The organism is Flaviflagellibacter deserti (assembly GCF_042652085.1).
GTDB classification, from domain to species: Bacteria; Pseudomonadota; Alphaproteobacteria; order Rhizobiales; family Methylopilaceae; genus Flaviflagellibacter; species Flaviflagellibacter deserti.
Map to the genome: position 1 here is coordinate 1 of NZ_JBHSJF010000005.1, position 108,705 is coordinate 108,705.

Consider the following 108,705-nt stretch of genomic DNA (forward strand, 5'->3'; position numbering starts at 1 on the left):
GCCGCCTTGTCGACGCAGATCACATCATGGCCGAAATCGGCGAAACAGGCCCCGGAGACCAGGCCCACATAGCCCGAGCCAATCATCGCGATACGCATGGCGACTCCAATTCAAGCGGTCAGCGATCCTAGATTGATCGATAACGCTTCAAGGCCGACATTGTCCATGATCGGCTGAAGCGGATGAGGCGAGCCGCTAGGACCAAACAGTCTTCGGTCGCAGCCTATGGCGCGACCGGGAAACCGGCCACGCCCAGTTGTGGGCGGAGCAGCTGACGTTGTCGGCGACGGTCGCGCCACGAGATAACGCAAGGCCCGAGAGGTCGAATCCACCTGATCGTCATTTCGGCCCTGCGGGAAGGCGGCAACTCACCCACGTAACCGTCCAGCCAAGGAGCGCACCATGGTAGCAGGACCTCATGTCGATTGGTCGGTCTGGGGCGAGGCCTCTGCCTCCGCCAAGTTGTTGCCGTATCGATTCTCGTCTCCAAAAGCGACGCGAATAGGATTGTCGGCGGGCTTCACCGCAGGAAGGGGCCTGTGCGGAGATCGAATGATGTCCTGTCCGAATGGTCAGATCTTCCGGGACATCAGGAAAGGCGCCATCGCGCGGAACTAGCGGTTGAGAGCAAGCTAGACATTTGGCAGAGCCAGCGACCTGGTGAATGCCGTCACCGCCTAACCAAGCTTCTACATCGCCCTATGCGGGCTTGTTAATCGCGCCGCGACGCCGCCCGTACCGCTTCCCCATTAAACTTCCGCCAGCCCCTGATCTGCCGAGGTTTTCTGATGCTGATCGCCTGATCACTGGTTCGTTTGGTTTTGGCTATTCGCGGCACATCCATATCCGCCGTTTTCAGTCGGTGACAGGTGATACAGAGAACCTGGCAATTCTCGAGCTCCGGCTCTCCTCCAAGCCAGTCCGGCAGGACGTGATCGTAATGGTATTGGCCGTAAGCGAGGCGCGCGGTGCACGCCTCGCAATGACCATCCGCCCGTGCCGCCGCGGCGCGTTTGACCGCTTTGGAGAAATCACGCCGGCTCACGATATTTTTCCTGGTGATCCGGCCGCAGCGCGCCAGTAGCGCCGTAGCGCAATTCCAGCGACATCACCTTGACGTCGAGTTCGCCCAGGAACTCCCGCACCGCCTGTTCGAGGTCCTCGATCATCCGCTCGTCGCGATCAACGCGCTGCACAAAAAGGCGCATATGCGCCGGCAGCCGCGGATCATAGGAGACAAAGTCGCACCATTGCCGGTCCGTACACGCCATCTGCCACATCATCTGCGTCACATAGCGGGACGGCACCGTCCGAGTGGCCAGGATCTCAAGGTGAGTCGCGGTATTCGGCGCCTTGATCTCAACAAGGCCGTCCTCGCCAACAAGGCCGTCGGGACTGGCGCCGCTCATCACAATCATGGGATGCGGCACAAATCCAACTTCGGTCACATCCTGGTCGGTGAAGAATTCATAGGCGCGCCGCGCTTCCACCTCGCAGTCCTGCCCCCATTTCATTGCCGGACTGACATAGCCCTCCGTCGGCTGTCCGCTCAGGCGCTCGGCGATGAGCTCAGCCAAATAATTGATCCGTGCCGCCGCCCAACCGGTCTTGGTGCGGGCAACGAGGTCGGCGATCCGCGAGGCGGTCACCTTGCCGCAACGCTCCCTTAGCCATTCCGCCGTGCCCTGCGCGGCCATGGGCGACATGCTCGGATAGAGAGAAGCAGTCATCAGGGTCGCGTTCATACCCGCCCCCTCTTGGCTTCGAGGACGGCCACCGCATGCTCGAATTTGGTCCGAGGCAGATCGCTCAAAACCTCGATCTCAAGATAGGAGAGGAGTTTCGCCCGGCTCGCACCGGTTTCACGGATCAGCTCCTCGAGAGACGCGAGTTCATCTTCCAATATTGTGGGCTCGCTGACCGCTGCAATCCCGTCATCATCCTCGCCGCGCGAAGTGAGATTGAGCAAAGCCTGCGTGACATAGCGCTTGCCGTAACTCGTCGACGAGCCGATTGCCTGCACCGCATTCTTCGAGCCCGTGAGGTCGACAGGCAGGCTCATCGTGGTCTCCTCCGAATGACCACCTTTGTGGCTCAGGACCCCGGTCACTCGAACCGCCGCACCGTCCTGCCCCGTCTTGAAGCTCAGCGCGAAGCCACAGCGCGCCAGGAGCGGCTTGATCTCTTCGTTGATATCCTCCCACAGGGCGTACGTATAAGGGCGGCCGCCTCGTCCCTTGGCGGGAATAACGCCCCGCTCGGCGATCACCGGCAATTCGGACTGCAGCGCGGCAAGGCCCGCGGTAAATGCCTCCCGCGACATTTTCTCGATCAGGCGATCATGCATTGCGAGGAGACTATCGAGCTTGGCTGCGCTGATCGCCTCGCTTTCCGTGGCGCTCTCGATGATCCGGAGCAGCGAAGGCAGCCCGATCGCAGCCGAAACCGCCTCGACCGGCGCCATGTTTGCGGACTTGGATGATCGCCGCCTGGCCCGAGAATCGATCAGGATTTCGTCCTCAGATCCTTGCTTGATGTTCCGCCGGATCCTAACAGAACGAACGGCATTCGCGTGCATATCCATAGACTTCTCCTTATAAGTGTATTTCAGCGTGCACCGCAGACGGCATCGGCGGACGGTTTCAATCCCTGTTCCGCGCGCCGACTTCCCTGTTCGGTCGCTGAAATTTACCTGTTACAGGAGCAAACGATAGCTCGTAAGCTATTGTTATAGAAGCACTTTCTGCTCTAATGAGGTTCAGCCAAAGTGTCGCGAGTGCCGCAATCCCTGTTAAAACAGGGAATTGGCATTTGGGCATCGATTGCGTGGAAAGTTCGCTTCGAACATATGCAACCGAACAGGCTCGTGTGCTATCGATCCGCCGATGCCGATAGATTTGCGCCGCCTGCTTTTCAAAAAGAGACCCATCCGTATTAGGCGATACGGGTCGACGTCGATCCACCGGGTCTACACGAACCTGTATCTGCGGGAGTATTGCCGTGATTTGAACCCTGGGTCCGTGATCAATATCGGAGATCGGCCCGACGCTCCGGACAAGGAGGGGTCGACCTATGAGGCCTATTTCCCGAAGGCCGGGTTCCGAACGCTTGATCTCGCGTCACACGACCACCCGCGCCACATCGCTGGCGACCTGATGACCGGTCAGGATTTCGGCTCCTACGATCTCGTCCTGCTGATGTCAGTCATCGAGCACATCGACCGACCTTGGATCGCCGCCAAGAACATCACGAAGATGATCAGACCCGGAGGACACCTTTATATTGCGATGCCGTTCTTCTACCCGGTTCACGAGGGACCGTATTACGGCGACCATTGGCGCGCGAGGGCTACCGCCATGCCATTTCTCTTTCCCGATCTGGTCGTCGTGAATTCGGACGAGCATCCGTCGGCCATTCGCACAGTCAGGGATCGCCGGATGTATTGGAACAATCCCGGGTCCACATCTGCGGGCTTCTCGATGCTGATGCGCCGACCTCTCTAAAACTGACCAACGGCGGATCGGAATGGGCCAAATCAGGCGCGTGAAATTCGGCGATCGAAACTACGTTTCCAATTCAAGGGGACCTTCATCAAGGCGGCTAGGAGAATATCCATCGAGGTCACCTCGGGCCGAGGAGAGGAAGCTGTTTTCCTGAGAATGACCAGCGCACCTGTCTCCGCGATCTTTTCGTAGTTCTTGTTGACCTTCAGAAACCGTCGCACAGACCACAAGACTCCAGGAAATCTCTTCGAATGGTCGTGCAACGCCACGATCCCACCCACATCGAGCAGCCGCGTCCACGCGAGATCCTGAGTGACGAATTTCACTCCGTGATGGCCATCGATGAAAATGAAGGAGAATCGGTCCTTCGCTTTCAACGCTTCCTGGAACAAGGGCCAGCTATAACCCCTCCGAAAATCAACCGTAGCGGGATCAATCCCGCTTGAGCGCAGATTTTGCTCGATGATGGACATCTGGTCGTCGAAATAGGTCATCGGGTCGACGACGACGAACTTCGGGCGAACGGCCACCGGATAGATGAGCATCATCTCCTTGAGCGTGCCACCGGCTGCGGTTCCAATTTCAAGATGAGCGCCGGTGAGAGCCGAAGCCAACAGCTGCTCGAAAAGCACTTTCCTTTCGTTTTCGCTCGTCTCGGATTCGAGAGTAATGGCGGATCGACGCATAAAATGGTTGTCGCCGATCCAATTCGGCGGTTCAAGCTTCGATGCAGAAGTGCAATCGCGGGCGTGGAAAGTCCGTCTGGAACATCTGCAACCCTCGGCGATGGTGTGCTACGAGGAGCAGATGGTCAGCCCATCACGCTATTGGCTGGACAAGGAGATCGGCGCGTTCGCCGCCTCGCTTCGTTCCGGTTCCCTCGTCCTCGATGCAGGAGCCGGCAATCAGCGTTATCGCGGAAAATTCGACGGCCATCGCTATGAATCGGCTGACTTCGAAATGGTCGACAAGAAGTACGAGCCGAGCACATACGTCTGCGATCTCGCCTCGATACCCGTCGAGGACGACAGGTACGATGCCGTCTTGTTCTCTCAGGTCATGGAGCACTTGCCCGACCCTGCGTCGGTTCTCGCCGAACTTCGTCGCGTGCTGAAGCCGGGGGGAACGATCTTTTGCTCGGCTCCGCTTTTCTATGAAGAGCATGAGAAGCCGTACGACTTCTATCGCTACACCCAGTTTGGCTTCAGGCGCTTGTTCGAGGATGCTGGATTGACGGTGGTTGAAACCCGATGGCTGGAGGGTTTCATGGGTACGGCCTATCTCCAGATGACGTGGCTCGCTAAATACATGCCCCTGTCGCCGAAAGCTCTCGGAGGAGGAATCGCCGGCTGGACGATGGCCGCGGTTTTGGTCGTCCTCAAACCCTCCCTGCGTCTGCTCGCTTCTCTTGCGGCGAGGTGTGACAAGAACAACCGCTACACCGCGAAGGGTTATCCCAGCAGCTACGTGGTTCTCGCGCTCAAACCTTGACGTAGGCCTAACCACAAGAAGTCTGAGCGGAATTACCGAGACCGCCACCCTTGCAATCCTCCGTTGGGCCTGATCAGCCATCCACTCGAAAAACTCCGGTCGCTAGGCGGATGGAAAGCATTGCGCGTTTGCCGGCGGTAAAGCGCGCCGCAGCCCCGGGTAGCTTGCCCCCCTATTCACAACCGGAAATTTATGTTAATAAATCGTTAATTGGGGTTGACGTGTGCTCCGATGGGTTCGCGTGCGCATCACTGCGGGTGGCCGGTTCTGTGCGTATCCCTCGTCCTGGGACACGCGGCTCATGCGCTTGATCCCAGCGGCACTGCGGTAGCCGTCGTCCAGTCCACCAGCGCTTCAGGCCCCGGCGGCTCTCGTACGCTCACCGAAACGAATAGCGTCTATACCGGCGACCGGATCGCGACCGGTGGGATCGGCCTCGCCCAGATCCTGTTCCGCGACAACACTCGACTCGTCGTCGCGCCGAACTCATCCATCGTCATCGACCGTTTCGTCTATGCAGGCAATTCTGCCTCCGCAGGCGACGTCAGCATGAAGCTGGCCAAGGGCGTGTTTCGCTTCATGAGCGGAACGGCTCCGAGTTCCACCTATTCCATCCAGACTCCGACCGCCACGATCGGCGTGCGCGGCACCCAGTTCGATGTGGCAGTCGGCGGCAGGCAGGCGACCGCGGTACTGGTCTTCAATGGTGCGGTGCGCGTCTGCAATCGCGCCAGCGGACGGTGCGCCGAGGTCAACCGCAGCTGCGGCGCGGTGGTCGCCTCGGCCGATGGCTCGCTCAGCCTGCCGGAGGCGGGTCCGCAGCGCGCCTCCCTTATCCGCGCCTCGTTTCCACTGGCCGTCGCGGGAGGACAGAGCCCGTTACGCAGCGATTTCCGCGTCAGCACGGCGGGGTGCGACGGCACGCGCAGTGCGCAGCAGGACAGGGAACAGGTGACCACCATCGCGGCTCGGCGGGCGGCGCCTGACCCGCCGGCGCCGGAAAAACCCGACAAGCCCGATAAACCAGGCAAGCATCACGGGCACCACGGCAAGCACGGGCATCACGGCCACTCGAAACACGGTGACGGCCCTTCTCACGGTCATGATCGCGGTCATGGCGAGCACGGTTCGCCCTCCGGCAAATCCGGCAAGGCTGGAGCCGATGGAGGCGAAACAGATTCCCACTCGTCCGGCAAGGGCCGAGGCGGCCGCGATGGCGACAGATCGGGAAGGAATGGCGGCGGCAGAAGCGGCGGAAGGAGATAGGTCAGGCAGAGACCGTCAGTTGCTCCCGCGCTTCCTGCTCGAGGCGATAAGCCGATCGCGGCTGCTTCCGAGATGACTTCGCATAGCGTCCCGCGCGTGATCCGGCTCCTGCCCTTCGATGGCCTGGAAGATGATCGCGTGCTCGCGCAGGATCCTGCGCAGGTAGTCCTCGCGGGATGATGTCTGCAGCTGAAACGTCTGCAGTCTCGTCCGGGGAATCAGCAGCGTACCGAGGTAGGAGAACAGGCTCAAAAAGTGCTTATTCCCCGTCGCACGCGCAATCGCGCTATGGAAGTCGAGGTCGGCTTGAACCGCGTCTCCATTCTCCGCAATCGAAACTTCCATATCGCGGAGAGCGGCTTTCATCGCTTCGATGTCGGACGCAGACCGCCGTTCCGCAGCCAGGTAGGCAGCCTCAGTTTCGAGGCTGATCCGGACCTCGAGCACCGAAACCGCCTCGTGGATGATGTCCAGACTCGCCCGCTCGATCTGGAATGCGGGGCTTTCCGACAATTGCACGACAAAAGCGCCGACACCCTGCTGCGTAGAGACGATGCCCATCGCTTTGAGGCTCGCGATGGCCTCCCTGACCACGGTGCGGCTGACGCCGAACTCTTCTATGAGTTCCTGCTCGCTCGGCAGCTTCTCGCCGCTTTTGAAATCGCCATTCGCGATCCGCTCGCGCATGGCTTCCAGGACCTGGTGACTGAGCGTGTCACGCCGTCTGAGAACTGGCATGGCGCGCCCTCCGTAGTTCCAACATCATCGCACCATACAGCATCGCTTGTTGTCGAATTGCCAATCGGGGATCAGGTAGCGCATCGCCACGGCGTCGTCGCGGCCCCCCAGCCCGTGCTTCTTGTAGAGCTCGTGCGCGGCGTCGAGAGCGTCGAAGTCGATCTCGACGCCCAGTCCCGGGCGTTCCGGCACAGCCACCTTCCCGCCGACAATCCTGAATGGCTCCCTCGTCAGGCGCTGGCCTTCCTGCCATATCCAATGCGTGTCGATGGCAGTGATGTTCCCGGGAGCGGCGGCCGCGACATGGGTGAACATGGCCAGCGAAATGTCGAAGTGGTTGTTCGAGTGCGAGCCCCAGGTCAAACCCCAGTCGCGGCACATCTGTGCGACGCGGACCGAGCCCTGCATCGTCCAGAAATGCGGATCCGCCAGGGGGATGTCGATCGCATGCAGTTGGATAGCGTGACCCATCTGACGCCAGTCGGTGGCGATCATGTTCGTGGCCGTCGGCAGCCCCGTGGCACGCCGGAATTCCGCCATCACCTCGCGGCCTGACAAGCCGTTTTCCGCGCCGCACGGATCTTCGGCATAAGCGAGGACGTTACGCAGATACCGGCCCGTTTCGATCGCCTCCGTCAGGGACCAGGCACCGTTCGGGTCCAGCGTGATACGTGCGTCGGGGAAGCGTCCGGCGAGCGCGACGATGGCCTCCGCCTCATCCGGCGCCGCGAAGACGCCGCCCTTCAGCTTGAAATCGTTGAAACCGTAGCGCTCATAGGCGGCCTCCGCGAGCCGCACGACAGCTGCCGGCGTCAGCGCCTCCTCGTGCCGCAGCCGGAACCAGTCATTTCCGGCCTTCGGATCCTCGACATAGGGAAGATCGGTCTTCCGCCGGTCGCCGAGATAGAACAGGTAGCCGAGCATCTCGACCTCCGCGCGCTGCTGCCCTTCACCGAGAAGCGCGGCAACCGGAGCGCCGAGATGCTGGCCGAGGAGATCGAGAAGGGCGGCTTCGACCGCCGTCACGACATGGATGGTCGTGCGAAGATCGAATGTCTGAAGCCCCCTGCCCCCAGCGTCACGATCCGCGAACTGGCTGCGGATCGCCTGGAGCACGGAGAGATAGCGCCCGATCGGCTGGCCGACGATCAATTCTCGCGAGTCCTCGAGTGTCGCGCGGATCGCTTCTCCGCCCGGCACCTCGCCGACGCCGGTATGTCCGGCGCTGTCCTGAACGAGGACGACATTGCGGGTGAAGAACGGGGCATGCGCGCCGCTCAGGTTCAGCAGCATGCTGTCGTGCCCGGCGACGGGCACGACCTTCATGGCGACGACCACCGGGGAACGCCAGGCCTCGCCAGTGCTGATCATCCTGTCGGTGTCCCGTGCTTCGTGTTCGGCGGCGCTCATCGTCATCCCTTGAACTTCTTGGCGAGTGCCTCGGCGCCCCGGGCCAGGATCGCGGTGTCTAGGCCGACGGCGGTGTAGACGCAGCCGGCCGCGATATAGCGGCGTGCGAGCGTCTCGTCGGTCGTCAAAATGCCCGCCCGGTTGCCGGCGGCGACGATCCGCCTGATCGACTTCTCGATGAGCTCGACGATCTCCGGATGCCCCTGATTTCCGAGGTGGCCCAGCGCGGCCGACAGATCGCCGGGTCCAATGAAAACGCCGTCGATACCCGGCACCGCCGCAATCTCTTCGAGATTCTCGAGGGCAAGCCCGCTCTCGAGCTGCACGAGAATGCAAATCTCCTCGTGCGCCTTCTTGTGATAGCCCGGAATGCGCCCGAACCGCGAGGACCGGGATACGCCCGCGAATCCGCGGACGCCGTCTGGCGGGAACCGGGTATACGAGACGGCGGCGCGCGCTTCTTCTGCGGTTTCTACCATCGGAATTAGGAAGCTCTGCACGCCGGCGTCGAGATATCGCTTGATCTCGATCTTGTCGTTGAACGGCACCCGGACGATCGGATGGGTGGCATGCTCCATCATTGCCTGCAGCTGGCCGATCACGGTTCGCACGTCGTTCGGCGCGTGCTCGGCGTCGATCAGCAGCCAGTCGAACCCGGCTCCCGCCAATACTTCGGTCGTGATGTTGCCGGCGAGGCTGCTCCAGAGCCCGATCTGCTGCTGGCCCGCCATGATCGCACGCTTGAACGGGTTAATCGGCAGATCCACGGGCACATCCTTTTCTGATGACGGAAGCGGCGTCGAGCGAGGTCATTCCTGGAATGCCTCCTCGCGCTTCTTGACGATGAACGGGGCGAAGACGGTCGCGAGCAGAAGGGCCGCGACGACGAGCATTGCGAGGCTGATGGGCCGCGTGACGAAGACCGCCGGATCGCCGGCGGACAGGAGCAGCGTCCGTCGCAGATATTCCTCCATCATCGGCCCGAGGATGAAGCCGAGAAGGAGCGGCGCCGGTTCGCAGTCGAACTTGCGGAGCAAATAGCCGAGCGCCCCGAACAGGGCCATCAGATAGATGTCGAATTCCGCATTGTTCAGGCTGAACACGCCGATCGAGCAGAAGACCAGGATCGTCGGATAGAGCAGATTGTAGGGAAGCGACACCATCTTCACCCACAGCCCGATCAGCGGCAGGTTGAGGACGAGCAACATCACGTTGCCGATCCACATCGAGATGATGACGCCCCAGAATAGAGCGGGCTGCTCGTTCATCACCGACGGCCCCGGCTGGATGCCATGGACGATGAGAGCGCCGATCATCAGTGCCATGACCGGGTTCGAGGGGATGCCGAGCGTCAGCATCGGGATGAAGGACGTCTGGGCGCCGGCATTGTTCGCGGATTCCGGACCCGCCACGCCGGCGAGCGCGCCATGGCCGAAGTCCTGCGGCCGGTTGGAAAGCTTCTTCTCCAGTGCGTAGGACGCGAACGAAGACAGCATCGCGCCACCCCCGGGCAGGATCCCAAGCAACGAGCCGAGTGCCGTTCCCCGCATCACCGGACCGAACATTTCCCGGAGATCGGCCAGGCTCGGCATCAGATCGGTGATCTTCTTGGCGAGCAGCGTCCGCTCGGAGCTGCGATCGAGATTGGCGATGATCTCGCCTATGCCGAACAGCCCCATGGCCACGACGACGAAGTTGATGCCATCGGTCAGCTGCGGGAATTCGAACGTATATCGTGAGGCGCCAGAATTGACGTCGATACCGACGAGGCCGAGCAGAAGCCCGACACCGATCATTCCGAAGGCGTGAAGCAGCGAGCCGTGCGCCAGCACCACCGACGCGACAAGGCCGAGGACGATCAGCGAGAAATATTCCGGCGGCCCGAACTCCAGCGCCATGTCGGCCAGTGGCGGCGCGAACAGCGCGATCAGGAGGGTCGCGATCGTGCCAGCGACGAACGAGCCGATGGCGGCGGTGGCCAGCGCCTTCCCCGCCTGCCCCTTGCGGGCGAGTTGATAACCGTCGATCGCGGTGACGACGGACGCGGATTCGCCCGGCAGATTGACGAGAATCGCGGTGGTCGAGCCGCCATATTGCGCGCCGTAATAGATGCCGGCGAGCATGATCAGCGCGGTCTCGGGCTCGAGACCGAACGTGATCGGCAGCAGCATGGATATCGTCGCGACCGGGCCGAGGCCGGGCAGCACGCCGATTGCGGTGCCCAGGAACACACCGATCAGGCAATAGAGGATGTTCCAGGCGCTGAAGGCCGTGGCGAGACCGATCTCGACATTCGAGAAATCCATGTCAGGCCCCGAGCCACGTGCCAAAGAGCGGAATGGGAAGTCCGAGCCCCTTGACGAACACGATCGCGCAGAATGCGATGAGGAAGGCGGCGCAGGCAGAGCCGACGACCGAGAGCCGCGCGTCGTTTCGGGCCAATGCAGCGATGGCGATCAAAAGCGCCAGATCGACAACAAGGCCGAGCCTGCTCAGCATCAGCGCGAACACGACGATCGAGGCCGAGATCAGAAGCAGCGGTCGCCAATGGACGCGATCGACCGGATCTCCTTCGGTCAGGAACGAGCGCAGAACCGCCGTCAGTCCGAGAAGAACGAGGCCGGAACCGATCAGGGAGGGGAAATAGCCAGGCCCCATTCGGCCCGCGGTGCCCATCGGATAGTCGCGGGCGATGAAGACCGCCGCCGCGCCCAGACCGACATAAAAGAGCCCTACCGCGATATCCTTTGGGCTTCTGATGGAAAACGACATGGGTTCGCCTGATCAGTGAAATGGCGGCGGCGGTCGGGCCGCCGCCGCAACCGCCTTATTCGGCGGTGATGTTTCCGTCGGCGATAACCTGCTTCCAGCGAGCGAGCTCGTCGCCGAGGAACTTGGCGAACTCCTCGTTCGAGTTCGCGACGACCTCGAAGCCGAGCTCGTTAAACTTGGTCTTCACGTCCGGGCTGTTCAGAGCGCCGACGGCTGCCTCATTGACCTTGGCCCTCACGTCGGCTGGCAAGCCCTTGGGAGCGGCCGCGCCCTGCCAGGAATAGACGACGACCTCCTTGAATCCAGCTTCGCCGAGAGTCGGCAGATCGGGCATGAGCGGAACGCGCGCTTCACTGCTGACGGCAAGCGCCTTCAGCTTCCCGGCCTTCACGTGGTTGATGATGGCGCCGAGATTCTGGAACGAGACGTTCACGTGGCCGCCGATCAGATCGGCGATCGCCGGCGCGCCACCTTTATAGGGAATGTGGACACCGTTGGTACCGGTCCTCTGCATGAATAGGGCCGCGGTCAGGTGGTCCGACGAGCCCGACCCCGACGACGCGAACGAGACCTTGCCGGGATTCTTCTTCATGTACTCGACGAGTTCGCCAACCGAGTTCACCGGGAAGTTCGGATTGGCAACGAGGACGTTCGGCGTGCGCACCGCGACCGTGATCAGATCGAAGTCCTTCTGGGGATCATATTTCAGCCCCTTCTGCAGAAAGGGATTGACCGCATAGGTGCCGATCGAAGCCACCATCAATGTGTAGCCGTCCGGTTTCGCCTGCGCGACGCCGGTGGCACCGACCGCCCCCGTGGCGCCGGGCTTGTTGTCGATGACGACCGGCTGCCCGAGAAGCTCCTGCATCTTCCCGCCCATCAGGCGGGCGGTCGTGTCGGTCGCACCGCCGGCGGGGAACGGCACGACGATGGTAACGGGGCGGTCCGGATAAGCAGCGGCGGGACCAATGCTAAGCACGGCGACGCCTACCAGCGCCGCGATCTTCGCGAGCTTCATAGTTCCTCCCAAAGTGCACCGTTAATCGGTGTCTAGCCGCAGACTTATCATGATGTCAGTTGTCATACAAATTCCGGTAGCGACGGCACCGCCACAATACGCCCCAGGCTCGCCCAACTGATCCAAGTCTCGCCTCGAAGCGTGCAAGCGCTCGCCCATTTCGTCCCGCACTAAAGCATCGCCTCGGGGGCGGGGCGCGGACCGCTGGGTCCGCCAATGAGAAGCGAAGCGGATTTTCTTCATTTTGATCAAGAAGACCCTATCGCGAGCGGCGACGCTGCTTGCCTGTGCCGTTTTTTCCTTTCCCTCCTTTGCCAAGGGGGCGCCGACCGAACCCAGGATGAACGAGCTTACCTGCCTCGCCACGGCGATCTACTTCGAGGCGCGGGGCGAGCCGAAGGCCGGACGTCTTGTCGTCGGGCAGGTCATCCTCAACCGTGTCGCCCATGAGCGTTACCCGTCTAGCGTCTGCGGCGTCGTTTATCAGAACGCCAACCGCAGAAATGCCTGCCAGTTCTCGTTCGCCTGCGACAACATCCCGGACAATATCTCGGATCCGGCCGTCTTTGCCGAGATCAAGATGGAAGCCGGCCTGCTGTTGAGCTGCACGGCTGACTGCCCGGCGAGTGAAATGTCGACGTCAACGCATTATCACGCGGTATCCGCCAGCCCGGATTGGTCTACGAAGCTTCGAAAAATCGGGCGCCTGGGCCGTCACGTCTTTTACGAGACGTAGCCGAAGATGAGCGCTTCCCTTTGGGCGGCGATAGAATCGACCAGAGCGTTCACCGCCACGAAGCGCGCTCCTCGGCGTTGAGCGGCAAACCTACGGCGACGCCCTTGCGCGCGGATTCGAAACCGGCCTCGATTACGCTCATTACGGCCAGCGCCTCGATTGGACGCACGGGGTTGGGTGCGGCATTGCGCAGGGTATCAGCGACGCCCCGATAGAATTGCCGCTGGTCGCCGGCGGTCGCGGGAAGGGAACTGTTGCCGCCGTCACCATCGAAGAGAAGAAGATCGTCCAGATCCTCGCCCCAGCCAGCGTCCCCAGGGATCATCCCGGCACGAAGCTGGTTTTCCTGCCGATCGGCGCACCGTTTGACGAGCGAACCCTCGGTCCCGTGAACGACAAATCGGGGCGTGCCGCCGGCCACCAGCATGCTGCCGCGCAGGATGACGCGACGATCGGCATAGTGCAGCACGACATGAAACCAATCGTCCGCCCGCCCGCCGTTGCGCAATGTGCCCAGATCGGCGAAGAGGCGATCGGGCAGGCCGAACAGCTGAAGCGCCTGGTCGATCAGATGGGGCCCGAGATCGAACCAGAGGCCGGCGCCCGGCCCGCCACGTTCCCGCCAGCGATCCTGAACGACGGGACGGAAGCGCTCAATTCCCGACTCGAAATGGACGACGCGTCCGATCTGGTCGGCCTCAATGGCCTGCCTGACGCTCAGATAGTCGCTGTCCCAGCGTCGGTTGTGGAACACGCTCAGCATCAATCGCAGGCTGTCAGCCATCCCGATCAGCTCGCGCGCTTCATTCATATCGAGCGTGAAGGGCTTGTCGATAACGACATGCTTGCCCGCCGCGAGCGCCGCTTTCGCCAGCGGCGCATGGGTAGCGTTCGGCGTCGCGATCACGACGCAATCGATATCCTCCGCCGCAATCAGCGTGTCCGGCGTCGGGTAAACCGAAACATCCGGGATGTCGGCCTTTACTCGATCCGGGTTACCCGAGGCGACCGCAGACAATGCTAGGCCGTTCACCGCTCGAATCAGCGGCGCGTGGAAGGTCCTTCCGGCGAAACCATATCCCAGCAATCCTACCCGGACCGGATCCACATGCGTCATTCGACACCTCGACTTCGGTGGCCGATGCCGATAGTGCGCCCGATCTATTTCCCCATGGCATCACAGGAAACAGGCTTTGGGGCCTTAGGCGCTCTTGATGGGTTTTGCTGGTGCTGCCGGAGAGGATTGAACTCTCGACCTCTCCCTTACCAAGGGAGTGCTCTACCACTGAGCTACGGCAGCGAAGGGCGCGCGTGATCGCGAACGCGGCGCGTTACTGCCATAGGCGATGCCTCGAAGCAACCGCGCTTGCGAATGGCGCACAGACGCTGTTTGGTCGCGGCATGACCAAACCGCCTCCCTCTCCTTCCGAAGACAAGGCAGCGCGCGCCGAGCGGCTGGCGGCGGCGCTCCGGGAAAATCTCAAGCGCCGCAAGGCGCAGGCCCGCGCCCGGCGCGCCGAAGCCGCGCCGAAGCCGGCGAAGGACGACTGATCGGCGTCCGCCATTCCGAGCCGGCGGCCCGGAGCGGCTTCGCCCGCATGCTAGGAATACGGGCTTATCCGGTTTGCGCCATATCGCCGATGTCGATAAGTTGAGGTTGTCTGGTCATCCAACGGTGGTTGCGATGTCCGAGGAGTTTTCGTCACATCCGCATGGCCCGCAGCGCCGGCTCGCAGCGATCCTGGCAGCTGATATCGTCGGCTACAGCCAGATGATGGGCCGCGACGAGGAAGGCACGGTCCTGCGGCTGAAGCAGATCCGGCGCGAACTCGTCGATCCCACGCTGACAGAGCATTCCGGACGGCTGATCAAGAACACCGGCGACGGCTTCCTGGCGATGTTCGACAGCCCGCTCGAGGCGGTGCGCTGCGCCATCGTCATCCAGCAATCGCTGGCGGCGAAAAACACCGGCCTGCTGCGGGACTACTGGATGCAGTACCGGATCGGCGTCAATCTCGGCGATGTGATCGTGGAGCCGGACGACATCTTCGGCGACGGCGTCAACATCGCCGCCCGGCTGGAAGCGCTCGCGACACCTGGCGGGGTCTACATTTCGGGCGGGGTCTACGAGCAGATCAAGAACAAGCTCGTCTGCGGCTATCAATCGCTCGGCGACGAGAAACTGAAGAACATCACCGATCCGGTCCGCGTCTATCGGGTGCTGCCGGATCCCGCCGCCGTCACCAGCGCGACGACGCGACGGCGCTGGGGGTCGCTGGCCTGGAGCGCGATCCCGGCCGCTCTCGCGCTGGGCGCTGCGGGGATCTACGCCACCGCCTACTGGCCGGCCGAACGCCCGATCCTCGCCTCGACCGACCGGTTGCCCCCTGCCGCGCCCGCCCCCTCGGCTGCGGTGGTCGGCGAACCGCAGAACCCGTCTCCCCCGCCGCCCCCGAGCGATTCCGCCGCGGCCACTCCTCCCGGCGTCCCGGCGTCCGCCAGGCCGGAAACCCCTGGCCCCGCTGACAAGGTGGCGCTCGTCAGTCCCAGCCTCCCCGCGGTGCGGATGATCGAGACGCCCTCGGGCTTCCGCGATTGCGAAACCTGCCCGGAAATGATCCGCATTCCCGGCGGTTCGTTTCGCATGGGTAGCGACGAGGATCCCTCGGAACAGCCGATCCGCACCGTTACCATCGCGCCCTTCGCCATCGGCCTGGCGCCGATCTCCGTCGGCGAATGGAACCGCTGCGCGGCGGCCGGGGCCTGCAGCGTGAGACTCGACGGAGCCGACTCCGCACCGGCCCGTAATCTGAGCTGGCTCGACGCCAGGGAATATGTCGACTGGCTGGCGAAAACGACCGGCCAGCCCTACCGCCTGCCGAGCGAAGCGGAATGGGAATATGCGGCGCGGGCGGGCACCTCGACCCGTTTCTGGTGGGGCCAGGCGGTCGAACCGGGCAAAGCCAATTGCAAGGATTGCGGTGGCGCGCAGGACCCGAAGACGCCGATGCCGGTGGCGAGTTTCGCCCGCAATCCCTTCGGCGGAGCCGATTTCGGTGGCGGCGTCGCGCAATGGGTCGCCGATTGCTGGCTGCCCAATTACCGCGACGCGCCTTCCGACGGGTCTCCTCGAGTGATCGAGAACTGCCGCGAGAACGTCCTGCGGGGCGGTTCCTGGCGCAGCAACGCGGCCGCGGTGAGACCGGCAAGCCGCACGCGCTACGACACGGGCGTTCGTTATCCGGCACATGGAGTGAGGGTAGCCCGCTCACTCTAAAAAGGAGGATTCTATGGGTCGACCGGTCACCAGCATCCTGCTCATCTGCGGCGCCTTGACCTTGTTCGCTTTCGGCGCTTCCGCGCAGACCGCACCGCCCGCGCCGCAGCCCCCATCGGCCCCCCCACAAAATCCGGACGCTCCCAAGCCCCCGACTCCGCGGCGGGCGCCGGCTCCCGATGCGCGCCTTTACATCATCTATCCATGGGACGGAGCTCAGGTCCGCGGCGAGTTCTGGGTGCGCTTCGGCCTGCGGAACATGGGCGTGACCCAGGCCGGCAGTTCCGCGCCGAACGCGGGACACCACCATCTTCTTGTCGACGTCGCCGACGAGATCGATCCGGACGAGCCGCTTCCGACTGACAACCAGCATCTTCATTTCGGGGCGGGCCAGACCGAGGCCAAACTGGAACTTCCGCCCGGGAAGCATACTCTGCAACTGGTGCTCGGCGACGCCGAACACCGGCCGTTCAAGCCGATGCTGCTCTCGAAGAAGGTGACGATCACGGTCCTGCCAGCGACGCCGGTCAAGACGTCGAAGAAGCCCGGCAGGAAGGGATAGAGCGCGTACGCCTCCATGGTGCTGGAGCGGGACGCCGCGTTCGCTCCAGATGAGGGGAACGTCCGGCCGCTTGTCTCCCCCCGGCGGTTCCGATAGATCGCATGGTTTACGCTGGGTGACCCCCGCCCCCAGGAGCCCTGATACATGGACCGAATCCGCATCGTCGGCGGCGCGCATCTCGAAGGCGTGATCCCGATCTCCGGCGCGAAGAACGCCGCTCTGCCGCTGATGATCGCAAGCCTCCTGACGGAAGACACCGTCGTCCTGGAGAACGTGCCGCGTCTGGCTGACGTGTCACAGCTGAAGCGCATCCTGTCGAACCACGGCGTCGATTTCGCTGTCCGCGGCCGCCGCCACGGCGAGACCGAACTCGACGGCGAGACGATCACGCTGAACGCCAAGACGATCGTCGACACGACCGCTCCCTACGAGCTGGTCTCGACCATGCGCGCCAGCTTCTGGGTGCTCGCCCCGCTCGTCGCCCGCATGGGCCATGCCCGCGTCTCGTTGCCCGGCGGCTGCGCCATCGGAACCCGTCCGGTCGATTTCCTGCTGAACGTTCTGGAAGCGCTCGGCGCGCATATCTCGATAGAAGGCGGCTATGTCGTCGCTACCGCCCGCCTCGGCCTCAAGGGCGGGCACATCAAGTTCCCGAAGGTCTCGGTCGGTGCGACCCATACCGCACTGATGGGTGCGAGCCTCGCCGACGGCGAGACCCTCATTGAGAACGCTGCGCGCGAGCCGGAGGTGACCGACCTCGCCGAGCTTCTGATCAAGATGGGCGCCAAGATCGAGGGCGCCGGCACCTCGACCATCAAGGTCACCGGCGTATCCACGCTCCACGGCGCCGAGCACACCGTTATCCCGGACCGCATCGAGACCGGCACCTTCGCGCTCGCCGTCGCCATGGCCGGCGGCGATGTCACCCTGCAGAACACCCGTGCCGATCTCCTCGACAGCGCGCTAGAGACAATGCGTCAGGCCGGCGCACATGTTGACGCCCTCCCGAACGGCATCCGGGTCTATCGCAACGGCAATGGCCTTCTTCCCGTCGAAGTCACGACGGAGCCCTTCCCGGGCTTCCCGACCGACCTGCAGGCGCAGTTCATGGCCCTTGCGACCCGCGGCCAAGGCACGTCGAAGATCCGCGAGACGATCTTCGAGAACCGCTTCATGCACGTGCAGGAGCTCGCCCGCCTCGGCGCCCGCATCAGGCTCGAGGGCGACACCGCCTACGTCGACGGCGTCGACAAGCTGACCGGCGCGCCGGTCATGGCGACCGATCTGCGCGCCTCGGTGTCCCTCGTCATCGCCGGCCTGGCGGCCGAAGGCGAGACGATCGTCAACCGCATCTATCATCTCGATCGCGGGTTCGAGCGCCTGGAGCAGAAGCTGTCGCGCTGCGGCGCGCAGATCGAGCGCATCAGCGGTTGATGGGGCGTCGTCCTCCTCCATTGCACTCCGCCCCTGCGTCCACTACCTGACGATAAACAACCAAGAACGGCAGCGCCCATGTCAGACGCACCGCTGAAACTCCTCGCCTACGACGCCGAGGACCTCGCGATCCTCTCCGTCCATCTGCAGGACGCCGAACTCAAGGTCTCGGACCTCGTCTATCTCCCCCGCGAACACCGCTTCGCGCTCGCCGCCGACCGCTTCGATTGGGAAGCCTCGGCGCTGGAGAAGAAGAACCGACGCCGACGCACCGCCCTCCATTTCGAGGGCGTCACCAATGTCCGCTGCAAGGGCATCCCGCAGGACGACAAGAGCGCGCAGCTGACACTGCTCGCGCTCGCCTTCGAGCCCGGCGAGACGCCTGCGGGCGCGGTCAATCTGCTGTTCATGGACGGCGCCGCGATCCGGCTCGAGGTCGAATGCCTCGAAGCCGCATTCAAGGATCTGGGCCCGACCTGGACCTGCTCCTGCTGCCCGAGCCATCCCGAATCCGAGGTCGCCTGACGTGGCAGTCATGCTGGATGCCGGCGCGCCGGATTTCGAGGCGCGCTTTTCGGCGCTGCTTGCCGCCAAGCGTGAAACCGCAGAGGACGTCGACCAGGCCGTTCGCGCGATCATCGATCGCGTCCGCACCGGTGGCGACGAAGCGCTTTGCGACTATACGAGGCGCTTCGACCGTTTCGAGGTCTCACCCGCGGGCCTGCGCATCAGCGAAGCCGAGATCGAGGCAGCCTGGAACGAGATCGATACCGAGACGCTTGACGCCCTGAAGCTCGCCCGCGACCGCATCGAAAGCCATCACCGCCGCCAGAAGCCCGAGGACGAGCGCTATACCGACGCGCTCGGCGTCGAGCTCGGCCACCGCTGGACCGCGATCGAATCCGTCGGCCTCTACGTGCCCGGCGGCACGGCCGCCTATCCATCCTCCGTCCTGATGAACGCCGTTCCGGCCAAGGTCGCGGGCGTGCCGCGCCTCGTCATGGTCGTGCCGACGCCGGACGGTAAGCTGAATCCGCTGGTGCTGGCTGCCGCAAAGCTCGCCGGCGCCGACGAGGTCTATCGCATCGGCGGCGCGCAGGCCGTCGCGGCTCTGGCCTACGGCACCGACACCATCAAGCCGGTCGCGAAGATCGTCGGGCCCGGCAACGCCTATGTCGCGGCCGCCAAGCGCCAGGTCTTCGGCACGGTCGGCATCGACATGATCGCCGGCCCGTCCGAAGTCGTGATCGTCGCCGACGACCATGCCGATCCGGACTGGGTCGCAGCCGATCTCCTCGCCCAGGCCGAGCATGACGCCGCCGCTCAGGCGATCCTGATCACCTCCTCGCCCGCGCTCGCGGCCGGTGTCGAGGCCGCCGTCACGAAGCAGCTCGCGGTCCTGCCGCGCGGGAACATCGCCGGCGCCAGCTGGGCCGAGCACGGAGCGATCGTGCTGGTTCCGGATCTCGAAGCCTCGGTGCCGCTGGTCGACAGGCTGGCGCCCGAACATCTGGAAATCGAGTCGGCCGACGCGGAAGAGCTCGCGCTCAAGATCCGCAATGCCGGAGCGATCTTCCTCGGCAGCCACACGCCCGAAGCGATCGGCGACTATGTCGGCGGTTCGAACCACGTTTTGCCGACGGCCCGCTCCGCCCGCTTCTCCTCCGGGCTCACGGTGCTCGATTTCGTCAAGCGCAGTTCAATCCTGAAATGCTCGCCGGCTTCGCTGAAGGCGCTCGGTCCCGCCGCCATCCGCCTCGCCCAGGCGGAGGGCCTCGACGGCCACGCCCGCTCGGTCGCAATCCGGCTCGGCCTGCCGGCCTGATGGACGACGCGCCGGAGATTTCGTCGAACCGGCTGATCGCCGTCACGATCGACGAAACGTCCCTGGGAGCATCGACCGCCGAGGCCGAACACGAACGCGAGATCGCGATCCACGATCTCCTCGATGAGAATGCCTTCGCCGTACCGGGTCGCGCCCAGGGGCCGTACCGGCTGGACCTGAAGCTGTTCGAGAACCGGCTCGTCTTCGACATCCGCGACGCCGAGGATGCCGCGGTCGTCACCCATATGCTGGCGCTTGGTCCGTTCCGGCCGATCGTCAGCGAATACAATACCATCTGCGAGCGCCACTACGCGGCGATCCGCTCCGCCTCCCCGTCCCAGATCGAGGCGATCGACATGGGCCGGCGCGGCCTCCACAACGACGCGGCGAACCTCCTCGGCGAACGTCTGAAGGGCAAGATCGACCTCGATCACGCGACCGCGCGGCGGCTTTTCACCCTGATCGTGGCGCTGCACTGGGATCAATAGTGTCCCGGTCCGGGTGCAGCGAAGCTGCATCGCGTGATCCGGGACCCAGCGCTTACTGGCGAAGCGCACTATCTATGGAGCGCCTGCGGCGCAAATCATGCGCTGGACCCCGGATCGACGCGCGCTTTGCGCACTTGTCCGGGGAACAGGTTGTGAAAAGGCGCCTCTTTGAGTAGGTTCCGCGCCTTCAAGCCAATCGCGAGTCTAAATGTCGAAAGAAGAACTGCTCGAGTTTCCGGGCGTGGTCACAGAGCTTTTGCCGAACGCCATGTTCCGCGTGAAGCTGGAGAACGAGCACGAGATCGTCGCTCACACCGCCGGCCGCATGCGCAAGAACCGCATCCGCGTTCTCGCTGGCGACAAGGTCCTTGTCGAAATGACGCCGTATGATCTGACCAAGGGCCGGATCACGTACCGCTTCAAGTAATCCCCACAGGGGCCGGGGGGCCGGCTTCCGCACTGCAGAGCGCCGCATGTCAGGCCGTCCGAAGCTCGTCCTTGCCTCCGCCTCGCCGCGCCGCCTGGCCCTTCTGGAGCAGGTCGGCCTGCGCCCGGACGCCCTGCTGCCCACGAGCCTCGACGAGGAGCCGCGCCGTTTCGAGCGTCCGCGCGCGCTCGCCGAGCGGCTTGCCGTCGAAAAGGCCGAGGCCGCCCGCCATACCGCCCAGGCAGATGAGGATCTGAGGGACGCGTATTTCCTCGCGGCCGACACAGTCGTCGCGCTCGGTCGCCGCATCCTGCCGAAGGCCGAGATTCCGGAAGACGCCGAGGACTGCCTCAGCCTTTTGTCCGGCCGCGCCCACCGCGTCTTCACCTCGGTCTGTCTGATCACACCGTCGGGCAAGAAGCGCAGCCGCGTGGTCGAGACCCGCGTGCGCTTCAAGCATCTCTCGCGCTCGGAGACCGAGAGCTATCTCGCCTCCGGCGAGTGGCGCGGCAAGGCCGGCGGCTATGCGATTCAGGGCATCGCCGGCGGCTTCGTCGTCCGCATCGTCGGCTCATATTCGGCCGTGGTCGGCCTGCCGCTCTACGAGACCGTCAACCTGCTCACCGGTGAAGGCCTCCAGGTTCATCTTGGCTGGCTGAACCCGCTCGAAGGCGTCCAGTGAAGACGAAGAAGGGCGAGGCGAAAGCCGCCGCCTGCCCGATCTGCGGCAAGCCTTCGGTCGAGGAGTACAAGCCCTTTTGCTCGAAGCGCTGCTCCGACGTCGACCTCAACCGCTGGCTGGTCGGCGTCTATCGCTTCGAGACAGACGAGACGCCGGACGAGCCAGGCAACGACGGCAAGGACGAGGATTAGTAACCGTCCGGCACCAGCCGGCTGACCGGCATTCGGTAGACCCCCTGATTGCCGAGCATCCACGCGCACAGCGCTTCCGGCGCGAACAGGGTCGAGAACGCCCGGTCGCGCACATTCAGCCCGCCCGCATAAGCGCCGAATGCCGGCAGGATTGCCCGCTTTCCGTCCGTCGCCACGCAGCGCCGGCGCACGCCTGAGCCGCGCACCCTGATCTTGGCGACCGGATGAAGATGCCCGGCGATCTCGCCCGGCGCCTCTCCCGGCGTCGGTTCGTGCCGCAGCACGATATTGCCGATCCGGAGTTCCGGCAGCCAGTCGCCAGTCACGCACGACGGCGGCTCGGGATCGTGGTTGCCGGCGATCCAGATCCAGTCGCGGCCGGTCTGCAGCCCGCAAAGAACATCGACATCCGACTTGTGGATACGCTCGCCCGCCCGCGAGTCGTGAAAGCTGTCGCCGAGCGCCATCACCGTCTTGGGCTGCAGCCGCGCAACCAGGCGTTCAAGCAAAGCGAGAGTCGCCGCCGTATCGTAGGGCGGAAACAGTCCCCTGCCCCGCGCGGCATAGGCCGAGCCCTTCTCGAAATGCAGGTCGGCGACGATCAGCGCGCGCTCGCCGTCATGCCACAGCCCGCCTTCCGGCAGCACGGTGAACGGCGTGTCGAGGAGGTCGAATTCGGTCGTCTCGCTCACGCCGACCCCATCGCTTCCGCGACCAGTTCCTCGGCCGCCTCCTCGATCAGCGCGTCCTGCGCCTCGCCGTAGATCGGCTCGCGCCCGATCTCGAGGATACCCGGCACAGCGAGCGGCGAGACCCGGTCGAGCGGCTTGTGAATCACATGGCCCTTCACTCGCGCCAGCATTTCGCCGAGGCGCGCGATATCGAGCAGGCCCCGCGCGGCATCGGCGCGGGCGGCGCGGAGAAGCACGTGGTCCGGCTCATGCCGGCGGAGGACGTCGTAGACGAGATCGGATGACATGGTGACCTGGCGCCCGGTCTTCTTCTGGCCGGGGAAATTCCGTTCGATAAGCCCGGCAATGATGGCGCAATCACGAAATGTTCTCTTCATCAGGCTCGATTCCGCAAGCCATTCCTCGAGGTCGTCGCCCAGCATGTCCTGATCGAACAGCGCCTCGATGCTGAGCCGCCCCCGCGCGATCTCATGCGCGACGTCCTTCAGCCCCCAGATCGTTACCGCATAGTCCGTTGCGACAAAACCGAGCGGCCGAAGCTTCGCCCGTTCCATCCGCCGCGTCAGCAGCATGCCGAGCGTCTGGTGCGCGAGCCGTCCCTCGAACGGATAGCAGGTCAGAAAATAGCGCCCGCCGCGCGGAAAGGTCTCGACCAGAAGCTGGTCCGGGCCGGGGATGATCGAGCGCTTCTGCTGGATCTCCAGCCACTCCCGAACCTGCTCTGGAAAGACCTCCCAGCTCTCCGGGTCGGCGATCATCTTCCGCACCCGCGCCGCGACGCCGGTCGTGAACGGCATCTTCGAGCCGGCATAGCTCGGCACTTTCGGATCGCTGGCGTTCGAGCGCGAGCAATAGGCGAAGTTCTCGACCACCGCGTGGAATTGCAGGATCTCGCCGCCGAAGACGAAGCTGTCGCCGGGCGAGAGCATGTTGACGAAGCCCTCCTCCAGTTCGCCCAAAACCCGCCCGCCTCGGCCGATCGGCCCGGTCAACCCGCCCCCACCGCCGCTTCCCCGGATCAGCCGGATCTTGATCATCTCGGCTTCGGTGATCGTCCCGACATTCAGCCGGTAGCGCAGCGCGGTCTGGGGGTTCGCCACGCGCCAGTGCCCGTCCTTGTTCCGGCGGATCTTGGCGAAGCGGTCATAGCTCTTGAGCGCATAGCCGCCGTTCGCGACGAAGTTCAGCACGGCGTCGAAATCGGCGCGGCTCAGCGCCGAATAGGGCGCGGCCGAGGTCACCTGGTCGTAGAGCTCGTCGGCATCGAACGGCCACGGACAGGCCATGCCGAGCACGTGCTGCGCCAGCACGTCGAGCCCACCGATCCGCACCGTCTCGGCGTCCTGCTCGCCCGCCAAAGCCGCCGCGCGCGTCGCCTCGCACTCCACCCGCTCGAACCGCGAGCCCGGCACGATGATCGCCTTCGACGGCTCGTCCATCCGGTGGTTGGCGCGACCGATGCGCTGGAGCAGGCGTGAGGAGCCCTTCGGCGAACCGACATGGACGACGAGATCGATATCGCCCCAGTCGATGCCGAGATCGAGCGTCGAGGTCGCGACCACCGCCCGCAGCTTCCCCGCCGCCATCGCCGCCTCGACCCGCCGCCGCTGCGCAACGTCGAGCGAACCGTGATGCAGCGCGATCGGCAGGTCGTCGCTGTTCAGCCGCCACAGTTCCTGGAACGCGAACTCGGCGACGAAGCGCGTGTTCACGAAGATCAAAGTCATCCTGTGACGCTTGATCTCCTCGTAGACCGCAGGCAGCGCATGCCGCGCCGCATGGCCCGACCAAGGCAGGTGCTCGCCGGTCTCATGGATATGGATATCCGGCTGCGCCCCGCCCTCGACGATGACGAGATCGGCGAGATTTCCTCGCCCCGTGAAACGGGTAGAGGTCGAGTGGCCGGCAGGCGACCGGGTGAGGGGCAACGAGCCTCCGTTGCTGGGCTGCCCCACCAGCCAGCGCCTCAGATCGTCCGGGTTCGACACCGTCGCCGACAGGCCGGTGATGGTCGCATCCGGCGCAAGCGTCCTCAGCCGCGCCAGACCGAGCGCGAGGAGGTCACCGCGCTTGGTCGGCGCGAGCGCATGCAGCTCGTCCACGATGATACGGCGCAGCCCGCGAAACAGGTCCTCCGCCTCGCGGCTCGCCAAAAGCAGCGCGACCTGCTCCGGCGTCGTCAGCAGGATGTCGGGCGGATCGACCTTCTGCCGCTGACGCTTGGCCTGCGGCGTGTCGCCCGTCCGGCTCTCGATGCGGATCGGCAGCTTCATCTCGGTGATCGGCGTCTCGACATTGCGCGCGACGTCGACGGCGAGCGCCTTCAGTGGAGACACATAGAGCGTGTGGATCGACCGCCGGGCCATGCCGGCCTTCTTCGGCTCGCGATGCGCTAGCTCGACCAGGCTCGGCAGGAACCCAGCAAGCGTCTTGCCCGCGCCGGTCGGCGCTATAAGCAGCGTCGAGCGGCCCCCGCGGGCATGCTCCAGCAGATCGAGCTGATGGGATCGAGGAGACCAGCCGCGCGAGGCGAACCAGCGCAGGAAGGCCGGGGGAAGACCCTGATCCTCGATGCGCTGGGCGATGGACACGCTGTTCGAATTCCTCAGAGCAGGGTTCTGGTCATGAACACGGCATCATCGCCATAGCACGCGACCTTCTCGGTCAGGATCAGCGTCATGCGTTCCTCGAAGCCGTGCCGACGCCAGAACGGCGCGGACTGGTTCACCGCCACGAGCGACATGGTCTCGAAACCCGCCGTGCCGGCGGTCTGTGCCAGATGCCGGACCACCCGCGCGCCGTGCCCGACTCCGTAAGCCGATCTAAGCAGTGCGAGATCGTGCAGATAGTAAGTGCCCGGCCGTTCCGGTAGCCGCTCGAGCGCGGCATCGAGCGGAGGCGGCTCCTCGGCATGCCAAGGGTGGCTCAGGATGTAACCGACGAGCCCTTCGCCGAGATCGAGCGCGAGGCATCCCTGCGGATAGAGTGTCAGCCTTTCCTCGAAGACCTCCACGCCCTCCTGGTGCCAAGGATAGGCCTCCTCCTGCACCCTGAGCACCGCCGGAATATCGACCTTCGTCATCTGCCGCCAATGCGTCACCTTCCCCGCCATGCCCTTCTCCGTGGCTGTCGATGGATTACTTTATAGAGCACATGCGCCCCGAAGACCTTCTTTGCCGTACAGCACAAGGCCTGTGCGTCCGCCCCTCCGGCGTTCATATCGATCCGACACGGCCTGTCGAGCGGGCATTGATCACGCACGGCCATTCCGACCACGCCCGCGCCGGCCATGGCGCGGTGATGGCCACGCCCGAGACACTCCGCATCATGGCCCTGCGCTACGGCGAGGATTTCGCGCGCTCCGTCCAGCCGGTCGAATATGGCGAAATCGTCAAGCTGAAAGGCGGCGTGCAGGCGAGCTTCCATCCCGCTGGCCACGTGCTGGGCTCCGCGCAGATCCTGCTCGAATGGAAAGGCTTCCGCGCCGTCATCTCAGGCGACTACAAGCGCGAGCGCGATCCGACCTGTGCGCCCTTCACCGTCATCCCCTGCGACCTCTTCATCACCGAGGCGACCTTCGGCCTGCCCGTCTTCCGCCACCCTCCGGCCAGGGACGAGATCGCCAAGCTGGTCGATTCCGCCGAACTATTCCCCGAGCGAGCCCATCTCGTCGGCGCCTATTCGCTCGGCAAGGCGCAACGGCTGATGGCCCTGCTCCGCGAGGCCGGTTGGCAGCGGCCGATCTACATGCACGGCGCGATGGTTCGGATTTCGGAATTCTACAAGGCAGAGGGCGTGCCGCTCGGCGACATCCGCCCGGTCGTCCTCGACGAGCGGAAGAAGCTCGGCGGCGAGATCGTCATCTGCCCACCCTCGGCACTGCAGGAACTCTGGTCTCGCAAATTCCCCGATCCCGTCTCCGCGATGGCCTCCGGCTGGATGCGCGTGCGCGCCCGCGCCCGCCAGAACGGCGCCGAACTGCCGCTCGTCATCTCCGACCACGCCGACTGGGACGATCTCGGCCGCACGATCCTCGACACCGGCGCACAGGAGATCTGGGTGACGCACGGCGCCGAGGAGGCGCTGGTCCACTGGTGCGAAACGCAGGGGCTGAAGGCGAAGCCGTTGCATCTGCTGGGCTATGGGGACGAGGAAGCCGAGGAATTGGCCAAGCCGCCGGAGCCCAGCGAGGCGGCGCCGATATGACGTCTCTTCCATCCTCCGTCATTGCCGGGCTTGACCCGGCAATCCAGCAGCAGCCTCCGTTGCTTGGCCGCTGGATGCCCGGGTCAAGCCCGGGCATGACGACGTCCCTTGTCGAAGCGGCCACCCAATGAACCGCTTCGCCGCCCTCCTCGACCGCCTCGCCTACGAACCTCGCCGCAACGCCAAGATCCGTCTCATGGCGGATTATTTCCGTGAGACCGAGGACCCGGAACGCGGCTATGCGCTGGCCGCCATCACCGGCGCGCTGACCTTCCGCCATGCCAAGCCGAACGTCATCCGCACCCTGATCGAGGAGCGAACCGACCCATACCTGTTCGACCTCTCGCGCGATTTCGTCGGCGACACCGCCGAGACCATCGCCTTGATGTGGCCGGCCGAGCGCGGCTCGAACTACGTGCCCGCCCTCGGCGAGATCATCCTCGGCCTGCAGGAGACGTCGAAACTAGACCTCCCCGGCCAGATCGCCCGCTGGCTCGACGCATTGGACGAAACCGGCCGCTGGGCGTTGCTGAAGCTCATCACCGGCGCGCTCCGCATCGGCGCTTCCGCGCGCCTCGCCAAGACCGCCGTCGCCAGCCTCGGCGAGAACATCCAGCCCGACGATGTCGAACTCGTCTGGCACGGCCTCGAACCGCCCTACGAAACCTTGTTCGCCTGGGTCGAGGGCCGCGGCCCGAGGCCAGAGACCGAAAACCCCGCCCCGTTCCGCCCGCCGATGCTGGCGACCGCGATCGAGGACACCGCCAACTGGCGCGAGGCCCTCGATCCGGCCGATTTCACCGCCGAATGGAAATGGGACGGCATCCGCGTCCAGGCCGCCTCCGGCCGCGACCCCGAAGGCACGCTCTCCGCACGCCTCTATTCGCGCACCGGCGAGGACGTCTCCGGCGCCTTCCCGGATCTCCTCGGCGCGATCGACTTCGAGGGCGCCATCGACGGCGAGCTCCTCATCCTGAAAGAGGGCCGCGTCCAGAGCTTCAACGTCCTGCAGCAGCGGCTGAACCGGAAAGCGATCACTCCGAAGCTGATGGCCGACTACCCGGCGCATATCCGCGCCTATGATCTTCTCGTGGAAGGTGAGGAAGATCTGCGCGGCCTGCCCTTCGCCGAGCGCCGAATCCGTCTCGAAAACTTCATCCGCCGTCTCGGTAATCCGCGCATCGACCTGTCGCCGCAGGTGAAATTCGCCGACTGGAATGAACTGACCGCCGCCCGCGCCGATCCCGCCACGGGCGGAGCGGGCGTCGATGCCGACGCGGTCGAAGGTCTGATGCTGAAACGCAAGGATGCGCCCTATGTGCCCGGCCGGCCGAAGGGATTGTGGTTCAAGTGGAAGCGCGACCCGTTCAACGTCGACGCCGTGCTGATGTACGCCCAGCGCGGCTCGGGCAAGCGCTCCAGCTTCTATTCGGACTACACGTTCGGCGTCTGGCGCTCGGGCGATGAAGGCGAGGAACTCGTGCCGGTCGGCAAGGCCTATTTCGGCTTCACCGACGAGGAACTGGCCGAGCTCGATCGCTTCGTCAGGAAGAACACGATCAACCGCTTCGGCCCGGTCCGCGAGGTCACGCACGAGCCCGACACCGGCCTCGTACTTGAAGTCGCGTTCGAGGGCCTCAACCGCTCAACGCGCCACCGCTCCGGCGTCGCCATGCGCTTTCCGCGCATCTCCCGCATCCGCTGGGACAAGCCGCCGAAAGAAGCCGACCGCATCGAGCATCTGGAGGCGCTGCTAAGGGAAGCGGGCTGACGCTCGCGGGACCGTGTCCGGTTGGGTTTCCACGTCATTGCCCTACCCGCCCGGCCATCTTAGAATCCCTGAAAAGAAGAACAGGGAGGACAATATGTGCCGTATGTTCGCGCACCAGCCGCAGAGCAACTACGACTCAGAGACCCGCTCCATACGCCTCGCCGGACATTCGACATCGATCCGCCTGGAGAATGTCTTCTGGACGATCCTGGAGGAAATGGCCGCCCGTGAAGGGCTCAGTGTCGGCAAGTTCGTTACCAAGCTGCACGACGAGGTGCTCGAGCACCACGGAGAGCTCAGCAATATCGCCTCGCTGCTCCGTTGCTCGTGCGTCATCTATGTCTCGAACGCCGGTCTCGACCGCAACCTGACGGCCCCGGCGCTGATCGCGGCGGAATAGCCCCGGCAGGCATTGCCCGCCGGGACCGGAATTTTCAGGGCTTCGGTCCGCCTGGCTGCACGGCCCCCTCGGATGCGGAGCCGGACGGTGCTGGACGGTCGGGGCAGCGCTCGGTTGCCCCGCATACTGCCCGGTCGGTCTGGACCGGCCCTCCCTTGCTCTCCGCAGCGGGCGTTCCGGCCGGATTGTCCGGATAGGCGACCACGCCCGGTTTCGAGGTCTGGGGCGTTCCCGCGGGCGGCGTGGATTGCGCCAGCGCCATTCCAGACATGGCGGCGAGAGACAATCCGGCCAGAAGAATACGCACGGTCTTCATTCTCGCCTCCTCAGATGTCGCGCCGCTGCATGGCGGTTGCGATGTGGTCCGCCTGCCGGATGGCGAGCGCGACGATGGTCAGGGTCGGATTACAGGCGGCACCGGACGTGAACTGGCTACCGTCCGAGACGAACAGGTTCGGAATATCGTGTGTCTGGCCGAACTTGTTCACCACGCCGTCGCGGGCTTTCTCGCTCATCCGGTTGGTTCCCATATTGTGGGTGCTCGGATAGGGCGGAGTTGGATAGGTCACCGTGGCTCCCACCGCCTCGTACACCGCCGCACCCTGCCTGTAGGCATGGTTGCGCATCGCGATATCGTTCGGGTGGTCGTCGTAATGCACGTTCGCGACTGGAAGCCCGTGCTTGTCCTTGACCTCGGCGTCAAGGGTGATGCGGTTCGTCTCCTGCGGCATGTCCTCGCCGACGAGCCACATCCCGGCCATTCTGGGATAGGCCTCCATCGCGCTGGTGAAGGTACGTCCCCATCCGCCGGGATTGAGGAAGGCCGCCATGAACGGGACGCCGAGCGACAGGGTCTCCATTTCGTAGCCGCCGAGAAAGCCGCGGGACGGGTCGTTGCGTGACTCGTCGCGGATGATGCCGGCCATGGTCGTGCCGCGATACATGTGCACCGGCTTCTCGAACACGCCGTAGACGCTACCCGTCATGTGCCGCATGTAGTTGCGGCCGACCTGTCCGGACGAATTGGCGAGACCGTCGGGGAACATGTTGGACGCGCTGTTCAGCAGGATGCGCGGGCTCTCGATCGAGTTGCCGGCGACACAGACAATCCGCGCCTTCTGCCGCTGCTCCACGCCCTTCTCGTCGAAATAGACGACGCCGCTCACCTTGCCTGTCTGGTCGTGCTCGATCTTGGCGACATGCGAGTTCGGCCGGACCTCGAGATTGCCGGTTTTCTCGCCCTCCGGGATCTCGGTGTAGAGCGTCGACCACTTTGCGCCCGATTTGCAGCCCTGGAAGCAGAAGCCGATCTGCTGGCAGGCGCCACGACCGTCGCGCGGTTCGCTGTTGATGGCCATCCGGCCGGTATGGACTTCCTTGTAGCCGAGCTTGCGGGCTCCGGCCTCCATCACCTTGAAATTGTTGTTGCCGGGCAGACCGGGGATCTTGTTCGTCCGGGTGACGCCCAACTTGTTCTCGGCTTTCTCGTACCAGAGGTCCAGATCGGCCTTGGTGATTGGCCAGTCGAGAAGGTTTGCGCCATGAAGGCCGCCATAGGCCGAGGCGACCTTGAACTCGTGTTCTTCGAAACGGAGCGAGGCGCCCGCCCAATGAGTGGTCGAGCCACCGACGGATTTCACGATCCACGCCGGCAGGTTCGGGAAGTCGTGCGCCACGCGCCAGGAGCCGGAAGAAACGCGCGCATCGGTCCAGGCCAGTTGCGAGAAACTCTCCCATTCGTCGTTGACGAAGTCCTGGATCTCGGTGCGCGGTCCGGCCTCCAGGATGACGACCTTCACGCCCTTCTGGGCCAATTCATTGCCGAGCGTACCGCCACCCGCGCCGGACCCGATGATTACGACGACACTGTCGTCGTTCTGACCGAACTGAGCCATCATATCCTCCCAAAGCGTTGTTTTCCTTGTTGTTCTGGCTTCATGCTTTCGGGAGCCAGTCGATGTCGTTGAATCCGCGGGTGAGGTAACCGCCATGCTCGGCTGACGAGCCCTCGTACCCGAACTTCGGCCAGAGTTCCTTCTGGTTGTAGAGGGATACGACGAGGTCGGATCGCACCTTGTTGAAGAAGTCCGTGTGCTGGACGCCGCGCAGCAGGGCGACGCGATCGTCCTCCCAGCCTAGATCTGCGTAAGTCGTCTTGTGGCGGTCCTTGGCATCCTGGTCGAGCCGCCGGACGCCGTCCTCCAGCATCGCCTTCACCTGGGGATCGGCGGCCGCCTTGTCGTTCCAGGGCTTGATCGCGGCGATGTAGTAGACGTCGCCGAGGAAATCATGCGGATAGATGTCCCGTGCCACCTTCACCAGCGTCTTCATCGTCGAGGGCTCGAGGACCCCGCCCTCCGCCCAGGCATCGTCGATCGAAAGCCCGGTCGCGCTGACGATAGCGGCGGTCGGCACCGCGGCAGCCGCTGCCTTCAGCAGGAAGCGGCGGCTGAATTTCGTTCGTGGATCGACCTCGCGCATTGTCTGTTTCCTCCCTTGTTCTGTTGTTTGGGTCAGACGAAGCGGCCACCTCTCTCGATGACCTCGATTTTGTAGCCGTCCGGATCGGTGATGAAGAAAAAGCGGGCGAGCGTTTTTCCCTGGTGCTTGAAGTCGCGCAGCGGCCCCGGCGACAGCCCTTCGGCGTCGAGCCGCGCATGTTCGCCATCGAGGCCGTCGACCAGCACCGCAAGATGGCCGTAGCCGTCACCGAGTGCATACGGCTCGGCTCGGTCCTTGTTCACCGTCAGCTCGACCTCGAATGGCGAGGACGGATGGCGAAGATAGATCAGCGTGAAATCGTCGAAGTCGAACCGGTCGGCGGGCACGAGCCCGAAGACTTTCCGATAGAAATCGGTCGACCTCGCCTCGTCGAGAACGCGGATCATCGAATGCGTCGGAGTGGCCATTCAGTGCATGTCCTTGAGATACTGGATGATGGCGGTACGGACTTCGGGCTTGGCCTGGCGATAGGGCATGATCGCGCCCGGGATCATCGCCTGCGGGTCAGCCAGCCAGGCATCAAGCTTCTGCTCGTCCCAGGCCCAGTCGGCTTTCGAGAACCCCGCCGAATATTTGAAATCGGGAACGCTGCCCACCTTGCGGCCGAACACGCCGAAAAGCGTCGGTCCCTGCCGCTTCGGCTCAGAGGTTGTTGCGGTGTGACAGGCCGCGCACTGCCGCTTGAACAGATCTTGCCCTGACGGCGGCGTACTTTGCGGCAGCGGCATTTGCGCCTGTGCGGCGGAGCTTAGAAGAACCAGTCCGACGCTCGTTGCGAGCGTGGGTATCTTCAGCATGTGTCCTCCCGGCTTTTTCTGGAATCATAGCGGGGGCGAAACGCGATAGGTGGTAGCGGGCTGTTGCGCCTGAACGAACGAGGGCCGGCGCGATTGATCGCGCCGGCCCTTCAAAACCCGGTTCAGCCCGCGACGACGGTCAACTTGACGTCGATATTATTCCGCGTCGCGTTCGAGTACGGGCAGACCTGATGCGCCTTGGCGACCAGCGCCTCGGCGGCCGCCTGGTCGATGCCCGGCAGAGCGATCTCCAGCGCTATCTCGAGGCCGAAGCCGCCTTCCGAGCGCGGGCCGATGCCGACCGTCGAGGTCACGTTTGCCTCGGCCGGAACCTTCGGGCCGCCCTGCGAGGCGACGAACTTCATCGCGCCGAGGAAGCAGGCCGCATAGCCGGTCGCGAACAGCTGTTCCGGATTGACGCCGTCGCCACCCGCGCCGCCGAGTTCCTTCGGCGTGGTCAGCTTCACGTCGACCGCGCCGTCGAGCGTTGCGGAATGGCCGTCGCGGCCGCCGGTTGCGCGAGCCTTGGTGCTGTAGAGAACGTTCACGGACATGGCGATTTTCCTTTCTGGGCGGCCACCGATTATCGATTGCCGACGATTTAATCGTGAACGATTTAATATGGGCAGGGATTTCGGCTGTCAAGCGTTGGCGATCATATCGCGCACGATTATATGTGAGACCACAACCTGGAATCCGCGCTATGCCGAAATCCGCTCCCGCCCACGCCACGCTCGGCCTCGACGACCTGATCTGCTTCGCCGTCTACTCGACAGGGCACGCCTTCAACCGCGTCTACAAGCCGCTGCTCGAAAAGCTCGGCCTCACCTATCCGCAATATCTGGTCATGGTCGCGCTATGGACCGAGGACGACCAGACGGTGGGCAGCCTCGGCGACAAGCTCTTCCTCGAATCCAGCACGCTGACCCCGCTGCTGAAGCGCCTCGAAGGCATGGGCCACATCACCCGCAGCCGCGATCCAGCCGACGAACGGCAGGTCCGCGTCCGCCTGACCAAGAGCGGTCTGTCGCTGCAGCAGGACTCCGACCACTTGGCCGGATGCATCCTCAGCGCGACCGGGCTGTCGCTGGAAGACGTGCTGCACCTCCGCGCCACGGTCGCCAAGCTGCGCGGCAACCTGCATAAAGCGGCATTGGTGGAGTAAAGACCGATGTTCAGGGCGATCGTCGTCGAGAAGACCGAAACCGGCAGCGCGGCGCGGCTGGCCGAACTCGACGAGACGGCCCTGCCCGAGGGCGACGTCACCGTCCGGGTCAGCCATTCCACGCTGAACTACAAGGACGCGCTCGCCATCACCGGCCGCGGCCCGGTCGTCCGTTCCTTCCCGATGATCCCCGGCATCGACTTCGCCGGAACGGTAGAGACCTCGTCCAGTCCCCGCTTCAAGCCGGGCGATGCGGTGCTTCTGAACGGCTTCGGTCTCGGAGAAGCGCGCTTCGGCGGCCTGTCCGAACTCGCCCGCGTCGAGGCCGACTGGCTGATCCCGCTGCCCGAGGCACTTCGCCCGGCGCGCGCGATGGCGCTCGGCACCGCCGGCTATACCGCCATGCTCTGCGTCATGGCGCTGGAAGCCCACGGCGTCACGCCGGACAAGGGCGAGATCGTCGTCACCGGAGCGAATGGCGGCGTCGGCGGCGTCGCGATCCAGATCCTCCATCACCTCGGCTACCGCGTCACCGCCTCGACCGGCCGGCCGCAGGAAACCGATTACCTGAAATCGCTCGGCGCCGACGAGATCATCGAGCGCGCCGAGTTCTCCTCGCCCGGCAAGCCGCTCCAGAAAGCCCGCTGGGCCGGCGCTATCGACAGCGTCGGCAGCCATACTTTGGCGAATGTCTGCGCCGCGATGAAGGACGACGGCGTCGTCACCGCCTGCGGCCTCGCGGGCGGCATGGATTTCCCCGCCACCGTCGCGCCCTTCATCCTGCGCGGCGTCACCCTCGTCGGCATCAATTCGGTCTACCGCCCGCTGAAGGATCGCAAGACCGCCTGGCACCGCCTTGCGAACGAGATCGATCTCGAAAAGCTCGACCTGATGACCCGCACCATCCCGCTCGCGGACACCATCCAGGCCTCGCACGACCTTCTCGACGGCAAGGTCAGGGGCCGCGTCGTCGTCGAGATCTGAAGGCGCAATGTTCCCGCAATGCTAGGATAGAAGCCTCAGGGTTTCATGGGGATGGGCCGGACATTGCGTGTTCTGTTGCTGGAAGACGAGCCAGAAATGGCATCGGCGCTGCGCAGCGCGCTCCGCGCCTACGACACCGTCGTCGACCATGTCTCGACCCTCGCCGAGGCTGAGGAAGCCGCCGACCTCAACGCCTATGGCGCCATCCTGCTCGACCGTCAGGTGCCGGACGGCGACGGCCTGTCCCTGATCCCGAAGCTTCGCGCCCGCGGTCTCGGTACGCCGATCATTGTGCTCACCGCACGCGGCGATCTCGACGACCGTATCGACGGCCTCGACACCGGCGCCGACGATTATCTCGCCAAGCCCTTCGCCATGGACGAGCTTCTCGCCCGCCTCCGCGCCGTGATGCGCCGCCCGTCCGGTATGCAGGCCGAGATCATGAGTTTCGGCCGACTCTCCTTCGATCTCGGCAGCCGCGAGGTCAGGATAGATGGCCAGCGCATGGTCCTGCCGCGCCGCGAACTCCTCGTCCTCGAAACCCTGCTGCGCCGCATCGGCCGTACCGTGCCGCGCTCCTCGCTCGAAGAAGCGGTCTACGGCTTCGGCGACGAGATCCAGTCCAACACGCTCGACGCCCATGTCTCGCGCCTTCGCCGCAAGCTCACCGAGGCCAAGGTCGGACTCGAAATCCACCCCGTCCGAGGCATCGGTTATCTGCTGAAGCAGGCGCAATGAGCAATTGCGCGCCCTCGCTCAAATGGCACCTGATATGCCGGCTGACGGCGCTCCAGGCGATATTCCTGACGGCGCTCGCCGTCCTCATCGTCGTCCTGCTGTGGTTCACCGGCCATCTCACCAAGCTTGAGCCGGAGGACGAGACGATCGACGCTATCGCCTCCTCCGTCGTCCGCGACGGCGATGGCGCCCTCGCCGTGCGGGATACGGAGACTCTCGAGGATCGCCGCGGGGAGATTTCGGATTTCTGGTACGTCATCCGCGACCGCGACGGCCAGACACTCAGCCAGGGTCCGGTGCCGGCACAATATGCGAGGATCGGCGGCGCGCTCGATGGCGTCGGCCAGGCCAAGCTTGGCGGCAATCTCCGCGGCGGCATCTCCGCCACGGCGCGGGTCAAATGGGCCGAGACGCCCGCCGGCGAGGTGCAGATCCTCACCGGGTCCGGGGGCAGCATTCCGTTCCGCCGGGTCATATCGGCGGCCTCGACCGTGTTCGTCAGCACCGTGCTTCCGCTGATCGCGCTAACGGCCCTCGCCACGATCATCGCGACGCCGCTCGTCGTCCGGAAAACCTTCGCCAGCGTCGGCGCCGCGGCCGCCCGCGCCGAGCAGATCGACATCGACCGACGCGGCACGCGGCTTCCGCTCGAGCAGGTGCCGCGCGAGATCGTCCCGCTCGTCACCGCCGTCAACGACGCGCTCGGTCGGCTCGACCAAGGTTATGAGCAGCAGAAGCGCTTCTTCGCCAATGCCGCGCACGAACTGCGCACACCGATCGCGATCCTGCAGACCCGGCTCGACGCTCTCCCGCCGGGTCCGGAGAAGTCGCGGCTCCTGGAAGACCTCGCGCGGCTGTCGACCCTTGCCGACCAGTTCCTCGATCTCCAGCGGCTGAACCATCGATTGTCGCTCATGCCCGTCGACCTCGTCGCGATCGGCCGGCAGGTGACGTCGGATCTCGCTCCGCTCGCCATCGCCGCCGGCTACGAACCCGCCTTCGAAACCGAGGAGGAGAGGATCGAGGTCATCGGCGACCGCTCCGCGCTCGAACGGGCGGTGACCAATCTCGTCCAGAACGCCATCCAGCATGGCGGGCGCCGCGGCAACATCACAGTGCATGTCTGCCGCGCGACGGGCATCACTGTCACCGACCAGGGCGAGGGCATTCCGTCGGAGGATCGCGAACGGATATTCGAGCCGTTCCACCGGCTGCAGACGCGCAGCCAGGGCTTCGGCCTCGGGCTCAACCTCGTCCAGGAGATAGTCCGCCTGCACAGCGGCGAGGTCAGCGTGCTCGACGGACCGACCGGCGGGGCGGCGTTCCGTATCGTGCTGCCGCAGGCGGCCGCCTGAAATCCCGCAATGTTCTGACAATCCGGCCGGCCTACCACCGCATCCGAGCCGCGAACGATCCGCGGTTTTGTGCGGAGTTTTCCATGTCGTCCCGGAGCGTCCTGCTGTTCGCCAGATCATGGGCGGCCAACCCCTTCATGGTCGGGGCGATCGCGCCGTCTGGACCGGCTCTCGCCGATCTCATCACCAGCGAGATCGACCCGTCGCGCGGCCCCGTCCTCGAACTTGGCCCCGGCACCGGCGTCTTCACCGAGGCGCTGCTCGAAAAAGGAGTCCGCCAGCAGGATCTGACGCTTGTCGAATACGGCTCGGATTTCGCCCGCATGCTCGAACTGCGCTTTCCCGAAGCGCGCGTGCTCTGGATGGATGCGGCACGGCTCGGCTCCTACAATCTGTTCGACCCGGGGCTGCTTGGCTCGGTCATAAGCGGCCTGCCGCTCCTCAGCATGAGTCCACGCAAGGTCGCTGCCATCCTGATGGGCGCCTTCGCCAATCTCCGGCCCGGCGGCGCCTTCTACCAGTTCACCTACGGCGTCCGCTGCCCGATCCCGCGCCCGCTGCTCGACCGGCTCGGCTTGAAATCCGCCCTCCTCGGTCGCGCCCTCCTCAACGTCCCGCCGGCCAGCGTCTACCGCATCACGAGGCGCGGCCCGCTCCGCCTGATGGCCATCTGATGGACGCCCTCGCCGGCATGCCGGATCTCGTCGCCCTGCTCGCGGGCTTCGGCGCGTTCGGCTTCGTCCTCTGCGCGCTCGTCGAGAGGATCGTCCCGGTCCTGCCGTTCTATCTGATGCTCGTCGTCCTCGGCATGACCAGCATCGCAAGCGGCCACGACCTCGCGATCGCCGCCATCGCCTGCACCATGGGCTCGACCCTCGGTTCGCTCGGCTGGTATCTGATCGGTCGCTGGCTCGGCGCCGAGCGAGGCGAGGCGCTGGTTGCTCGCTTTGGCCGATATGTCTTCTTCGACCTGCACCAGTACCGCCGCCTGACCGCGTCCTATATGCGCGACCGGTTCTGGATCACCGTGGTCGGGCAGACGATCCCGGCCGTGCGCATCTATCTGGCGTTCCCGGCCGGCGTGCTCGGCCTGCCGCCGGTTGGCTTCGCCGCCGCGACCTTCCTCGGCGCCCTCGCCTGGAACACGCCGCTCCTCGCTCTTGGTTACGTGCTGCGCGGAAGCGCCATCGACCCGGTCACCGCCGCGATCGGAACGATCGCCGGCCTGCTCGCCCTGGAGTTCGGCCTTGTCGCCTTCCTCCGCATCGGCCGCCTGTTTCGCCGCAACCGCGTCGCGCCGGCCGAACGGCGGACCTGAGCCGTCACCACATTGGCTTGTTCGCCTGCGCCTCGGCATATCGCTGCCGGGCGTCGGCAATCTCACCCTTGTGTTCGGTCATCCATTTGTAGAGCGTGGCCAGCGGCACGATCAAAGTCCGCCCGAGCTCGGTGAGCTCATAGTCGACGCGCGGCGGAATGGTCGGATAGACGGTGCGGCTCACGAGCCCGTCCTCTTCCAGCCCCTTGAGCGTCAGAGTCAGCATGCGCTGCGAGATGCCCTCGACCTTGCGATGCAATTCCTTGTAGCGCAGCGGCCCGCTCGCCAGAGATCCGACGATCAGCACCGTCCATTTGTCGCCGATCCGCGCCAGCATGTCGGCGAAGCCACGGCACTCCTCGTGGCTGACCTCGCCCTCGGCGATCACCGCCGGTTCCGTGCGAACAATTTTGTGCGCGGCGTCCAAAAAAGTGCCTCCTTGCGAGCTTTGCGGCAGGCTGCATCTTAGCCTGACGAACAAATTGTGCCTAGGCACCTTTTTTATACCTAGTCGCCAGGCCGGTTTGTCGATCGCGAGACAGGATCGAACAAATGACGCTTCTTCACATCGATTCGAGCATCACCGGCTCGGAATCCGTCAGCCGCAAGCTCACCACCGACATCGTCGCCCATCTCACGGCGCAGCGGCCGGATCTGCGCGTCGTCTACCGCGACCTCGCCGCCCAGCCTGTCCCGCACCAGACGGAGGCGCTCCTCATCGCCAAGTCCGGCGCCGGCACGCCGGGCACCGACCTCCAGGCCGCGATCACCGCGACCGACACCGCGCTCGACGACTTCCTGGCCGCCGAGATCGTCGTTATCGGCGCGCCGATGTACAATTTCAGCGTTCCGAGCCAGCTCAAGGCATGGATCGATGCGCTCGCCGTGCCGGGCCGCACCTTCGCTTACGGCGCGAACGGCGTCGAAGGTCTCTGCGGCGACAAGAAGTTGATCGTCGCCTCCAGCCGCGGCGGCATCTATTCGCCGCCCTCGCCCATCGCCGTGCTGGATCACCAGGAGACCTTCCTGCGCGGCTTCTTCGGCTTCATCGGCGTCACCGACATCAGCTTCGTCCGCGCCGAAGGCGTCCGCATGGGGCCGGAGCAGAAAGAGCAGGCTTTGGCCGCCGCCCGCGCCGAAACACAGGCGCTACGAGCGGCCTGATCGGGCCGCCTTATTGGGGAAACACCGAGTGGGCCGCGCCTTGCGGCCCACCGAGCCGCCCGCTAGTCTCCCCGGCGCGCGGGCGTAGTTCAGAGGTAGAACGTCAGCTTCCCAAGCTGAATGTCGTGGGTTCGATTCCCATCGCCCGCTCCAGCACTTAGCACCTTTTGAGGCGGTCTGTTTTGCTGCTGGTTTTGCAACTTGCGTTCTCCTTTCGACCTTATCGAGCTTCAGAATCAGCTCTCGCGTTGCCGCCGTGCGGTCGACGTAACGACGGATGACCTTGGCGACGTGCGCCTCCTCGGAGGAGCAGGATGAGGATCGCGATGCCGGCGGCCGTGGCCAGGATTTGAAGCGGCCAGACCGCGCGTTGTGCAGTTCAGACACGCGCCAGTAGACCGCGGCGAGAAGGGCTGAGGCCAATATGGCGGCGCTCGAGGGCAATGTGCTGAAGGATATCACGGTGATGCCGGGCGAATGGATCGGCGGCACGATGGCCTTCGAGCCGCCTCGCAAGGAGGACGCCGATGGCAAAGCCAGAAGCTATTCGATAGGCCTGAAGATCGGTGAGGACACGCACGTGATCGAGATCACGCAGGCGCCTGGAGAGTAAGGCGAGACGACACGCAACGATTTCATTCCTTCACGTCGGAGCTCGTAACGGCTGTGTCACCCTCTAAGCGATCGTCGTAGACGTATGACACGAGGTAAGCGCCGATCAGAGCGGCTATGCCGATTGCGACTCCCACGATTGTGATGCGGTTCATGGGTCCACCTTCAGGCGCGAAGCCTAAGCTCATCTTCGGTCGCGTCCCGAGTAGTGATTTCCCGGCGATGTGCTGGCTCCCGCCGGCGCGGCGCGCTTTCGGCATCGGGTCGCGCAAGTTCAGCATAGAAGCGGCTCAAGCCGCTGAACATCTCCGACAGTCCGTCTTGGCGGGATGCTTCGAAAGCGCACCGCCGGGACTCGCGACGGAGCTCCCAATCCTCTGAAATCATGTCTAGCTGCCTCCCGTGGGAAGCGGCTTCTGTTGCCGCAGGGTGACTTTCGCAGATCCTGACGACTGATCATTAACAGCGGTTAAGAACTCCAAAAAAGACGAGAAAAAGCGCCGCTTCGGCTCCGGTAGCCAGCCGGGGCGCACAGTCGATCCAAAGCACTGGGAGGTTTTACGCGCCCCGGTTAGATCGACTGGATCTCAATCGCATTGGGGCTTTTTCCCTGCGCTCCATCAGCCCGTCGACTACGCACACGATCCGCTGGAATAGTGAGTCCCTGCATCATCCCGTGACCCGATGGTGGTCAAAGGGCAATCGCCTCAATCTGCGTTTATCGATGATCAGATCGAGAAGCGCCCGCAGTCGTGCAAGCCTCCTCAAAAGTCGATGGTAGCCGATCCAGGTTTCTCTCCCCGGAGGTTCCTCGCCAAAATCGATCCTCTCGACCCGTCGAGCCTATCGCCAACGACCTCGGAAGCACGGCCACCCCTATTCCGACGGCATTTGGTGGTTACGTTGCTTTGGCAAGATGTCCGACCGCTCAGTGGTATTGCCCCGCATGGACGCAATGACGCGACACTAGGGAGACCCGAGCTGGCGCTCGGCTTGAGTGACCATGTCGAGGCAAGCGGCGCTGTTCCCCCGTCCGTCGAGCATGCGGGCCTCATTGAGGCTCGCACGAGCCTGCATGGCGCGGTCGCCACCGCCGCCCTCTTCTGCCGCCTGTCGCGTGGTTTCGGCCTCCCTTGCTTCATTCTGGAATGGCGGGACGGTGGGCGCCGCGATCGGCGCTCCCTTATCGCGAGCCTGCATGGCCTGGCTCTCGCGCGCCGCGGCAACGCTCTGCCCTCCAGAAGAGACAGAGGCGGCGGCCTCTGCCATTTCCTTCACGCGCGCTTCGATTGCATCGATGCGGTCGGTGCAGGTCGAGGCGAAGGAAGATTCCGCAAACAGCAGAAGCAGTATCGCGCTAGTCGCAGGCATTAGGCGGAACGGCATGGGGCATCTCCGTTTCAAGGTGACGCCGAACCATCCCTCATCGATTCGGTGATCCGGCGCCGGTGGTCTTCGGTGTCGCAGGCTGGACAACCGTCGGGCACACCGTCACGTGCTCAGTTGGTCCCTAATCGGCAATTGGCGAATGCGCTTGCCCGTTGCGGCGAACACCGCGTTGGCAATGGCCGGCGCTACCGGCGGTAGCCCGGGCTCGCCGACGCCGCCAAGAGGCCTGGTGTAGTCCGTCGAGGGCAATAGATGCACATGGATCTCGCGCGGCGCCGAATCCATCCGGGTGAGCTCATAGGTGTCGAAGTTGTTCTGCTCCGCCCGCCCGTTTTTGAACGAGATCTCTGCTGAAGTAGCGAGCCCGGCTCCCATGATAACCGCCCCCTCCATCTGGGAGCGAACCCTGTCTGGATTGACCATGGGCCCGCAGTCGATTGCGATGTCGACACGTGGGATCGCAAGCCTGCCTCCGTCGCCAACCGCCACCTCCGCCGCCACCGCAATGTAGCTAACGAAGCTGTAATGGCCGGCGATGCCAAGTCCGCTTCCCTTCGGCAAGGTCCGGTTCCAACCGATGCCCTCGGCTGCGGTCTCGACCACGCGCCGAAGACGGCCGGTGTCGATCGGGTAGAGGGCAGGATCTTCGCCGTGATTCCAGACGTCTCCGATCGTGGTCGGATCGATGATCCGAGCTGGGCCGATGAGTTCAAGGAGATAGTCCTTCGGGTCGCGGCCCGCGGCATGGGCAAGTTCGGCCACGAACGACTGGATCGCGAACGCATGCGGGATATTGGACACCGCTCGATACCAGCCGATGCGAACATGCGCTGTGGCTTCCGGATTCTCGGCCCTGATGTTCGGAATGGCAAAGGGCGTGTTGACGAACCCCATGCCGAGTTCAAAGGGCAGCTCGTGCTTGGGGTCTGGCGCAAATATCGATCCGATCGTCGGAGCTGCACTGCGATGCAGCCACGCCACCGGTTTACCGGAGGCGTCGAGCCCCGCCTCAAGGCGCTCGACCGAGACGGTGTGATAATATCCGTGATGCAGGTCGTCCTCACGGGTCCAGGTGACCCTGACCGGTGCTCCGTCCATGGCCTGCGAGCAGAGGCCTGCCTCGACGACGAAGTCCGGCTTGGATTTCCGCCCAAACCCGCCGCCAAGCAGAGTGACGTTGACCTTCACCTTCTCGACCGGCAGGCCTAGGCGCTTGGCAAGGCGTGCACGGGTGACCTGAGGCGCCTGCGTGCAGGCCCATGCTTCGGCCGCCCCGTTGACGATGCGAACGAGCGCCGCGGGCGGCTCGAGCGGCGATTGAGCCAGATGCGGGATGTAGTATTCGGCCGAGATGCGCTTCGTGGCGCCGGCCATCGCGCGGTCGACGTCGCCCTCATTGCGAACGACCTTGCCGGGCTTGCTCGCCGCCTCGCTGAGGCGGGCGCGATAGGTGTCAGAGGAATAGACCGCGTTCGGGCCGTCTTCCCAGGTCACCTTCAGCGCCTCGCGTCCTCTGATGGCGGCCCAGGTATTGCGGGCAATGACGGCGACGCCGCCAAGCGGTTCGAATTCGGACGGTATCGTCGGCGGTTCAATGGCGATGACCTTGACGACGCCCGGCACCTTCAGGGCGTCAGCGGCGTCGTAGGACGCCACCTTGCCGCCGTAGACCGGCGGACGGGCGACAACCGCATAGAGCATGCCTTCGGCGCGGGCATCGATGCCATAGATTGCCTTGCCCGTGGTGAAGTCGTGGTTGTCGATGAGGCCGATCGTGTCCTTGCCGATGTAGCGGAAGGCCGATGCCTCTTTCAGACGTACGGTATCGCGATCCGGCACCGGTAGCATCGCTGCAGCTTTGGCCAGCGCGCCATAGCCCAAGGTCCGTCCGCTCGCGACGTGCGTGAACGAGTGATTCTCGGCCCGAACCTCCGACGCTGCCACGCCCCACTGAGCGGCCGCGGCCTGCGCCAGCATCGTGCGCGCCGCCGCTCCTGCGCGGCGCATCGGCATGAACCAGTGACGTAAGCTCCGCGAGCCGTCCGTGTCCTGGTTCCCGAAGCGTTCCTCGTCGGCCCAGGCCTGGGCGACACGAACCCGCGCCCAATCGGCATCGAGTTCGTCGGCCACCACCATAGCGATGGAGGTGCGTACACCCTGTCCCATCTCGGAGCGGTGGCAGGTCACCGTGACGGTGCCGTCCTCAGCCAGAGAGACGAAGACGGCGGGATCATCGCGCCAGCCGTTCGGCATGCCGTCCGCCCCGAACTTCTTCTCTTCGGCGGGAAGCCTGGTCGGCAGGCTCACGGCGAGAACGAATACGCTGGCGCCGAGGCCGGCAAGGACGGTGCGGCGGGAGACATTGACCACGCCGCCGGTGATGTCTGTGACATGCTCGGTCATAGCCGCACCCCCTTGGCTGCCTGCTTGATCGCGGCGCGGATGCGCGGGTACGTGCCGCAACGGCAGAGATTGCCGCTCATCGCGGTGTCGATGTCTTCGTCTGTAGGATCTGGCGTCTCCTTCAACAGCGCGGCTGCCTGCATGATCTGGCCGGACTGGCAGTACCCGCATTGCGACACGTTGAGATCGCGCCAGGCGACCTGGACCGGGTGATTGCCGTCCGTTGAGAGGGCCTCGATGGTTGTAAGAACAAGGCCATCCGCGGCCGAGACCGGCGTCTGGCAGGCGCGCACCGCCGTGCCGTCGAGATGGATGGTGCATGCACCACAGGCCGCGACGCCGCAGCCGAACTTAGTGCCGGTGAGACCAAGCTCATCGCGCAAATACCAGAGGAGCGGCATATCAGGATCGCCGTCGTAGCGGCGCTCGGTGCCGTTCACATTGAGAGTAGTCATCAGCGTATCCTCCCTGAGGCTGGAGAGGTCCGGTTACACGGCCGGTTCGACCTGGCCCGGTGCCACTAAGTCACGCTTGATGCCCATATCGTGCGGGCGCTCCGTTCGGAAAGGCAAGCTGCGCAACCGCAAGTTTTCGTGACTGCACCGCAATGAAACTCATCACCCGGTCAAGGACGTGCGGCCTTCTCAAGGAGGGGTCTAGCGACGCTACGAGAGCTTAGCGAAGCCGGCGATCGAGGCGATGCGCGATCCGACGCCGGAGGTGTTAGCGGCGATGTTTGAGGCCATGTTCGAAAGAGGCTCAGTTGTCCCAGATGGATCAGATCACCGCCTTCTCGAAATCACTTCGGTCGCCTGTAACCCCCAGGCGCAGCGGGCCGGAGCGCCAGCCGTTCACCTTTTCAGCGATTGCCAATATCGACGGCGGCGACGCGGACGGTTCGTCGACCTCCACTCCCCTCTAGAGTCAGCGATAGCTCTCCACTCACCCCGACTTCCTCCAAGCGATCAGTCAGGTCCGTTAGCTGCCGCACCTGTTTCCCATCTGCTTCGACGATGACATCACCAATCGACCCCGCCTGCTCATCAATGCCTCTGATGCCAGCCCGCTCGGCGGGTGATCCCGGAACCACCGCCGCGACCACCAGTCCTACCAGCCCCAGTTGCGCTGCGACGGCGTCATCCGCCGCGACTATTCCAATACCGGGCGTTGGAACTCGGCCGTCATTGATAAGCGACGGGACAACCCTGTTCACGGTATCGACCGGAATGGCAAACCCGATGCCGGCGTTTGTGCCGGAGGGCGAAAATATCGCTGTGTTCACTCCGATTAGCCTGCCCGCAGAATCCAGCAATGGTCCGCCTGAATTTCCAGGATTGATGGCAGCGTCGGTTTGAATCACGTTCGCCACCTCCCGCCCGCCACTGGTGGGAAGGCGCCGCTTCAAGGCACTTATGATGCCCATCGTCAGAGACTGGTCCAGGCCGAAAGGATTTCCGATAGCGTAGGAAATCTGCCCGACCTTCAAGCCTTCGATCGTTCCGACAGAGACAGCCTTGGGTAAATCCGCGGCCGCTGAAACCCGGAGAACCGCCAAGTCATAGTTCCGGGCGGTCCCGACTATCCGAGCCGGCACCGTTTTGCCGCTCGCGAAGCGCACCACCACCGATCCGGCGTTTTCCACGACATGATTGTTAGTCACGATATGGCCCGCCTGGTCCCAGACAAAGCCTGTTCCAGAACCTACCCCCTGACTGCGGCTCGCGTCACCTAACGACATACCGCGAGGCAATGCCACGACCTGAACAACGGATGGCGCAACGGCTTCGAAGACCGCTGTGCTGGAACGCTCGAAGGCACTTAGATCCCCCCGCGCTTCTACCGGCTTTGGCTCCACAGCCGAGAACAGCATCATTGTTACTACCGGTTGCACCGCCAGCCCTAGAATCAGAGCTCCAGCGAGCAGCAGGAGGGACGTCAGAGTTCTCGGCATGCGGAAGCGCTCACATAGGTGCGCGATCAACGGGAGAATGCCAGTGAGCGTTCCGGCCTGCGGCAGTTGAACTTGCTGTCAGTGAGGCAGCAGGGCAGGACGCCGATGAGGAGGACTTTATTTGCGCTTGATCTTGACTCTAGTGGACGTTCCTCCCCGCCCTTCCCACTGATGTCTTCCCTCCGCCCCGAACCATCCACTGAAATATATCGGGAACATTTTCGTGTCCGCATCCTTGAATCGAACATAGTTCCCGTATACGAACAACATCGAACTTGTAGACGAATGTTGTTTTGCGCCACGGCGCCCACGCGATCTTCCTTCTCAATTTCAAAAAACCCGAGCCACAGCACACTGCTGGGGATCGAAACACTATGTCGATTGAAAGGAAATCGTCATGAACATCGGAACAGTTAAGTTCTTTGACGCCCACAAGGGCTTCGGTTTCATCCAGCTTGACCAGGGCGGCCCGGACGTATTCGTCCATGCGTCGGCTGTCGAACGCGCTGGAATGCGCGGGATTGCCGAAGGCCAGAAGCTCAGCTTCGACATCGTCAGAAACGATCGTAACGGCAAGTCCGCGGCTGAAAACCTGCAGGCGGCCTAAATTTAGTCTCTCTACCGCTGACCACGGATGTACTGGCAGCGGATTTGACGAGGTATACAAGAAGGTCGGGCTCGCCCGGCCTTTTTTGTTTCTCCGTGTTCAGGAACAATTGACTTCCAGACGCGCGAGGAACCTGGCCTCTCGCGCTCGAGCACGTCGGTCTTCACGATTTTCGCCGGTCAGGTCATAGGCGGCGACAGGTTCGATGCTTTGCCGGTGGCGCGGAACAGTCCGCGAGCGGACGCGCTCATGCCCACACGTCCGTCTCTTCCGCGGCCGAATGGATGCTGAGCACTCGCCCCAAAAGCGGTCCCGATCGCGCGATTACGTACCTAGGATTTTTGTCAGGAACGACGCCGCACTCGCTTCTGTTGAACTCACCTACAAGGGAGGATTTGCGATGCGGCTGCGTTTCGAGGTGAGGCAGGAAACGGATGGAAAATGGGAGGTGATCAACATCTTCACTGGCCAGGTCGTGGTCGTGGAGGAACACCCGCTCTTCGGACTCAAAGAGAGCGATGCTCGTGACATGGCCAATCTGCTTAACAGCCGACGGTTCGGTGCCCGGGAGCCTCTCCCGCGAAACTATCGGGGCCTCTAGACAACGATGACGAACATTGTCCTGAAGCCGTCGCTCGTCGTTCGGGACGGCAAGATGCGGCGAGAACTGCTGACCTTTAGCGACATCCTCGATTACGTGGCTCCGACTGGCGCCGCTCCTGCCATGGGGATCGGCAAGATCGTGCTGGGAGCGAAGAGCGCCGACGACCAGAACGCCGCCGCCGTGAAGTTTCGCGAGTGGGCCGCCAAGTCGGGCCTGCTGATCTACGAGCACGAACACTGAGGTCATCGCCCTACCGCTTCTCTACGCGGATTTTCCGGGCTAGCTGTGCGTTTCGCGCGGCGACCATCGCGACATGAAGACGAGCGGCAGCGGCGTGTCTAGGCAGCGCCGCAGCCGCCAGCTCGACCGCATCCTCCAGCACTTCGCCGTAAACTCATATCTCCGCGCATGGCCCAGCCCGCCCTCGCCCGGCGGGATTTTTGTTTGTTCGCTACCGAACAGCAACGCCGAGCCCCCTTGTAAGTTGATCCCACAAACGGGCTGCTCCACCTGTCCCGTCGCCTCTCGCGCCTAACGAGCGGAGATCGGTTATGAACCGAACTACAATCATCGGAATTGCTGTTGCGATCGTCGTGCTGATCGGCGCGCTATTCGTCTACATCACGCATGACGATGAAATTCAGGGGAAAATGGCGGGGCCCACCAGCGAACAGAAGTGATCGACTTTTTTGTTATCGGTCTGCTCGACCTTGTCGTGGATGCTCGCGCCTTTGACATCGGCGTCCTTCGGCCCGGCCTTTCCGCGCTGCTCCGGCGGAATCGGTGGGGGTCTGTTGGTCATCGTTCCCTCCAATGGTGACAGCGGATGAACTAGTCACCGAAGGTCCAGTTCCCGCCCGAAACCGGACCAACCACGATCATCTTTGAAGCTTCTCTCTCATGCGGATGTTTAGCTAGGCTTGGGCTCTGTCCGCTATCGAACAGCAACCGAAGCGCACGTCTTCTGGTTTATCTCGCACAGCCAGGGCCATACTGATTGTTCCTCGCGGCCACCTCCCTCGGCGGGGTTTCTGTTTGAACCCAAACGTCCGTCGTCGCGTTTCGGCATAGGCGGGTGTAGATTCCCCTGCCCGTCATTCGGGAAAGACAACTTGCCCCGCCCTCACCGGCGGGGCTTTTGTTTGAAGCGGCGTCTCGGCAGTGACAACGCCAAATCGCAATCGGGATCCGGCGCGGGAGAGTGCATTCGAGCGAGTACGCAACCGCACTCCCGACCCCACTGCGGTAACTCCTAGGAACACAGGATAATAATCCGGCGTTGGTTTGAGACTACACCCAGGAGTTAAGTCATGGCGCATATCGACACCCCCCGGGGCATGGGAGCTATGGACGCGCCACATCGCTCGCCGGTCAGCCCGGCAGAAGACATCCGAACCGTCGCGATCAACCAAATCTCATGGAGCGCGGTTTTCGCGGGCGTGGTGACCGCACTGGCCCTGCATGTGATCCTGAACCTACTCGGCCTTGGAATTGGTGCCGCGACGATCGAGCCCACGACTGGAGAAACGCCGGACGCTCAGACGTTTTCGATCGGCGCCGGGATTTGGTGGACCGTATCCGGCATTCTCGCGTCGCTCGCCGGCGGCTATGTCGCCGGCCGCACAAGTGGCAAGCCGAAGGGAAGCACCGCCGGATTCCATGGCTTTGCCTCCTGGGCAACAACCACCTTGGTCATCTTCTACATGATCACGACCTCGGCTGGCGCATTGGTTGGCGGGCTCTACAGCACAGTGTCCGGCGTCGTGGAGCAGCACGCAGGCCAAGCCGCCCAAACGGCGGCGAACACTCCCGATCCTGTCGGTCGACTAAGGGGACAAGTTCAGCAGATGACCGGCCAAGACCCGAACAATCCGTCACCGGAAGCAAAGCAGCGCGCGGCTGAGGCGGCTGATGCGACCGCGACGGCGGTATCCACCGGCGGGATTTTTGCTGCCGTAGCGTTGCTGCTTGGCGCGGCAGCGGGGTTCATGGGAGGCCGTATGGGCGCAGTTGACCCCACCATTACGACCGCTCGCCTCGCTGGAACCGGGAGGTGAGCTCGGCTAGGCCCGGTGATCAGAGTGTCTCACCCGGCGATTGGCGCTTGCCGGCCCGCAGCAGCATCCCGCCGACGAGCAGCATCGCCGCGCCCCAGATCAGGAAGCCGATATCCCAGAAGATCCACTGCTCACGTGGCACGGTTTCGTTGACGTGGTGCAGATCAAGCAGATGATGATCGATAATCCCCTCGACCAAGTTGAAAAGCCCGAAGCCGATTAACATGCTCCCGACGAGCATCTTGCCTGACCACCACAGATGACCGCGATGCGCAGCTCGCCAGAGCAGGGCGAGACCCAGCACGACGAACACGTAAGTCGAGGCATGAAATAGCCCGTCCAGGAGTGTGTTGAACTTCAGATTCGACACCGTATCGGCGGGATAGCCGGCACTCGTCACCATATGATGCCACTGCAGGATCTGGTGCAGCACGATTCCGTCAAAGAACCCGCCCAGACCCAGTCCAAACAGAATGCCTGCTGAGATAGGAAAACGGCGTTCTTTGCGGTTGTCGGCCATGATAACTACCTCGCCGCTTTCCTTCCCCATCCAACACGCCGAGAGCGGGTTCGTTCAGACCGTCACCCGGAGGATTTGGTTGTTCGGACAACTGCCGATCAACGTTGAAATCGGGGAGTTCTCCCGCCAGCTTCTTGATCTCTAGAGTCGACCAGAACCGCAGAACCGAATTTACCCAATCACGCGAACTTAAGCGCGCCTGGGGTGTTTTGGCCGATCACCCGAGAAATGCACTCATGACGGCCCTGTCACTCACCTCCTCTAACTTCCGAAACCCGGCCATCCTTCTCGCCGGCCCCGTCGACCATGCGATGTACGCGAATTTCCGGTCGCAACTCGCCCAAGCTCCGGCAGAGGGCTTGATCGTTATCGAGTTGTCGACACTGGGCGGCGATCCAGAAGTGGCGAGAATGATGGGTGAGGATGTTCGCTTTCACAGCGAGAACGACCTGAGCCGTAGGTTCGTCTTCCTTGGCAAGGCAGCGATTTACTCTGCCGGCACAACGTTCATGGGTTTCTTCACTCGGCCGAATCGATACCTGACGCGTGGTACCCGGCTCATGATCCATGAACGTAAGCTGACTAAAACAATTTCCGTCGATGGCCCGCTGACTGCCTGTGTAGCGAACCTTCAAGCCACGCTCAATGAGATCGAGGCATCGATCCGGATCCAGAACGAAGGCTTTGCCAACCTGATCGTTGGCTCTTCAGTATCCATGGAGGAGGTGCTGCAGAGGGCCCCCACAAATTGGTACATCGAGGCCACCGAGGCTCGGGACCTGGGGCTCATAGAAGCGGTGATCTGATGATCTTCTTTACTGGCGACACCCATTTCGGAGATCCACGCATTCTTCGCATCGACAGGCGCCCTTTCGCCAGCGTCAGTGAACACGACGAAGCGTTGATCGCTAATTGGAATGACGCGGTCTCACCGGACGATGAGGTCTGGCATCTCGGCGACTTCTCCCTCGGACTTGCAGAGAACCGGATGCTCAACATCCTGGAAAACTTGCACGGAACCAAGCATCTCATCATCGGCAACAACGACGGTCCCACCACGATCACCGCGCCCCATTGGGCGAGCATTCAACATTATCGCGAACTAGTCATCGATGAGACCGAACTGGTTCTCTGCCACTATCCCTTCCGAACGTGGAACCACATGGGGCGCGGAGTGATCAATATGCACGGCCATAGCCATGGCAAACTCAAACCCCTGCCCCGCCAATACGATGTCGGTGTCGACGTTTTTGCCTTCCGGCCGGTGACGCTTGAGGTAATCAAAGCGTCACGGAAACGAGCATAGCCAGCGAGATCCTTTACGTGGCAAAGCTTGGTAGGACGTCGATGCCGAACGCCTCGATGAATTCCGTTTGATTACGTCCAACGTTGTGCAGGAAAATCTCTGAAACTCCCATGTCGGCGTCCTCTTTCAACCAGCTCACGTGCCGGTTGAGGTCAGAGGAGATGCGCACATACTCATCCATATCCTCCGGTCGGACGTGTTTGGACGCACCGTCGAAATCAGCCGGATGGCGCAGATTGGCAGCTAGCGAGGCAGTGATGGCATTGCTCCGCCACTGATCGTAAGCGTTAAGGCGTGCAGCATCGTTACCCTCCGCGTAGCTCACGTGAACCTGAAGCACGATCGGCTTCCCCTCCCCCCCACCGGCGTGGAACTCCTGAATCATGTTCTTCATCGCGTCGCGCGATTGATTGACCATCAGCAACCCGTCAGCAAAACCCCCAGCCCAACGAGCGGTATCGGCCGTCAGTGCAGCAATCAAAAGTTTCGGCGTTTCGAGTGGCCTAGTGTACAACTTCGCCTCGTTGACCGCGATCGGATGGCGGGTTGTCACTGTACCCCCAGCCAGCAGTTCACGAATGATGTCGGTGGCAGCTCGGAGTCTGTCGTTGCGCTCCTGCTTCGATGGCCATCTGTCGCCCACGACGTGCTCGTTCATCTCCTCCCCGCTTCCAAGAGCGACCCACGGCAACCGTCTCGGAAACATGTCGACGGTCGTGGCGATGGCTTGTGCGACGATAGCAGGATGATAGCGCCATCCGCCTGGGACGGTGATTAGTCCAAGCGTCATTGCATCGGTGGATTGGAGAGCGGCGCCCAGCCAAGCCCAGACGAAGCCGGAATGCCCCTGCCGCTCACTCCATGGAGCGAAATGGTCTGAGGACATAGCAGCCACGAAACCGGCGTTGCTAGCTTGCTTGACATAGCCGATCAGTTCCCGCGGTGAGAACTGCTCGTGCGAGGCATGGTACCCAATCCTGATTGTCATGGCATGCCCTCGAGCCTGGACCACAGGTATTGATAAGGCTCGAGCTCAAGCCTGACGCGGCCTTCCTCGATGTGGATGTGCATGTCGCCAATCAGATCGTGAAGCTGAGCGCGCCCGGATAAGCCGATTTGGAAATCCACCCGCGCCCGCCGACGGGAGAGATTGTGCAGAAACAGCATGCCTCCCCCCTCGTGCTGACACCGATGGCCAAAGACCGATTTGTGTCCTGTGGGAAACGACGTCAGGGGAGCCCTCTTGAGGGCGATGCTATCTCGGCGAAGCTGACTGAATTTGCGGATTTTGTTCAGGAGCGAAGTCGGATTGCTATCCTGCTTTTCCACGTTGACGCGCCGGGATGAGAACGGTCCATTCTTCATTGTCGGTTGGATGAGGTTTTTCGCCGATGCCGTGGAAAAACCGGCATTGCGAGCTGCTGACCATTGCATTGGCACCCGCACGGAATTGCGGCCCTGTTGGCTCAGATCTTCTCCGATTCCGATTTCGTCGCCATAGATCAGCGTCGGTGAGCCCGGGAGCGAAAACAGGAGACTGTTCACCAGCTCCAAGCGCTTACCGTCGCCCGCGAACATGGGCGCGAGTCTGCGGCGTATGCCACGGTTGTAAAGGCGCATTCTCTGTTCGGGAGCAAAAACGTCACAGGTCTCGAGGCGATCCTCATCGGACAGGCGCGATAGGTCCAACTCATCGAGCGTGCGGAGGAAGTTCGCCCAGCCACAGTTTTCTGGCGGGACAGGCAGAAGGGTGATCGCATGCTCGATCGGCGCGACCTCCTCGCGAGCAAAAGCGAGGTAGAGATGCGCGTTGAGAAAAAAATTGAAAAGAAGGCCGAGTTGATCAGCATCGCCAAAGAAGCGGCCAATCTGATCCGGAGGAACGTTGGCTTCCCCAAGCAGGAGACCGTCCTCGCGCCGAGCGCAGACCGTCCGATGCATGTCGCGCAGCGGGCCGTTGGGATCTTCAGGAGCGGATCGGTCTAGACCGTTTTCACCGACGATAATCGGCGCCGCATCGACCCGGAAACCGGCAACACCGAGTGCCATCCAGAAGTCGATGATCTTAATGATCTCGCCTCGGACTTCTGGATTCGCAACATTCAGATCCGGTTGATAGTGATAGAAGCGATGGAAATAGTAAGAAGAGGCGACCTCGTCGTAGGTCCAGACCGTGTCCTCCTCTCCCGGGAAGATGGTCCGGTCATCAGCTTCCAGCCTAGGCGGCCTCTCAGTCCAGACGTAGTAATGACGGAAACGGCTTCGCGGATCCCGACGCGCGGCCTGGAACCACGAATGCTCGTCCGAGGTGTGGTTCACCACGAGATCGGCAATGACGCGGATGCCCTGCTCTCCAGAGCGCTGAATGAACGTGACGAAATCCTGGAGTGTCCCAGTTTTGGGATTGATCCGATAATAATCGCGGATGTCGTATCCGTTGTCTCGATCGGGCGTATCGTAGAAGGGCAGGAGCCACAGACAGGTGATGCCGAGGCTACGCAGATAAGGTAATTTCTCGGTCAGCCCTTGAAAATCGCCGGCGCCGTCTCCGTTGCCATCATAAAATTTCTCGACGTCGACCGCGTAGATGACGGCGTCCTGATACCACATCGGCTGACACTCCGACTTCCGATCCGAAGCGCCAACGCCGCCACGTTGCCGGGGTTCCGGGCACTGCAACGTTAGGGGCGCCGCAATGGCAACGAGCAAGCCTCTTTGAGGCAGACGATTTGGAATCAATTTAACCGCTCGAGAATAACTCGCCGCGGCATCAGGAAATTGTGCAGCTGGTGAGGGTAGCCCGGTGGCGCTGATCGGATGGGAAGCTCGGGCGCAGCGCTGTCGACAAAGAAGTAAGGACCGTCAAGCCCCAGTCGCGGCACGGTCCAGGTTCGACTGGGGAGCGTGTTGAGCCGACACCAACGTTTGTCATCGATGCCTCAGCCCAGATGACGGCCGAGTTTACGATTCCGCGTATGTATTTTGATCGGGACTTCCGCTGATCGTTTGACTGCCGCGCAGCCCGCCGTGACAGCGTTGTTATTCACTGCCAACTCGCCAAGGTTGGCGGAAGCGCGAGGGGACCTCAGCGCCTTCGAGCGCGCGAGCACGGAGGTCTTCGACGCCATTGCCCCCGGGCGGTCACGCTGTCTCTGCAGGGCGTGACGGCCCGTTCACATTGACCCGCAGCGAAAAAACACAGGCCGAAACCTTTTGGCTCTTTGCGCCGTTGAAGGGCTCCACAATGGAGAACCAAATGACCAAGTTCATTGCCGTTGCCGCTACGACTCTGATGATGGCCGCCTCGCCGCTCGCGGTTGCGCCGGCCTCTGCAGCCAGCGTGAATATCCATGTCGGCGGCGGCCATCATCAGGGCCACGGCTATCATCACCGGAAGGTCGTCGAGAAGCGCATCATCCGGCACGATCGCTGCTCCACCAAGACAGTCATCAAGCACCGCAACGGCGAGCGAATTGTTCGCAAGGTTCGCACGTGCGGCTAACTACGCTCGACTTCGCTGGCGGTTGCCCTCGCCAGCTGAAAAGGCCGCCGCCGGCCCCTCTATAAGCCAGTGGCGGCCGCTCCGATTGATGGTATGCTACGGTTTCCAGCCAGTTTTAAGTGTCCCAGGAAGGGACGACCCGCCGGCCGCTCCCCCCAGCCTGGCCGGCATTCGCCGTCGTCCCGTCTGCATGCGGACCACGGTTTAGGGCCGTCACCTTTGGCTGGGTGACGGCCCTTCTTTATAGGCGCTTAGCAGCCCTCGTCTTCCGGCGCGACGCTAGTTAATGACTTGGAGGACCTTCCTCGACGAAGGCTCAACGATCACCCGTTTCTCATTGACCACAGCGTAAGTGTATTTCTCGTATCGAGGCACCGGTTGAAGCACCACGGTTTCAGGTAGCGGTTGGCCCACCTGCACCTCCTGCTCGATGACCACGGACCGCGGCGGCGGCGCCTCCATCACCACCGTCCGTACCTCCGCCGGCGGCGGATCAATCGCGGTTCCGATGGCGGCTCCGGCAACACCGCCGACAACGGCGCCGACAGGTCCGCCGACCACCGCACCAGCGGCAGCGCCGCTAGCGGCCCCAGCTCCGGTACCCTCAGCGAAAGCTGGGTTAGCGGCGATGAGAGCGATGCTCATTAGGATTATTTTCTGCATAACAAGTCTCCCTTCATGGAGAACTGAAAACTCGACGACCGACATCCGCGTTCCTGAAGAACGATTTGATCGAGCTTCCTTAAGACGGGAACGAACAGGCTGTCCTCACGTTTCGACCGCGAACGATCGCACCGACATCGAGGAGGCAACTTGAATTCGAACAAGTTGGTAATTTGGCTGATCGGCTGCGGCGTCGGGGCGATCGTCGCGCTACTGGCAATCAATCTGAAACCGGACGAACGACATCTCGACCGCCCCATTCCGCAGAATGTGACCTCTGCGAATCCGAACTTCCCGCCGGCGATGGAGGGGGTGATTGGGTCATCGATCGAGACCGGACACGCCATCCAGACTCTGGTGAACGGCGACGAGATATTTCCGGCAATGCTTGACGCGATCGAACGCGCCGAGCGGTCCGTGAATTTCGAGACTTACATCTACTGGTCGGGCGATGTCGCAAATCGCTTCGCGGACGCGCTTTCTCGCAAGGCATCCGGCGGAGTGCGCGTTCACGTCCTGATCGACGGTGTCGGTGGCGCCAAGATGGAGCGTTCATTGATTGAGCGGATGAAGTCCGCCGGTGTCGACGTGCAGATTTTTCGTCCCGTCCATTGGTACACTCTCGATCGCGTCAACAATCGTACCCACCGGAAAGTGCTGGTCGTCGACGGCCGGATCGGCTTCACCGGCGGTGTCGGCATCGCTGACGAGTGGAACGGCAACGCGCGGTCTCCCAGTGAATGGCGCGACAATCATTACCGCGTTGAAGGTCCTGTCGTTGCCGGCTTGCAATCGTCGTTCGTCGAGAACTGGCTCGAAGTCACAAACGAGCTTCTTATCGGAGAGGACTACTTCCCGCCCCTAAAAGCGGCCGGGAAGCTTGCGGCACAGACGGTGAAGAGCTCTCCGTTTTCGGGCAGTGAGAACGTTCATCTGATGCTGCTGATGGCAATTGCTGCCGCGACCGATCATATCCGGATCGAGATGGCGTACTTCGTGCCGAGCGAAGTCGCCATTCAGCAACTCATCGAGGCGCGCAAGCGCGGCGTCGAGGTCGAGGTGCTCGTGCCCGGCGATCACGTCGACAATGCCGGGGCGCGCAGCGCCTCTCGCTATCTCTGGGGCGAGCTACTGGAAGCGGGTGTCCGCATCTATGAGTTCGAACCCACTATGCTGCACGTGAAGTTTGTGACCGTTGACGATGTCTGGGCCACCGTCGGGTCCGCGAACTTCGACGAGCGATCATTTGGCCTCAACGATGAGGCCAATCTGACCGTGTTCGACCAAGGCTTCACGCAAACACATATCGACATCTTTGAAGCGGACAAGCGGCGGGCCCGCGAGGTCACGTTCGAGGACTGGCAAAACAGGCCCCTTCAGCAGAAGGCAATTGACCTGATCTGGAGCGCACTCGGCAGCCAGATGTGATAGCCCTTCCCTGATCGACACAATCCGAACGAAAAGCCCCCCGATACTTTCCATAAATTCCTTTCGGGTGGGCATTCTTCATGGCTTCTGCACTGCGCGACGGCGTCAAAGGTATCGACGTCACCATGCGCATCACTCTCGGCGTACTGGCTCTGGCCTCAGGCGTGTACACCTATCTTGGTGTCCGCGATCTCTTGGATGGGTCGGCGGTCGTTGTCGCCTTCGCGGCCTTGATCTATTCCGTGGCCGTCTCGGTCGCGATCTTCACGTTCTGGTCGTTTCTATTGACCTTTCTCCCGCAGGTCCGAGACGTGGCGAGCCGGCTCTGGCTGTTTGCCGCAATGGCGCTTGGCTCGCTGATGATCTGTGCCATGTCGGCATGGCTGAATGCCGCCGCTCTGGCGGGCGCCGCGGCGATCGAGCAGCATCTTGCAACGACCCTTCAGGCATACACCCGTGATCTCGATACCGCGCACAATCGGGCGATCGGGGCTCAGAGCTTGCTGCCCGACATCCAGCTCGCATCCACCCGGTTCGCCCGTCTCGCTGATGCGGAACGCAGCGGCGCCCTGACGGGAACAGGCGGGTCAGGAACCGTCGTCCAGCTTCTCAGCCAAATGTCGAGCCAACTCGACGATCTCGGGCGTCAGGTCGGCGAGAGCGCCGAGCGGGCGAAGGCCCTCTACACCGAGGGCAGTGCCCAGATCGCGAAGATGCGTGAACTCGTCTCTGGCCAAGGCAACATCAAGACACGAAGCGATGCGTTCGGTGCCGAGGCGATGAAACTCGTCGGCACGGTGGCCTCACTTGAACAGACGTCGATGGCGCCTGCAGTCAGGCGAGCCGCGGACGATCTGGCCAAGAGCTTCATCGCGCCGGCCGCGGACGGAAGAACAGCCGATCTCGCCGGTCGCCAGAATGCGGTGGTTGGTAGCGTCGAGAAGGCCGTCGCCGCCCAGGCGCACGCGCTTTCGCAGGCAGCCGACACAATCATCGGGACCGGACCGGTTGAGCCGGCTCGGTTCCAGCCGCTGTCGACCGCTGAAGCCGTGCTGCGCTATGCGGGTGACTTCCTGCCGAGCTGGGCGGGCGCGATCTCCATCGACCTGCTGCCGGCCGTCTTGGTCATCATCCTCTGCGTGGTTCACGCGGCGATACGACGGGAGGGCGAGCTTGCCGATGCGGAGACGATGACAGCGGCTGATCTCATCACGGCGATGCGTCTCCTCCGCACCGTCGATGGTGAGCGACGGGAAGCGGTCGTGGACGTCGGCGACATCGACGATCTGGAAGTCGTGCGCGCGACAGAGGCCAACGTTACGGCCCTCGCGCCTCGCGGAGCTAAGAAGGAATGAGTCTGAGCGGGACCCCGGCTCCCTCCGATCCCGCCTGGAGACGCATTCTGGGCGAACGACCGGACGAGACGTTCCTGCGAGCGATGTTCCGGTTGCTCGTTGCCGGGTCTGTGTTCGTGTTGGGCTATGACGTGATCGAACGCGTGCAGAACGCTCCGGACCAAGCTGCCACGACCCTGCTGCCGGGGGAGGCTCCTGACGTTCAGCCGTTCCTTCCATCGGCTCGGCCCGATTTCGCCGAACCGGGAGAGAAGCGACCTGGGCGCGCTCCCCGCGCCGAACTGCAAAAGCCAATGACGATCGAGCTGGTGTCGGGCGGCCGCCTCGAGCTCACCGGTGTGATCACGCCAGGTAGCGCTAACCGCCTCAAGGATGAAATCGACAAGCGCGGCGACTACGTGAAAAGCGTCGTCCTCAACTCTCCTGGCGGTTCGGTCCAGGATGCCTTGGCGATGTCGAAACTGATCAGGGCGAAAGGTCTATCCACGCGCGTTGAGACCACCGGACATTGCGCCTCCTCGTGTCCTTTGGTTTTCGCAGGTGGAGTAGAAAGATTGGCGGATAAAGGTGCGTCGATCGGCGTCCATCAGGTCTTCGCGCTATCCGCGGCCGGTGCATTGGCGGATACCGGCATGGCCGACGCGCAGCGGGTCTCAGCCGAATGCCAACGCCTTCTTGTCGACATGGGCGTGGATCCGAGGGTCTGGATCCACGCTATGGAGACGCCTCCTCAGGAGCTGTTCTACTTCACCCCCGAGGAGCTGATGTCGCTCAAATTGGCGACAGCGATGTCCAAACCCGCTGCCGCACGCGGCGCCGCAGCCAAGTAGACTCGGATGCCCCGAAATCGAGAAGTCACCTCGGCTGACTGACGTCCACGGGACCGGTCAGACCAGAATTGCCGATGACGGGCGATGTCCCCTGTCCTGCCGATGTGCGGCACGATCCAGACACCGAGTTGCTTGAACCGCCGGTCGTTGTGGAGCGTTCGCCAGTGCCGCCGCAGGCGGTGCTGGAGGATCGCGAAGCTGACTCATCGATCGAGTTCGACAGACCCGACGACTGGCCAGTACCGTAAACCGGCACCTGTTCACCGACCGATCCACCCGGCGAGGTCTGAACGCTGCCCCCGCTGCCTGGGACGCTGTAGGCGTTTGGCTGGGTCCCGCCGACACCGCTGGATGGGTTCGTGCTGGTCGTCGACCTACCCGATGCTGCCGCAGCGGCCGAATTGGCGCCCGCGCGAGGCATCGCGCTGCCGCCGCCTACCGAACCGCCAGACAATCCGCTGGAGGAGCTCGATCCGCCGCTCGAGCCTCCACCTGCGCCACTCGATTGAGCGAAAGCCACAGTTGTTCCGCCGGCAATCACGGCGACGATGGCGATCAATGAAAGAAGATTACGCGTCATCTGAACCTCGCTGGTTCATCGGACAACGTGGGGCCGGAGGCGCTGTTCCTAATAGATCGGCAATGCCTGCTCGAATTCGGCATCATGCGGCTCGTCGGCTACATCCTCCTCGAAGTCGTCCCTTGCACCACTGCCCCAAGCCAGTTGGCACTCGGTGGCGCCTTCCTGCACGAGTTTGAGCTGGCGGTTTTGTTGCCTCGAGCTAACCGTTCGATCTAACTGGGGTCGAAAACAAGGACTTTCGTAGCTAAGCAGTTGATCCATCTGACAAATGCCTAGCTTCCCAAGCTGAATGTCGTGGGTTCGATTCCCATCGCCCGCTCCATGTTTTCGAGCAATGGCACGACCACTCTGCTTCAATCTGGTGGGCGCGAGCCTCCTACCCGTCCAGTTTCGGATCGCATGTTCCGCCTCGTCGCCATGATCTGATTAGTGATGACGGGGACGACCAGCAGCGCGCCGGCGATCGTCGAATAGAGTTCGGGCGCGATCAGGAGCATCGCCGTGGCCGCCAGGACGAGACGTTCCCAGATCGCCAGACGCGTGAGGAGCCAGCCGGAAAACGCAGCCGAGAGTGCCAGAATGCCGGCACAGCAACCGGAGAAGGCGAGAAAGAAATCCGGCCAGGTGAAGTCTTTCGTGACGAGCAATAGCGACGGCGAAAACACGAAGACGAAGGGCACCAGCACCTTCCCCATTCCGAGGCGGAAAGCGATGTTGCCGGTGCGAAAGGGATCGGCGCCGGCCATACCCGCGGCGGCATAGGCTGCGAGCGCCACCGGCGGCGTGATGTCGGCGAGAACCCCGTAATAGAACACGAAGAAATGGGCGACGATCGGCTCCACGCCGAGCAGGCCGAGCGCCGGCGCGGCGATCGTGGCCATGATGATGTAATTCGCCGTCGTCGGAATGCCGCATCCCATCAGGATGCAGACGACGCCGGTGAGGACCAGCGTGAAGAACAGGGTCAACGCTGACATCGTGAACAGCCAAGCGGGCAGGATCGCTGCCGCCATCGTCGCCAGATCGCTCGCCACCGAGGTGACGATGAAGCTGACCTTGAAGCCCACGCCGGTCAGCGTGACCACCCCGATGACGATACCGACGGTCGCCGCGGCAGCGCCGACCGCCAGCGCATATTTCGCGCCGTCGCGCAGCCCCTCGAAAACCTCGATCGGCTTCATCCGCCGACGCGGATTGAGCAGTCCGACCGCGAGGCAGAGGGTGATGCCCCAGAAGGCGGCCAGATAGGGCGTGTAGCCGGCGAAGAGCAGCCCGACCAGTACGACGAGCGGGATCGCGGTCGGCCAGTCGCGTCTGAAAGCCTCCCGCAGATCAGGCATTTCCTCCTTGCTGAGGCCGCGAAGCCCATCCCGCTTGGCCTCGAAATGGACCTGCATGAACACGCCGAAGAAGTGCATGAAGGCCGGCACCACCGCGGCCAGGATGATCGTCGTGTAGGGAAGTCCCAGGAACTCGATCATCAGGAAGGCGGCGGCGCCCATGATCGGAGGCGTGATCTGCCCACCGGTTGAGGCCGTAGACTCCACCCCTGCCGCAAACTCCTTGCGATACCCCAGCCGGATCATCGCGGGGATCGTCAGCGAACCGACGGTCACGGTGTTTGCGATCGAGGAGCCCGAAATCATGCCGAACAAGGCCGAGCCGAAGATCGAGACCTTCGCCGGACCGCCGGCATATCGTCCGGCGACCCACGCCGCGCAATCGAGAAAGAGCTGTCCGAGACCGATCCGGGTCGCGAACACCCCGAACAGCACGAAGTGGAAGACGTAGGTCGCCACCACGCCGAGCGGCACGCCGTAGATGCCCTGCGTCGTCAGGTAGAGATGGTCCACGATGCCTGGGATCGTGGAGCCGGGATGCACGAGGATTCCGGGCATGCTCTGGCCGAAATAGGCATAGGCCAGAAATAGGACGGCGATGATGGGCAGCGGCCAGCCGACCGACCGGCGCGTCGCCTCGAGGAGCAGCAGGATCAGGATGCCGCCCAGGAGGACGTCGGTCGTTGTCGGATTGCCGACGCGAAAGGCGAGGTCGTCGAGCGGGATCAGCGGAACGTGGAGGACTGCGACGAGGGCCGCGATAGCCAGGATCCAATCATAGATCGGAATGCCCAACGGCCTGAGGACGCTCTGCTCGATCGGCGCGCGATAGCCGGTCTTCGTGAGCGGAAAGACCAGGAATGTCAGTGCGAGTACGAGCGAGAGATGGATGCCTCGATGCACGATCTCGGACAGAAGACCGAAACCGGCGGTGTAGTAGTGGAAGATCGACAGTCCGACGAGCGCCGCGCCGACGATCCAGCCGGCGGCCGGCGAGAGCCCGCGGAATCGGACCTCCGGGTCGAATTTCTCCTCGAGCTCACGAGCCTTCGCTTCGTCGAGTTCCAAAACCATGCGCGAATCCGGCTCGATAAAGACGGTGAAATGCACCGGCGCCTTGGCGCCGGTGCGGACAGACTTACTGCGTCTTTATCCCGGCTTCCTTGTAGAAGCGCTCGGCGCCGGGATGGACCGGAATGCCGACGCCCTGAAGCGCCGTCTCCTTCTTGATCTGCTTGCCCTTGGCATGGCCGCTGTCGAGCAGTTTGCGGCTATTGTCGTTCCAGAGAGCTTTGGTCACGCCATAGACCAGGTCATCGCTCTGCGATGCATTGGTCACCAGCAAGGCGTTGACGCTGATGGTCGGTGTTTCCGCAACGCCCTTGTAGGTCTCAGCCGGGATCGTGTCCTTCGAGAAGAACCCGTATTCCTTCAGGAGCTTGTCGGCCTCCGGGCCGGAGATCGGGACGAGTTCGACGCCGACCGAGGTCGCAAGCTCGACGACCGCGCCCACCGGGAAGCCGCCGACGAAGAAGTAGGCGTCAAGCGCATTGTCGCGTAGCCGGTCGCTGGACGCGTTGGGCTTGAGGTATTCCGCCTTGACGTCCTTCTCGGTCAAGCCATAGGCGCCGAGCACGATACGGGCGTCGATCAGCGTGCCGGAACCCGGCTCGTCGAGCGAGACGCGCTTCCCTTTCAGGTCGGCGACGGTCTTGATGCCCGCTCCCTTGCGGGCCACCAGGTGGATCGTTTCGGGATAAAGATTGGCAATCGCCCTCAGGCCTTCGACCTTCGGCTTTCCTTCATAGACTCCGGTCCCGGTATAGGCCCAATAGGCCACGTCGGACTGGGTTAGTCCGGCCTCCAGGGTGCCGCCCTGGATTGCGTTGATGTTGGCGACGGAACCATTGGTCGCCACGGCCGTGGCAACCAATCCCGGAACGCCGCACGCTCCGCCTTCCTCGCATTTCCGGCTGCCGGGAGCCGACGAGATGGCGTTCGAGATCAGCCCGCCGATCGGGAAATAGGTTCCGGCCGTCCCGCCGGTGCCGATCCGAAAGAACTTAATTTCCTGTGCAAAGCCGGTGGCGGCCGCGAGACTCCCCCCGATCAAGATCCCGATCGCCAGTCGGCGCGTCGTCCGCATGTCCATCTAATCCTCCCTGACGCAAACGCGAATTCTTGTTGTCCTGCAATGGTGGCACGAGCCCACTTGATCCGACAATGGGTATCGCCCCCGCGGATCGAGGTGTCGGTCAGGCTTCTCGCGATCCCATCGTCTCGATCAGATTGTCGCGCAGCCTCGAAACGGCCTTCTGCAGCCTGGCGAACTCCTCGACCGGCAGGCCCGTCTGCTTCACCAAAGTCATGTTCAGCCCCTGCTCGCGCAGGCGGCGGCCGGCCTCGGTCAGGCCGACGCGGACCACACGCTCGTCCTGCGGATCGCGCCGGCGGGTGAGATAGCCCATCGTCTCCAGCTTCTTCAGGATGGGCGTCAGCGTGTTGGACTCGAGAAACAGCTTCTCGCCAAGCCCGCTCACCGTCTGGTCGTCCTGCTCCCAGAGCGCGACGATTGCGATGTACTGGGTGTAGGTCAGGCCGAGCTTGTCCAGGATCGGCTTGTAGGCGCGGCCATAGGCCAGATTGGCCGAATAGACCGCAAAGCACAGGAAATCGGCGAGCTTCGGGCTCGGCGGACCGTCCGGGGCGGCGGGCTTCATTCTCATCTCTCCAATGCGAGACGTGGTCTTCTCATACCTACATATATCGCATCCGATTAAATCGGAAGATTGACATTCCTCGCATCCTCCTATTTATAACTCGCATCCGAGTTAATCGGTTGCGAATAAATAAGGAGAACCACATTATGAGTCAGATCGAGAAGGTCCTTTACACCGGCAAGACCCATACCACGGGCGGCCGCGACGGCGCGGCCCGCAGCAGCGACGGAAACCTGGACGTGAAGCTGTCGCGATTTGGCTCCTCCGGTACCGGCACCAATCCCGAACAGCTGTTCGCCGCCGGCTGGTCGGCCTGCTTCATCGGCGCCATGGGGATCGAGGCCGGCAGACGGCAGATCACCCTGCCGCCGGATCTCGCGGTCGATGCGGAAGTCGACCTCGGTACTGGCAGCGGCGGCTATTTCCTGCAGGCCCGCCTCAATGTCAGCCTGCCGGGCATCGAGCGGGAGACCGCGCAAGCACTGGTCAATGCCGCCCACCAGACCTGCCCCTATTCCAAGGCCACGCGCGACAATATCGATGTCGAGATCAAGCTCGTCTGACTCACCTTGTCTCGCGACGTCGCCGACCTATTAAACTCGGATGCGATAAAATCGCATCCGAACATCAAAACGGAGACACCATGAACAGCCTGGCCAAGCTGGCGCTTCTCCTGGCAGGCCTTGCCGTGGTCATCACGTGCAGCGCTGAAGCCTTTACCGAGTCCGCGCCGCAGAACGCCTCGCCGATATTTGGAGTGACGATTCCCGACGGCTATCGGCAATGGGAACTAGTCGCCCCCGCCCAGGAAGGCGAGCCGTTGAACGAGCTTCGCGCGGTGCTCGGCAATCCGATCGCGCTCAAGGCCTATCGGGAAGGCACGCTTCCATTCCCCGACGGCACAGTGCTCGCCAAGCTTGCCTGGAAGCACGTCCAGTCGCCGGAATTCGAACCCGCTTCGATACCCGGCGCCGCCACCACGCTGCAGATCATGGTCAAGGACTCGAAGAAATACGCGGCGACGGGCGGCTGGGGTTTCGGCCGGTTCGTCAACGGAAAACCGGTCGACGAGGCCCAGCACGAGACCTGCTTCGCCTGCCACGAAGCCCGGGTGAAGAACCACGATTTCGTTTTCACCCGGCTCGCTCCCTGAGGATCGAAAGACGCCTCTTTCAGCGCACCGCCGCGTATCTGCATACGCCGGGCCGCCTGAGGACAGCCATCCCGATTGAGAAAGGACCCACGATGTCAGACGCGTTCAACCCCCAGCGCCGCCGCTTCTTCGGCACCGCCGCCGCGACCATCGCCGCAGCCCAGTTCGGCATGGCCGGTCTGGCCAGCGCACAGGGTGCAAAGCCTACGGATCTGCCCGCCGTCAACCCCGGGACGAACACCTCGTTCGGCTCCCTCAAGCAGATCCATGCCGGCGTCCTCAACGTCGGATATGCCGAAGCCGGTCCGGCCGACGGTCCTCCGGTCATCCTCCTGCATGGCTGGCCCTACGACATCCATGCCTTCGTCGATGTCGCGCCGCTGCTCGCATCGAAAGGTTATCGCGTGATCGTGCCCTATCTGCGCGGCTACGGAACGACCCGCTTCCTGTCGGGCGACACACCCCGCAACGGCCAGCAATCGGTCGTCGCGGTCGACGTCATTGCGCTGATGGACGCGCTCAGGATCGAGAAGGCGGTCATCGCCGGCTTCGACTGGGGCGCGCGGACGGCCTGCATCGTCGCGGCGCTCTGGCCGGAGCGCTGCAAGGCACTGGTCTCGGTCAGCGGCTATCTCATCGGCAGCCAGGAGGCCGGCAAGAAGCCGCTCCCGCCCAAGGCAGAACTGCAGTGGTGGTATCAGTACTATTTCGCCACCGAGCGCGGACGCGAGGGCTACGCCGCCAACCGGCACGATTTCTCGAAGCTGATCTGGCAGATCGCCTCGCCGAAGTGGAATTTCGACGACGCGACCTACGACCGCTCCGCCCACTCCTTCGACAATCCGGACCATGTCGACATCGTGATCCACAATTACCGCTGGCGGCTCGGCCTGGCCGAGGGCGAGGCGAAATACGACGATCTCGAAAGGAAGCTCGCCGCCTTCCCGGTCATCACGGTCCCGACGATCACGATGGAAGGCGACGCCAACGGCGCGCCGCATCCCGATCCGGCCGCCTACGCGAAGAAGTTCTCGGGCAAATACGCGCATCGGCTGATCGACGGCGGCACCGGCCACAACCTGCCGCAGGAAGCGCCGCAGGCCTTCGCCCAGGCGGTCGTCGACGTCGACGGCTTCTGACAGGCCCCAAAACCAGACCATTCGTAACGAACCGCACCGGTTCTTCGGTGAAGGAAAAGCCATGACCCTGTTCCTGTTGTCCTATCTGGCCGGCATCCTGACGATCCTCAGTCCGTGCATCTGGCCCGTTCTGCCCTTCGTCCTCGCACGGTCGGACCGGCCCTTCCGCCAGGGCCTCCTGCCGCTGCTGGCCGGAATGGCGCTCACCTTCGCATTCGTCGCCAGCCTCGGCGCAATCGCGGGCGGATGGGCGGTCGCGGCCAACCAGTACGCCCGCATCGCTGCCGTCATCCTGCTCGGCCTGTTCGGCGCGGGCCTCCTGTTCCCCACCCTGTCGGAACGGCTGACCCGTCCGCTCGTCTCGCTCGGCGCGCGGATCGCGGGCGCAGCGGAACGCCGGAGAAGCGAGGGCTCGGACGTTTGGCCGAGCATGCTCCTCGGCGTCGCCACGGGCCTACTTTGGGCGCCGTGCGCCGGCCCGGTGCTGGCGCTGATCCTGACCGGCGCGGCGCTGCTCGGTCCGAACTCGCAGAGCTTCCTGCTTCTGCTGGCCTATGCCGGCGGCGCGGCGACGTCGCTGTCGCTCGCCTTCGTGGCCGGCGGCCGCCTGTTCGCCGTGCTGAAGCGCGGCCTCGGGTTCGGCGACGGACTTCGCCGGGTCGCGGGTGCGCTGGTCCTGGCCTCCGTCGTCGTGGTCGGTCTGGGCCTCGACGCCAGCCTGCTCGCGCCGCTTTCGGCCAATGGCACGACGCGCATCGAGCAGAAGCTGCTCGACCTGCGGGGCACGTCGCCGGCAGCCGGGACGCGCCGGGCCTCCATGGCGGCGAGCCTGCCCATCGAAGGCGTCCTGCCCTCGCTCTCAGGCGCGAAGGAATGGCTGAACTCGCCGCCGCTCGCTCCCGAGGCGCTGCGCGGCAAGGTCGTCCTCGTGAATTTCTGGACCTATTCCTGCATCAACTGCCTGCGCACGCTGCCTTACGTCCGCGCATGGGCGGAGAAGTACAGGGATCAGGGGCTGGTTGTCGTCGGCGTCCATACGCCGGAATTCGCCTTCGAGAAGAGCGTCCCGAACGTGCTGAAGGCGACGAAGGATCTCGGCGTCGGCTATCCGGTCGCGATCGACAACGACTTCTCCGTCTGGCGCGCCTTCGACAACAGCTATTGGCCGGCGCTCTATTTCGTCGATGCCGAAGGCCAAATCCGGCACCACCAGTTCGGCGAAGGCAATTACGACGTTTCCGAACGCGTCATCCAGGCGCTTCTGGCCGAAGCCGGCAATCGCACTGCGCCCGTCATGCCGACTGCCCTGCCCGCCTCAGGCACTCAGGCGCCGGCGGACCCAGTCAATCTGCGCTCCGGCGAGACCTATCTCGGATACCGGAACGCGGCGAATTTCGTCCCGTCTGGAGGTCTGGTTCGCGACAGGAGCGCGGCCTATCGCCCGGCCTCCCACCTGCTGAACGAGTGGAGTCTGGATGGGAAATGGACCGTGCGCGGCGAGAGTGCGGAGCTCGACGCGCCGGGCGGCGTGATCGGCCACCGCTTCCACGCCCGCGATCTGCATCTCGTCCTCGGCTCGAAGACGGACGGCATGCCGGTCCGCTTCCGCGTCACGCTCGACGGCAAGCCGCCGGGTGACGACCGGGGCAGCGACGTCGACGCCGCTGGCCTGGGCGTGGTCACGGACCACCGGCTCTACCAGCTCGTCCGCCAGTCCGGCCCGGTCGCCGACCGCGAGTTCAGGATCGAGTTCCTCGATCCCGGCGTTCAGGCGTACGCCTTCACCTTCGGCTGAGCGCGCTCAGTATTCGCCGTGCGGTTCGCCCGGCTCGCTGAATTCCCGTCTGGCCGCATCCATGGGCAGACGGTCGGAATAGACCGGCAAGTAGGACGCGGGGATGGGCTTGGCTTCCGCCTTCGCCCGCACGCCGTGGTCCTTGTACAAATCGCCCGCCGTGGCGATCGTGGCGCAGAGCGCCAGCAAGCCGACGGCGATCACGGATACATGGTTCGCTTCCATCGCGATCTCCTTTTCGGATGATGCGACCCTAGTCGGCGTTCGTCGCAATCATTCGCCGGCGAGCGCCTGAACGGTAATCCATTGTACCCGTCCGGCCGGTGGCGACACTTTGTTACGATCGCGTCGCGCCGATCCGATAAGCGCTTGCGCCGCCTGACCGAAAAAGCCGGCGGCCGTCTCCCTCGACGCCGCCACCTATCCGGATACCATACGAAAGTGTAAGCGCCTCACTCGCATGGATACTGGCACGGCGACCGCAAGAACCTGATCTTGCGCACGAATTTCACCGAGGAGCAGTCATGAGCACGATCACGACCAAGGACGGCATCCAGATTTTCTACAAGGACTGGGGTCCGAAGGACGCGCAGCCCATCGTCTTCCATCACGGCTGGCCGCTCAGCGCCGACGACTGGGACAATCAGATGCTGTTCTTCCTGTCGAAGGGCTACCGCGTCGTCGCCCATGACCGTCGCGGCCACGGCCGCTCGACTCAGGTGTGGGACGGCCACGACATGGACCATTACGCCGCCGACGCGGCCGTTGTGGTCGAGCATCTCGACCTGAAGAACACGATCCATATCGGCCATTCGACCGGCGGCGGCGAGGTCGCGCGCTACGTCGCCCGCCACGGCCAGCCGCAGGGCCGCGTCGCCAAGATCGTCCTCGTCGCCGCGGTGCCGCCGATCATGCTCAAGACGGAAGCCAATCCGGGCGGCCTGCCGATCGAGGTGTTCGACGGCCTCCGCAAGGCGCTCGCCGACAACCGCGCGCAGTTCTACCTCGATCTGCCGACCGGCCCGTTCTACGGCTTCAACCGCGACGGCGTCACCGCGATCCCGGGCGTGATCCAGAACTGGTGGCGGCAGGGCATGATCGGCGGCGCCAAGGCGCACTACGACGGCATCAAGGCCTTCTCCGAGACCGACTTCACCGAGGACCTGAAGATCATCGACGTGCCGGCGCTCGTCCTGCACGGCACCGACGACCAGATCGTCCCCTACGCCGATGCCGGCCCGCTCTCGGCCAAGCTGCTGAAGAACGGCACGCTGAAGTCCTATGAGGGCTATCCGCACGGCATGCTGACGACCCATCCCGACGTGCTCAACGCCGACATCCTCGCCTTCATCAAAGGTTGAGCCATCCAGCCGGAGGCGCGGGCAAATGTCCGCGCCTCCGGACCATCGACGAAAGGCGGGCAGTTCCACCTGCCCCGGCCATACCTTCGGATGGTCCAAGAAAAATCCGATCGACCTAACTCAGTCTTCAAAGCCCGCGCATGGCCCGCACGGCTGAACACCGACGTTCCGGAGACTTGAAAATGGTTCGGCTTTCGATCCTCGCTCTCGCGCTCATGGCGGCGAGCCCCGCTTTTGCCGCGAGCGACATACCCCGCCTCGACATCCAGAAGACCTGCCACAACGAAGCCAGGCAGGACGCGGCGGACTATTCCATCACCGGCTGCGTCGGCGACGAGAACAAGTCCCGCGTCGATCTCGAGAAGCAATGGCCCACCTTCAGCGCCGCCTCCCGCCAGTTCTGCACCGAGGAGTCGGGCTCCGGATGGGATCCGTCCTATGTCGAACTGTTGACCTGCCTGCAGATGCACGACGCGGCCGCCGCGCCGCAAGCGCGCACGCCGCGTATCGGCCGGATGAGCTACTAACCGCTTTGCGGCCATCTTTTTTACGGAGGTGGGTCGCAGCCCTGTCGGCTATCCCGGTTCAGTGTCCCGGTTGAGGTCCGCCAGTTGTTGGGACGACTTGCGTTCGACTTCGCGCTCGATCGTGTCCAGCGTCTGGGCCAGGTGCAGTTCGGTCTTCAGCGAAACGCCCTCGCGGTCGCGAACCCGGTAGAGCGCGAGAAGCTCTGCATGGTCGCGGTTGTTCATCTCGATGATTTCCGGCCGCGCAAACATCGACAGCACGACATAGGGCGAAGCCGCGTGCGCGAGTGTGTAGACGATCCCGGAAAGACGTCCGTCCTGCGTCTCGCCCCCGGTCAGCGTCGCGTGGAATTCCTCGTTCAGGCTTGCCCAGGTCTCCGGCGAGGTGTTCGCGCACATCCGTCGATGAAGCGCTTCCGCCCTGGCGATCTGCTCGTCGGTCACGTTGTCGAAGGTCCGTTCGGCCAGCAGCGGTTCGAGGCGCACGCGCATCTGGTAGATTTCCTGCACGTCGCTGAGCGTGAGCCCGCGCACGACGGCTCCCCGATGCGCATCGAGCGAGATAAGCCCCTCGGCGAGGAGATCACGAAACGCCTCCCGCACCGGCGTCGTGCTCACATCGAGCCTCGCCGCGACCTCCTCCTGTCTCAGCCGCGAGCCGGGCTGATGGCGCCCCTGCAGGATCTCCCGCCTGAGAGTTCCGACTACGTACTGGCGCGCCGTTCTGGGCCTTTCCCGAACCTTCATCGCTCCCCACTGCCCCCTGCCGATTCCGATCGGCGGCAAGATCATAAAGCGCGTCATAGGGGGAAGGAAATCCCACTTCCGACGGCAATCCGTGCCGAGAATCTATGCATTGTGCATAATATACAAACTTTGATTTTGTGTCAGTTGAGCCTCAAAAGCGACAGGCCAGCAGCTCCGCCATACGTCACAAGCCATTGATTTTAGGCGTATAATTTCAACGGATTGAGCCAGGTCAAAAGCTGGCACGGACATTGCGTTTTATCCTGAAAACGGGGGGACGCGAATGTCTGAGCCGCAAATCCAGTTGAGTATCCGCAATGTGCGGAAATCGTTCGCGGCCAAGGGCGGCGAGGTCCCCGTCCTCGATGGTCTGACCTTCGACATCTACGAGCGCGACTTCGTCTCGATCATCGGCCCGAGCGGTTGCGGCAAGACGACGGTGTTCAACATCATCGCCGGGCTGCTCGACGCCGACACCGGCGAACTCGTCTATCGCGGCGTCCCGGTGGACAATCTGCGCGGCCGTATCGGCTACATGATGCAGAAGGACCTGCTGTTTCCGTGGCGAACGGTGCTGCAGAACGTCCTCCTCGGCCTCACCGTCCGTGGCGTGCCGGAGCACGAGGCCCTCGATACCGCCCGCGAATATCTCTCGACCTTCGGTCTTTCGGGCTTCGAACAATCCTACCCGCGCACGCTGTCGGGCGGCATGCGCCAGCGCGTGGCGCTGATCCGGACCCTGATCATGGATCCGGACATCCTGCTGCTCGACGAGCCGTTCTCCGCGCTCGACTACCAGACCCGCCTCTATCTCGAAGGCGTGCTGATGGAGGCGGTCGAGACCTTCAACAAGACGGTCATCCTCGTCACCCATGACATCGACGAGGCCGTCGCCCTGTCGAAGCGCGTGGTCGCGCTCAGCGGCCGGCCGACCAAGGTCAAGAACGTCCACACGATCGACATCGAACGCTCGAGCCCGGTCGAGGCCCGCAGCGATCACCGCTTTTCCGATTACTTCCACACGCTTTGCGGCGAGCTCGACATCCAGACCACGAAGAAGCGGGTGAAGGCATGACCCAGGTCACCGCTCTGTCCTCCCAGGAAGCCCAGTCCGCCGCCGATCCGAAGGCCGGCACCCGTTCGAAACGTGCCCGATTTTCGTTCGACACCGGCGGCGGTCGCATCGTGCTGCAGCTCGCCAGCGTCTCGGCCTTCTTCCTGATCTGGGAATTCGCCGCCTGGATGGGCTGGATTTCGGAATTCCTCGTCGGCCGGCCGTCGGGAATCTGGAACGTGCTGGCCACCCGCACGCTCGACGGCTCGATCTTCGTCGACAGCGGTTACACGCTCTACGAGGCCCTGCTCGGCTTCGTCATCGGCACCGTGGTCGGCTCCGCCGCCGGCCTTGCGATGTGGTACTCGGCCTTCGCCGCCCGCCTGGTCGAGCCGTTCATCGTCGCGCTCAACAGCGTTCCCAAGATCGCGCTCGCGCCGATCGTGCTTCTGTGGTTCGGAACCGGCCTCGTCTCGAAGGTCGTGCTGGTCGTGTCGATGACGGCGCTCGTCGCGCTGATCGCCGCCTATCAGGCCGCCAAGGACGCCGACAAGGACCTGCAATCATTGATGCGCTCGATGGGCGGCACCAAGCACCAGGTCTTCTATCGCGTGATCATCCCCTCGTCGCTGCCGGCGATGATCGCGACCTTCCGCATCAATATCGGCTTCGGCCTGGTCGGCGCGGTGGTCGGCGAGTTCATCTCGTCCAAGCGCGGCCTCGGCAACATCGTCTACACGGCGTCGAGCCTCTACGACCTCAACACGGTCTGGGTCGGCCTCTTCACCCTGATGCTCGTCGGCTTCTTTCTCTACCACGGCATCGATTTCCTGGAACGCCGCCTCCTGCCCTGGAAGCAGGACGTCGAGCGCGCGCACGTCCAGCTCTAACCCGTTCCTTCCAGCCGAACCGTTCTCACCAGCATAAGGGGGTGTGTCATGAGTTTCATTGGGAAAAGCTTCTGCGCCGTGCTCACTGCGGCGTCATTGATCGCGGCGCCTTTGACCGCATCGGCACAGGACAAGAAGGTCGTCATCTCGCAGGCCTTCCAGTCCATGCTGTATCTGCCGCTCTACGTCGCCATCAACAAGGACTTCTTCAAACAGCAAGGGCTGGACGTCGACAAGGAAACCGCGGGCTCGCCGACTGCCGCCCTTTCGGCGGTTCTCTCGGGCAGCGCACAGTTCTCGATCCACGGTCCGGAATGGACGGCGATCGCTGCCTCCAAGGGGGCCAATGTCGGCATCATCAGCAATGTCGCGAACGGCGCCGCCGTCTGGATCGCGACGACCCCGGATTTCAAGTTCGAGACCATCAAGGACATCAAGGGCCAGAAGGTCGTGACCGGCCTGATGCCGACCACCTCGACATCTCTGTTCATGAAGCTTCTCAAGGAGAACGGCATGGACCCGAACAAGGACGTCGACATGCTGCAGGTGCAGATCGGCTCGGAGCCGGGCCCGTTCATGGGCGGCCAGGCCAAGGTCGCCGTCCTCTATGAACCGGGACTCGACCAGGTCGCGGCGCGGGGCATGAAGGTCGTGCTCGGCTTCCCGCAGGTTTACGGCCCTTACGCCTTCTCGTCGGTCACGGTTAAAAAGGACGTCGATCCCGATTCCGCGCAGAAAGTGGTCAACGCGATGGAGCTCGCCTTCCGCTTCATCCAGTCCAATCCGGATGAGACCGTCGCCATCGCGCAGAAGGAATTCCCGTCTCTCGATCCCAAGGTCGTCGAGGCGGCCGTCCGCCGGATGATCAAGGAAAACGTCTATCCGAAGAGCGCCGAGACCACGCCCGACGCTTTCAAGGTCGCGATGGACACGCAGATCGTGCTGGGCAATCTTCCCGCGCAGCCTGATTTTTCGAAGTTCGTCATCCAGGATTATTCGAAGAAGGCGCTGACGCTCGCCAATTGACGACTGCCTGGCCGGCCGCCACCCAGCGGCCGGCATCTCCTTCCACTCCAAAATCGGCCGATCATGTCCAATCCCCCGAGTCTGCTTGAAGCCCGCCTCGCGTTCAGCGAGGGCCGCCTGACACCCCGCGAGTACGTTCTCGCCTGCACCGCGAAAGCCGACGAGGTCGAGCCCTGGCTCAAATCCTTCGTGACGCGCGTCGCGAACGACAGGCTTGAAGTGTCGGACGACGGCCCGCTCGGCGGCATCCCGGTTGGCGTCAAGGACATCATCGACACCGCCGGCCTCCTCACAACCAACGGCTCGGCCGCCTACCAGACCAATGTGCCGTCCGAGGACGCCGACATCATCGCCCGCATCAAGGCGCTCGGCGGCACGATCTTCGGCAAGACCGTCACCACCGAATTCGCCTGGCGCCATCCCGGCCCGACCGTCAATCCGTGGAACAGGGCGCACACCCCCGGCGGCTCGTCGAGCGGCTCCGCCGCGTCGGTCGCGGCTGGCATCGTGCCGCTGGCGCTCGGCACGCAGACCGTCGGCTCGGTCGTCCGCCCCGCCGCCTATTGCGGCGTGGTCGGCTTCAAGCCGAGCCACGGCATCGTCCCGCGCGAAGGCGTCCATCCGCTCTCCGGCTCGCTCGACCATGTCGGCTTCTTCACCCGCAATGTCGACGACATGGCCTATGCCTTCGGCCTCCTCGCCGACGACGTGGTCGACTTCCCGGACGTCGATCCGCGCACCGGCGTCGAGCCCGTCGACAAGCCTCGCCTTGCCATCCTCAAGCCTCCGTTCTGGAACCGAGCCGACGCGGAGCAGCAGGCCGAATTCGAGCGCGTCGTCCAGCTCCTCAAATCGGCGGGCGCCACGCTCGAAGTACTCGAACTTCCCGCCCGCTTCTGGGACGCCGACGCCATCCAGCGCATCCTCTCGACAGAGGCCGCCGTCGTGCATCAGGACCTCATCGCCTCGAAGCCCGACAAGGTCAGCCAGCGTATCAAGGATCTCGCCGCCGCCGGCCGCGAGGTGAAGGCGATCGACTACCTGAACGACCGCGCGCTGCAGGCCGAGTTGCAGTTCGAGTTCACTGACCGCCTCGACGGCTTCGACGCCGCGCTGACCCTCTCCGCCACCGGAGAAGCGCCCGAAGGCCTCGACGAGACCGGAGACGCCAGCTTCTGCGGCCCCGCCTCCTATCTCGGCGTCCCCGCCCTCAACGTCCCCTCGGGCCGTTCGAAGAAGGGCCTGCCGCTCGGAGTACAGGTCGTCGGCCCGTACCTCGAAGACGGCCACACTCTGCGGGTGGCGAAATGGGTGGAGCAGGCGCTGGCGGCGAAGTAGCGCCGAGATCGGCGACCTAGCGCGGCGGCCAGGTCCAGCGCGCCGGGTCCTCTTCTTCCGCCAGTGTCTCGCCGAAATCCTTGGCGAGGCGAATGCGCTTGATGCTCGCATTCTCCTCCAGCGCCGTGATGAGCTCCGGCGCGTGCGAAACGAGGATGATCTGCGAACGCGCCGACGCCTTTGCCATCAGGCGCGCAAGGGATGGCAGGAGATCGGGGTGAAGGCTCGATTCCGGTTCGTTCAGGATCATCAGCTCCGGCGGACGAGGCGACAGCAGCGCCGCGATGAGAAGCAGATAGCGGAGCGTCCCGTCGGATAGCTCCGCTGCCTTCAATGACCTGAGCAGGCCATGCTGGCGCATCCGCAATTCGAAATAGCCGCCTGCCTCGTCGATCTCGATCTCCGCTCCGGGGAAGGCATCCGACACCGCTTCGCGCAGATCGTCGGCCCCACCGATTTCCAGGATCGTCTGGACCGCGGCGGCGAGATCGGCGCCGTCGCTCGCCAGTACCGGCGTATGGGTCCCGATCTGCGGCCTTCGGGCGGCAGCCTCGCGATCGGTCCGGAAATGCTCGTAGAACCGCCATTCCCGCATCCGCTCGCGCAGCACGAATAGTTCCGGAGCCTCGGTCGGTTCCGCGCAATGCGTCATCATGCTGTCGACCGGCGCGAGCGTCTGGAACGCCTGCCGCCAGGCTCCGGTCTCGCCGCGTATCCGCACCGACGGTCCACGCCGCTCCGCCATGATGCTCGACCGTGTCGGCGCCGATCCCATCCAGACGGTCTCGCTCTTGATCTCGGGGTCGAGCGAGAACATCGAGGACGAGGGCAGCGGCAGTCCCAGATCGATCGCATAGCCGAAATCGTCTCCGGCGAAGCCGAGCTTGAGGCTGATCGGCCCTTTCCGACGCGTCCCCTCGACCGCATGCCGTCCGGCCTTCACTTCGCGCCCGAAACTTTCCGGACCGGCCCACAATGTGGACTGCAGTCCGCCATCCTCGGCGAGCGAGCGGATCACCCGTCCCTGCGCGACATCGGCAAGCAGCCTGAGCGAGCGGTAAAGGCTCGATTTGCCGCTGCCATTGGCTCCGGTGACGACCGTCAGGCGTTCGAGCTCGATCGTGATGTCACGCAGCGAGCGAAACCCGGAAATGGCGATCTGGTTGATCATCCGACCAAATTGGTTGGGACCACCCGGGCCGCCTCCACCGCCAGCGGGATATGCGCCGCCGCAGTCCTCGGCAAATGGCCCGACAGCCTCGGGTCCTCGGCGATCTCGACCATCAGCGCATAGGGCCGAAAGCCCGAGCGCTTATAAAAGCCGAGCGCCTGCGGGCTGTCGAAGGTGCAGGTGTGCAGCCAGAACCGCGTGATCGGCCGCGACCAGGCCCGGGCGATCATGCGGCTCATCAGGAACCGCCCGCCGCCCTGGCCGGTCGCATCGGGCGTCAGGCCGAACAGGCCGAGCTCGCATTCGCCCCCGACGCGGAAATCGAGTTCCGCCAGCCCGATCGCGCGCTTGCCGTCGCGCAGCAAATAGTTCTCGACCAGCGGATGGTCGAGCTTCCCGCGCAATTCCTCCTCCGGCATGACCAGCCGGGAGAACCACAGCCAGTCCTCGCCGATGGCGCGGAACAGCGCCCGGTATTCGTCGAGCGGGGGCTTCTCCCAGCGTTCGACCAGCATCGGCCGCTCGACCGGGCGCACCGCCTTGCGCGGCGGCTTCTCCAGCATTTCAAGGCAGGTGACGATTGTGGCGAGCTTGCCCGGAGGAACCGGCGAATAGCCGTCCGGGATCGGCGGAAGATCACTCAGCATGGGCGGTAGGAACCGCGCGCGGCGATTTCTGTCAATCGCCCGCGCTTGTTGTCGTCAGCCCTGCGACAGCGCCTCCAGCAGCGCCTTGTGGAACACCTCCGGCGCCTCGACCTGCGGTGAATGGCCAAGGCCGGGAAACTCGACCAGCTTCGCGTTCGGGATCGCCTTGGCCGTCCGCCGCCCGAGTTCCGGATAGTCGCCGAGCCGCGCGGCGACCTCCGGCGATGCGCGGTTGGCGCCCGGCGCGGTCTTGTCGGTCTGGCCGATGAATAGGGTCGTCGGCGCCTTGATGCGCTTGAATTCGTGGACGACCGGCTGGGTGAAGACCATGTCGGAGGTCAGCGCCTGGTTCCAGGCAACGGCTTCCTTGCCGGGTCCCGCATACATGGCAGCCAGCATCTCGACCCAGCGGTCATATTCCGGCTTCCAGACCCCGTCGTAATAGAATTTGAGCTGGTAGTTCTTGATGGTCTCGAACGAGGTCTTCAGCTCGTTCTGGTAGCCCGCATCGACGGCCGCATAGGGCACGCCCTCGGCCTGCCAGTCCTCCAGCCCGAGCGGGTTCACCAGCATCAGCCGCTCGACCGCCTGCGGATACTCAATGGCGAAGCGCGCCGCCAGCATGCCGCCCATGGAATGGCCGATCACGATCGCCTTCTCGATCCCCCGCGAGGCGAGCAGGTCCTTTGTGTTCCTGGCGAGCTGCTGGAAGCTGAACTGATAGGCCGCGGGCTTCGACGACTTGCAGAAGCCCACCTGGTCCGGCGCGATCACCCGGTAGCCGGCCTCCGACAGCACCTTGATCGTCGCGCCCCAGGTCGCGCCGCAGAAATTCTTGCCGTGCAGCAGCACCACGGTCTGCCCGTTGGCCGTACCGGTCGGCGCGACGTCCATGAAGGCCATTTGCAGGCTCTGCCGCTGCGAGGTGACCCCAAAGGTCTGGACCGGAAAGGGATAGTCGAAGCCCTGAAGTTCCGGTCCGTAGACCGGCCGGTCCTGCGCCTGGGCGGCGGTCGAAATCAGAAGCAAGGACAAGGCAGTCGCAAAGGTTCTCAGCATGCATGGGTCCTGGGAAAGGTCGCGGTGCGAAACGCCGGAATCGCCGAACGAATAAGGCGCGGGTGGGTTATCGTCGTTACACAAAGTGGGAATGATATGGCCGGCCGAGGCGGCGCGACCATTTGCGCCCGAGGCAACGACGAGAGGTCCCGATGCAGGAAAGCCCCAGCGTTTCCACCCGCAGCACAACGAAAGCCGCGCCCGCCCTCGTCTGGCTGATCATTGGTCTCTTCTTCATCTGGGGCGGCACGACCAGCCTCAACGACATCCTCATCCCGAAGCTCAAGGGCCTGTTCCAGCTCTCCTATGCCGAGGTGATGCTGACGCAGTTCGCCTTCTTCATGGCCTATCTGTTCTTCTCGATCCCGGCCGGCACGCTCGTCGCCCGCATCGGCTATCTGAAGGGCCTCGTCGTCGGCCTGCTCATCATGACGTGCGGCGCGCTGCTGTTCTGGCCCTCAGCCCAGTCCGGCGTCTACTGGCCGATCCTCGTCGCGTTGTTCGTCGTGGCCGGCGGCATCACCATCCTGCAGGTCGCGGCCAATCCGCTGATCGCGGGCCTTGGCGATCCGGCCTCGGCCTCCAGCCGCCTCACCTTCGCCCAGGCGTTCAATTCGCTCGGCACGACGATCTGGCCCTATATCGGCGCCCAGCTCCTGCTCGGCACTGTCGCCTCCGTCGACCCGGCGACCATCCCGCCGGAACAGCTTCCCGCCTTCCGGGCCGAGGAAGGCGCGATCATCGCCAACATCTATATCGGTATCGCCATCGTGCTCGCGATCATCGCCGCGATCTTCTGGTTCCAGCGGCATGCGGTGCCGAACGAGCGGCCGGAGGAAGTCGGCTTCCGGGACTCGATCTCGCTGCTCCAGCGTCCCCGCATGCTCTTCGCCGTCGTCGCCATGTTCTGCTACGTGGGCGCCGAGGTCTCGATCGGCTCGGTCCTCGTCAGCTATCTCGAACTGCCGACCACGCTGGCGCTGACCCCGCAGAGCGCCGGCGAGCACATCGCCTTCTATTGGGGCGGCGCCATGATCGGCCGCTTCATCGGCTCGTGGCTCCTACGCCAGGTTCCGGCCGGCCTCCTGCTCGCGATCTTCGCCGCCGGTTCGGCCACGCTCGTCCTGATCTCGATGGGAACGACAGGCACGATCTCCGGCTGGGCGCTGATCGCGGTCGGCCTCTGCAACTCGATCATGTTCCCGACCATCTTCGCGCTCGGCGTCGACGGTCTCGGCAGCAAGACGCCGGAAGGCTCGGGCCTGCTCTGCATGGCGATCGTCGGCGGCGCTATAATCCCGGTCATCACCGGCGGCCTCGCCGACGCCTCGACCATCGCCACCGCGCTGATCGTGCCGGTCGTCTGCTACCTGATCATCTCCGGCTTCGGCCTGTTCGCCCGCAGGCCGGCCACGGCCTGAACGCGTCGGGTGGGAATGGCGCCATTCCCACCCGTTTTTTCAGCGAAAGCCGCCTGCGGCAATAATCGACTCTCCGGTCAGCCAGCCGGCATCCTCGGAGGCGAGAAAGACGGCGACCCGCGCAATATCCTGCGGTTGCCCCACACGTCCGAGCGGCGTCTGCGCCACCATTTGCGTCTCCACTTCGCTGTTTGCGACGCCCACCGTCACATAGCCTTCCGTTTCGACCGGGCCTGGGTTGATCGAATTGACCCGGATCTGCCTCGGCCCGAGTTCCTTCGCCAGCGTCGCGGTGATCGCGTCGACCGCGCCCTTGGTGCCGCTGTAAATCGCACTGTTCGGCGGTGTAATTCGGCTCGCGAGCGAGCTGATATTGATGACGCTGCCGCCCTTGTCGCCGAAGCCCTTCACCGCCGCGCGCGTCGCCTGCAGGAGGCCCAGGACATTGATGTTGAACTGGCGGTGGAATTCCTCCTCGGTGAAATCCTCGATCGCTCCGAATGCGTAGACGCCGGCATTGTTCACCAGGATATCGGCCGGGCCATAGGCGGCGACCGTCTCTTTGAACAGGCGCTCCACGTCGGCGGACTTCGCGACGTCGGCCTGCACCGCAATCGCCTTGCCCCCGGCCTTGGTGATCTCGACGACCGTCTTCTCGGCGCCGTCCTTGCTGCCTGCATAGTTCACGACGACCGAGGCCCCCGCCTCCGCCAATGCCTTGGCGATGCCTGCCCCGATGCCTTTCGATGCCCCGGTCACGACCGCGACCTTGCCTGCAAGTTTGCTCATTTCCGTCTCCTGGCTTTTGCCAATTCGATGATTGTCGAAATGACATCGGGTCGGTAAGACAGTTTTACAATTATCGAAATGACGTGCCGGATTGCCGCAGCCAGGCGGCAGGCTCAGATCTCCGACAGGCGCGCCAGATAGGCCTCCAGCACATCGCGCTGCAGGACGAGGTTGGCGAACTTGCCGTCCCGGACGATCTCGACCAGCCCGGCGGTCTCCAGTTCCTTCATGTGATGGGACATCGTCGCGGCGCTGATGTCCTGCATGTCCCTCAGCGCGCCACAGGCCATCGACCCCTTGCAGGTTCCGATCGCCTGGAGGATCTGCACGCGGCGCGGCTCGGCGAGCGCCCGGGCGATCTGGGCGAATTGCTTGTCGGTCAGCGTGACGGGGGCGGAAGAAGTCATGGCGTTCATTTACGCCCAAATGGGCACGCCGCGCCAATGCCGCCAGCAGCCCCCGCGACTGCCCCCGACGGCGGCATGGGGACAACTTTCACTTGTCGTGTAGGGCGAACGACGTGGAAGATGATAAGATGCTGATATGAACTATGTCAGGTCCGTGTTGCCGCTCGATTTTCAGTCGGTCCCTCCCGACGAGCGCCCAAAGACTCGGGCTGAGCTCATCAAGGAAGAACTGGCCGACGCGATCGCTCGAGGCGCAATCGCACCCGGCGTCGCGCTGGACGAGGTAGGCCTCGCGCGCCGGTTCGGCGTATCGCGAACCCCCATTCGCGAAGCTATCCGCCAGCTCGAGGCGATCGGCTTCGCCGAAGCCAGGCCGCGGCGCGGCGCGGTCGTCGCTCATTTCACCCAGGACCGGCTGAACGAGATGTTCGCGGTCATGGCCGAGCTCGAGGCGCTATGCTCCCATTGGTCGGCGCTCAGCATGCCAGCCGCCGAGAAGGCCGCGCTCCGCTCGCTGCATGAGGATTGCGGAGCGATGGCCCAGAGCGGTCAGCTCGACGGCTATATGGAGCTGAACTTCGCTTTCCATGAAGCCATCTATCGCGGCAGCCAGAACTCCTATCTGGCCGAGTTGACCCTCGGCGTTCGCCAGCGCCTGGCGCCGTTCCGCCGTGCGCAGTTCCTCGGCTTCGACCGCCTCAAGCTTTCGGTGATCGAGCACGGCCGCGTCGTCGAGGCAATCGAGCGCGGAGACGGTCCGGGCGCCGCCGAGGAGATGCGGCGGCATCTCAGGATCGTCAGGGAATCAGTTGACGAGGTGAAGCGCTGAAAAGAAAAACCCCGGCGTGAAGCCGGGGCTTTGTTGTCGGCGTGGACTCTGAACCTCAGTTCACGGATTTCAGGTCGAGCCCCACATAGGCCTTGTCGACCACGTCGTTGGTCAGCAGGGCGTCGAGTTCGACCGGCCCCTTCAGCGGCTTCTGCTCTTCCTCGCCGAGCTGCATGAAGTCCATGTAGTTCTTCCAGCGCGCCGGCAGGATCGTGCCGTGCTTCTCGACCTCGGATGGCGCGGTGTAATAGGCGAGGACGAGCTTCCAGAACGGCTCCGCGACCGGGTTGTCGCCCAAAGTCGCCGCCGCCCATTTCGTCTTCATCAGCATGAACGCCTCGTCCGGATGGGCCTTCGCCCATGCCCAGCCCTTCAGAGTCGCGCGAACGAGCTTCGCCAGCGTCTCCGGCTTCTCCTTGAGCGTCTCGGCACGAACGGCGAGACCATCGCCCGGGAAGGTCGCGACTTCCGGCGGCGTGATAACACGAAGCGGGATGCCCTGCGCCGGAATAAGAAGGATATCGCGCTTGGCGCCGGCATAGGCCTGGATGCGGCCCTCCTCGAACGAACGTATCGTGGTGGGATCGCCTTCACCGGCGACGACCATCTTCACCTCCGAACCTTCCTTCACGCCGGCGACGGAGAGCGAGGCGCGGGTCATCGTCACCTCACCACCGGCGAGATCCGAGAGGCCGAGCGTCTTGCCCTTCAGGTCGGCGATCGACTTGATGTCGCTCTTCTCCGGCACGACGATGTCGAATGTGTCCGGATAATAGACCTGCATGATCACCTTGAGCGGGAAGCCGGCATATTGCGTCTGCATCAGCGCGGCGGCCGAGACGATCGCGAACTCGACATTGCCGGCGGCGAGCTGGCGGGCGCCATCGGAGCTGCCCTTGGAGAACTTGATGTCGACGTCGAGCCCCTCGTCCTTGTAGTAGCCCTTCTCCATCGCGATGAAGAACGGGAAGAGTTGCGCCGTCGGGCCGCCCTGCGCCGTGACGCCGACGATCTTCTCGAGCGCGAGGGACGGCCCCGCCGAGAGGACAAAAGATGCGCCGGCGATGACGGCCATCGCCGTCCTGCGCGTAGTGTTCTTGAACGATCTCATTATTGCCTCCGGTAGTCTGATTTCGATACTCACATCCCCGACCAAAATATGATTTTCTTCTCAAGATTCTCGATGAGCTGGTAGACGACCAGGGTGAAGATCGAGAGCAGCAGGATCAGGACGAACACACCGCTGATATCGAGCTGGAAGTTGAAGGCGTGGATCAGGTAGCCGATGCCCGCCGAGGCACCGACGAACTCGCCGACGACGACGCCGAGCACCGCCAGCGTCCAGCAAAGCTTCACGCCCGCCATCATCGTCGGCAGCGCGTTCGGCAGCAGGAGATAGCGGAAGGTCTGCCAGCGCGACGCGGTCAGCGAGCGCATCAGCTTCACCGCATTCGGTTCGACCGAAGCGAGCCCCGTCAGCGTGTTGAGGAACATCGGGAAGAAGCTCATCACCACGGCCATCGCGATCTTCGAGGCCTCGTCGAAGCCAAACCACGTGACGAAGATTGGTGCCAGCACGATCTTCGGCGGCGCCTGCAGGGCGACGAGATAGGGATAGATCGTCGCCCGCACGCTCTCGAACATCGCGACCGAGACGCCGAACACGACGCCGCTCGCGAGCCCGAGCGCGAAGCCGGCCGCGATCTCCGAAAGGGTCACCATGACGTTCGGCCAGAAATAGCTGGCGCTGGCGACACGGAAGAATGCCGACAGCACCTCGCCCGGCGGCGGGATGATCAGCCGGTGGATCAGGCCGAGCGCCGAGAACAGCCACCACAGGAACAGCACGAACATGCCGAAGCCGGCGGCAAGCAGCCGGTTGGTCATGCGCTTGCGCCGCGCCCTCGCCTTCTCCTGCGCGATGTGTCGTTCGATCGTGGATGCGCGGCCCGTCTCCGCATCGCCGGCAATCGACTGGTCATAGGCGATGGTCATCAGTCGACTCCCAGCATGTGGCGGATATCGAAGACGAGTTCGGAATAGCGGGGCTCGCGCATCATCTCGGTCTGGCGAGGGCGCGGCAGGTCGATCTCGACCACGCCGGCCAGCCGGCCCGGACGCGGGGTCATCACGAACACCCGGTCGGAGAGGAACACCGCCTCACCGATATTGTGAGTGACGAACACCACGGTCTTTCCGGTCGCCGACCAGATCCGCAGCAGTTCCAGGTTCATCGTCTCGCGGGTGAATTCGTCGAGCGCGCCGAAAGGCTCGTCCATCAGGAGTACGTCGGGGTCATGGGCGAGCAGCCGGGCGAGCGCCACGCGCTGACGCATGCCGCCGGAGAGTTCGTTCGGATAGCGGTCACCGAAGCCGGCAAGGCCGACGAGTTCCAGCAATTCCTGACAGCGCTCGGCCTGCGCCTTGCGGTCCAGCCCGAGGATCGCCCCCGGCAGGCGGATGTTCTCCATCACACTACGCCAGGGAAACAGCACGGCGGTCTGCAGCATGAAGCCGATATCGGGACGTGGCCGGTCGAGATCCTGGCCGTTCAACGTGAGCGTTCCCTCGGAACGCTCCTCCAGGCCACCCAGCAGGCTGAGCAAGGTGCTCTTGCCGCAACCGCTTGGCCCCACCAACGAGACGAACTCGCCCTCGCGGATGTCAAAGGATACGTCGTCGAGCGCGACGAGCGGGCCCGTGGAGGTCGCATAGATCTTGGTGAGATGACTGCCTTGGATCAGCGCCCTGTGGCGACTGTCTTGCGCCTCGGTTTTGGGCAATTGAGCCAAATCCAGCGCCATTTGTCCGCCCCCGCATCATTGCACGCAGGATTGCATGCACGATGCGGATTACCCTGCATCAACCGTGCCAAATCATCGACTAAAGTCTAGAATACGGAAGGCAGCCCTCGATGAGTGAATTGCCGGGGCCCGCCTAGCCTTCGAGATGCGGCTCGATGATCTGCGCCATTCGCGCGCTCGACGTCGAGGGCGGGGAAAAGCCGAAGATAGCGGCCCTCCCGGTCGAGCAAATTGATGAAGGCCGAATGGTCGATCGTGTAGTTGCCGCCGTCCGTCGGCACCTTCTGGTAGAACACCTTGTAGGCCTCGGCGAAGTTGCGGATTTCAGTCCTTCCGGTCAGCACCGCCAGACTAGGGTGGAGCAGCGGTACATAGCAATCGCCTATAAAACATATTTATATTGTATAATTAGCTGACATACTGCGCCACGCCGTTGCCGAACGACCAGTCCTCTGGCCGCACCTCGACGAGGTTGATGAACACATCTTCGCGCCGCAGTCCGGCCCGCTCGTGCACGCCGTCAGCGACGGCTTTGTAGAAGGCCTTCTTGATCTCGACGGTACGCCCGATCGAGAGCGTCACCTGGATCAGGATCGCGGCCTCGCTTCGCTCGATCCCAAGATAGTCCGGGTCGATGATCAGGTCGGACCTCGAATGCTCGGTGATCACCTGGAAACGATCGTTCTCAGGCACGTTCAACGTGGCGCGCATCGCCTCGTAGACGGTATCTCCGATCGCGCGACGCACATCGGCGCCCATTCCTTCAGGCACGTCGATACGGACAAGCGGCATCCTCGCTCACTCCTTCAAAGTCCTGCCTTGCGGTAGAAATCCCCGGCGTCGGTCGCAAACGCCGCCCTCGCCGCCGGGTCGAAATAGAACATGTGGCCGCCCTTGTAGGTCCGGAGCTCGGTCCGCTCCGCCAGTCCCTTCGCCGGCAGATGGTCGAGCACGTACCGGCTCACCGCATACGGGGTCACGGCATCGCTATGCCCGTGCGCCACGAGCACCGTCAGCTTCGGATTGAGCGCCAGGAGTTCCCGGAAATCGTGGTCCGCGCTGGCCGCGCCCATCCCGCCCCGCCCCCATTCCCATTTTCCCGCCACTTCGCGGTTGAGCAGGTTGAAGGTCATGTCGGTCTTGAAGCCCAGTTCGTCGCGCATATAGCCGACGGCGAGGCCGCCGAGCGCCTGGGTGAAGCCGTCGAGCACGGGGTCCGAGCCGGTCTCATCCGCGTCCTCCGGGAACGGGTCCGGCGTCGCGAAAGCGGCATCGTAGGCGCTCGTGATCGCCCCTTCCTTCGCGCGCTTGCGGAATTCGTCGCCGACGAAGCCGCGCGTCCGCTCCACCACCTCGTAGGGCACGCCGGTCAGCGCCGAGACCTTCTCGAAGAAGGCGCGGCCCGCTCCACCCTCCGGCGGCTTGCCGGCCAGTGTCGAAAGGTAGTCGCCGAGCGCGAAGCGCTCCGCCTCCGCCAGTCTCTCCGGCGAGAATGTCTTCGTCCGATCCATCTCCGCCGCCGCCAGCGACGGCAATTGCAGCGCCGCCTGCAGCGCGAAACGGTCGGTGCCGAACATCAGCCGCCCCTCCAGGAATGGCGACAGCATGGTGATGCCGGAGACCAGAATGCCCTGGTCCTCCTGCAGCGCCTTGGCCACCTTCACGCTGCGGAAGCCGCCATAGCTCTCGCCGAGCAGATATTTCGGCGAGGCGCCGCGGCTGTTCTTGGCCACATAGAGCGAAATCACCTTGGCGATCGACGAGGCGTCCGCCCCGATGCTCCAGAAATCGGAGGCCTTGTCGGCCTTGGCCGCGCGGCTCCAGCCGGCGCCGACCGGGTCGATCAGAACGAGGTCGGTGAATGTGAGCCAGGTATCGGGATTGTCGTGCAGCCGCGCGGTCGCGGCATCGGACGGCTGCGAGAAGTCGACGACCTTCGGCCCGACCACGCCGAGATGCAGATAGGCCGAGGATGCTCCCGGCCCGCCATTGAACACGAAGGTCACGGGCCGCGAACCGGCGTCCGCGCCCTTCAGCACATAGGCGGTGTAGGTGATCGCGGCGGAGCGTTCGCCGCTCTGGTCGAACAGGGAGAAAGTGCCGGCGGTCGCGGTATAGGCCAGCGCGCCGGTGGGAAGGTCGAGCCTGTGCTCGGTCGTACTATCGGCCGGCAGGAGCGCGAGAACGCCCTCCCGTCCCGGTCCGGAACTGTCGGGCCGCTCCTGCGCGTAGGCGGGCGACACGGCAAGCACAAGGGCGAATGCGCCCGCGACGGCGGACCGGAATGCGGAAAAGGCCATGCATGCTCCTCTTGCCCCGCAGTCTTATGTGGGGAGGAGCACCGGCCGCGCCAGTACCGCGCGTCAGGTACCGCGCATCAGGCCTTCTTGGCGGATTTCTTCTTCGGAGCCGGCGGCGCGGCGTTCGCGGCCTCCTCGGCTTCCTTGGCGAGCCGCATGGCGCGCAGCTTTTCGGTACGCTTGGCCATCTGCACGCGCTCGTCGTGATACTCGGCCATCGCCTTCACGCCGTCCTGGGACTGCTGCTGGCGCAATTTCTTGCGTTCCTCGGTGACCTCAGAGGCCATTACTCATCCTCCGGCTTCAACGGCGGCGGCGGCTCGGTAGCCGCCTTCTTGCGCGCGTCGAGCTCATACGACTCGGCGAGGTTGTTCATCAGCGAGCGGTGCTCGGGAGAGCCGGACTTGCCCTGCTCCCGGAAGAAGTCGGCCTGGTCCTGAAGGCTCTTTTTCTCGGTCAGCTCATTCACCCCGCTCGGCAAGCAAAAAGGCCCGGGCAAAGCCGGGCCTTCGTTTCGTCAGGCGGTCTGCAGGCTCGCAGCCTTGGTCTTGCCGCGGTCGCTGACGACCTCGAACGAAACCTTCTGGCCTTCGCTGAGCGTGTAGATGCCAGCCTGCTCGAGCGCGGTTGCGTGGACGAACACGTCCGGGCCGCCGCTCTCGGGCTGGATGAATCCGAAGCCCTTCTGCGAGTTGTAGAACTTGACGATACCTGTCTGAGCCATGTGATGGCCTCCGTATTACGCGCATTTGCGCGCTGCCTAACTTACGAACATTCGGGACGTGACTTGATGCACACCACCGATAGGCGCGTACGGACAAGGCAAACCAAAAGTGTCGGCCCAGCACAACCAGGCGAGGAAAGATTTTCCCCACCGGTTTTATTCGGTTCGATTGAGCCGGAAATGCGTGCTGCGCTTTCGTAATATGGACTCGTTCGCTCGAAATTCAAAGGGATGCGCCGATTTTATTTTCGTGGTAGTTCTGAAAAATGCATAAATATTCCATTGGACAATCCGTGCTTTTCACCGGCGAAGCAGGCTCGCAGAACGCGACCGGACGCTATGAAATCACTCGCCTATTGCCGGAAAATTCCTCGGGCGAGCTGCAATACCGCCTGCGCAAGCTGCCCGAAGGGCCCGAGCGCGTGGTGCGCGAGCACCAGCTGACCACCGAGGCGCTCTGAACGGATTCCATGCCGGAACGGAAGTCCCGGCGCCCCGTTGAACTCGGACACTGTCTCCGACAGCGGCAGTGCTGCGACCGGTCGACGGTCGGTCGAGTATGGGAACCTCTCGACCCGATCTCCTGGTTGCTCTGATGGCGCCTTCCGTTCCCGGCCAGTAACCGGCGCGGTGACCCGTCGAGAAGAGCCCGCTCCCAGGCGGGCTTCTTTTTGCCCGCCTCCGCGTCATTCCTCGCGGCCCGTCATTCCTCGCGGATAGCCGCGATCGCCGTGCGCCCGGCATCGCTCTCATAGATATCCAGGATCTGCCGGTGGTCGAGCGAGAGCTCGCCGCATTCGATCGTGCAGCGAATCAGCAAATCGCGTTGCTCCTCGACCGCGTGGCGCACCGCCATCGCCAGGCTCGGGAACCGCCGATAGGACGGCGGCCGCCCCATCGACGTCGATTTCCGTCGCGTGTAGAGCCCGGCCGGCTGCTGAAAGTCCATTCCCCGCGACTCCGTCGAGATTGCCGTCGCAGCGCGAGAGCCTGTGAGGTCATCCACCTTAGGTGCGCCGGATGACAGGACGGTCGGCCATGTATCGGAACGTCCGCCCGTCGCGGTCGTGCCCCTGCCAGCAGGCGCGCTCCTGGTCGAATTTGAAGGTCGAATGGCTCCGCGCCAGAAGCTCGGCGTGGTTCTGCGCCTGCCAGAGCGAATCGTAGCGGCTGACGGTGGAGGAAATGGCGATGACGGACGGTCCTTCGACCTCCATCCGGGTGACGATGTATGCCATGGGTACCTCCTGAACAAAGAGAAACGCGCCCGCGCGTCAGAGCGAGAGCGAAAGCCGTGCGAGTTCGAGCTCGATCGCGCTCGGAAACAGGACGCCGTGGATATGGTGCCGCTCGTCGCGCCAGCGGCCGAGCTGGAAGTCGGAAATCCCGCCGGTCCCGACCAGGACGTTGAGCTTGCTCACCAGCCGGTTCAGGCCTCGCAATCCCGCCGGCTCGACGGCGAACAGCTGTTCGAAGCCGCCGCCTTCATAGGACGACGAGCGCATGGTCGGATGGTCGATATTGTCGTTGTCGCCCGCGAACCTGTAACCGGCCGGGGACGACACGCCGATCATCTCTTGCCGCCGTCCGGAGAGAACATCGCGTCGCGCCGCGACGTGGCGCCATTGGTCGGCCGCGAGCAGATCTGCGTCTCGCTGACGACGCGCTCGGTCAGTTCGGATTTGCTCTTGATGCGATATTGCAGCTCGCCGTCATGCCCTTCCGGCATCTGGCGAACCACTTCGTAGAGGCCGCGCTGCACGTTGAACGGCGCCTTGGTCCACTCGACCGTGTCCCCCGGGGAAAATTCGTGTTTATGTTGCATCCCCTATAGATGGCAATTTTTGGTCGAAAGACAAGGGCGTGGGGGGATCCAGTTACTGCTGACCGGAGCATCTGGAAAATCCCGCGGGCGGGCTGCAACACCAGTTGAGGAAACTGCTGGAAGGACCTGAGCGTGCGGGAGCGGAGCAACAATCAAGCGCTGAGCGGCACTAGCGACCCCACACCGATCCCGCTGTTAGTTAGTAGGCCGCCTCATTAGAGACGGTCACTGGCGGCTCTATCCCAGACACGTCCACGACTACTATATCGATCCTTTGCTTTGCAGAGATCGGTAGGCTATCGCGAAGCATGGCTTCCATCTGCCCAGCGGAGGTCGGTTTGCCTGCACCTACTCGCGCAGGAGGAGATTTAGGGCGATTTTCACCGAACCAGAACACGCCGAAAACCCCATAGCCTCCGGCTTCAGGATCTCTCGCGTAAAACCGATCCAACTGCGTGGAAGCCGCACTCCAGACATCCGCGTGATAATGCCTCTTCAATTCCACCACGACCTTGTTTCCCGATCGAGCCGCCGTCATGTCAGCGCGACGGTCTCGGGCCATGTGCCCTTCCGGTTCGACGTCGATTCCGAAATGCCCCACTTTTGCGCGAACAAGGTCGACTAATACATCACGACAGCTCTCCTCGCTTTTGGGCGACGTCACCCTTCCATAGGAATCTTCGTTCCAGAAGCGCTTATAAAGGTCTGTGTTGCCAGCCGTTATTTCGGCTCCGATATCCCTCAAATGTGCAACAATGAGCGCCTGCAAGTCGACTATATTGGCTGGCGCCTCATTCTTAAGAGTACTTATTGCTTGCATCCAATTCGGCTTCTTATATTGAGCCTCTCGAGTGCGATCTCGTTGATTCGATAGGGCATGCTTCAAGTAATCAACGTACGACGAGTAGGCGGGATTGACGGCCAACCTACTCAATGCATCTGCGGCTTCTCTTCCCGAGTTGGTCGACAGTCTTGATATCAGGCTCCGAACGAACTCGGCCGCATCCCAATCATTTTGATCACCAGACCACCCTCCGGTCGGATAGCCACAACTCGGATAGTGAGCCGCCGACAAGCTGATCAATAGCTCAAGCTGCCTGACACTCAACTCGATTAGACCCCCCTCTTCGCTATCGCGAACGGCGTCTCTCAATGCCCAGACACTGTCCTTATTCTTCCTAGCGTAAGAACGAAGTTTGCGCTGGAATCTTTGTTCATCGATCAGATAAGCTGCTACCAGCCATAGCGCCTTATATTTGAACTCTTTGCACTTGAGTGCATCAGAAACAATATCAATGAATTCCGCATGCATTGCAGAACGCCGAAGGATGAACCTCGTAAGCCTATCCACATAGTAACTCGGCATACGCTGCCAATTTCGAACCAATTCAAGAACGAAATCCTTTCTGAACTTTTTGAATTCCGGACGAGTGAGTATGTCGTGAAGGCCATCCACCGATTCAGTGCTGTGCTTGAGTCGAGCCCTCACCATCCCCGCGTATGCTTCGAAGGCAATATCTGCTCGCGCGACCATCAGATGCGACTTCCAGCAGGGAACTCGGCGCCTAGATACGCCCTCGTCACTTTCAAGTACCGGAATATACAGTTCCATCGCCAAAAGCGCTGTGAGCGTCTCGCCAGGGAGCGCTCCGACGTCCCCTCCTTCTTCCCACAATACCTCAACGCCTGCTAAAAGCGCGTACCACCATTCGAACATCTTATGCTGGGCCGTTAAGTCACAGACCCGTTCAAGCGTGGGGACATGCTTGGATTGCAATAGAGCCAACAACCCTCTTATAGCCGCTTCCGCGTTTTCTACCCCTAACTGGCTTATTAATCGGTCCATGGGGGAAAGTGATTTATTCACATCTGAGAATAATCCGAAATATACTTTTCCAACATAATCCAACCAGTTGAGATGTTCTCCACTCTCTATCTTGGAAATGTCTTTTCGGAAATTTTGAATCCTCAGCACTCGGCTGGATGCGCTCCTCGCCTCTTCAGCAATTGAGCGCGCGGTCTCCCGCATCTTCCACGACGGAATCTCCAAGACGAGGCTTCGCTGCCTGACGGCTTCCAGGACTGGCCAGCGTTGCGGCAGCTCAAACAGTTCTTCAAATATCTCCCGATGTATGCGCGTACTGCCAAGGGATAACTGTAATGCTGCTTCGTATAAAAATACTCTTCGCTTAGCGGAAAGACTTATGCTTGCGCTCAGTGACGCAGCAATTTCGAGAAGACTAATCTCCTCCAATACATCGAAGGTGCATTGTCTTATTTGCTGGAATACGCTCCAATGACCATCAGCCAGAGCGACGGCAAGCAGATGACGCCTAACCATCGCTGAAACAATCTCTTGACGACTCCGGAGCGCCTCTTTCAACGAGTCATCAGGATCCAAGCCATATGGCTCCTTTATACTTCTTCGAGAATTAAGCCACCGCCATAGTCTTTCTGGACAAATATCTTCCGATGATTCCAACACCCTCTTTAATATTTGATCGATAAAACCTGCTACATCATAAGCATTCCTCCTTTCAGCCCTGGTCAAGCTCTTTCTCTGTCCTGCAGCGATCCGATCAAGAATCAACGGGATGTCATCGGTCTTAATGGACCCCGCCAACACCCAAAAAGTGCCAACGGCAACTTCTTCCGATGTAGCTAAGGCATCTCGAATTAAACTTACGACGTCATCTATTTGTAGGTATCGATAGATTTTCCGCATCGTATCGGCGCGAAGGCGTATATCATCGGCCGACTTTCCAAATTTCGCGAAGCTCTTCTTGAGCGCTTCGTGGCCGACATCTCCCAGTGACGAGAGGGCATCCACGACTCGGTACCGCAGCCCATAAGCGGCTCGCTCATCGAGCAAAACCTCTAGCAAGGCGTTCAGCAGGCCGGACAGCCTTCCGTTCGCCGCTATCGCATCAAGTACGAGCGCCTTTATACTGAAGTTATACTCTTTTGAGAGAATGATATCCTGAAATGTCCCGGTCATGTCAGGGCCAGCAATTGCGCCCACCGCCGGCGCCGAACCACGGGATGCAAACCACGGATCTTGTTCGGACAATTCAACCAGAGCTTGGATTAATCTGTGTCTGTGTGAAACCCCTAGGCTAGAAGCATCACCATAGGACAACACTCCGTAAGGATCGGCACAGATAAAGTCTTCCGCATGCTCTGGAAGAAAGGTCGGCAACCAGGCATAGATGCCCCGAAGCTCCGACGTCGGGCGCGCCTCAACGCCCAACAACGCCAAAAGACGTCCTAGCGGTAGCCCTTGGCGGATAAGATTAGAGAGCCATTTTGCTCCCACGAATTCCGCTACGGTCCTATGGATGTACTCAACTGTCTCTGGCAAGCGACCAGACGTAAATACACGCCTAAGCAACGCCGACTCCATGAGATCGGCTTCCACGAAATTTATTGAAAGATAACTTGGAAAGTCGTCTCCCGAGCCCGCTGGCAAGAGACTTATTCCCTCCGCATCGCTGATCAAGCGAACGGCGCAAGCCGCACCGGCTGCTCTCTCAAGTTCCGCGTGCGTATAATTATCTGCGGCGCCGCCGACGCGAACCCGATTGTGTTCGGTTAGAAGGAGTGCTGTAGAGGTATCGTACAGTTCTCTCCGTGAAGAAGGCCAATTCCCGGACTTTACCGCATCTGCAAGCATTTTCAGGTTCTGAGGGTTACTCAAGAAATCTTCGAGCCCTCGAGAACGCGCCTCCTCCAAAAAGTGGGCTGCATCGATGCCGCTTATCCCTAATGCCGCAGATTGCTCCTCATACGTGAGGGGCTGAAGTTCCAAAATGACAGCGCCGCCGTGGTCGCCGAAAAAAGGTTCGAACGCCGACCAATCAGCTTCCGAGAGCCAGTCCCTGGTCCGGCAAGATATTCGAACGGGTCGTTTGCCGACTGAAAACAGCTTCCGCACGATGGCATCGACGCTATCTTGATCTCTCCGGCCAGATCTTTTTTCGTCCAATGCATCGATGAACAGCGGCGAGTTGCCCTCAGGAATCGGCACATTCAAAAAGCTTCGTGCCGTGAGAAATATACCGGAGCATCTGCTGGCCGCCTGCTCGAAGGTGTAGGTCTTCCCTGCTCCGGGATCCGCGAGCAACACGATGTTGGCGGCGGAATCATAGGTGGAGAAAGCCACCGTCGCAGGCTGGTCTTTCAATGGCTCCGGGCGGATTTGACGAACTAGGCGATCGCTCATGCACCGCAATGCTAAATACTGATCGCGTTGGACCAGCAACGGTGACGGCCGCATCTCCACAAGAAGAATCTTGACAATATTCCTATTTCATGCCACACATCCCCCACTCTTTTCCGAGGAGGGGCGGTCCGGACCGGCCTGATCGTGGGAAAGGGTGCGGTGGCCGGGTGGAGGGGCGTAACGAACCCCGAGATCCGGAGGCCCAAGGCATGTGGTCCCGGCGGGTTAGACTCCCGTCACTAGGGTGTCCATCGGCCTCTCCCGTTCCGGCGGAACCGACCGCCCAGGGAGAGCGGGCACCCGCCAGCGGAGGCTAGAAAGCTAAGCCTCCGGGGGCCATGCGCAGCAAGCCAAGCACACCGCGCGCGGGACGTCGCGAGAGCGTCTTCCCGAGGTGAGCAAAACAATCGGTTTGGCCCTTCAAATCATCAGGCCAAACCGCCCCGGGAGAGGTCGATCTCCCGACGTCCCGCGCAGCCCTCCATGAGGACGCGACGAGGATTTTGGCCGCGAAGGAAGCGGGCCAGCGCGAAGACACTTCGAGCCACGGAGCGCTGACGCGTGTCGGTGTCTCTCTCTCCCCGACGAGGGAGAGAGCGGACTCGGGCGGGAACCGGCCGAGCCGAGTGAGGGGGGACGCCGGAGGCGTTCCGAGGCACGGCACAGCCTGGCCGCCATGACGAAGGCGTTCTCCCTCCCCGGCAATGGGGAGGGCGGACTCGCGGCAGCGAGCCGGGTGGGGCCTCGGGCCTATCGGACCATGGAACACGCGGAGAGGTCCCTGCCCCCACCCCGGAGCGCTTCGCGCTCTCGACCCTCCCCATTGCTGGGGAGGGAGACCCATGCCCCTGCCGCCGGTCAGACCTTCGACCAAAGGCGTGCGACAAACCTTCCTCCAATCCGCCCAACGTGTTACAACTGCGGCCGTACATCCAGGAGAAGCCGTTCGCGGCTACCGAAGGCGCAATCCCAAAAACGCTCAGGTCCCTGTTACTGGTTGTATGAGGAATGATCTGGAGAGCGCCGCGCGGTTTTCCGCGAGGCCGCCGAAGGGGCAAGCGGGAGCACGGCGCTCCGTCCGCGAATCTCTCAGGCAAAAGGACAGATCGGGGAGGAAGACCCTGACCATCCTTTTGGGAGAGAGACCCCATGCGCGTATTCGTTCTCGGCGCCGGAGTGATCGGCACCACAGCCGCCTGGTACCTTCACAAAGCCGGCCATGACGTCACCGTCCTCGACCGCCAGGGCGGCGCCGGCCGCGAGACCTCGTTCGCCAATGGCGGCCAGATATCGGTGTCGCACGCCGAGCCGTGGGCCAATCCGTCCGCGCCGCTGAAAGTGCTGAAATGGCTCGGCCGGGCCGACGCCCCGCTGCTGTTCCACCCGCGCCTCGACTGGCGGCAATGGCGCTGGGGCCTCAACTTCCTGCTCGAATGCCTGCCGTCCAGGACGCGCCACAATATCGAGCAGATCGTCAAGCTCGGAACCTATTCCCGCGCCTCGCTGCAGGAACTCCGTCAGGAAGAGCAGATCCGCTACGACCACCTCGAAAAGGGCATCCTGCATTTCTACACGAGCCAGCTCGAATACGACGCCGCGCAGGCTCCGGCCGAGGTCATGCGCAAGTTCGGCTGCCAGCTCGACATGCTGACGACCGAACAGGTCATCGCCATCGAACCGGCGCTAGCCTCGGCGCGGGACAAGATCGTCGGCGGCTCGATGACCGAAGCCGACGAGAGTGGCGACGCCAACGCCTTCACCAAGGAGCTGGCCCGGCTCTGCGCGGTCAACGGCGTCGAGTTTCGCTACAACACCACGATCCTCGGCCTCGACCGTGACGGCGACAGGATCACCGGCGTCCGCGTCCGCCAGGAAGACGGCTCCTACGCCACGCTGAAGGCCGACGCCTATCTCGTCTGCCTCGGCGCATATTCGCCGATGCTGGTCGGCGAGCACGGGATCGACCTCGATATCTATCCGGCCAAGGGCTACTCCGTGACCATGCCGGTCAAGGACCCGTCGAAGGCACATTCGGTCAGCCTGACCGACGACGAGTACAAGCTCGTATTCTCGCGTCTCGGCGATCGCCTCCGCATTGCCGGCACCGCCGAGCTCAACGGCTACAATCTCGACCTCAACAAGGTCCGCTGCGACGCCATCGTGAAGCGCACGCAGGACCTGTTCCCCGGCGCGGGCGATCCGGACCAGGCGACGTTCTGGACCGGCCTTCGTCCCGCCACGCCGTCGAACGTGCCGTATATCGGCAAGACGAAGGTGAAGAACCTGTTCCTCGACACCGGCCACGGCACGCTCGGCTGGACCCACGCCTGCGGCTCCGCCCGCGCGATCGCCGACATCATCTCCGGCCGTAAGCCCGAGGTCGATTTCGCGTTCACAGGTGTCTGATGGGGGGCGTCTGATTTGCCGCGCGGCGGGATGCGCCATTTATTTGGCGCGATGACGTGCTTAGAGGGACGGGCATGAAAGTCCGTCCCTCCCTCGTCCTCGGCCCGGTCCTCTTCCTGGTGGGCCTCATTGCACTGGGAGCGGCCTTCGTCGCCTTCCGCCCGCAGGTGCCGACCGCGCAGAGCGTCGGCGCGTCGCTCGTCGGCGGTCCGTTCAAACTGATCGATCAGTCGGGGCAGGAATTCACCGACAGATCGGTCGCCGGAAAGCCGTTCCTGGTCTTCTTCGGCTTCACCCATTGCCCGGATGTCTGCCCGACCAAATTGTTCGAGATCTCGCAGGTCCTGAACGCGATGGGCGACAGAGCGAACGACCTTCAGGTCCTGTTCGTCACCGTCGATCCGGAGCGCGATACGCCGGACGTGATGGGCCGCTACGTCTCGAGCTTCAATTCGAAGATCAGAGGCCTGACCGGAGACCGTCCGTCGATCGACGCGATGATCAAGGCTTACCGGGCGTACTCGAAGAAGGTGCCGACCGAGGACGGCTCCTACACGATGGACCACACCTCGATCGTCTACATGATGGACAGGAACGGCCAGTTCGTCGCCCCGCTCAACCTCGACCGCGCGCCCGACGAGGTCGCGAAGGACCTGGAGCGGATCGTCTGAAGCCCGGGCCCGCGGCGCTCGCGGACGTCCGCGCGAGGCCGTGCTCGGTCTTCTCCCAGACGTGCGGCGCGCGGATCAGCCGCCACACCGCCCGCCACGCCGCCACCGAACTCATCAGCCAGTAGAGCGGCACCAGCGCGATCCAGCGCGCCTGGCCGGTCAGATTCCGCCGATCGGCGCCGATCGCCGCGATCGCCATCGCGGTCCCGAAGCCGAGCACGAGATTCGTCCCGGTCAACGCCAATTCCAGCCAGCCGACCCAGTCGTCAAAAACCAGCCAGCCGCTGCTCAGCCCGTCCACGATTAGTCCGCCGACGAAGATCGGCAGCATCAGCGCGCTGATCGGCACGCCGCCGATGAACGCATGGAAGACGAGCGCATTCCGCCAGCCAAGTTCGCGATGCAGGCGAACGGGCCGGCGCATATGCACGATCCAGGTCACCACATAGCCCATCAGCCAGCGCGTCCGCTGCCTCAGCCAGGCGCGATGCGTGTTCGGCGCCTCCTCCAGCGTCGACGAGGAGATCGTCGCGCAGCGATAGCCGAAGCGGGCGAGCCTGACGCCGAGATCTGCATCCTCGGTCAGGTTCCAGGCATCCCAGCCGCCGACGCGGTCGAGCACTGCCGTCCGGAAATGGTTCGACGTCCCGCCGAGCGGAAACATCAAGCCGCATCGCGACAGTCCGGGCAGCAGGGCATCGAACAGCCCGGCATATTCGAGCGCGAAGACGCGGGTGATCCAGCTGTCCGCGCGGTTGTCGATGACCAGTCGCGCCTGCACGCAAGCGAGCTGTGGTCCGCCTCGCAGGAATGCCTGGACCGCATCCCGCAACTGTCCTGGTTCCGGCCTATCCTCGGCATCGAAGACGCCAATAATCGCACCTCGCGCGGCCGCCAGTCCGAGATTGAGGGCACGCGGTTTGGTCCTCGGCGAGCCTTGCGGCACCACGATGGTTTCGAAATTCGACGGCGCATCAAGTACCGCAAGCGCCGCCCGGGTTTCGGCATCGCCATGCTCGACCAGGAGCTTGATGTCGAGCTTGGCTTCCGGATAGTCGAGCGCCCGCAGCGCCCTGAGCAGGCCACCGAGGCAGCGGCTCTCTCGATAGAGAGGGATAAGCAGCGTGTAGATCGGCAGTTGATCGTCGGGAATGCGCTCCGATTTTGGCTCCTCCACCAGCGCGGTCAGCGCAACCAGACGCAGAGCGGTGATGGCGATGAACAACGCTGCAAATGCGAGGTCGAGCAGGAGAGGCTCATACGCCGCGGCGATCAGGGCGATGACCGAACATAGAACCAGGACTTGGGCACCGTAGCGGGCGGGAGCGCCGGATCCCGCGCTGAGATCGGGATCGATCGCCGCGGGTCCGCTCTGCACATAATCCGCCAGCGCAGCCCCAGCGACGTCGACGACGTAGCGCGTGAAAACCCTCGGAGCGCTCAGCAGGATGTTGGCCGACAGCCCAAATGATCGCGAGAAAGCAGCGAGTCTGGTGACCGACCTGGCCTTGGCGGCGACCAGAAGGCGGCCGTCCGGCAATCGCAGCATACCGCTCCGAAATGCCGATAATGCCTCTCGGGCGCTCAGTGACCCAGGGATGCCATCCACCCGCTCGGCCGTTCCAACATCAAGTTCGGCGGCAAGGCGGGAGACCAGCATCCGTTCATCGACGCGAGTACAGGCGAACAATGCATCGAGAGGCGGAACGCCCTGGGCCTTTGCGCAGTGCAGGGCCCGCATCACGACGGGCGTCGGGGCTAGTTCGGCCAGAAGAGCGATGTCTTCGGGTGTCGAAACGACCGCGGAATCCCGACCCGATCGCGGCGACCGCAGCCGCGCACGCGTACCCGCATCAGTCCGCGCAGCCCCCGCCATGCCGCGACCCCGAAATTTCCGGACCGCTCTCGCGGCCCGCCCCGCATCCAACTATAATGACACGCAAATCAAACCATGCGAGTCCTTTGCTCGATGCGCTTACTGGTTGCGACCTGCGCCGTCGCCGTGACGCTTTCGTCCTGCCTGATGCCTCTTGGCCGAGCCGACGCTCAGCCCGCGGCGGGGCTTCCGCGCCTGCGGACCGCCGGCAGCGAGACCTCGGAGTCGGATCGCGCGCCAAAGAGACTCGTGCGGTTCCTGACGTCGGCGGACTATCCGCCGTTTCAGTATGTGGCTCCGGACGGCAACCCGGCGGGCTTCAACGTCGATCTCGCACGTGCCATCTGCAGCGAGCTCGGCTTTTCCTGCACGATCCAGGCTCTACCCTGGAACGATCTTCTCGACGCGCTCCAGAATGGCCGGGCAGACGCGCTGATCGCCGGAATGAAGCCAACCGAGGATTTACGTGGGAAGGCGGAACTGACGCGCCCCTATTTCCGTGCAGTTGCCCGGTTTACTGCCCAAAAGGCATCGCCGCTCAAGGACACGACGCCCGAGGCCCTCACGGGCAAAAGCATAGCGGTCGTGGCCGGCACGGCGCACGAAGCTTTCCTCAAGGCCTTCTTCGCGAAATCCGATCTTCGCGGCTTCCCTGATGCCGAACTGGCGCGTGCTGCCCTGAAAGGCGGGCAGGTCGATGCGATGTTTGGCGACGGCGCGGCGCTGTCGCTCTGGTTGGGCGGTTCCGCGTCCGAGAATTGCTGCGCATTCACCGGCTCCGCCTATACCGAAAGCAGGTATTTCGGAGAAGGAATGACCATAGCCACCCGCAAGGGCGATCTTCGTCTTCGCAATCAGATCGACACGGCGCTCGATAATATCGAGACCAAAGGCGCCCTCTCCGACCTTTACCTTCGCTGGTTTCCGATCGGCATTTATTGAGCGCGGGGTTTGACGGGCTGGATCGTCGCCCCTAGTTTCGCGCCGCTCCAGGAGATTTGTACGCGATGACGGCCGTTTCCGGCATTCCAAGCCATGTGATCGAACTCGCCAAGGTGTCCACCGCCTGGCCGTTTGAGGAAGCTCGCAAGCTCGTGGCCCGCCTTGAGAAAAACGGCAGCGCCAAGGAAGTGCTGTTCGAGACCGGATACGGCCCATCGGGCCTGCCGCATATCGGCACCTTCGGCGAGGTCGCACGCACGACCATGGTACGGCACGCCTTCCGCGTCATCACCGAGGACAAGGTGCCGACACGCCTCCTGTGCTTCTCGGACGACATGGACGGCCTCCGCAAGGTTCCCGACAACGTGCCAAACCGCGAGGTGATGGAGCACTATCTTGGCCTGCCGCTGAGCCGCGTGCCCGATCCCTTCGGCAGCCCCGAAGGCTCGTTCGGCGCCGCGAACAATGCGCGCCTGCGCGCCTTCCTCGACCAGTTCGGCTTCAGCTACGAATTCGCCAGCGCGACCGCCTATTACACGTCCGGCCGCTTCGACGAGACGCTGCTGAAGATGCTCGCGGCGTACGACCAGGTGATGGAGATCATCCTGCCGACGCTCGGCCCGGAGCGCCGAGCGACTTATTCGCCGTTCCTGCCTGTCTGCCCGCGCACCGGCATCGTTCTGCAGGTGCCGATGATCGACCGCGACGTGGCCGCCGGCACGGTAACTTATATCGACCCAAAGACCGGTGAACGGATGACGACGCCTGTCACCGGCGGCCGCGTGAAATGCCAGTGGAAGGCCGATTGGGCGCTGCGCTGGGTGGCACTCGGCGTGGACTATGAGATGGCGGGCAAGGACCTGATCGACTCCGTCACGCTGTCGAGCAAGATCGCCCGCGCGCTTGGAGCGGAGCCGCCGGAAGGCTTCAACTACGAGCTCTTCCTCGACGAGGAGGGCCGGAAGATATCCAAATCACTGGGCAATGGCCTCACCATTGAGGACTGGCTGCGCTATGCGTCGCCGGAAAGCCTGTCGCTGTTCATGTACCAAAGTCCGCGCTCGGCGAAGCGCCTGCACTTCGACGTCATCCCGAGGAACGTGGACGACTATCTGGCCTTTATCGAGAAGTTCCCGAACCAGGAACCGAAGGATCAGCTGCTCAATCCGGCTTGGCACATCCATAGCGGCAATCCGCCACCGGCCGAACGTATCGGTTTAGAAAACACTCAGCTCGCCTTCTCGATGCTGCTCAACATCGCTTCGGTCTCGAATGCCGAGACGGCCGAACAGATGTGGGGCTTCATCCGCCAGTACGCACCGGGCGTCGGTCCTGACACACATCCGCGTCTCGGCGCGCTCGTCGGCTACGCCGTCGCCTACTATCATGACTTCGTGAAGCCCCAGAAGGTCTTCGTAGCGCCGGACGAGACCGCACGAAAAGCCCTTCTCGCGCTCGACGACGCCCTGGCCGCCATGCCCGCGGACGCAACGTCCGATGTTATCCAAGCCTCGGTCTATGAAGTCGGCCGGAGCTTCTACCCTGACACATCCGGCAAGGCGAAGTCGCCAGACGGCCGTCCCGGCGTCTCCCAGGCCTGGTTCGTCACGCTCTACAAGACGCTGATTGGACAGGAACGCGGACCGCGCTTCGGCTCGTTCGTGGCCGTTTATGGTATCGACGGCACACGCGGTCTGATCGCGAAGGCCTTGGCCAACGAACTCGCTGCGGCCTGAACCTTACTGGCTTGACCAGAGAATCCGCTGGATCCACGCGATGTCCTTCGTCGCGATCACCCGGTCCGGATGTTCGGAATTGAACGAGCGCAGCTCGACCGTCTTGGCGGTCTGCCGCTTCAGCTCCTTCGCGAGGATTTCGCCTTCCTTCGTCTTGACGACAACGCGGTCGCCTCGGCGCGGCTTGGCTGCCGGCGAGACCACGATGATGTCGCCGTTCCGATAGAGCGGCAGCATCGAATCGCCCGAAATCTCAAGGGCGTATGCCTGATCATCGTCGATATCGGGCAGGCTCACCTCTTCCCATCCGGAACCGACCGGGAAGCCGCCATCGGTGAAGAAACCGCCACCGCCCGCCTGTGCCATACCGATCAGCGGCACGGTGCGGTTCGCCCCCTTGCCGCGGCCGGCGACGATATCGAGGAAGCTTTCGAGCGAGCTGCCGGTTGCCGCAAGGATCTTCGAAACCGATTCGGTCGACGGCCAGCGCGGACGTCCGTCGGCGGCGACGCGCTTGGAGCGATTGAACGTCGTAGGATCGAGACCTGCCCTCTTGGCGAGGCCTGACGCGGACATGCCGTGAGCCTCCGCGAGACTATCGATCGCGGCCCAGATTCGGCTGTGCGTCAGCATATTGCCCTCAACGGGAAGGTTAGAAGAATAGTAGGAATTAGTACCTCCGACTACTTTTGTCCAGCGAACTTTGCAGCTTTCTTGATTGAAGCGGCCGGGGCTTCTAAAGCTCGGCCGGGATGATCGAAACTATCTATAAAATACTGCCCGCCGAGATGTGGGAGCAGGCCTGCCGGGAGGGTCTTTTCCGTGGCGCTCCGGTGGACATCGCGGATGGCTTCATCCACTTTTCGACCGCCGAACAGGTGGCCGAAACCGCCGCGAGGCACTTCGCTGGACAGGCCGACCTGATCCTGCTTGCCGTCGACACCACGGCGCTCGATGCAGCACTGAAATGGGAACCGTCGCGAGGCGGCGCACTCTTTCCGCATCTTTACAACGACATGGATGTGTCGGCTGTCAGGTGGGCAAAACCCCTCCCCTGGAACGGCACCCACCACGTTTTTCCGGAGCTTGGACAATGATCGGCGCCGGCTGGCCGCTCCTGCGCGGCGTCTTTCAATCGATCGATCCCGAACGGGCGCATGAGCTGACGCTCGCGGCGCTTGAGCGCGTTCCCCTGCCGCCCGCCCGACCGGACGATCCGCGCCTCGCAGTCGAGGCCTTCGGACTGACATTCCCGAATCCGATCGGTCTCGCCGCAGGCTTCGACAAGGATGCGCGCGTTCCCGATGCGATGCTGAGACTGGGCTTCGGCTTCGTCGAGGTCGGCTCGATCACGCCGCTTCCGCAGCCCGGGAATCCGAAACCGCGCATTTTCCGGTTACCTGACGATCAAGGCGTCATCAACCGGCTCGGCTTCAACAATGGTGGCCACGAAGCCGCGCTACGACGCCTTGCCAACCGGAAGCGCGGAGGAATTCTCGGCATCAATGTCGGCGCCAATAAAGACGCCGCCGACCGCACTGCGGACTATGTCTCCGGCATCCGCGTCTTTGCCGACCATGCCGACTATCTGACGGTCAACATCTCATCGCCGAACACGCCCGGCCTGCGCGACCTTCAGGCACGTGGCGCACTCGACGATCTTCTGGCGCGCGTGGTCGAGGCGCGGGATGGCATGGTCACCCGCAAGCCCGTTCTCCTCAAGATCGCACCCGATCTCGCTCTGAGTGATCTGGACGACATCACCGAAGTGGCGCTCGCACGCGGCATCGACGGCCTGATCGTCTCGAATACGACGATCACCCGTCCGGCCGGGCTCGGCGGCGAACACATCAAGGAGCCGGGCGGACTTTCCGGCACTCCCCTGTTTCAGCGCGCGACATGGATGCTGGCCGAAGCTGCAAAGCGCGTTGAGAGACGAATTACTCTCGTCGGGGTCGGTGGCATCACGTCGGCGGAGACGGCTCTCGCGAAGTTCCTGGCGGGAGCCAGTCTGATTCAGCTCTATACGGGGCTGACCTATGCCGGTCCGGGATTAGTCAGCGATATCAAGCAGGGCTTGCTGACGATGATCGCACGCGAGGGGTCGCTAAAGTCTCTTATCGGCCGGGATCGAGATGCGATCGCAGCGGCAGGCCCGGGCGTTTAGGCGCGATTGCCGAGTTTCAGCAGCCGACTCAAGAGCCAGAGCGGAAACACGATCACCGCACCGAGCAGGAACCAGCGGAACACGGTTTCGACCGCATCCCAGATATTGTCGAAGAACTCGAAGAACAGTTCACGAAGACCGCGCAGGATCGCGAAAGCATCAAGATCGAGCACCGCGAGCAGCACGCCGATCACGACCGAGAGCATTACAAGCTTCGCCAGCACCCACAACGGCGACCCGCCGAAGAACCGGGTCAGTGGATCCGCGGCAGCTGGCTTTGCGGGAATCTGAACGGGTTCGGCCTGCGGGGGCGAACTGGTGTGTGCGTCGGTCATACTCGAATTCTAGCATGGCCGCCGGTGTCGGCCAAAGCTGCGAGCTATTTCTCTTCGGCCATGACCCGAATCGAATATTCCGATTGGGGCGTGTCGGCCACTCCCGAAACCTCGTAGACGTGGCCATCATACTCGACCTCATCGCCGGGGATTGGAGCATAGAAACCTTCCGGCACCACGCCTTTGTCGAGCCGCTCGGTCGATCCATCCTTGTGAAGCACAACCACGCCGACCCGACCGGTCGGGCTCGACCGTTCCGGCTTTTCGAAATGACGCATCGGCAAACTCCAGGCTGCGGTCTCAATTCGAGGCCGACTAACCAACCCGGAAATGCTTGGAGAGTTTCAAACCCTGCGCTTGATAATTGGACCCAAGATCAGCGCCATAGAGACGTTCCGGCAATGCCGCGAGACGTTCGTAGACCAGGCGACCGACGGTCTGGCCGTGCTCCAGGATGAACGGAACCTCGTGGCTGCGCACTTCGAGCACGGCTCGCGAACCGCGTCCGCCGGACGCTACATGGCCGAAGCCCGGATCGAAAAAGCCGGCATAGTGGACGCGGAACTCGCCCACGAGCGGGTCGAACGGCACCATCTCTGCTGCATAGGCCGGCGGCACATGCACCGCCTCCCGCGAGGCAAGGATATAGAACTCGCCTGGATCGAGGATCAGAGTGCGATCGCGCGCCGAAACCTCTTCCCAGAAGTCTTCGACCGCATAGCCGTTGACGTTGTCGACATCGATCACGCCGGTATGCCGCTTGGCGCGATACCCGACCATGTGCTTTCCGCCGAGCCCTGACAGATCGACCGTGACCGAGATGCCGTCGCGGAGATCGGGCTGATCGGTATCGACCAACCGCTCCGCGTCCTGAAGCGCTCGCATCTCCGCTTCGTCGAGACCGACATGGCCGCGGCGGAACCGGATTTGCGACAGCCGAGAACCGGTGCGCACCAGAACCGGGAACGTGCGCGGGCTGATCTCAGCCCAGAGCGCACCTTGATAGCCGGGCGGAAGGACATCGAAACCGCGCACGCCGTCCGCAATTACACGGGTGAAAACATCCAGTCGGCCGGTCGAGCTCTTCGGATTGGTCGAAGCCTGCACGTCAGGAGGCAGGTCGAGGCTTTCCAGCAGCGGCACGAGATAGACGCAACCGGTTTCGAGAACCGCGCCATCTTCCAGGCTGAAAGCGTGAATCAAGACGGAGTCCAGCCGCTCACGGACCGTCTGCCCGGGACCGGGCAGGAAGCTCGCCCGAACGCGATAGGCCGTCTTGCCGAGACGAAGATCGAGCGATGCCGGCTGGATCTGCCGATCGATCGCAGGCGCCTCAAGACGCACGATTCCTGCATCGATCAGCGCGCTGATCGACTGCGCCGGAGCGATGCCGGTGCCGAAGTCCGCGCCTTGAGCCATGGATGTCCGCCGGTCCAACACACTCCGTCAGTAGCAATCCAGCGGATTGACGCCAAGCGGAGCGAGGAGTAGAGCCTCGATTTATCCCGTGGTGATTTGAGCCGGCCGGCTTGCAGCCACGTAAAACAAGTCGCTAAAAGGCCGTGGCGCGAGTGACTTAGGTCTTGCTGCGCGGCGGCTCTGTCATCGAAGGTGCCGCGTGTCGAAGAAAGCTCCCCTCCCCGCCCGCAAGCTCAAGCCCGCGACGGTCGCCGTGCACGAAGGTGCGCTACGCAGCCAATTCAACGAAACCGCGGAATCGATCTTCCTCACGCAGGGCTACATCTACGACTCGATGGAGCAGGCCGAGGCGCGGTTCAACAACACTGATCCCGGCTTCCAGTATTCCCGTTTCTCGAACCCGACCGTGACCATGTTCGAGAACCGCATGGCCGCTCTCGAAGGCGCCGAGGCCGCCCGGGCCACCGCGACCGGCATGGCCGCGGTCACGGCCGCGATCCTCAGCTTCGTGAACGCCGGCGAACACATCGTCGCCGCCAAGGCGCTGTTCGGCTCGTGCCGCTACATCATCGAGGATCTCGCGCCGCGCTTTGGCATCACCTCGACACTCGTCGACGGTTCGGATCTCGACCAGTGGCAGGAGGCTGTTCGCCCGAACACCAAGGCGTTCTTCCTCGAAACGCCGACCAATCCGACGCTCGACATCTATGACATCTCGGCCGTTGCGGAGATCGCGCATGCGGCAGGGGCGAAGCTGATCATCGACAACGTGTTCGCGACGCCGGTTTTCCAGAAGCCGCTCGCGCTCGGTGCCGACGTCGTCTGCTATTCGGCGACGAAGCACATCGACGGGCAGGGCCGCACGCTCGGTGGCATCGTGCTCGGCACGGAGGAATTCGTCACCGGCCCGCTGCAGATGTTCCTGCGCCAGACCGGACCCTCGCTCTCACCGTTCAATGCGTGGGTCATGTTGAAGGGCCTGGAAACTTTGGCGCTCCGGGTCGAGAAAGCGGCGGCCAACGCAGCGAAGATCGCGGACTTCCTCGCCGATCACCCGAAGGTGACCAGGGCGATCTACCCGTTCCGTCCGGACCATCCGCATGTCGCCCTCGCCAGGAAGCAGATGACGGCGGGTTCCACGCTCGTGACCTTCGACGTGAGGGGCGGCAAGGCGGAGGCGTTCCGCTTCGGCGGTGCGCTGGAAATCGTCAAGATCACCAACAATCTCGGCGACGCGAAGAGCCTGATCACCCATCCCGCGACGACGACGCATCAGCGCCTGACGCCGGAAGCCCGCGCGGAGCTCGGCATCGGCGACAGCATGCTGCGCCTGTCGGTCGGCATTGAGGATGCGGACGACCTGATCGAGGATATTTCCATCGCGCTGGACGCAATCTGACGCACCCAAATAGCCGCGTTTCGGGTTATCCTTGAGCCATGTACAGCGCGACGACACGCGGCATTCAGATTACGGTCACTCCGAAATTCCTGACCCAGGAATCGGAGCCAGACCGCGCGCATTTCGTCTGGGCGTATTCGATCGACATCGAGAACCATGGAGAAACCCAGGTTCAGTTGCTGTCGCGCTACTGGAGGATCACTGACGCCTCGGGCCGCGTGCAGGTGGTCGAAGGTCCGGGCGTCGTCGGCGAGCAGCCGATCCTCGGCCCCGGAGAGACCTTCTCCTATACGAGCGGCGTGCCGCTCACGACCTCTTCGGGCTTCATGGTCGGTTACTATGTGATGGTGACCGACGAAGGCGAGAAGTTCGAAGCCGATGTTCCGGCCTTCTCGCTGGATCGGGCCGAAGAGCGCCGGGTCGTTCATTGATGGGTTCGAGACCGTCGCCCCAAATCGTGTCCATTCTCGAGCGTCTCGTTGCGTTCGACACAGTCAGCTCGAAGTCGAACCTTGAACTGATCGACTGGGTGCAGAAATATCTGACCGATTGCGGCCTCGCGTCGGCAATCCTACCCAGCGCATCCGGCGACAAAGCCTCCTTGCTGGCACGGATCGGGCCCGACAACGAACCGGCGATCGCCCTCTCGGCCCATACCGACGTCGTACCGGTCGCGGGACAGAACTGGTCGAGTGACCCGTTCACCCTCATCGAGCGCGACGGAAAGCTCTACGGCCGCGGCTCATGCGACATGAAGGGCTTCGTCGCCCTGATGCTGGCGGCCGTCCCGGCGCTGATGGAAAAACCGCTGAAGCGGCCGGTCCAGCTCGTCCTCACCTACGACGAGGAAACGACCATGGACGGGGTGGCGGATTCGCTCCGTCATATCGGTCAGGAATGGCAGCGCCCGGCCGCGGTCATCGTCGGCGAGCCAACGAGCATGCAGGTCGTCGATGCGCATTTGTCGATCGGCGGCGTCCGCATGGTGATCCACGGCCGCGCCGCTCATTCCAGCCTGCCGCACCTCGGCGCGAGCGCGATCGATGCCGCGCATCAGGTCATCGGCGAGCTGATGCGCATCCGCGATGAATTCATAGCTGCCGGGGATCCGACCGGTCGGTTCACGCCACCGCATTCGACGCTAAACGTCGGCCGCATCCAGGGCGGGCAGGCGCACAACATCGTGGCACCGTCATGCATGCTGGAATTCAGCATGCGGGGCGTGCCGGGCTCCGACATCGAGGGCGCGATCGAGCGCGTCATAGCTTTCGGCGAGGGGCCGGTGCTCAGCCGCATGCGCGCGACCGCCCCAGAGGCGCATATCGATGTCGAACGCTGGCTGTTGGCGCCGTCGCTCGGCCCACGACCGGGCTCCGAAGCCGAATTGATCGCCATGCGCCTTGCCGGCACGAACAGCACGACGACTGTCTCATACGCCACCGAGGCCGGCCATTATCAGCGCGCAGATATCCCGACGGTCGTTTGCGGGCCGGGTTCGATTGATCAGGCGCACGCACCCGACGAATTCATCGAACTCAGCCAACTTGCTGCCGGCGAGGCGTTCATCCAGCGCCTGATCGAGGAATGCAGGGCCTAGCTGTCGGAGATTCCGACATCGGATGGCGACAGCGTGTATTTCCGCGAGCAGAACTCGCAGGTCACGGTAATCGCGCCGTCATCGCCGACCATGTCGCGCCGCTCCTCGTCCGAGAAGCTCTTGAGCATTCCCAAAATCCGCTCCTGCGAGCAGCGGCAGGATTCCCGCACGCCCTGACCATTGAAGACGCGGACACCCCGCTCGTGGAATAGCCGGAACAGCAGTTGCTCGCTGGCGATCGTCGGATCGATCAATTCGTGATCTTCGATTGTCTCGACGAGAGCCTGAGCCTCGGTCCACGCATCGTCATCGTCCGCCGGCGGCATGACGAGGTCTTCCGGCGCATCGCCCGGATGCAGGTCCTGCGTACGAATCCGCTCACCAGCGGCCGGAAGAAACTGCACGAGCAAGCCACCCGCACGCCAGGCATGCGAACCGCCGGAACCATTGCCCCCGAACGCCTCGGCGACAGCGAGCCTTACCCGCGTTGGGATCTGCTCCGACTGACGGAAATATTGGTGCGCCGCCTCTTCCAGGCTGTTGCCCTCGAGCGGGACCACGCCCTGATAACGGTTCATGTCGCCGCCGGCGTCGATCGTCATCGCCAGATGGCCGTGCCCAAGCAGATCGCCCGTCGCCACGCTCGGCATCTCGGCAAGACGATCGGCATCGTATCGTGCATAGGCACGCAGCCGATCAGGAGCCTCGAAGTCGACCACCAGCATGTCGATGGCACCGTTCGAACGGGTCTGCAGCTGGAAGCGGCCGTCGATCTTCAGCGACGAACCGAGCAGAACCGTCAGCGCCACGGCCTCGCCGAGCACCTTCGACACAACCGGCGGATAGTCGTGGCGATTCAGAACGCTGTCGATGGACGGGCCGAGGCGCACGACACGCCCCCGGACATCCAGACCCTCGACCTGGAACGGCAAAATATGATCGTCGGTACTCTCAAGCATCCACGCCTCTAATAAGGGTCAGGCCTGGATCGCGTCGAAGCACCAGGCGAGGACGCCCTTCTGCGCATGAAGCCGATTCTCGGCCTCGTCGAACACGGCCGATTGCGGTCCGTCCATGACCTCTGCGGTGACTTCCTCACCCCGGTGCGCAGGCAGGCAATGCATGAAGATGGCGTCTCGGGATGCCGCCTTCAACAGCTTGCTGTTCACCTGATAGGGCTGCAGCAGGTTATGGCGCCGCTCCTTCTCGCCATCTCCCATCGAAACCCAGGTATCGGTGAGGATACAGTCAGCGCCGTCGACCGCCTCGAAAGCATCGCTGGTGAGTTCGACCGCCGCGCCCTCACCCTTTGCCCAGGCGACAAGCTCGTTGCTCGGGGCGAGTTCCGGCGGGGTAGCAATGCGAAGCGTGAAATCGAGCCGAGCCGCGGCGTGTACCCAGGAGGCGAGGACATTGTTGGAGTCACCGGTCCAAGCGATCGTCCGACCCTTGATCGAGCCGAGCCGCTCCTCGAACGTCATCAGGTCAGCCATTACCTGGCAGGGATGCGACGTCTTCGTCAGGCCGTTTATCACCGGCACTGTGGCATGGCGCGCAAGTTCCTTAAGCGCATCGTGCTTCAGGATGCGGATCATGATTCCATCGACATAGCGCGACATCACCCGCGCGGTGTCCTCGATAGCCTCGCGCTCGCCGAGCTCGATTTCCTTGCCTGTCACCATCAAGGGCGAACCGCCGAGTTCGCGGACGCCGACATCGAAAGACATGCGGGTGCGAAGCGACGGCTGTTCGAAGACGAGCGCGATGACCCGGCCGTCCAGAGGACGGTCCTTCGCGGCCTCGGGCGTCCGGCGGCGGGCTTTCATCGCCTTGCCGGCGTCGAGAATGGTGCGGAGCGTCGATCCAGTGAAATCGGACAGATCGAGGAAGTGGCGGGGAGCAGTCACGGTCGGTCTTTCTATTCAGCCGCGCTGAGGCCCTGAGCGAGCCTCTTGTCGAGAGCGTCGAGGGCTTCGTCCATGCGTTCGACGGCAAGCGCCATCTCGTCGTCGCTGACGATCAAGGGCGGGAGGAGGCGCACGACATTGTCGCCGGCCGGCACCGTCAGCACATGCGCATCGACGAATGCCGAAACTACCTCGCCCGGAGGGATCAGGCATTTGAGGCCAAGCATCAGGCCCTCGCCA

At 63.3% G+C, this 108,705-nt stretch carries 122 protein-coding genes, 2 tRNA genes, 1 pseudogene and 2 riboswitches (1 of these 127 only partly in view); of the genes and pseudogenes, 59 read left to right on the forward strand and 66 right to left on the reverse strand.

Going from position 1 to position 108,705, the window contains the following annotated elements; translation table 11 throughout:
- The 4 genes from ACFPFW_RS04705 to ACFPFW_RS04720 form a co-directional block, all read right to left on the reverse strand.
- A partial coding sequence (locus tag ACFPFW_RS04705) for a hypothetical protein (RefSeq protein WP_379769988.1) occupies positions 1-98 on the reverse strand: 98 nt, incomplete at its 3' end.
- A gap of 614 nt (positions 99-712) precedes the next feature.
- Positions 713-1,045, reverse strand: coding sequence for an HNH endonuclease (locus ACFPFW_RS04710; RefSeq protein ID WP_162799800.1), 333 nt, complete (start codon positions 1,043-1,045; stop codon positions 713-715).
- Positions 1,032-1,745, reverse strand: coding sequence for a lambda exonuclease family protein (locus ACFPFW_RS04715; protein WP_379769650.1), 714 nt, complete (start codon positions 1,743-1,745; stop codon positions 1,032-1,034). The genes ACFPFW_RS04710 and ACFPFW_RS04715 overlap by 14 nt, the downstream gene beginning before the upstream one ends.
- Complete coding sequence (locus ACFPFW_RS04720) at positions 1,742-2,464, reverse strand: ERF family protein (RefSeq protein ID WP_114958620.1); 723 nt, start codon at positions 2,462-2,464, stop codon at positions 1,742-1,744. Before ACFPFW_RS04720 ends, ACFPFW_RS04715 begins: the two co-directional genes overlap by 4 nt.
- 556 nt (positions 2,465-3,020) lie before the next feature.
- Here ACFPFW_RS04720 and ACFPFW_RS04725 point away from each other — a divergent pair.
- Positions 3,021-3,503, forward strand: coding sequence for a methyltransferase domain-containing protein (locus tag ACFPFW_RS04725; protein WP_162799801.1), 483 nt, complete (start codon positions 3,021-3,023; stop codon positions 3,501-3,503).
- A 32-nt stretch (positions 3,504-3,535) separates the two neighbouring features.
- On the opposite strand, the gene ACFPFW_RS04730 is transcribed toward ACFPFW_RS04725, so the two are convergent.
- A complete protein-coding gene (locus ACFPFW_RS04730; RefSeq protein ID WP_379769654.1) occupies positions 3,536-4,117 on the reverse strand; it encodes a class I SAM-dependent methyltransferase in 582 nt (193 codons plus the stop codon).
- Here ACFPFW_RS04730 and ACFPFW_RS04735 point away from each other — a divergent pair.
- Positions 4,101-4,994 carry a class I SAM-dependent methyltransferase gene (locus ACFPFW_RS04735; protein ID WP_379769657.1) on the forward strand — a complete coding sequence of 298 codons (894 nt, stop codon included), beginning with the start codon at positions 4,101-4,103 and terminating at the stop codon, positions 4,992-4,994. The genes ACFPFW_RS04730 and ACFPFW_RS04735 overlap by 17 nt on opposite strands.
- Before the next feature lie 231 nt (positions 4,995-5,225).
- Positions 5,226-6,260: a FecR family protein gene (locus tag ACFPFW_RS04740; protein WP_114958583.1), complete on the forward strand. Its 1,035-nt coding sequence runs from the start codon at positions 5,226-5,228 to the stop codon at positions 6,258-6,260.
- Positions 6,261-6,275: 15 nt separating this feature from the next.
- On the opposite strand, the gene ACFPFW_RS04745 is transcribed toward ACFPFW_RS04740, so the two are convergent.
- Genes ACFPFW_RS04745 through ACFPFW_RS04770 form a run of 6 tightly spaced genes read right to left on the reverse strand, consistent with a single transcriptional unit; the run spans position 6,276 to position 12,198 of the window.
- Complete coding sequence (locus ACFPFW_RS04745; protein WP_114958584.1) at positions 6,276-6,998, reverse strand: FadR/GntR family transcriptional regulator; 723 nt, start codon at positions 6,996-6,998, stop codon at positions 6,276-6,278.
- A 24-nt stretch (positions 6,999-7,022) separates the two neighbouring features.
- Positions 7,023-8,369: a glucarate dehydratase gene (gene gudD, locus ACFPFW_RS04750; protein ID WP_114958621.1), complete on the reverse strand. Its 1,347-nt coding sequence runs from the start codon at positions 8,367-8,369 to the stop codon at positions 7,023-7,025.
- A gap of 41 nt (positions 8,370-8,410) precedes the next feature.
- The gene (locus tag ACFPFW_RS04755) at positions 8,411-9,175 is read right to left on the reverse strand and encodes an aldolase/citrate lyase family protein (RefSeq protein ID WP_114958585.1); all 765 of its coding nucleotides are present in this window, start codon (positions 9,173-9,175) and stop codon (positions 8,411-8,413) included.
- 42 nt (positions 9,176-9,217) lie between these two features.
- Positions 9,218-10,714 (reverse strand): tripartite tricarboxylate transporter permease, encoded by a 1,497-nt coding sequence (locus tag ACFPFW_RS04760; RefSeq protein ID WP_114958586.1) that lies wholly within the window; start codon positions 10,712-10,714, stop codon positions 9,218-9,220.
- Position 10,715: 1 nt separating this feature from the next.
- Positions 10,716-11,180 carry a tripartite tricarboxylate transporter TctB family protein gene (locus ACFPFW_RS04765; protein ID WP_114958587.1) on the reverse strand — a complete coding sequence of 155 codons (465 nt, stop codon included), beginning with the start codon at positions 11,178-11,180 and terminating at the stop codon, positions 10,716-10,718.
- A 55-nt stretch (positions 11,181-11,235) separates the two neighbouring features.
- Positions 11,236-12,198: a Bug family tripartite tricarboxylate transporter substrate binding protein gene (locus ACFPFW_RS04770; protein WP_114958588.1), complete on the reverse strand. Its 963-nt coding sequence runs from the start codon at positions 12,196-12,198 to the stop codon at positions 11,236-11,238.
- A 244-nt stretch (positions 12,199-12,442) separates the two neighbouring features.
- Between ACFPFW_RS04770 and ACFPFW_RS04775 the strand changes: the two genes are divergently transcribed.
- Positions 12,443-12,934, forward strand: coding sequence for a cell wall hydrolase (locus tag ACFPFW_RS04775; protein WP_114958590.1), 492 nt, complete (start codon positions 12,443-12,445; stop codon positions 12,932-12,934).
- Positions 12,935-12,983: 49 nt separating this feature from the next.
- Here ACFPFW_RS04775 and ACFPFW_RS04780 read toward each other — a convergent pair whose 3' ends face one another.
- Both ACFPFW_RS04780 and ACFPFW_RS04785 read right to left on the reverse strand, forming a co-directional pair.
- Complete coding sequence (locus ACFPFW_RS04780; protein WP_379769663.1) at positions 12,984-14,042, reverse strand: oxidoreductase; 1,059 nt, start codon at positions 14,040-14,042, stop codon at positions 12,984-12,986.
- A gap of 117 nt (positions 14,043-14,159) precedes the next feature.
- Positions 14,160-14,234 (reverse strand) — tRNA-Thr (locus ACFPFW_RS04785).
- Positions 14,235-14,245: 11 nt separating this feature from the next.
- Here ACFPFW_RS04785 and ACFPFW_RS04790 point away from each other — a divergent pair.
- The 10 genes from ACFPFW_RS04790 to yacG all read left to right on the forward strand — a co-directional run bounded on the left by ACFPFW_RS04790 (position 14,246) and on the right by yacG (position 21,820).
- Positions 14,246-14,485 (forward strand): hypothetical protein, encoded by a 240-nt coding sequence (locus tag ACFPFW_RS04790; protein WP_114958592.1) that lies wholly within the window; start codon positions 14,246-14,248, stop codon positions 14,483-14,485.
- Positions 14,486-14,618: 133 nt separating this feature from the next.
- Complete coding sequence (locus ACFPFW_RS04795; RefSeq protein WP_114958593.1) at positions 14,619-16,211, forward strand: SUMF1/EgtB/PvdO family nonheme iron enzyme; 1,593 nt, start codon at positions 14,619-14,621, stop codon at positions 16,209-16,211.
- Between the two features lie 13 nt (positions 16,212-16,224).
- The gene (locus ACFPFW_RS04800; RefSeq protein WP_114958594.1) at positions 16,225-16,773 is read left to right on the forward strand and encodes a DUF4399 domain-containing protein; all 549 of its coding nucleotides are present in this window, start codon (positions 16,225-16,227) and stop codon (positions 16,771-16,773) included.
- Positions 16,774-16,917: 144 nt separating this feature from the next.
- Entirely contained in the window at positions 16,918-18,207 is a 1,290-nt protein-coding gene (gene murA, locus ACFPFW_RS04805; protein WP_114958595.1) for a UDP-N-acetylglucosamine 1-carboxyvinyltransferase, read from the forward strand.
- Positions 18,208-18,285: 78 nt separating this feature from the next.
- Positions 18,286-18,732: a DUF2948 family protein gene (locus ACFPFW_RS04810; protein ID WP_114958596.1), complete on the forward strand. Its 447-nt coding sequence runs from the start codon at positions 18,286-18,288 to the stop codon at positions 18,730-18,732.
- A gap of 10 nt (positions 18,733-18,742) precedes the next feature.
- Entirely contained in the window at positions 18,743-20,032 is a 1,290-nt protein-coding gene (gene hisD / locus ACFPFW_RS04815; RefSeq protein WP_114958597.1) for a histidinol dehydrogenase, read from the forward strand.
- The gene (locus ACFPFW_RS04820) at positions 20,032-20,520 is read left to right on the forward strand and encodes a UPF0262 family protein (protein ID WP_114958598.1); all 489 of its coding nucleotides are present in this window, start codon (positions 20,032-20,034) and stop codon (positions 20,518-20,520) included. The genes hisD and ACFPFW_RS04820 overlap by 1 nt, the downstream gene beginning before the upstream one ends.
- Positions 20,521-20,728: 208 nt before the next feature.
- Positions 20,729-20,947 (forward strand): translation initiation factor IF-1, encoded by a 219-nt coding sequence (gene infA, locus ACFPFW_RS04825; RefSeq protein WP_114958599.1) that lies wholly within the window; start codon positions 20,729-20,731, stop codon positions 20,945-20,947.
- A gap of 46 nt (positions 20,948-20,993) precedes the next feature.
- The gene (locus ACFPFW_RS04830; RefSeq protein WP_114958600.1) at positions 20,994-21,629 is read left to right on the forward strand and encodes a Maf-like protein; all 636 of its coding nucleotides are present in this window, start codon (positions 20,994-20,996) and stop codon (positions 21,627-21,629) included.
- The gene (gene yacG / locus ACFPFW_RS04835; RefSeq protein ID WP_114958601.1) at positions 21,626-21,820 is read left to right on the forward strand and encodes a DNA gyrase inhibitor YacG; all 195 of its coding nucleotides are present in this window, start codon (positions 21,626-21,628) and stop codon (positions 21,818-21,820) included. The genes ACFPFW_RS04830 and yacG overlap by 4 nt, the downstream gene beginning before the upstream one ends.
- Here yacG and pdeM read toward each other — a convergent pair.
- From pdeM to ACFPFW_RS04850, 3 genes are read right to left on the reverse strand one after another with little or no spacing between them, the layout of a single operon-like run.
- Positions 21,817-22,512, reverse strand: a complete 696-nt coding sequence (pdeM, locus tag ACFPFW_RS04840; RefSeq protein ID WP_114958602.1) for a ligase-associated DNA damage response endonuclease PdeM — start codon at positions 22,510-22,512, stop codon at positions 21,817-21,819. The genes yacG and pdeM overlap by 4 nt on opposite strands.
- Positions 22,509-25,103, reverse strand: a complete 2,595-nt coding sequence (locus ACFPFW_RS04845) for a ligase-associated DNA damage response DEXH box helicase (protein ID WP_114958603.1) — start codon at positions 25,101-25,103, stop codon at positions 22,509-22,511. Before ACFPFW_RS04845 ends, pdeM begins: the two co-directional genes overlap by 4 nt.
- Before the next feature lie 14 nt (positions 25,104-25,117).
- A complete protein-coding gene (locus ACFPFW_RS04850; RefSeq protein WP_114958604.1) occupies positions 25,118-25,624 on the reverse strand; it encodes a GNAT family N-acetyltransferase in 507 nt (168 codons plus the stop codon).
- A gap of 41 nt (positions 25,625-25,665) precedes the next feature.
- On the opposite strand from ACFPFW_RS04850, the gene ACFPFW_RS04855 reads away from it, so the two are divergent.
- The 3 genes from ACFPFW_RS04855 (at position 25,666) to ACFPFW_RS04865 (ending at position 28,889) form a co-directional block, all read left to right on the forward strand.
- Positions 25,666-26,718 (forward strand): ligase-associated DNA damage response exonuclease, encoded by a 1,053-nt coding sequence (locus ACFPFW_RS04855; RefSeq protein ID WP_114958605.1) that lies wholly within the window; start codon positions 25,666-25,668, stop codon positions 26,716-26,718.
- 127 nt (positions 26,719-26,845) lie between these two features.
- Entirely contained in the window at positions 26,846-28,489 is a 1,644-nt protein-coding gene (locus ACFPFW_RS04860; protein ID WP_114958606.1) for a cisplatin damage response ATP-dependent DNA ligase, read from the forward strand.
- Positions 28,490-28,583: 94 nt separating this feature from the next.
- Positions 28,584-28,889, forward strand: a complete 306-nt coding sequence (locus ACFPFW_RS04865) for a ribbon-helix-helix domain-containing protein (RefSeq protein ID WP_114958607.1) — start codon at positions 28,584-28,586, stop codon at positions 28,887-28,889.
- Positions 28,890-28,923: 34 nt separating this feature from the next.
- On the opposite strand, the gene ACFPFW_RS04870 is transcribed toward ACFPFW_RS04865, so the two are convergent.
- The 6 genes from ACFPFW_RS04870 to ACFPFW_RS04895 form a co-directional block, all read right to left on the reverse strand.
- Positions 28,924-29,205 (reverse strand): hypothetical protein, encoded by a 282-nt coding sequence (locus ACFPFW_RS04870; protein WP_162799803.1) that lies wholly within the window; start codon positions 29,203-29,205, stop codon positions 28,924-28,926.
- Between the two features lie 10 nt (positions 29,206-29,215).
- Entirely contained in the window at positions 29,216-30,784 is a 1,569-nt protein-coding gene (locus tag ACFPFW_RS04875; RefSeq protein ID WP_114958622.1) for a GMC family oxidoreductase, read from the reverse strand.
- 40 nt (positions 30,785-30,824) lie between these two features.
- Complete coding sequence (locus tag ACFPFW_RS04880) at positions 30,825-31,370, reverse strand: gluconate 2-dehydrogenase subunit 3 family protein (protein ID WP_114958608.1); 546 nt, start codon at positions 31,368-31,370, stop codon at positions 30,825-30,827.
- 32 nt (positions 31,371-31,402) lie between these two features.
- On the reverse strand, positions 31,403-31,798 hold the full coding sequence (locus tag ACFPFW_RS04885) for a VOC family protein (protein WP_114958609.1): 396 nt from the start codon (positions 31,796-31,798) through the stop codon (positions 31,403-31,405).
- Positions 31,799-32,119: a c-type cytochrome gene (locus ACFPFW_RS04890; RefSeq protein WP_114958623.1), complete on the reverse strand. Its 321-nt coding sequence runs from the start codon at positions 32,117-32,119 to the stop codon at positions 31,799-31,801.
- A gap of 191 nt (positions 32,120-32,310) precedes the next feature.
- Positions 32,311-32,742: an organic hydroperoxide resistance protein gene (locus ACFPFW_RS04895; protein ID WP_114958610.1), complete on the reverse strand. Its 432-nt coding sequence runs from the start codon at positions 32,740-32,742 to the stop codon at positions 32,311-32,313.
- A 149-nt stretch (positions 32,743-32,891) separates the two neighbouring features.
- Between ACFPFW_RS04895 and ACFPFW_RS04900 the strand changes: the two genes are divergently transcribed.
- From ACFPFW_RS04900 to ACFPFW_RS04925, 6 genes are all read left to right on the forward strand, one after another.
- A complete protein-coding gene (locus ACFPFW_RS04900) occupies positions 32,892-33,353 on the forward strand; it encodes a MarR family winged helix-turn-helix transcriptional regulator (RefSeq protein WP_114958611.1) in 462 nt (153 codons plus the stop codon).
- A gap of 6 nt (positions 33,354-33,359) precedes the next feature.
- A complete protein-coding gene (gene acuI, locus ACFPFW_RS04905; protein WP_114958612.1) occupies positions 33,360-34,337 on the forward strand; it encodes an acrylyl-CoA reductase (NADPH) in 978 nt (325 codons plus the stop codon).
- A gap of 63 nt (positions 34,338-34,400) precedes the next feature.
- Positions 34,401-35,075, forward strand: a complete 675-nt coding sequence (locus ACFPFW_RS04910; RefSeq protein WP_114958624.1) for a response regulator transcription factor — start codon at positions 34,401-34,403, stop codon at positions 35,073-35,075.
- On the forward strand, positions 35,072-36,430 hold the full coding sequence (locus tag ACFPFW_RS04915; protein ID WP_114958613.1) for a sensor histidine kinase: 1,359 nt from the start codon (positions 35,072-35,074) through the stop codon (positions 36,428-36,430). Before ACFPFW_RS04910 ends, ACFPFW_RS04915 begins: the two co-directional genes overlap by 4 nt.
- Positions 36,431-36,513: 83 nt before the next feature.
- Entirely contained in the window at positions 36,514-37,104 is a 591-nt protein-coding gene (locus ACFPFW_RS04920; RefSeq protein ID WP_114958614.1) for a class I SAM-dependent methyltransferase, read from the forward strand.
- A complete protein-coding gene (locus ACFPFW_RS04925) occupies positions 37,104-37,748 on the forward strand; it encodes a DedA family protein (RefSeq protein WP_114958615.1) in 645 nt (214 codons plus the stop codon). The genes ACFPFW_RS04920 and ACFPFW_RS04925 overlap by 1 nt, the downstream gene beginning before the upstream one ends.
- Positions 37,749-37,752: 4 nt before the next feature.
- Here the strand turns inward: ACFPFW_RS04925 and ACFPFW_RS04930 are convergent, their stop codons facing one another.
- Entirely contained in the window at positions 37,753-38,175 is a 423-nt protein-coding gene (locus ACFPFW_RS04930) for a winged helix-turn-helix transcriptional regulator (protein WP_379769683.1), read from the reverse strand.
- Between the two features lie 125 nt (positions 38,176-38,300).
- Here ACFPFW_RS04930 and ACFPFW_RS04935 point away from each other — a divergent pair, with 125 nt between their 5' ends.
- The 3 genes from ACFPFW_RS04935 (at position 38,301) to ACFPFW_RS04945 (ending at position 39,525) form a co-directional block, all read left to right on the forward strand.
- A complete protein-coding gene (locus ACFPFW_RS04935; RefSeq protein WP_114958616.1) occupies positions 38,301-38,912 on the forward strand; it encodes an FMN-dependent NADH-azoreductase in 612 nt (203 codons plus the stop codon).
- A gap of 78 nt (positions 38,913-38,990) precedes the next feature.
- Positions 38,991-39,065, forward strand: a tRNA-Gly gene (locus ACFPFW_RS04940).
- Between the two features lie 271 nt (positions 39,066-39,336).
- Positions 39,337-39,525 carry a hypothetical protein gene (locus ACFPFW_RS04945; protein WP_114958617.1) on the forward strand — a complete coding sequence of 63 codons (189 nt, stop codon included), beginning with the start codon at positions 39,337-39,339 and terminating at the stop codon, positions 39,523-39,525.
- A gap of 22 nt (positions 39,526-39,547) precedes the next feature.
- Here ACFPFW_RS04945 and ACFPFW_RS04950 read toward each other — a convergent pair whose 3' ends face one another.
- The 6 genes and pseudogenes from ACFPFW_RS04950 to ACFPFW_RS04975 all read right to left on the reverse strand — a co-directional run bounded on the left by ACFPFW_RS04950 (position 39,548) and on the right by ACFPFW_RS04975 (position 45,267).
- On the reverse strand, positions 39,548-39,679 hold the full coding sequence (locus tag ACFPFW_RS04950) for a hypothetical protein (RefSeq protein WP_379769687.1): 132 nt from the start codon (positions 39,677-39,679) through the stop codon (positions 39,548-39,550).
- Positions 39,680-40,193: 514 nt separating this feature from the next.
- Positions 40,194-40,413, reverse strand: a pseudogene (locus ACFPFW_RS04955) (hypothetical protein); the annotation flags it as partial.
- Between the two features lie 77 nt (positions 40,414-40,490).
- Positions 40,491-40,910 (reverse strand): hypothetical protein, encoded by a 420-nt coding sequence (locus ACFPFW_RS04960; RefSeq protein WP_114958482.1) that lies wholly within the window; start codon positions 40,908-40,910, stop codon positions 40,491-40,493.
- A gap of 105 nt (positions 40,911-41,015) precedes the next feature.
- A complete protein-coding gene (locus ACFPFW_RS04965) occupies positions 41,016-43,316 on the reverse strand; it encodes a xanthine dehydrogenase family protein molybdopterin-binding subunit (RefSeq protein ID WP_114958481.1) in 2,301 nt (766 codons plus the stop codon).
- Positions 43,313-43,771, reverse strand: coding sequence for a (2Fe-2S)-binding protein (locus ACFPFW_RS04970; protein ID WP_114958480.1), 459 nt, complete (start codon positions 43,769-43,771; stop codon positions 43,313-43,315). The genes ACFPFW_RS04965 and ACFPFW_RS04970 overlap by 4 nt, the downstream gene beginning before the upstream one ends.
- 404 nt (positions 43,772-44,175) lie before the next feature.
- A complete protein-coding gene (locus ACFPFW_RS04975) occupies positions 44,176-45,267 on the reverse strand; it encodes a S1C family serine protease (RefSeq protein WP_114958479.1) in 1,092 nt (363 codons plus the stop codon).
- A 397-nt stretch (positions 45,268-45,664) separates the two neighbouring features.
- On the opposite strand from ACFPFW_RS04975, the gene ACFPFW_RS04980 reads away from it, so the two are divergent.
- The 3 genes from ACFPFW_RS04980 to ACFPFW_RS04990 all read left to right on the forward strand — a co-directional run bounded on the left by ACFPFW_RS04980 (position 45,665) and on the right by ACFPFW_RS04990 (position 46,718).
- On the forward strand, positions 45,665-45,874 hold the full coding sequence (locus ACFPFW_RS04980; RefSeq protein ID WP_114958478.1) for a cold-shock protein: 210 nt from the start codon (positions 45,665-45,667) through the stop codon (positions 45,872-45,874).
- Between the two features lie 400 nt (positions 45,875-46,274).
- Entirely contained in the window at positions 46,275-46,475 is a 201-nt protein-coding gene (locus ACFPFW_RS04985; RefSeq protein ID WP_114958477.1) for a hypothetical protein, read from the forward strand.
- Positions 46,476-46,481: 6 nt separating this feature from the next.
- Positions 46,482-46,718: a hypothetical protein gene (locus ACFPFW_RS04990; protein WP_114958476.1), complete on the forward strand. Its 237-nt coding sequence runs from the start codon at positions 46,482-46,484 to the stop codon at positions 46,716-46,718.
- A 400-nt stretch (positions 46,719-47,118) separates the two neighbouring features.
- On the opposite strand, the gene ACFPFW_RS04995 is transcribed toward ACFPFW_RS04990, so the two are convergent.
- Positions 47,119-47,280, reverse strand: a complete 162-nt coding sequence (locus ACFPFW_RS04995) for a hypothetical protein (protein ID WP_162799785.1) — start codon at positions 47,278-47,280, stop codon at positions 47,119-47,121.
- Positions 47,281-47,788: 508 nt separating this feature from the next.
- Here ACFPFW_RS04995 and ACFPFW_RS05000 point away from each other — a divergent pair.
- A complete protein-coding gene (locus ACFPFW_RS05000) occupies positions 47,789-48,535 on the forward strand; it encodes a PhnA-like protein (RefSeq protein WP_114958475.1) in 747 nt (248 codons plus the stop codon).
- A 19-nt stretch (positions 48,536-48,554) separates the two neighbouring features.
- On the opposite strand, the gene ACFPFW_RS05005 is transcribed toward ACFPFW_RS05000, so the two are convergent.
- Positions 48,555-49,055: a DUF2243 domain-containing protein gene (locus ACFPFW_RS05005; RefSeq protein ID WP_114958474.1), complete on the reverse strand. Its 501-nt coding sequence runs from the start codon at positions 49,053-49,055 to the stop codon at positions 48,555-48,557.
- Between the two features lie 236 nt (positions 49,056-49,291).
- Between ACFPFW_RS05005 and ACFPFW_RS05010 the strand changes: the two genes are divergently transcribed.
- Together ACFPFW_RS05010 and ACFPFW_RS05015 are read left to right on the forward strand one after the other, a co-directional pair.
- A complete protein-coding gene (locus tag ACFPFW_RS05010; RefSeq protein ID WP_114958473.1) occupies positions 49,292-49,861 on the forward strand; it encodes a peptidase S14 in 570 nt (189 codons plus the stop codon).
- Positions 49,858-50,361, forward strand: coding sequence for a metallophosphoesterase (locus ACFPFW_RS05015; RefSeq protein WP_162799786.1), 504 nt, complete (start codon positions 49,858-49,860; stop codon positions 50,359-50,361). The genes ACFPFW_RS05010 and ACFPFW_RS05015 overlap by 4 nt, the downstream gene beginning before the upstream one ends.
- 13 nt (positions 50,362-50,374) lie before the next feature.
- Here ACFPFW_RS05015 and ACFPFW_RS05020 read toward each other — a convergent pair whose 3' ends face one another.
- Positions 50,375-51,349: a TIGR03885 family FMN-dependent LLM class oxidoreductase gene (locus tag ACFPFW_RS05020; RefSeq protein ID WP_114958471.1), complete on the reverse strand. Its 975-nt coding sequence runs from the start codon at positions 51,347-51,349 to the stop codon at positions 50,375-50,377.
- On the reverse strand, positions 51,346-52,971 hold the full coding sequence (locus ACFPFW_RS05025) for an alpha-amylase family protein (protein WP_114958470.1): 1,626 nt from the start codon (positions 52,969-52,971) through the stop codon (positions 51,346-51,348). The genes ACFPFW_RS05020 and ACFPFW_RS05025 overlap by 4 nt, the downstream gene beginning before the upstream one ends.
- 646 nt (positions 52,972-53,617) lie before the next feature.
- On the opposite strand from ACFPFW_RS05025, the gene ACFPFW_RS05030 reads away from it, so the two are divergent.
- Positions 53,618-53,863, forward strand: coding sequence for a hypothetical protein (locus ACFPFW_RS05030; protein WP_114958469.1), 246 nt, complete (start codon positions 53,618-53,620; stop codon positions 53,861-53,863).
- A gap of 279 nt (positions 53,864-54,142) precedes the next feature.
- Here the strand turns inward: ACFPFW_RS05030 and ACFPFW_RS05035 are convergent, their stop codons facing one another.
- Positions 54,143-54,571, reverse strand: a complete 429-nt coding sequence (locus ACFPFW_RS05035) for a DUF1236 domain-containing protein (protein WP_114958468.1) — start codon at positions 54,569-54,571, stop codon at positions 54,143-54,145.
- 105 nt (positions 54,572-54,676) lie between these two features.
- On the opposite strand from ACFPFW_RS05035, the gene ACFPFW_RS05040 reads away from it, so the two are divergent.
- The 4 genes from ACFPFW_RS05040 to ACFPFW_RS05055 all read left to right on the forward strand — a co-directional run bounded on the left by ACFPFW_RS05040 (position 54,677) and on the right by ACFPFW_RS05055 (position 58,387).
- Complete coding sequence (locus ACFPFW_RS05040) at positions 54,677-55,954, forward strand: phospholipase D-like domain-containing protein (protein WP_379769699.1); 1,278 nt, start codon at positions 54,677-54,679, stop codon at positions 55,952-55,954.
- A gap of 80 nt (positions 55,955-56,034) precedes the next feature.
- Positions 56,035-57,309 carry a hypothetical protein gene (locus tag ACFPFW_RS05045; RefSeq protein ID WP_114958467.1) on the forward strand — a complete coding sequence of 425 codons (1,275 nt, stop codon included), beginning with the start codon at positions 56,035-56,037 and terminating at the stop codon, positions 57,307-57,309.
- Positions 57,306-58,139: a COG3904 family protein gene (locus tag ACFPFW_RS05050; protein ID WP_114958466.1), complete on the forward strand. Its 834-nt coding sequence runs from the start codon at positions 57,306-57,308 to the stop codon at positions 58,137-58,139. Before ACFPFW_RS05045 ends, ACFPFW_RS05050 begins: the two co-directional genes overlap by 4 nt.
- 74 nt (positions 58,140-58,213) lie before the next feature.
- On the forward strand, positions 58,214-58,387 hold the full coding sequence (locus tag ACFPFW_RS05055) for a hypothetical protein (RefSeq protein ID WP_162799784.1): 174 nt from the start codon (positions 58,214-58,216) through the stop codon (positions 58,385-58,387).
- A gap of 688 nt (positions 58,388-59,075) precedes the next feature.
- Here the strand turns inward: ACFPFW_RS05055 and ACFPFW_RS05060 are convergent.
- The 3 genes from ACFPFW_RS05060 to ACFPFW_RS05070 form a co-directional block, all read right to left on the reverse strand.
- Entirely contained in the window at positions 59,076-61,136 is a 2,061-nt protein-coding gene (locus ACFPFW_RS05060) for a TRAP transporter permease (RefSeq protein WP_114958484.1), read from the reverse strand.
- Positions 61,137-61,200: 64 nt separating this feature from the next.
- Positions 61,201-62,214, reverse strand: coding sequence for a TAXI family TRAP transporter solute-binding subunit (locus ACFPFW_RS05065; protein ID WP_114958464.1), 1,014 nt, complete (start codon positions 62,212-62,214; stop codon positions 61,201-61,203).
- A gap of 103 nt (positions 62,215-62,317) precedes the next feature.
- Positions 62,318-62,782 (reverse strand): MarR family winged helix-turn-helix transcriptional regulator, encoded by a 465-nt coding sequence (locus ACFPFW_RS05070; RefSeq protein WP_114958463.1) that lies wholly within the window; start codon positions 62,780-62,782, stop codon positions 62,318-62,320.
- A gap of 146 nt (positions 62,783-62,928) precedes the next feature.
- On the opposite strand from ACFPFW_RS05070, the gene ACFPFW_RS05075 reads away from it, so the two are divergent.
- From ACFPFW_RS05075 to ACFPFW_RS05090, 4 genes are all read left to right on the forward strand, one after another.
- Entirely contained in the window at positions 62,929-63,345 is a 417-nt protein-coding gene (locus ACFPFW_RS05075) for an organic hydroperoxide resistance protein (protein ID WP_114958462.1), read from the forward strand.
- 80 nt (positions 63,346-63,425) lie between these two features.
- Positions 63,426-63,935, forward strand: a complete 510-nt coding sequence (locus ACFPFW_RS05080) for a cytochrome P460 family protein (RefSeq protein WP_114958461.1) — start codon at positions 63,426-63,428, stop codon at positions 63,933-63,935.
- Positions 63,936-64,027: 92 nt separating this feature from the next.
- Positions 64,028-65,074 (forward strand): alpha/beta fold hydrolase, encoded by a 1,047-nt coding sequence (locus tag ACFPFW_RS05085; RefSeq protein WP_114958460.1) that lies wholly within the window; start codon positions 64,028-64,030, stop codon positions 65,072-65,074.
- 61 nt (positions 65,075-65,135) lie between these two features.
- Positions 65,136-66,869, forward strand: coding sequence for a cytochrome c biogenesis protein DipZ (locus ACFPFW_RS05090; protein ID WP_114958459.1), 1,734 nt, complete (start codon positions 65,136-65,138; stop codon positions 66,867-66,869).
- Between the two features lie 6 nt (positions 66,870-66,875).
- On the opposite strand, the gene ACFPFW_RS05095 is transcribed toward ACFPFW_RS05090, so the two are convergent.
- Positions 66,876-67,094 carry a hypothetical protein gene (locus ACFPFW_RS05095; RefSeq protein ID WP_114958458.1) on the reverse strand — a complete coding sequence of 73 codons (219 nt, stop codon included), beginning with the start codon at positions 67,092-67,094 and terminating at the stop codon, positions 66,876-66,878.
- 299 nt (positions 67,095-67,393) lie between these two features.
- On the opposite strand from ACFPFW_RS05095, the gene ACFPFW_RS05100 reads away from it, so the two are divergent.
- Positions 67,394-68,230, forward strand: a complete 837-nt coding sequence (locus tag ACFPFW_RS05100; protein ID WP_114958457.1) for an alpha/beta fold hydrolase — start codon at positions 67,394-67,396, stop codon at positions 68,228-68,230.
- Positions 68,231-68,412: 182 nt separating this feature from the next.
- Positions 68,413-68,757, forward strand: coding sequence for a hypothetical protein (locus tag ACFPFW_RS05105; protein WP_114958456.1), 345 nt, complete (start codon positions 68,413-68,415; stop codon positions 68,755-68,757).
- 48 nt (positions 68,758-68,805) lie between these two features.
- On the opposite strand, the gene ACFPFW_RS05110 is transcribed toward ACFPFW_RS05105, so the two are convergent.
- Positions 68,806-69,561 carry a GntR family transcriptional regulator gene (locus tag ACFPFW_RS05110; RefSeq protein ID WP_379769711.1) on the reverse strand — a complete coding sequence of 252 codons (756 nt, stop codon included), beginning with the start codon at positions 69,559-69,561 and terminating at the stop codon, positions 68,806-68,808.
- A gap of 226 nt (positions 69,562-69,787) precedes the next feature.
- Between ACFPFW_RS05110 and ACFPFW_RS05115 the strand changes: the two genes are divergently transcribed.
- The 4 genes from ACFPFW_RS05115 to ACFPFW_RS05130 all read left to right on the forward strand — a co-directional run bounded on the left by ACFPFW_RS05115 (position 69,788) and on the right by ACFPFW_RS05130 (position 73,812).
- Positions 69,788-70,579, forward strand: coding sequence for an ABC transporter ATP-binding protein (locus ACFPFW_RS05115; RefSeq protein WP_114958455.1), 792 nt, complete (start codon positions 69,788-69,790; stop codon positions 70,577-70,579).
- Complete coding sequence (locus ACFPFW_RS05120) at positions 70,576-71,448, forward strand: ABC transporter permease (RefSeq protein WP_114958454.1); 873 nt, start codon at positions 70,576-70,578, stop codon at positions 71,446-71,448. Before ACFPFW_RS05115 ends, ACFPFW_RS05120 begins: the two co-directional genes overlap by 4 nt.
- A 48-nt stretch (positions 71,449-71,496) precedes the next feature.
- Positions 71,497-72,474, forward strand: coding sequence for an ABC transporter substrate-binding protein (locus tag ACFPFW_RS05125; RefSeq protein ID WP_114958453.1), 978 nt, complete (start codon positions 71,497-71,499; stop codon positions 72,472-72,474).
- Positions 72,475-72,537: 63 nt separating this feature from the next.
- A complete protein-coding gene (locus tag ACFPFW_RS05130) occupies positions 72,538-73,812 on the forward strand; it encodes an amidase (RefSeq protein WP_114958452.1) in 1,275 nt (424 codons plus the stop codon).
- Between the two features lie 16 nt (positions 73,813-73,828).
- Here ACFPFW_RS05130 and ACFPFW_RS05135 read toward each other — a convergent pair whose 3' ends face one another.
- Genes ACFPFW_RS05135 through ACFPFW_RS05145 form a run of 3 tightly spaced genes read right to left on the reverse strand, consistent with a single transcriptional unit; the run spans position 73,829 to position 76,689 of the window.
- Entirely contained in the window at positions 73,829-74,983 is a 1,155-nt protein-coding gene (locus ACFPFW_RS05135) for an AAA family ATPase (protein WP_114958451.1), read from the reverse strand.
- Entirely contained in the window at positions 74,980-75,630 is a 651-nt protein-coding gene (locus tag ACFPFW_RS05140) for a GNAT family N-acetyltransferase (RefSeq protein ID WP_114958450.1), read from the reverse strand. The genes ACFPFW_RS05135 and ACFPFW_RS05140 overlap by 4 nt, the downstream gene beginning before the upstream one ends.
- 54 nt (positions 75,631-75,684) lie before the next feature.
- Positions 75,685-76,689: an alpha/beta fold hydrolase gene (locus tag ACFPFW_RS05145; protein WP_114958449.1), complete on the reverse strand. Its 1,005-nt coding sequence runs from the start codon at positions 76,687-76,689 to the stop codon at positions 75,685-75,687.
- A 152-nt stretch (positions 76,690-76,841) separates the two neighbouring features.
- On the opposite strand from ACFPFW_RS05145, the gene ACFPFW_RS05150 reads away from it, so the two are divergent.
- Positions 76,842-78,110, forward strand: coding sequence for a sugar MFS transporter (locus tag ACFPFW_RS05150; RefSeq protein ID WP_114958448.1), 1,269 nt, complete (start codon positions 76,842-76,844; stop codon positions 78,108-78,110).
- 39 nt (positions 78,111-78,149) lie between these two features.
- Here ACFPFW_RS05150 and ACFPFW_RS05155 read toward each other — a convergent pair whose 3' ends face one another.
- Together ACFPFW_RS05155 and ACFPFW_RS05160 are read right to left on the reverse strand one after the other, a co-directional pair.
- The gene (locus tag ACFPFW_RS05155) at positions 78,150-78,899 is read right to left on the reverse strand and encodes an SDR family NAD(P)-dependent oxidoreductase (protein ID WP_114958447.1); all 750 of its coding nucleotides are present in this window, start codon (positions 78,897-78,899) and stop codon (positions 78,150-78,152) included.
- 113 nt (positions 78,900-79,012) lie between these two features.
- On the reverse strand, positions 79,013-79,306 hold the full coding sequence (locus ACFPFW_RS05160) for an ArsR/SmtB family transcription factor (RefSeq protein WP_379769720.1): 294 nt from the start codon (positions 79,304-79,306) through the stop codon (positions 79,013-79,015).
- 136 nt (positions 79,307-79,442) lie between these two features.
- Between ACFPFW_RS05160 and ACFPFW_RS05165 the strand changes: the two genes are divergently transcribed.
- Positions 79,443-80,135: a GntR family transcriptional regulator gene (locus ACFPFW_RS05165; protein WP_114958445.1), complete on the forward strand. Its 693-nt coding sequence runs from the start codon at positions 79,443-79,445 to the stop codon at positions 80,133-80,135.
- Positions 80,136-80,190: 55 nt separating this feature from the next.
- Here ACFPFW_RS05165 and ACFPFW_RS05170 read toward each other — a convergent pair whose 3' ends face one another.
- The 9 genes from ACFPFW_RS05170 to ACFPFW_RS05210 all read right to left on the reverse strand — a co-directional run bounded on the left by ACFPFW_RS05170 (position 80,191) and on the right by ACFPFW_RS05210 (position 85,963).
- Entirely contained in the window at positions 80,191-81,246 is a 1,056-nt protein-coding gene (locus tag ACFPFW_RS05170) for an ABC transporter substrate-binding protein (protein ID WP_114958444.1), read from the reverse strand.
- Positions 81,247-81,275: 29 nt separating this feature from the next.
- A complete protein-coding gene (locus tag ACFPFW_RS05175; RefSeq protein ID WP_114958443.1) occupies positions 81,276-82,130 on the reverse strand; it encodes an ABC transporter permease in 855 nt (284 codons plus the stop codon).
- The gene (locus tag ACFPFW_RS05180) at positions 82,130-82,939 is read right to left on the reverse strand and encodes an ABC transporter ATP-binding protein (protein WP_114958442.1); all 810 of its coding nucleotides are present in this window, start codon (positions 82,937-82,939) and stop codon (positions 82,130-82,132) included. Before ACFPFW_RS05180 ends, ACFPFW_RS05175 begins: the two co-directional genes overlap by 1 nt.
- 86 nt (positions 82,940-83,025) lie before the next feature.
- Positions 83,026-83,334, reverse strand: a complete 309-nt coding sequence (locus ACFPFW_RS05185; RefSeq protein WP_114958441.1) for an SCO family protein — start codon at positions 83,332-83,334, stop codon at positions 83,026-83,028.
- 13 nt (positions 83,335-83,347) lie between these two features.
- Positions 83,348-83,731: a tautomerase family protein gene (locus tag ACFPFW_RS05190; RefSeq protein WP_114958440.1), complete on the reverse strand. Its 384-nt coding sequence runs from the start codon at positions 83,729-83,731 to the stop codon at positions 83,348-83,350.
- Between the two features lie 14 nt (positions 83,732-83,745).
- Positions 83,746-85,239 carry a S10 family peptidase gene (locus ACFPFW_RS05195; protein ID WP_114958439.1) on the reverse strand — a complete coding sequence of 498 codons (1,494 nt, stop codon included), beginning with the start codon at positions 85,237-85,239 and terminating at the stop codon, positions 83,746-83,748.
- A 77-nt stretch (positions 85,240-85,316) separates the two neighbouring features.
- Positions 85,317-85,526, reverse strand: coding sequence for a transcriptional regulator (locus ACFPFW_RS05200; protein ID WP_114958438.1), 210 nt, complete (start codon positions 85,524-85,526; stop codon positions 85,317-85,319).
- Positions 85,526-85,708 carry a hypothetical protein gene (locus ACFPFW_RS05205; RefSeq protein WP_114958437.1) on the reverse strand — a complete coding sequence of 61 codons (183 nt, stop codon included), beginning with the start codon at positions 85,706-85,708 and terminating at the stop codon, positions 85,526-85,528. Before ACFPFW_RS05205 ends, ACFPFW_RS05200 begins: the two co-directional genes overlap by 1 nt.
- Before the next feature lie 48 nt (positions 85,709-85,756).
- Positions 85,757-85,963 carry a cold-shock protein gene (locus ACFPFW_RS05210; protein ID WP_114958436.1) on the reverse strand — a complete coding sequence of 69 codons (207 nt, stop codon included), beginning with the start codon at positions 85,961-85,963 and terminating at the stop codon, positions 85,757-85,759.
- Between the two features lie 293 nt (positions 85,964-86,256).
- Here ACFPFW_RS05210 and ACFPFW_RS05215 point away from each other — a divergent pair, with 293 nt between their 5' ends.
- Complete coding sequence (locus tag ACFPFW_RS05215) at positions 86,257-86,424, forward strand: hypothetical protein (RefSeq protein WP_162799782.1); 168 nt, start codon at positions 86,257-86,259, stop codon at positions 86,422-86,424.
- Positions 86,425-86,666: 242 nt separating this feature from the next.
- Here ACFPFW_RS05215 and ACFPFW_RS05220 read toward each other — a convergent pair whose 3' ends face one another.
- From ACFPFW_RS05220 to ACFPFW_RS05240, 5 genes are all read right to left on the reverse strand, one after another.
- A complete protein-coding gene (locus tag ACFPFW_RS05220; RefSeq protein WP_114958434.1) occupies positions 86,667-86,912 on the reverse strand; it encodes a hypothetical protein in 246 nt (81 codons plus the stop codon).
- Positions 86,913-86,970: 58 nt separating this feature from the next.
- Positions 86,971-87,201, reverse strand: coding sequence for a hypothetical protein (locus ACFPFW_RS05225; RefSeq protein ID WP_114958433.1), 231 nt, complete (start codon positions 87,199-87,201; stop codon positions 86,971-86,973).
- A 36-nt stretch (positions 87,202-87,237) separates the two neighbouring features.
- On the reverse strand, positions 87,238-87,537 hold the full coding sequence (locus tag ACFPFW_RS05230) for a hypothetical protein (RefSeq protein ID WP_114958432.1): 300 nt from the start codon (positions 87,535-87,537) through the stop codon (positions 87,238-87,240).
- The gene (locus tag ACFPFW_RS05235) at positions 87,534-87,788 is read right to left on the reverse strand and encodes a hypothetical protein (protein ID WP_114958431.1); all 255 of its coding nucleotides are present in this window, start codon (positions 87,786-87,788) and stop codon (positions 87,534-87,536) included. Before ACFPFW_RS05235 ends, ACFPFW_RS05230 begins: the two co-directional genes overlap by 4 nt.
- A gap of 199 nt (positions 87,789-87,987) precedes the next feature.
- Positions 87,988-92,010: an NACHT domain-containing protein gene (locus ACFPFW_RS05240; RefSeq protein ID WP_162799781.1), complete on the reverse strand. Its 4,023-nt coding sequence runs from the start codon at positions 92,008-92,010 to the stop codon at positions 87,988-87,990.
- 1,003 nt (positions 92,011-93,013) lie between these two features.
- Positions 93,014-93,125, forward strand: a riboswitch (glycine riboswitch).
- A 34-nt stretch (positions 93,126-93,159) separates the two neighbouring features.
- On the opposite strand from ACFPFW_RS05240, the gene ACFPFW_RS05245 reads away from it, so the two are divergent.
- Positions 93,160-94,416 carry a D-amino acid dehydrogenase gene (locus ACFPFW_RS05245; protein ID WP_114956916.1) on the forward strand — a complete coding sequence of 419 codons (1,257 nt, stop codon included), beginning with the start codon at positions 93,160-93,162 and terminating at the stop codon, positions 94,414-94,416.
- A gap of 74 nt (positions 94,417-94,490) precedes the next feature.
- Positions 94,491-95,087 (forward strand): SCO family protein, encoded by a 597-nt coding sequence (locus ACFPFW_RS05250; RefSeq protein WP_114956917.1) that lies wholly within the window; start codon positions 94,491-94,493, stop codon positions 95,085-95,087.
- Here the strand turns inward: ACFPFW_RS05250 and ACFPFW_RS05255 are convergent.
- The gene (locus tag ACFPFW_RS05255; protein ID WP_162799657.1) at positions 95,032-96,636 is read right to left on the reverse strand and encodes a glycosyltransferase family 2 protein; all 1,605 of its coding nucleotides are present in this window, start codon (positions 96,634-96,636) and stop codon (positions 95,032-95,034) included. The two genes, ACFPFW_RS05250 and ACFPFW_RS05255, sit on opposite strands and share 56 nt — an antisense overlap.
- A 420-nt stretch (positions 96,637-97,056) precedes the next feature.
- On the opposite strand from ACFPFW_RS05255, the gene ACFPFW_RS05260 reads away from it, so the two are divergent.
- Positions 97,057-97,905 carry a transporter substrate-binding domain-containing protein gene (locus ACFPFW_RS05260; RefSeq protein ID WP_379769733.1) on the forward strand — a complete coding sequence of 283 codons (849 nt, stop codon included), beginning with the start codon at positions 97,057-97,059 and terminating at the stop codon, positions 97,903-97,905.
- Between the two features lie 65 nt (positions 97,906-97,970).
- A complete protein-coding gene (locus ACFPFW_RS05265) occupies positions 97,971-99,641 on the forward strand; it encodes a lysine--tRNA ligase (protein WP_114956919.1) in 1,671 nt (556 codons plus the stop codon).
- Positions 99,642-99,644: 3 nt separating this feature from the next.
- On the opposite strand, the gene ACFPFW_RS05270 is transcribed toward ACFPFW_RS05265, so the two are convergent.
- The gene (locus ACFPFW_RS05270) at positions 99,645-100,274 is read right to left on the reverse strand and encodes a S24 family peptidase (protein WP_114956920.1); all 630 of its coding nucleotides are present in this window, start codon (positions 100,272-100,274) and stop codon (positions 99,645-99,647) included.
- A 119-nt stretch (positions 100,275-100,393) separates the two neighbouring features.
- Between ACFPFW_RS05270 and ACFPFW_RS05275 the strand changes: the two genes are divergently transcribed.
- On the forward strand, positions 100,394-100,738 hold the full coding sequence (locus tag ACFPFW_RS05275; RefSeq protein WP_114956921.1) for a DUF952 domain-containing protein: 345 nt from the start codon (positions 100,394-100,396) through the stop codon (positions 100,736-100,738).
- Positions 100,735-101,808 carry a quinone-dependent dihydroorotate dehydrogenase gene (locus ACFPFW_RS05280; RefSeq protein WP_114956922.1) on the forward strand — a complete coding sequence of 358 codons (1,074 nt, stop codon included), beginning with the start codon at positions 100,735-100,737 and terminating at the stop codon, positions 101,806-101,808. The genes ACFPFW_RS05275 and ACFPFW_RS05280 overlap by 4 nt, the downstream gene beginning before the upstream one ends.
- Here the strand turns inward: ACFPFW_RS05280 and ACFPFW_RS05285 are convergent.
- Genes ACFPFW_RS05285 through ACFPFW_RS05295 form a run of 3 tightly spaced genes read right to left on the reverse strand, consistent with a single transcriptional unit; the run spans position 101,805 to position 103,562 of the window.
- A complete protein-coding gene (locus ACFPFW_RS05285; protein WP_114956923.1) occupies positions 101,805-102,143 on the reverse strand; it encodes a DUF6460 domain-containing protein in 339 nt (112 codons plus the stop codon). The genes ACFPFW_RS05280 and ACFPFW_RS05285 overlap by 4 nt on opposite strands.
- A gap of 44 nt (positions 102,144-102,187) precedes the next feature.
- A complete protein-coding gene (locus ACFPFW_RS05290; RefSeq protein WP_114956924.1) occupies positions 102,188-102,421 on the reverse strand; it encodes a hypothetical protein in 234 nt (77 codons plus the stop codon).
- 37 nt (positions 102,422-102,458) lie between these two features.
- Positions 102,459-103,562, reverse strand: a complete 1,104-nt coding sequence (locus tag ACFPFW_RS05295; protein ID WP_114956925.1) for a 2'-deoxycytidine 5'-triphosphate deaminase — start codon at positions 103,560-103,562, stop codon at positions 102,459-102,461.
- Between the two features lie 78 nt (positions 103,563-103,640).
- Positions 103,641-103,719, forward strand: a riboswitch (SAM riboswitch).
- Between the two features lie 42 nt (positions 103,720-103,761).
- Here ACFPFW_RS05295 and ACFPFW_RS05300 point away from each other — a divergent pair.
- From ACFPFW_RS05300 to argE, 3 genes are read left to right on the forward strand one after another with little or no spacing between them, the layout of a single operon-like run.
- Entirely contained in the window at positions 103,762-104,961 is a 1,200-nt protein-coding gene (locus tag ACFPFW_RS05300; RefSeq protein WP_114956926.1) for an O-succinylhomoserine sulfhydrylase, read from the forward strand.
- Positions 104,962-104,999: 38 nt separating this feature from the next.
- Positions 105,000-105,392, forward strand: a complete 393-nt coding sequence (apaG, locus tag ACFPFW_RS05305; protein ID WP_114956927.1) for a Co2+/Mg2+ efflux protein ApaG — start codon at positions 105,000-105,002, stop codon at positions 105,390-105,392.
- Positions 105,393-105,418: 26 nt separating this feature from the next.
- The gene (gene argE, locus ACFPFW_RS05310; RefSeq protein ID WP_379769741.1) at positions 105,419-106,558 is read left to right on the forward strand and encodes an acetylornithine deacetylase; all 1,140 of its coding nucleotides are present in this window, start codon (positions 105,419-105,421) and stop codon (positions 106,556-106,558) included.
- On the opposite strand, the gene ACFPFW_RS05315 is transcribed toward argE, so the two are convergent.
- The 3 genes in view from ACFPFW_RS05315 to ACFPFW_RS05325 are tightly spaced (at most 18 nt apart) and all read right to left on the reverse strand, a layout consistent with a single transcriptional unit that may run on beyond the window.
- Positions 106,555-107,517, reverse strand: a complete 963-nt coding sequence (locus ACFPFW_RS05315) for an Hsp33 family molecular chaperone (protein ID WP_114956929.1) — start codon at positions 107,515-107,517, stop codon at positions 106,555-106,557. The two genes, argE and ACFPFW_RS05315, sit on opposite strands and share 4 nt — an antisense overlap.
- Before the next feature lie 18 nt (positions 107,518-107,535).
- The gene (gene argF / locus ACFPFW_RS05320; RefSeq protein ID WP_114956930.1) at positions 107,536-108,465 is read right to left on the reverse strand and encodes an ornithine carbamoyltransferase; all 930 of its coding nucleotides are present in this window, start codon (positions 108,463-108,465) and stop codon (positions 107,536-107,538) included.
- A gap of 11 nt (positions 108,466-108,476) precedes the next feature.
- Positions 108,477-108,705, reverse strand: the 3' end of a protein-coding gene (locus tag ACFPFW_RS05325; RefSeq protein WP_114956931.1) for an aspartate aminotransferase family protein. It continues 974 nt past the right edge of the window; the window shows 229 of its 1,203 coding nt (coding positions 975-1,203); its start codon lies off the right edge, out of view — the gene reads right to left on this strand; its stop codon occupies positions 108,477-108,479.

Bases quoted from the DNA above. Each gene is read 5' to 3' on its own strand.
- ACFPFW_RS04715 (WP_379769650.1), bottom strand. From the start codon at position 1,745: ATGAACGCGACCCTGATGACTGCTTCTCTCTATCCGAGCATGTCGCCC.
- ACFPFW_RS04720 (WP_114958620.1), bottom strand. From the start codon at position 2,464: ATGGCGCCGGTCGAGGCGGTTTCGGCTGCGATCGGGCTGCCTTCGCTG.
- ACFPFW_RS04740 (WP_114958583.1), top strand. From the start codon at position 5,226: ATGGGTTCGCGTGCGCATCACTGCGGGTGGCCGGTTCTGTGCGTATCC.
- ACFPFW_RS04745 (WP_114958584.1), bottom strand. From the start codon at position 6,998: ATGCCAGTTCTCAGACGGCGTGACACGCTCAGTCACCAGGTCCTGGAA.
- gudD (WP_114958621.1), bottom strand. From the start codon at position 8,369: ATGATCAGCACTGGCGAGGCCTGGCGTTCCCCGGTGGTCGTCGCCATG.
- ACFPFW_RS04760 (WP_114958586.1), bottom strand. From the start codon at position 10,714: ATGGATTTCTCGAATGTCGAGATCGGTCTCGCCACGGCCTTCAGCGCC.
- ACFPFW_RS04765 (WP_114958587.1), bottom strand. From the start codon at position 11,180: ATGTCGTTTTCCATCAGAAGCCCAAAGGATATCGCGGTAGGGCTCTTT.
- ACFPFW_RS04770 (WP_114958588.1), bottom strand. From the start codon at position 12,198: ATGAAGCTCGCGAAGATCGCGGCGCTGGTAGGCGTCGCCGTGCTTAGC.
- ACFPFW_RS04795 (WP_114958593.1), top strand. From the start codon at position 14,619: ATGTCCGAGGAGTTTTCGTCACATCCGCATGGCCCGCAGCGCCGGCTC.
- ACFPFW_RS04800 (WP_114958594.1), top strand. From the start codon at position 16,225: ATGGGTCGACCGGTCACCAGCATCCTGCTCATCTGCGGCGCCTTGACC.
- murA (WP_114958595.1), top strand. From the start codon at position 16,918: ATGGACCGAATCCGCATCGTCGGCGGCGCGCATCTCGAAGGCGTGATC.
- ACFPFW_RS04810 (WP_114958596.1), top strand. From the start codon at position 18,286: ATGTCAGACGCACCGCTGAAACTCCTCGCCTACGACGCCGAGGACCTC.
- hisD (WP_114958597.1), top strand. From the start codon at position 18,743: ATGCTGGATGCCGGCGCGCCGGATTTCGAGGCGCGCTTTTCGGCGCTG.
- ACFPFW_RS04820 (WP_114958598.1), top strand. From the start codon at position 20,032: ATGGACGACGCGCCGGAGATTTCGTCGAACCGGCTGATCGCCGTCACG.
- infA (WP_114958599.1), top strand. From the start codon at position 20,729: ATGTCGAAAGAAGAACTGCTCGAGTTTCCGGGCGTGGTCACAGAGCTT.
- ACFPFW_RS04830 (WP_114958600.1), top strand. From the start codon at position 20,994: ATGTCAGGCCGTCCGAAGCTCGTCCTTGCCTCCGCCTCGCCGCGCCGC.
- ACFPFW_RS04850 (WP_114958604.1), bottom strand. From the start codon at position 25,624: ATGGCGGGGAAGGTGACGCATTGGCGGCAGATGACGAAGGTCGATATT.
- ACFPFW_RS04855 (WP_114958605.1), top strand. From the start codon at position 25,666: ATGCGCCCCGAAGACCTTCTTTGCCGTACAGCACAAGGCCTGTGCGTC.
- ACFPFW_RS04860 (WP_114958606.1), top strand. From the start codon at position 26,846: ATGAACCGCTTCGCCGCCCTCCTCGACCGCCTCGCCTACGAACCTCGC.
- ACFPFW_RS04865 (WP_114958607.1), top strand. From the start codon at position 28,584: ATGTGCCGTATGTTCGCGCACCAGCCGCAGAGCAACTACGACTCAGAG.
- ACFPFW_RS04870 (WP_162799803.1), bottom strand. From the start codon at position 29,205: ATGAAGACCGTGCGTATTCTTCTGGCCGGATTGTCTCTCGCCGCCATG.
- ACFPFW_RS04875 (WP_114958622.1), bottom strand. From the start codon at position 30,784: ATGGCTCAGTTCGGTCAGAACGACGACAGTGTCGTCGTAATCATCGGG.
- ACFPFW_RS04880 (WP_114958608.1), bottom strand. From the start codon at position 31,370: ATGCGCGAGGTCGATCCACGAACGAAATTCAGCCGCCGCTTCCTGCTG.
- ACFPFW_RS04885 (WP_114958609.1), bottom strand. From the start codon at position 31,798: ATGGCCACTCCGACGCATTCGATGATCCGCGTTCTCGACGAGGCGAGG.
- ACFPFW_RS04890 (WP_114958623.1), bottom strand. From the start codon at position 32,119: ATGCCGCTGCCGCAAAGTACGCCGCCGTCAGGGCAAGATCTGTTCAAG.
- ACFPFW_RS04895 (WP_114958610.1), bottom strand. From the start codon at position 32,742: ATGTCCGTGAACGTTCTCTACAGCACCAAGGCTCGCGCAACCGGCGGC.
- ACFPFW_RS04900 (WP_114958611.1), top strand. From the start codon at position 32,892: ATGCCGAAATCCGCTCCCGCCCACGCCACGCTCGGCCTCGACGACCTG.
- acuI (WP_114958612.1), top strand. From the start codon at position 33,360: ATGTTCAGGGCGATCGTCGTCGAGAAGACCGAAACCGGCAGCGCGGCG.
- ACFPFW_RS04915 (WP_114958613.1), top strand. From the start codon at position 35,072: ATGAGCAATTGCGCGCCCTCGCTCAAATGGCACCTGATATGCCGGCTG.
- ACFPFW_RS04920 (WP_114958614.1), top strand. From the start codon at position 36,514: ATGTCGTCCCGGAGCGTCCTGCTGTTCGCCAGATCATGGGCGGCCAAC.
- ACFPFW_RS04925 (WP_114958615.1), top strand. From the start codon at position 37,104: ATGGACGCCCTCGCCGGCATGCCGGATCTCGTCGCCCTGCTCGCGGGC.
- ACFPFW_RS04935 (WP_114958616.1), top strand. From the start codon at position 38,301: ATGACGCTTCTTCACATCGATTCGAGCATCACCGGCTCGGAATCCGTC.
- ACFPFW_RS04945 (WP_114958617.1), top strand. From the start codon at position 39,337: ATGGCGGCGCTCGAGGGCAATGTGCTGAAGGATATCACGGTGATGCCG.
- ACFPFW_RS04950 (WP_379769687.1), bottom strand. From the start codon at position 39,679: ATGAACCGCATCACAATCGTGGGAGTCGCAATCGGCATAGCCGCTCTG.
- ACFPFW_RS04960 (WP_114958482.1), bottom strand. From the start codon at position 40,910: ATGCCGTTCCGCCTAATGCCTGCGACTAGCGCGATACTGCTTCTGCTG.
- ACFPFW_RS04965 (WP_114958481.1), bottom strand. From the start codon at position 43,316: ATGACCGAGCATGTCACAGACATCACCGGCGGCGTGGTCAATGTCTCC.
- ACFPFW_RS04970 (WP_114958480.1), bottom strand. From the start codon at position 43,771: ATGACTACTCTCAATGTGAACGGCACCGAGCGCCGCTACGACGGCGAT.
- ACFPFW_RS04975 (WP_114958479.1), bottom strand. From the start codon at position 45,267: ATGCCGAGAACTCTGACGTCCCTCCTGCTGCTCGCTGGAGCTCTGATT.
- ACFPFW_RS04980 (WP_114958478.1), top strand. From the start codon at position 45,665: ATGAACATCGGAACAGTTAAGTTCTTTGACGCCCACAAGGGCTTCGGT.
- ACFPFW_RS04985 (WP_114958477.1), top strand. From the start codon at position 46,275: ATGCGGCTGCGTTTCGAGGTGAGGCAGGAAACGGATGGAAAATGGGAG.
- ACFPFW_RS04990 (WP_114958476.1), top strand. From the start codon at position 46,482: ATGACGAACATTGTCCTGAAGCCGTCGCTCGTCGTTCGGGACGGCAAG.
- ACFPFW_RS04995 (WP_162799785.1), bottom strand. From the start codon at position 47,280: ATGACCAACAGACCCCCACCGATTCCGCCGGAGCAGCGCGGAAAGGCC.
- ACFPFW_RS05000 (WP_114958475.1), top strand. From the start codon at position 47,789: ATGGCGCATATCGACACCCCCCGGGGCATGGGAGCTATGGACGCGCCA.
- ACFPFW_RS05005 (WP_114958474.1), bottom strand. From the start codon at position 49,055: ATGGCCGACAACCGCAAAGAACGCCGTTTTCCTATCTCAGCAGGCATT.
- ACFPFW_RS05010 (WP_114958473.1), top strand. From the start codon at position 49,292: ATGACGGCCCTGTCACTCACCTCCTCTAACTTCCGAAACCCGGCCATC.
- ACFPFW_RS05020 (WP_114958471.1), bottom strand. From the start codon at position 51,349: ATGACAATCAGGATTGGGTACCATGCCTCGCACGAGCAGTTCTCACCG.
- ACFPFW_RS05025 (WP_114958470.1), bottom strand. From the start codon at position 52,971: ATGTGGTATCAGGACGCCGTCATCTACGCGGTCGACGTCGAGAAATTT.
- ACFPFW_RS05030 (WP_114958469.1), top strand. From the start codon at position 53,618: ATGACCAAGTTCATTGCCGTTGCCGCTACGACTCTGATGATGGCCGCC.
- ACFPFW_RS05035 (WP_114958468.1), bottom strand. From the start codon at position 54,571: ATGTCGGTCGTCGAGTTTTCAGTTCTCCATGAAGGGAGACTTGTTATG.
- ACFPFW_RS05045 (WP_114958467.1), top strand. From the start codon at position 56,035: ATGGCTTCTGCACTGCGCGACGGCGTCAAAGGTATCGACGTCACCATG.
- ACFPFW_RS05050 (WP_114958466.1), top strand. From the start codon at position 57,306: ATGAGTCTGAGCGGGACCCCGGCTCCCTCCGATCCCGCCTGGAGACGC.
- ACFPFW_RS05055 (WP_162799784.1), top strand. From the start codon at position 58,214: ATGACGGGCGATGTCCCCTGTCCTGCCGATGTGCGGCACGATCCAGAC.
- ACFPFW_RS05060 (WP_114958484.1), bottom strand. From the start codon at position 61,136: ATGGTTTTGGAACTCGACGAAGCGAAGGCTCGTGAGCTCGAGGAGAAA.
- ACFPFW_RS05065 (WP_114958464.1), bottom strand. From the start codon at position 62,214: ATGGACATGCGGACGACGCGCCGACTGGCGATCGGGATCTTGATCGGG.
- ACFPFW_RS05070 (WP_114958463.1), bottom strand. From the start codon at position 62,782: ATGAAGCCCGCCGCCCCGGACGGTCCGCCGAGCCCGAAGCTCGCCGAT.
- ACFPFW_RS05075 (WP_114958462.1), top strand. From the start codon at position 62,929: ATGAGTCAGATCGAGAAGGTCCTTTACACCGGCAAGACCCATACCACG.
- ACFPFW_RS05080 (WP_114958461.1), top strand. From the start codon at position 63,426: ATGAACAGCCTGGCCAAGCTGGCGCTTCTCCTGGCAGGCCTTGCCGTG.
- ACFPFW_RS05085 (WP_114958460.1), top strand. From the start codon at position 64,028: ATGTCAGACGCGTTCAACCCCCAGCGCCGCCGCTTCTTCGGCACCGCC.
- ACFPFW_RS05090 (WP_114958459.1), top strand. From the start codon at position 65,136: ATGACCCTGTTCCTGTTGTCCTATCTGGCCGGCATCCTGACGATCCTC.
- ACFPFW_RS05095 (WP_114958458.1), bottom strand. From the start codon at position 67,094: ATGGAAGCGAACCATGTATCCGTGATCGCCGTCGGCTTGCTGGCGCTC.
- ACFPFW_RS05100 (WP_114958457.1), top strand. From the start codon at position 67,394: ATGAGCACGATCACGACCAAGGACGGCATCCAGATTTTCTACAAGGAC.
- ACFPFW_RS05105 (WP_114958456.1), top strand. From the start codon at position 68,413: ATGGTTCGGCTTTCGATCCTCGCTCTCGCGCTCATGGCGGCGAGCCCC.
- ACFPFW_RS05110 (WP_379769711.1), bottom strand. From the start codon at position 69,561: ATGACGCGCTTTATGATCTTGCCGCCGATCGGAATCGGCAGGGGGCAG.
- ACFPFW_RS05115 (WP_114958455.1), top strand. From the start codon at position 69,788: ATGTCTGAGCCGCAAATCCAGTTGAGTATCCGCAATGTGCGGAAATCG.
- ACFPFW_RS05120 (WP_114958454.1), top strand. From the start codon at position 70,576: ATGACCCAGGTCACCGCTCTGTCCTCCCAGGAAGCCCAGTCCGCCGCC.
- ACFPFW_RS05125 (WP_114958453.1), top strand. From the start codon at position 71,497: ATGAGTTTCATTGGGAAAAGCTTCTGCGCCGTGCTCACTGCGGCGTCA.
- ACFPFW_RS05130 (WP_114958452.1), top strand. From the start codon at position 72,538: ATGTCCAATCCCCCGAGTCTGCTTGAAGCCCGCCTCGCGTTCAGCGAG.
- ACFPFW_RS05135 (WP_114958451.1), bottom strand. From the start codon at position 74,983: ATGATCAACCAGATCGCCATTTCCGGGTTTCGCTCGCTGCGTGACATC.
- ACFPFW_RS05140 (WP_114958450.1), bottom strand. From the start codon at position 75,630: ATGCTGAGTGATCTTCCGCCGATCCCGGACGGCTATTCGCCGGTTCCT.
- ACFPFW_RS05145 (WP_114958449.1), bottom strand. From the start codon at position 76,689: ATGCTGAGAACCTTTGCGACTGCCTTGTCCTTGCTTCTGATTTCGACC.
- ACFPFW_RS05150 (WP_114958448.1), top strand. From the start codon at position 76,842: ATGCAGGAAAGCCCCAGCGTTTCCACCCGCAGCACAACGAAAGCCGCG.
- ACFPFW_RS05155 (WP_114958447.1), bottom strand. From the start codon at position 78,899: ATGAGCAAACTTGCAGGCAAGGTCGCGGTCGTGACCGGGGCATCGAAA.
- ACFPFW_RS05160 (WP_379769720.1), bottom strand. From the start codon at position 79,306: ATGACTTCTTCCGCCCCCGTCACGCTGACCGACAAGCAATTCGCCCAG.
- ACFPFW_RS05165 (WP_114958445.1), top strand. From the start codon at position 79,443: ATGAACTATGTCAGGTCCGTGTTGCCGCTCGATTTTCAGTCGGTCCCT.
- ACFPFW_RS05170 (WP_114958444.1), bottom strand. From the start codon at position 81,246: ATGAGATCGTTCAAGAACACTACGCGCAGGACGGCGATGGCCGTCATC.
- ACFPFW_RS05175 (WP_114958443.1), bottom strand. From the start codon at position 82,130: ATGACCATCGCCTATGACCAGTCGATTGCCGGCGATGCGGAGACGGGC.
- ACFPFW_RS05180 (WP_114958442.1), bottom strand. From the start codon at position 82,939: ATGGCGCTGGATTTGGCTCAATTGCCCAAAACCGAGGCGCAAGACAGT.
- ACFPFW_RS05190 (WP_114958440.1), bottom strand. From the start codon at position 83,731: ATGCCGCTTGTCCGTATCGACGTGCCTGAAGGAATGGGCGCCGATGTG.
- ACFPFW_RS05195 (WP_114958439.1), bottom strand. From the start codon at position 85,239: ATGGCCTTTTCCGCATTCCGGTCCGCCGTCGCGGGCGCATTCGCCCTT.
- ACFPFW_RS05200 (WP_114958438.1), bottom strand. From the start codon at position 85,526: ATGGCCTCTGAGGTCACCGAGGAACGCAAGAAATTGCGCCAGCAGCAG.
- ACFPFW_RS05210 (WP_114958436.1), bottom strand. From the start codon at position 85,963: ATGGCTCAGACAGGTATCGTCAAGTTCTACAACTCGCAGAAGGGCTTC.
- ACFPFW_RS05220 (WP_114958434.1), bottom strand. From the start codon at position 86,912: ATGGACTTTCAGCAGCCGGCCGGGCTCTACACGCGACGGAAATCGACG.
- ACFPFW_RS05225 (WP_114958433.1), bottom strand. From the start codon at position 87,201: ATGGCATACATCGTCACCCGGATGGAGGTCGAAGGACCGTCCGTCATC.
- ACFPFW_RS05230 (WP_114958432.1), bottom strand. From the start codon at position 87,537: ATGATCGGCGTGTCGTCCCCGGCCGGTTACAGGTTCGCGGGCGACAAC.
- ACFPFW_RS05235 (WP_114958431.1), bottom strand. From the start codon at position 87,788: ATGCAACATAAACACGAATTTTCCCCGGGGGACACGGTCGAGTGGACC.
- ACFPFW_RS05240 (WP_162799781.1), bottom strand. From the start codon at position 92,010: ATGAGCGATCGCCTAGTTCGTCAAATCCGCCCGGAGCCATTGAAAGAC.
- ACFPFW_RS05245 (WP_114956916.1), top strand. From the start codon at position 93,160: ATGCGCGTATTCGTTCTCGGCGCCGGAGTGATCGGCACCACAGCCGCC.
- ACFPFW_RS05250 (WP_114956917.1), top strand. From the start codon at position 94,491: ATGAAAGTCCGTCCCTCCCTCGTCCTCGGCCCGGTCCTCTTCCTGGTG.
- ACFPFW_RS05255 (WP_162799657.1), bottom strand. From the start codon at position 96,636: ATGCTGCGATTGCCGGACGGCCGCCTTCTGGTCGCCGCCAAGGCCAGG.
- ACFPFW_RS05260 (WP_379769733.1), top strand. From the start codon at position 97,057: ATGCGCTTACTGGTTGCGACCTGCGCCGTCGCCGTGACGCTTTCGTCC.
- ACFPFW_RS05265 (WP_114956919.1), top strand. From the start codon at position 97,971: ATGACGGCCGTTTCCGGCATTCCAAGCCATGTGATCGAACTCGCCAAG.
- ACFPFW_RS05270 (WP_114956920.1), bottom strand. From the start codon at position 100,274: ATGCTGACGCACAGCCGAATCTGGGCCGCGATCGATAGTCTCGCGGAG.
- ACFPFW_RS05275 (WP_114956921.1), top strand. From the start codon at position 100,394: ATGATCGAAACTATCTATAAAATACTGCCCGCCGAGATGTGGGAGCAG.
- ACFPFW_RS05280 (WP_114956922.1), top strand. From the start codon at position 100,735: ATGATCGGCGCCGGCTGGCCGCTCCTGCGCGGCGTCTTTCAATCGATC.
- ACFPFW_RS05285 (WP_114956923.1), bottom strand. From the start codon at position 102,143: ATGACCGACGCACACACCAGTTCGCCCCCGCAGGCCGAACCCGTTCAG.
- ACFPFW_RS05290 (WP_114956924.1), bottom strand. From the start codon at position 102,421: ATGCGTCATTTCGAAAAGCCGGAACGGTCGAGCCCGACCGGTCGGGTC.
- ACFPFW_RS05295 (WP_114956925.1), bottom strand. From the start codon at position 103,562: ATGGCTCAAGGCGCGGACTTCGGCACCGGCATCGCTCCGGCGCAGTCG.
- apaG (WP_114956927.1), top strand. From the start codon at position 105,000: ATGTACAGCGCGACGACACGCGGCATTCAGATTACGGTCACTCCGAAA.
- ACFPFW_RS05315 (WP_114956929.1), bottom strand. From the start codon at position 107,517: ATGCTTGAGAGTACCGACGATCATATTTTGCCGTTCCAGGTCGAGGGT.